The organism is Octadecabacter sp. R77987, from assembly GCF_042466115.1.
Taxonomy (GTDB): domain Bacteria; phylum Pseudomonadota; class Alphaproteobacteria; order Rhodobacterales; family Rhodobacteraceae; genus SW4.
The window spans coordinates 57,332-170,472 of record NZ_JAXHBQ010000001.1; the positions used below are offsets into that span (position 1 = coordinate 57,332).

At 59.5% G+C, this 113,141-nt stretch carries 112 protein-coding genes and 2 pseudogenes (2 of these 114 running past the window's edge); 62 read left to right on the forward strand and 52 right to left on the reverse strand.

What is annotated here, in order from left to right:
• Positions 1–282, forward strand: the 3' portion of a protein-coding gene (locus SJY21_RS00275; RefSeq protein WP_377504527.1) for a hypothetical protein. It extends 147 nt beyond the left edge of the window; 282 of the gene's 429 nt are visible here — the last part of the coding sequence; its start codon lies beyond the left edge, outside the window; it ends in the stop codon at positions 280–282.
• A gap of 23 nt (positions 283–305) precedes the next feature.
• Here the strand turns inward: SJY21_RS00275 and SJY21_RS00280 are convergent, their stop codons facing one another.
• Together SJY21_RS00280 and SJY21_RS00285 are read right to left on the reverse strand one after the other, a co-directional pair.
• Positions 306–1,544: a calcium-binding protein gene (locus tag SJY21_RS00280; protein ID WP_377504529.1), complete on the reverse strand. Its 1,239-nt coding sequence runs from the start codon at positions 1,542–1,544 to the stop codon at positions 306–308.
• Entirely contained in the window at positions 1,525–2,943 is a 1,419-nt protein-coding gene (locus SJY21_RS00285) for a hypothetical protein (protein ID WP_377504532.1), read from the reverse strand. Before SJY21_RS00285 ends, SJY21_RS00280 begins: the two co-directional genes overlap by 20 nt.
• 247 nt (positions 2,944–3,190) lie before the next feature.
• Between SJY21_RS00285 and SJY21_RS00290 the strand changes: the two genes are divergently transcribed.
• On the forward strand, positions 3,191–4,168 hold the full coding sequence (locus SJY21_RS00290) for a hypothetical protein (RefSeq protein ID WP_377504535.1): 978 nt from the start codon (positions 3,191–3,193) through the stop codon (positions 4,166–4,168).
• A 171-nt stretch (positions 4,169–4,339) separates the two neighbouring features.
• Here SJY21_RS00290 and SJY21_RS00295 read toward each other — a convergent pair whose 3' ends face one another.
• Both SJY21_RS00295 and SJY21_RS00300 read right to left on the reverse strand, forming a co-directional pair.
• Positions 4,340–5,179 (reverse strand): sulfotransferase family 2 domain-containing protein, encoded by an 840-nt coding sequence (locus SJY21_RS00295; RefSeq protein WP_377504538.1) that lies wholly within the window; start codon positions 5,177–5,179, stop codon positions 4,340–4,342.
• 54 nt (positions 5,180–5,233) lie between these two features.
• On the reverse strand, positions 5,234–5,845 hold the full coding sequence (locus SJY21_RS00300) for a sulfotransferase family protein (protein ID WP_377504541.1): 612 nt from the start codon (positions 5,843–5,845) through the stop codon (positions 5,234–5,236).
• A 370-nt stretch (positions 5,846–6,215) separates the two neighbouring features.
• Between SJY21_RS00300 and SJY21_RS00305 the strand changes: the two genes are divergently transcribed.
• Positions 6,216–6,395 carry a hypothetical protein gene (locus tag SJY21_RS00305; protein WP_377504544.1) on the forward strand — a complete coding sequence of 60 codons (180 nt, stop codon included), beginning with the start codon at positions 6,216–6,218 and terminating at the stop codon, positions 6,393–6,395.
• Positions 6,396–7,229: 834 nt separating this feature from the next.
• Here SJY21_RS00305 and SJY21_RS00310 read toward each other — a convergent pair.
• From SJY21_RS00310 to SJY21_RS00370, 13 genes are all read right to left on the reverse strand, one after another.
• On the reverse strand, positions 7,230–7,634 hold the full coding sequence (locus tag SJY21_RS00310; protein WP_377504547.1) for a helix-turn-helix domain-containing protein: 405 nt from the start codon (positions 7,632–7,634) through the stop codon (positions 7,230–7,232).
• A gap of 76 nt (positions 7,635–7,710) precedes the next feature.
• On the reverse strand, positions 7,711–9,321 hold the full coding sequence (locus SJY21_RS00315; RefSeq protein ID WP_377504550.1) for a phage/plasmid primase, P4 family: 1,611 nt from the start codon (positions 9,319–9,321) through the stop codon (positions 7,711–7,713).
• The gene (locus SJY21_RS00320; protein ID WP_377504553.1) at positions 9,322–9,825 is read right to left on the reverse strand and encodes a bifunctional DNA primase/polymerase; all 504 of its coding nucleotides are present in this window, start codon (positions 9,823–9,825) and stop codon (positions 9,322–9,324) included.
• Entirely contained in the window at positions 9,812–10,033 is a 222-nt protein-coding gene (locus tag SJY21_RS00325) for a helix-turn-helix domain-containing protein (RefSeq protein ID WP_377504556.1), read from the reverse strand. The genes SJY21_RS00320 and SJY21_RS00325 overlap by 14 nt, the downstream gene beginning before the upstream one ends.
• A 193-nt stretch (positions 10,034–10,226) precedes the next feature.
• Positions 10,227–10,484 carry a hypothetical protein gene (locus tag SJY21_RS00330; RefSeq protein ID WP_377504559.1) on the reverse strand — a complete coding sequence of 86 codons (258 nt, stop codon included), beginning with the start codon at positions 10,482–10,484 and terminating at the stop codon, positions 10,227–10,229.
• Positions 10,485–10,545: 61 nt separating this feature from the next.
• Positions 10,546–11,748: a tyrosine-type recombinase/integrase gene (locus tag SJY21_RS00335; protein WP_377504561.1), complete on the reverse strand. Its 1,203-nt coding sequence runs from the start codon at positions 11,746–11,748 to the stop codon at positions 10,546–10,548.
• A gap of 330 nt (positions 11,749–12,078) precedes the next feature.
• Entirely contained in the window at positions 12,079–15,144 is a 3,066-nt protein-coding gene (locus tag SJY21_RS00340; RefSeq protein WP_377504564.1) for an alpha-mannosidase, read from the reverse strand.
• On the reverse strand, positions 15,144–16,883 hold the full coding sequence (locus tag SJY21_RS00345; RefSeq protein ID WP_377504566.1) for an ABC transporter ATP-binding protein: 1,740 nt from the start codon (positions 16,881–16,883) through the stop codon (positions 15,144–15,146). The genes SJY21_RS00340 and SJY21_RS00345 overlap by 1 nt, the downstream gene beginning before the upstream one ends.
• Entirely contained in the window at positions 16,880–17,812 is a 933-nt protein-coding gene (locus SJY21_RS00350) for an ABC transporter permease (RefSeq protein WP_377504569.1), read from the reverse strand. The genes SJY21_RS00345 and SJY21_RS00350 overlap by 4 nt, the downstream gene beginning before the upstream one ends.
• 1 nt (position 17,813) lies before the next feature.
• Positions 17,814–18,824 carry an ABC transporter permease gene (locus tag SJY21_RS00355; RefSeq protein ID WP_377504572.1) on the reverse strand — a complete coding sequence of 337 codons (1,011 nt, stop codon included), beginning with the start codon at positions 18,822–18,824 and terminating at the stop codon, positions 17,814–17,816.
• A gap of 81 nt (positions 18,825–18,905) precedes the next feature.
• Positions 18,906–20,633, reverse strand: a complete 1,728-nt coding sequence (locus SJY21_RS00360) for an ABC transporter substrate-binding protein (RefSeq protein WP_377504575.1) — start codon at positions 20,631–20,633, stop codon at positions 18,906–18,908.
• Between the two features lie 48 nt (positions 20,634–20,681).
• A complete protein-coding gene (locus SJY21_RS00365) occupies positions 20,682–21,362 on the reverse strand; it encodes an MBL fold metallo-hydrolase (RefSeq protein WP_377504578.1) in 681 nt (226 codons plus the stop codon).
• Positions 21,362–22,189, reverse strand: a complete 828-nt coding sequence (locus tag SJY21_RS00370; protein ID WP_377504581.1) for a phytanoyl-CoA dioxygenase family protein — start codon at positions 22,187–22,189, stop codon at positions 21,362–21,364. Before SJY21_RS00370 ends, SJY21_RS00365 begins: the two co-directional genes overlap by 1 nt.
• Positions 22,190–22,318: 129 nt before the next feature.
• Between SJY21_RS00370 and SJY21_RS00375 the strand changes: the two genes are divergently transcribed.
• Entirely contained in the window at positions 22,319–23,182 is an 864-nt protein-coding gene (locus SJY21_RS00375; protein ID WP_377504584.1) for a helix-turn-helix domain-containing protein, read from the forward strand.
• Positions 23,183–23,349: 167 nt separating this feature from the next.
• Here the strand turns inward: SJY21_RS00375 and SJY21_RS00380 are convergent, their stop codons facing one another.
• Positions 23,350–24,366 (reverse strand): LacI family DNA-binding transcriptional regulator, encoded by a 1,017-nt coding sequence (locus tag SJY21_RS00380; RefSeq protein WP_377504587.1) that lies wholly within the window; start codon positions 24,364–24,366, stop codon positions 23,350–23,352.
• Between the two features lie 143 nt (positions 24,367–24,509).
• Between SJY21_RS00380 and SJY21_RS00385 the strand changes: the two genes are divergently transcribed.
• The 11 genes and pseudogenes from SJY21_RS00385 to SJY21_RS00435 all read left to right on the forward strand — a co-directional run bounded on the left by SJY21_RS00385 (position 24,510) and on the right by SJY21_RS00435 (position 33,537).
• Positions 24,510–24,695 carry a hypothetical protein gene (locus SJY21_RS00385; protein WP_377504589.1) on the forward strand — a complete coding sequence of 62 codons (186 nt, stop codon included), beginning with the start codon at positions 24,510–24,512 and terminating at the stop codon, positions 24,693–24,695.
• Positions 24,696–24,720: 25 nt separating this feature from the next.
• Complete coding sequence (locus SJY21_RS00390; RefSeq protein ID WP_377504592.1) at positions 24,721–25,869, forward strand: TRAP transporter substrate-binding protein; 1,149 nt, start codon at positions 24,721–24,723, stop codon at positions 25,867–25,869.
• Between the two features lie 111 nt (positions 25,870–25,980).
• Entirely contained in the window at positions 25,981–26,493 is a 513-nt protein-coding gene (locus SJY21_RS00395) for a TRAP transporter small permease (RefSeq protein WP_377513080.1), read from the forward strand.
• Positions 26,494–26,504: 11 nt separating this feature from the next.
• Positions 26,505–27,833: a TRAP transporter large permease gene (locus SJY21_RS00400; RefSeq protein ID WP_377504595.1), complete on the forward strand. Its 1,329-nt coding sequence runs from the start codon at positions 26,505–26,507 to the stop codon at positions 27,831–27,833.
• Between the two features lie 12 nt (positions 27,834–27,845).
• On the forward strand, positions 27,846–29,153 hold the full coding sequence (hisD, locus tag SJY21_RS00405) for a histidinol dehydrogenase (protein ID WP_377504598.1): 1,308 nt from the start codon (positions 27,846–27,848) through the stop codon (positions 29,151–29,153).
• Complete coding sequence (locus tag SJY21_RS00410) at positions 29,146–29,907, forward strand: SDR family NAD(P)-dependent oxidoreductase (protein ID WP_377504601.1); 762 nt, start codon at positions 29,146–29,148, stop codon at positions 29,905–29,907. The genes hisD and SJY21_RS00410 overlap by 8 nt, the downstream gene beginning before the upstream one ends.
• A complete protein-coding gene (locus tag SJY21_RS00415) occupies positions 29,904–30,884 on the forward strand; it encodes an alcohol dehydrogenase catalytic domain-containing protein (RefSeq protein ID WP_377504604.1) in 981 nt (326 codons plus the stop codon). Before SJY21_RS00410 ends, SJY21_RS00415 begins: the two co-directional genes overlap by 4 nt.
• 30 nt (positions 30,885–30,914) lie before the next feature.
• Positions 30,915–31,325 carry a universal stress protein gene (locus SJY21_RS00420; RefSeq protein ID WP_377513082.1) on the forward strand — a complete coding sequence of 137 codons (411 nt, stop codon included), beginning with the start codon at positions 30,915–30,917 and terminating at the stop codon, positions 31,323–31,325.
• A gap of 46 nt (positions 31,326–31,371) precedes the next feature.
• Complete coding sequence (comD, locus tag SJY21_RS00425) at positions 31,372–31,878, forward strand: sulfopyruvate decarboxylase subunit alpha (RefSeq protein WP_377504607.1); 507 nt, start codon at positions 31,372–31,374, stop codon at positions 31,876–31,878.
• The gene (comE, locus tag SJY21_RS00430) at positions 31,875–32,429 is read left to right on the forward strand and encodes a sulfopyruvate decarboxylase subunit beta (protein ID WP_377504610.1); all 555 of its coding nucleotides are present in this window, start codon (positions 31,875–31,877) and stop codon (positions 32,427–32,429) included. The genes comD and comE overlap by 4 nt, the downstream gene beginning before the upstream one ends.
• 71 nt (positions 32,430–32,500) lie before the next feature.
• A pseudogene (locus SJY21_RS00435) lies at positions 32,501–33,537 on the forward strand (alpha-hydroxy acid oxidase).
• Positions 33,538–33,695: 158 nt separating this feature from the next.
• Here SJY21_RS00435 and lpdA read toward each other — a convergent pair.
• The 9 genes from lpdA to SJY21_RS00480 form a co-directional block, all read right to left on the reverse strand.
• On the reverse strand, positions 33,696–35,075 hold the full coding sequence (gene lpdA, locus SJY21_RS00440; RefSeq protein WP_377504613.1) for a dihydrolipoyl dehydrogenase: 1,380 nt from the start codon (positions 35,073–35,075) through the stop codon (positions 33,696–33,698).
• 9 nt (positions 35,076–35,084) lie between these two features.
• The gene (locus SJY21_RS00445) at positions 35,085–35,963 is read right to left on the reverse strand and encodes a 2-oxo acid dehydrogenase subunit E2 (protein ID WP_377504616.1); all 879 of its coding nucleotides are present in this window, start codon (positions 35,961–35,963) and stop codon (positions 35,085–35,087) included.
• A gap of 10 nt (positions 35,964–35,973) precedes the next feature.
• Positions 35,974–37,404 (reverse strand): NAD-dependent succinate-semialdehyde dehydrogenase, encoded by a 1,431-nt coding sequence (locus SJY21_RS00450; RefSeq protein WP_377504618.1) that lies wholly within the window; start codon positions 37,402–37,404, stop codon positions 35,974–35,976.
• Positions 37,405–37,419: 15 nt separating this feature from the next.
• The gene (locus tag SJY21_RS00455) at positions 37,420–38,703 is read right to left on the reverse strand and encodes a biotin/lipoyl-containing protein (RefSeq protein ID WP_377504621.1); all 1,284 of its coding nucleotides are present in this window, start codon (positions 38,701–38,703) and stop codon (positions 37,420–37,422) included.
• Complete coding sequence (locus tag SJY21_RS00460) at positions 38,693–39,688, reverse strand: alpha-ketoacid dehydrogenase subunit beta (RefSeq protein WP_377504624.1); 996 nt, start codon at positions 39,686–39,688, stop codon at positions 38,693–38,695. Before SJY21_RS00460 ends, SJY21_RS00455 begins: the two co-directional genes overlap by 11 nt.
• Positions 39,689–39,698: 10 nt before the next feature.
• A complete protein-coding gene (locus tag SJY21_RS00465; RefSeq protein ID WP_377504627.1) occupies positions 39,699–40,694 on the reverse strand; it encodes a thiamine pyrophosphate-dependent dehydrogenase E1 component subunit alpha in 996 nt (331 codons plus the stop codon).
• Between the two features lie 75 nt (positions 40,695–40,769).
• Entirely contained in the window at positions 40,770–42,080 is a 1,311-nt protein-coding gene (locus SJY21_RS00470) for a M24 family metallopeptidase (RefSeq protein ID WP_377504630.1), read from the reverse strand.
• Between the two features lie 63 nt (positions 42,081–42,143).
• Complete coding sequence (locus SJY21_RS00475; protein WP_377504633.1) at positions 42,144–42,953, reverse strand: SDR family NAD(P)-dependent oxidoreductase; 810 nt, start codon at positions 42,951–42,953, stop codon at positions 42,144–42,146.
• Between the two features lie 18 nt (positions 42,954–42,971).
• Positions 42,972–44,660 (reverse strand): extracellular solute-binding protein, encoded by a 1,689-nt coding sequence (locus tag SJY21_RS00480; RefSeq protein ID WP_377504636.1) that lies wholly within the window; start codon positions 44,658–44,660, stop codon positions 42,972–42,974.
• A gap of 366 nt (positions 44,661–45,026) precedes the next feature.
• Here SJY21_RS00480 and SJY21_RS00485 point away from each other — a divergent pair, with 366 nt between their 5' ends.
• From SJY21_RS00485 to SJY21_RS00515, 7 genes and pseudogenes are all read left to right on the forward strand, one after another.
• Positions 45,027–45,983 carry a sugar ABC transporter substrate-binding protein gene (locus SJY21_RS00485; protein ID WP_377504639.1) on the forward strand — a complete coding sequence of 319 codons (957 nt, stop codon included), beginning with the start codon at positions 45,027–45,029 and terminating at the stop codon, positions 45,981–45,983.
• Positions 45,984–46,066: 83 nt separating this feature from the next.
• Positions 46,067–46,858, forward strand: coding sequence for an SDR family NAD(P)-dependent oxidoreductase (locus SJY21_RS00490; RefSeq protein ID WP_377504642.1), 792 nt, complete (start codon positions 46,067–46,069; stop codon positions 46,856–46,858).
• Between the two features lie 83 nt (positions 46,859–46,941).
• Positions 46,942–47,917: pseudogene (locus SJY21_RS00495) on the forward strand (ABC transporter permease).
• 11 nt (positions 47,918–47,928) lie between these two features.
• Positions 47,929–48,930, forward strand: coding sequence for an ABC transporter permease (locus SJY21_RS00500; RefSeq protein WP_377504645.1), 1,002 nt, complete (start codon positions 47,929–47,931; stop codon positions 48,928–48,930).
• Complete coding sequence (locus tag SJY21_RS00505) at positions 48,927–50,456, forward strand: sugar ABC transporter ATP-binding protein (RefSeq protein WP_377504648.1); 1,530 nt, start codon at positions 48,927–48,929, stop codon at positions 50,454–50,456. The genes SJY21_RS00500 and SJY21_RS00505 overlap by 4 nt, the downstream gene beginning before the upstream one ends.
• Positions 50,456–51,322 (forward strand): NAD(P)-dependent oxidoreductase, encoded by an 867-nt coding sequence (locus SJY21_RS00510; protein WP_377504651.1) that lies wholly within the window; start codon positions 50,456–50,458, stop codon positions 51,320–51,322. Before SJY21_RS00505 ends, SJY21_RS00510 begins: the two co-directional genes overlap by 1 nt.
• Positions 51,319–52,023, forward strand: coding sequence for a ThuA domain-containing protein (locus tag SJY21_RS00515; RefSeq protein WP_377504654.1), 705 nt, complete (start codon positions 51,319–51,321; stop codon positions 52,021–52,023). The genes SJY21_RS00510 and SJY21_RS00515 overlap by 4 nt, the downstream gene beginning before the upstream one ends.
• A gap of 155 nt (positions 52,024–52,178) precedes the next feature.
• Here SJY21_RS00515 and SJY21_RS00520 read toward each other — a convergent pair whose 3' ends face one another.
• Positions 52,179–52,400, reverse strand: coding sequence for a hypothetical protein (locus tag SJY21_RS00520; protein WP_377504656.1), 222 nt, complete (start codon positions 52,398–52,400; stop codon positions 52,179–52,181).
• A gap of 47 nt (positions 52,401–52,447) precedes the next feature.
• Positions 52,448–53,521 (reverse strand): hypothetical protein, encoded by a 1,074-nt coding sequence (locus SJY21_RS00525; RefSeq protein WP_377504659.1) that lies wholly within the window; start codon positions 53,519–53,521, stop codon positions 52,448–52,450.
• Positions 53,522–53,686: 165 nt separating this feature from the next.
• Between SJY21_RS00525 and SJY21_RS00530 the strand changes: the two genes are divergently transcribed.
• The 17 genes from SJY21_RS00530 to SJY21_RS00610 all read left to right on the forward strand — a co-directional run bounded on the left by SJY21_RS00530 (position 53,687) and on the right by SJY21_RS00610 (position 71,334).
• Positions 53,687–54,058 carry a PqqD family protein gene (locus tag SJY21_RS00530; RefSeq protein WP_377504662.1) on the forward strand — a complete coding sequence of 124 codons (372 nt, stop codon included), beginning with the start codon at positions 53,687–53,689 and terminating at the stop codon, positions 54,056–54,058.
• On the forward strand, positions 54,012–55,124 hold the full coding sequence (locus tag SJY21_RS00535) for a hypothetical protein (RefSeq protein ID WP_377504664.1): 1,113 nt from the start codon (positions 54,012–54,014) through the stop codon (positions 55,122–55,124). The genes SJY21_RS00530 and SJY21_RS00535 overlap by 47 nt, the downstream gene beginning before the upstream one ends.
• Positions 55,121–55,873 (forward strand): glycosyltransferase family 2 protein, encoded by a 753-nt coding sequence (locus SJY21_RS00540; RefSeq protein ID WP_377504667.1) that lies wholly within the window; start codon positions 55,121–55,123, stop codon positions 55,871–55,873. Before SJY21_RS00535 ends, SJY21_RS00540 begins: the two co-directional genes overlap by 4 nt.
• The gene (locus tag SJY21_RS00545; protein ID WP_377504670.1) at positions 55,870–56,529 is read left to right on the forward strand and encodes a glycosyltransferase family 2 protein; all 660 of its coding nucleotides are present in this window, start codon (positions 55,870–55,872) and stop codon (positions 56,527–56,529) included. Before SJY21_RS00540 ends, SJY21_RS00545 begins: the two co-directional genes overlap by 4 nt.
• 2 nt (positions 56,530–56,531) lie before the next feature.
• Positions 56,532–58,004: a nucleotidyltransferase family protein gene (locus SJY21_RS00550; protein WP_377504673.1), complete on the forward strand. Its 1,473-nt coding sequence runs from the start codon at positions 56,532–56,534 to the stop codon at positions 58,002–58,004.
• Positions 58,001–58,981 carry an NAD-dependent epimerase/dehydratase family protein gene (locus SJY21_RS00555; protein ID WP_377504676.1) on the forward strand — a complete coding sequence of 327 codons (981 nt, stop codon included), beginning with the start codon at positions 58,001–58,003 and terminating at the stop codon, positions 58,979–58,981. Before SJY21_RS00550 ends, SJY21_RS00555 begins: the two co-directional genes overlap by 4 nt.
• Positions 58,971–60,032: a hypothetical protein gene (locus SJY21_RS00560; protein WP_377504678.1), complete on the forward strand. Its 1,062-nt coding sequence runs from the start codon at positions 58,971–58,973 to the stop codon at positions 60,030–60,032. Before SJY21_RS00555 ends, SJY21_RS00560 begins: the two co-directional genes overlap by 11 nt.
• 57 nt (positions 60,033–60,089) lie before the next feature.
• Positions 60,090–60,983, forward strand: a complete 894-nt coding sequence (locus SJY21_RS00565; RefSeq protein ID WP_377504681.1) for a LysR family transcriptional regulator — start codon at positions 60,090–60,092, stop codon at positions 60,981–60,983.
• 90 nt (positions 60,984–61,073) lie between these two features.
• Positions 61,074–61,544, forward strand: coding sequence for a formate dehydrogenase subunit gamma (locus SJY21_RS00570; protein WP_377504684.1), 471 nt, complete (start codon positions 61,074–61,076; stop codon positions 61,542–61,544).
• Positions 61,541–63,052: a formate dehydrogenase beta subunit gene (locus SJY21_RS00575; RefSeq protein ID WP_377504687.1), complete on the forward strand. Its 1,512-nt coding sequence runs from the start codon at positions 61,541–61,543 to the stop codon at positions 63,050–63,052. Before SJY21_RS00570 ends, SJY21_RS00575 begins: the two co-directional genes overlap by 4 nt.
• On the forward strand, positions 63,049–65,931 hold the full coding sequence (fdhF, locus tag SJY21_RS00580; RefSeq protein ID WP_377504689.1) for a formate dehydrogenase subunit alpha: 2,883 nt from the start codon (positions 63,049–63,051) through the stop codon (positions 65,929–65,931). The genes SJY21_RS00575 and fdhF overlap by 4 nt, the downstream gene beginning before the upstream one ends.
• Positions 65,928–66,746 carry a formate dehydrogenase accessory sulfurtransferase FdhD gene (fdhD, locus tag SJY21_RS00585; protein ID WP_377504692.1) on the forward strand — a complete coding sequence of 273 codons (819 nt, stop codon included), beginning with the start codon at positions 65,928–65,930 and terminating at the stop codon, positions 66,744–66,746. Before fdhF ends, fdhD begins: the two co-directional genes overlap by 4 nt.
• A gap of 10 nt (positions 66,747–66,756) precedes the next feature.
• Entirely contained in the window at positions 66,757–66,951 is a 195-nt protein-coding gene (locus SJY21_RS00590; protein ID WP_377504695.1) for a formate dehydrogenase subunit delta, read from the forward strand.
• 91 nt (positions 66,952–67,042) lie between these two features.
• On the forward strand, positions 67,043–67,978 hold the full coding sequence (locus SJY21_RS00595; RefSeq protein WP_377504698.1) for a hypothetical protein: 936 nt from the start codon (positions 67,043–67,045) through the stop codon (positions 67,976–67,978).
• The gene (locus tag SJY21_RS00600; RefSeq protein ID WP_377504701.1) at positions 67,975–69,168 is read left to right on the forward strand and encodes a hypothetical protein; all 1,194 of its coding nucleotides are present in this window, start codon (positions 67,975–67,977) and stop codon (positions 69,166–69,168) included. The genes SJY21_RS00595 and SJY21_RS00600 overlap by 4 nt, the downstream gene beginning before the upstream one ends.
• Positions 69,161–70,135: a hypothetical protein gene (locus tag SJY21_RS00605; RefSeq protein WP_377504704.1), complete on the forward strand. Its 975-nt coding sequence runs from the start codon at positions 69,161–69,163 to the stop codon at positions 70,133–70,135. Before SJY21_RS00600 ends, SJY21_RS00605 begins: the two co-directional genes overlap by 8 nt.
• Positions 70,132–71,334, forward strand: coding sequence for a glycerate kinase (locus SJY21_RS00610; RefSeq protein WP_377504707.1), 1,203 nt, complete (start codon positions 70,132–70,134; stop codon positions 71,332–71,334). The genes SJY21_RS00605 and SJY21_RS00610 overlap by 4 nt, the downstream gene beginning before the upstream one ends.
• Here SJY21_RS00610 and SJY21_RS00615 read toward each other — a convergent pair.
• Positions 71,279–72,034, reverse strand: coding sequence for an endonuclease/exonuclease/phosphatase family protein (locus SJY21_RS00615; RefSeq protein ID WP_377504710.1), 756 nt, complete (start codon positions 72,032–72,034; stop codon positions 71,279–71,281). The genes SJY21_RS00610 and SJY21_RS00615 overlap by 56 nt on opposite strands.
• A 45-nt stretch (positions 72,035–72,079) precedes the next feature.
• On the opposite strand from SJY21_RS00615, the gene SJY21_RS00620 reads away from it, so the two are divergent.
• Both SJY21_RS00620 and SJY21_RS00625 read left to right on the forward strand, forming a co-directional pair.
• Positions 72,080–72,724 carry a hypothetical protein gene (locus tag SJY21_RS00620; protein ID WP_377504713.1) on the forward strand — a complete coding sequence of 215 codons (645 nt, stop codon included), beginning with the start codon at positions 72,080–72,082 and terminating at the stop codon, positions 72,722–72,724.
• A 72-nt stretch (positions 72,725–72,796) separates the two neighbouring features.
• Positions 72,797–73,099, forward strand: a complete 303-nt coding sequence (locus tag SJY21_RS00625) for a hypothetical protein (RefSeq protein WP_377504714.1) — start codon at positions 72,797–72,799, stop codon at positions 73,097–73,099.
• A 27-nt stretch (positions 73,100–73,126) separates the two neighbouring features.
• Here the strand turns inward: SJY21_RS00625 and SJY21_RS00630 are convergent, their stop codons facing one another.
• A complete protein-coding gene (locus SJY21_RS00630) occupies positions 73,127–74,431 on the reverse strand; it encodes a cytochrome-c peroxidase (RefSeq protein ID WP_377504716.1) in 1,305 nt (434 codons plus the stop codon).
• On the opposite strand from SJY21_RS00630, the gene SJY21_RS00635 reads away from it, so the two are divergent.
• Positions 74,423–74,893, forward strand: coding sequence for a tetratricopeptide repeat protein (locus SJY21_RS00635; protein ID WP_377504718.1), 471 nt, complete (start codon positions 74,423–74,425; stop codon positions 74,891–74,893). The two genes, SJY21_RS00630 and SJY21_RS00635, sit on opposite strands and share 9 nt — an antisense overlap.
• 57 nt (positions 74,894–74,950) lie before the next feature.
• On the opposite strand, the gene dctP is transcribed toward SJY21_RS00635, so the two are convergent.
• From dctP to SJY21_RS00665, 6 genes are all read right to left on the reverse strand, one after another.
• On the reverse strand, positions 74,951–76,015 hold the full coding sequence (dctP, locus tag SJY21_RS00640) for a TRAP transporter substrate-binding protein DctP (protein WP_377504721.1): 1,065 nt from the start codon (positions 76,013–76,015) through the stop codon (positions 74,951–74,953).
• 29 nt (positions 76,016–76,044) lie between these two features.
• Entirely contained in the window at positions 76,045–77,616 is a 1,572-nt protein-coding gene (locus SJY21_RS00645) for a TRAP transporter large permease (protein ID WP_377504724.1), read from the reverse strand.
• Positions 77,616–78,359, reverse strand: a complete 744-nt coding sequence (locus tag SJY21_RS00650) for a TRAP transporter small permease (RefSeq protein ID WP_377504727.1) — start codon at positions 78,357–78,359, stop codon at positions 77,616–77,618. The genes SJY21_RS00645 and SJY21_RS00650 overlap by 1 nt, the downstream gene beginning before the upstream one ends.
• 72 nt (positions 78,360–78,431) lie before the next feature.
• Entirely contained in the window at positions 78,432–78,917 is a 486-nt protein-coding gene (locus SJY21_RS00655) for a flavin reductase family protein (protein ID WP_377513084.1), read from the reverse strand.
• 24 nt (positions 78,918–78,941) lie between these two features.
• Entirely contained in the window at positions 78,942–79,832 is an 891-nt protein-coding gene (locus SJY21_RS00660; protein WP_377504730.1) for an aldo/keto reductase family oxidoreductase, read from the reverse strand.
• On the reverse strand, positions 79,832–80,983 hold the full coding sequence (locus SJY21_RS00665; RefSeq protein WP_377504733.1) for an LLM class flavin-dependent oxidoreductase: 1,152 nt from the start codon (positions 80,981–80,983) through the stop codon (positions 79,832–79,834). Before SJY21_RS00665 ends, SJY21_RS00660 begins: the two co-directional genes overlap by 1 nt.
• A 101-nt stretch (positions 80,984–81,084) precedes the next feature.
• Here SJY21_RS00665 and SJY21_RS00670 point away from each other — a divergent pair, with 101 nt between their 5' ends.
• From SJY21_RS00670 to SJY21_RS00690, 5 genes are all read left to right on the forward strand, one after another.
• Positions 81,085–81,801 carry a GntR family transcriptional regulator gene (locus tag SJY21_RS00670; RefSeq protein ID WP_377504736.1) on the forward strand — a complete coding sequence of 239 codons (717 nt, stop codon included), beginning with the start codon at positions 81,085–81,087 and terminating at the stop codon, positions 81,799–81,801.
• Positions 81,802–81,806: 5 nt separating this feature from the next.
• Positions 81,807–82,895: a Gfo/Idh/MocA family protein gene (locus tag SJY21_RS00675; RefSeq protein WP_377504739.1), complete on the forward strand. Its 1,089-nt coding sequence runs from the start codon at positions 81,807–81,809 to the stop codon at positions 82,893–82,895.
• Positions 82,896–82,969: 74 nt separating this feature from the next.
• A complete protein-coding gene (gene dusA, locus SJY21_RS00680) occupies positions 82,970–83,977 on the forward strand; it encodes a tRNA dihydrouridine(20/20a) synthase DusA (protein ID WP_377513086.1) in 1,008 nt (335 codons plus the stop codon).
• Positions 83,970–84,788: a sulfite exporter TauE/SafE family protein gene (locus tag SJY21_RS00685; protein ID WP_377504742.1), complete on the forward strand. Its 819-nt coding sequence runs from the start codon at positions 83,970–83,972 to the stop codon at positions 84,786–84,788. Before dusA ends, SJY21_RS00685 begins: the two co-directional genes overlap by 8 nt.
• A 1-nt stretch (position 84,789) precedes the next feature.
• The gene (locus tag SJY21_RS00690) at positions 84,790–85,530 is read left to right on the forward strand and encodes a hypothetical protein (RefSeq protein WP_377504745.1); all 741 of its coding nucleotides are present in this window, start codon (positions 84,790–84,792) and stop codon (positions 85,528–85,530) included.
• Between the two features lie 43 nt (positions 85,531–85,573).
• Here the strand turns inward: SJY21_RS00690 and SJY21_RS00695 are convergent, their stop codons facing one another.
• From SJY21_RS00695 to ccmI, 3 genes are read right to left on the reverse strand one after another with little or no spacing between them, the layout of a single operon-like run.
• Positions 85,574–85,810, reverse strand: a complete 237-nt coding sequence (locus SJY21_RS00695; protein WP_377504748.1) for a DUF1289 domain-containing protein — start codon at positions 85,808–85,810, stop codon at positions 85,574–85,576.
• Positions 85,807–86,283: a Holliday junction resolvase RuvX gene (ruvX, locus tag SJY21_RS00700; RefSeq protein ID WP_377504751.1), complete on the reverse strand. Its 477-nt coding sequence runs from the start codon at positions 86,281–86,283 to the stop codon at positions 85,807–85,809. The genes SJY21_RS00695 and ruvX overlap by 4 nt, the downstream gene beginning before the upstream one ends.
• Complete coding sequence (ccmI, locus tag SJY21_RS00705) at positions 86,280–87,530, reverse strand: c-type cytochrome biogenesis protein CcmI (protein ID WP_377504754.1); 1,251 nt, start codon at positions 87,528–87,530, stop codon at positions 86,280–86,282. The genes ruvX and ccmI overlap by 4 nt, the downstream gene beginning before the upstream one ends.
• A 209-nt stretch (positions 87,531–87,739) precedes the next feature.
• On the opposite strand from ccmI, the gene SJY21_RS00710 reads away from it, so the two are divergent.
• From SJY21_RS00710 to SJY21_RS00730, 5 genes are all read left to right on the forward strand, one after another.
• A complete protein-coding gene (locus tag SJY21_RS00710) occupies positions 87,740–88,984 on the forward strand; it encodes a sarcosine oxidase subunit beta family protein (protein WP_377504757.1) in 1,245 nt (414 codons plus the stop codon).
• Positions 88,985–89,198: 214 nt separating this feature from the next.
• On the forward strand, positions 89,199–89,399 hold the full coding sequence (locus SJY21_RS00715) for a hypothetical protein (RefSeq protein ID WP_377504760.1): 201 nt from the start codon (positions 89,199–89,201) through the stop codon (positions 89,397–89,399).
• A gap of 84 nt (positions 89,400–89,483) precedes the next feature.
• Positions 89,484–89,813, forward strand: coding sequence for a sarcosine oxidase subunit delta (locus tag SJY21_RS00720; protein ID WP_377504763.1), 330 nt, complete (start codon positions 89,484–89,486; stop codon positions 89,811–89,813).
• Positions 89,810–92,821, forward strand: coding sequence for a sarcosine oxidase subunit alpha family protein (locus SJY21_RS00725; RefSeq protein ID WP_377504766.1), 3,012 nt, complete (start codon positions 89,810–89,812; stop codon positions 92,819–92,821). Before SJY21_RS00720 ends, SJY21_RS00725 begins: the two co-directional genes overlap by 4 nt.
• Entirely contained in the window at positions 92,814–93,377 is a 564-nt protein-coding gene (locus SJY21_RS00730; RefSeq protein WP_377504769.1) for a sarcosine oxidase subunit gamma, read from the forward strand. The genes SJY21_RS00725 and SJY21_RS00730 overlap by 8 nt, the downstream gene beginning before the upstream one ends.
• Here the strand turns inward: SJY21_RS00730 and SJY21_RS00735 are convergent.
• The 3 genes from SJY21_RS00735 to SJY21_RS00745 are packed head-to-tail and all read right to left on the reverse strand — an operon-like array spanning position 93,374 to position 96,904.
• On the reverse strand, positions 93,374–94,171 hold the full coding sequence (locus SJY21_RS00735; protein ID WP_377504771.1) for a sulfotransferase domain-containing protein: 798 nt from the start codon (positions 94,169–94,171) through the stop codon (positions 93,374–93,376). The genes SJY21_RS00730 and SJY21_RS00735 overlap by 4 nt on opposite strands.
• Complete coding sequence (locus tag SJY21_RS00740; protein ID WP_377504774.1) at positions 94,168–95,178, reverse strand: glycosyltransferase family 2 protein; 1,011 nt, start codon at positions 95,176–95,178, stop codon at positions 94,168–94,170. Before SJY21_RS00740 ends, SJY21_RS00735 begins: the two co-directional genes overlap by 4 nt.
• A gap of 1 nt (position 95,179) precedes the next feature.
• Positions 95,180–96,904 (reverse strand): glycosyltransferase family 2 protein, encoded by a 1,725-nt coding sequence (locus SJY21_RS00745; RefSeq protein ID WP_377504777.1) that lies wholly within the window; start codon positions 96,902–96,904, stop codon positions 95,180–95,182.
• Between the two features lie 244 nt (positions 96,905–97,148).
• Between SJY21_RS00745 and SJY21_RS00750 the strand changes: the two genes are divergently transcribed.
• Together SJY21_RS00750 and SJY21_RS00755 are read left to right on the forward strand one after the other, a co-directional pair.
• Entirely contained in the window at positions 97,149–97,748 is a 600-nt protein-coding gene (locus SJY21_RS00750; RefSeq protein WP_377504780.1) for a superoxide dismutase, read from the forward strand.
• A gap of 107 nt (positions 97,749–97,855) precedes the next feature.
• Positions 97,856–98,803 (forward strand): hypothetical protein, encoded by a 948-nt coding sequence (locus SJY21_RS00755; protein ID WP_377504783.1) that lies wholly within the window; start codon positions 97,856–97,858, stop codon positions 98,801–98,803.
• Positions 98,804–98,939: 136 nt separating this feature from the next.
• Here the strand turns inward: SJY21_RS00755 and SJY21_RS00760 are convergent, their stop codons facing one another.
• Positions 98,940–99,497: a TIGR00730 family Rossman fold protein gene (locus SJY21_RS00760; RefSeq protein ID WP_377504787.1), complete on the reverse strand. Its 558-nt coding sequence runs from the start codon at positions 99,495–99,497 to the stop codon at positions 98,940–98,942.
• A 118-nt stretch (positions 99,498–99,615) separates the two neighbouring features.
• On the opposite strand from SJY21_RS00760, the gene SJY21_RS00765 reads away from it, so the two are divergent.
• From SJY21_RS00765 to SJY21_RS00785, 5 genes are all read left to right on the forward strand, one after another.
• A complete protein-coding gene (locus SJY21_RS00765) occupies positions 99,616–100,971 on the forward strand; it encodes a LysM peptidoglycan-binding domain-containing protein (protein WP_377504790.1) in 1,356 nt (451 codons plus the stop codon).
• Positions 100,968–101,930, forward strand: coding sequence for an XdhC family protein (locus tag SJY21_RS00770; protein ID WP_377504793.1), 963 nt, complete (start codon positions 100,968–100,970; stop codon positions 101,928–101,930). The genes SJY21_RS00765 and SJY21_RS00770 overlap by 4 nt, the downstream gene beginning before the upstream one ends.
• 107 nt (positions 101,931–102,037) lie before the next feature.
• Complete coding sequence (locus SJY21_RS00775) at positions 102,038–102,508, forward strand: (2Fe-2S)-binding protein (RefSeq protein ID WP_377513088.1); 471 nt, start codon at positions 102,038–102,040, stop codon at positions 102,506–102,508.
• Between the two features lie 25 nt (positions 102,509–102,533).
• Positions 102,534–102,893, forward strand: coding sequence for a hypothetical protein (locus tag SJY21_RS00780; RefSeq protein WP_377504796.1), 360 nt, complete (start codon positions 102,534–102,536; stop codon positions 102,891–102,893).
• 305 nt (positions 102,894–103,198) lie between these two features.
• The gene (locus SJY21_RS00785; RefSeq protein WP_377504799.1) at positions 103,199–103,981 is read left to right on the forward strand and encodes an FAD binding domain-containing protein; all 783 of its coding nucleotides are present in this window, start codon (positions 103,199–103,201) and stop codon (positions 103,979–103,981) included.
• Here SJY21_RS00785 and SJY21_RS00790 read toward each other — a convergent pair whose 3' ends face one another.
• Together SJY21_RS00790 and infC are read right to left on the reverse strand one after the other, a co-directional pair.
• Complete coding sequence (locus SJY21_RS00790) at positions 103,982–104,158, reverse strand: hypothetical protein (protein ID WP_377504802.1); 177 nt, start codon at positions 104,156–104,158, stop codon at positions 103,982–103,984.
• A 518-nt stretch (positions 104,159–104,676) separates the two neighbouring features.
• Positions 104,677–105,222 carry a translation initiation factor IF-3 gene (infC, locus tag SJY21_RS00795; protein WP_377513090.1) on the reverse strand — a complete coding sequence of 182 codons (546 nt, stop codon included), beginning with the start codon at positions 105,220–105,222 and terminating at the stop codon, positions 104,677–104,679.
• A 193-nt stretch (positions 105,223–105,415) separates the two neighbouring features.
• Here infC and SJY21_RS00800 point away from each other — a divergent pair, with 193 nt between their 5' ends.
• Together SJY21_RS00800 and SJY21_RS00805 are read left to right on the forward strand one after the other, a co-directional pair.
• Positions 105,416–106,276 carry a hypothetical protein gene (locus tag SJY21_RS00800; RefSeq protein ID WP_377504805.1) on the forward strand — a complete coding sequence of 287 codons (861 nt, stop codon included), beginning with the start codon at positions 105,416–105,418 and terminating at the stop codon, positions 106,274–106,276.
• Positions 106,277–106,441: 165 nt separating this feature from the next.
• Complete coding sequence (locus tag SJY21_RS00805) at positions 106,442–107,242, forward strand: methyltransferase domain-containing protein (protein ID WP_377504808.1); 801 nt, start codon at positions 106,442–106,444, stop codon at positions 107,240–107,242.
• A 178-nt stretch (positions 107,243–107,420) separates the two neighbouring features.
• On the opposite strand, the gene SJY21_RS00810 is transcribed toward SJY21_RS00805, so the two are convergent.
• The 6 genes from SJY21_RS00810 to cysG form a co-directional block, all read right to left on the reverse strand.
• Positions 107,421–108,272, reverse strand: coding sequence for a ferredoxin--NADP reductase (locus SJY21_RS00810; protein WP_377504811.1), 852 nt, complete (start codon positions 108,270–108,272; stop codon positions 107,421–107,423).
• Positions 108,273–108,341: 69 nt separating this feature from the next.
• Positions 108,342–108,755, reverse strand: a complete 414-nt coding sequence (locus SJY21_RS00815) for a DUF934 domain-containing protein (RefSeq protein ID WP_377513092.1) — start codon at positions 108,753–108,755, stop codon at positions 108,342–108,344.
• A gap of 48 nt (positions 108,756–108,803) precedes the next feature.
• Complete coding sequence (locus SJY21_RS00820; RefSeq protein WP_377504814.1) at positions 108,804–109,553, reverse strand: phosphoadenylyl-sulfate reductase; 750 nt, start codon at positions 109,551–109,553, stop codon at positions 108,804–108,806.
• Positions 109,543–111,207 (reverse strand): nitrite/sulfite reductase, encoded by a 1,665-nt coding sequence (locus tag SJY21_RS00825; protein ID WP_377504817.1) that lies wholly within the window; start codon positions 111,205–111,207, stop codon positions 109,543–109,545. The genes SJY21_RS00820 and SJY21_RS00825 overlap by 11 nt, the downstream gene beginning before the upstream one ends.
• Before the next feature lie 64 nt (positions 111,208–111,271).
• Positions 111,272–111,568 (reverse strand): DUF2849 domain-containing protein, encoded by a 297-nt coding sequence (locus SJY21_RS00830; RefSeq protein WP_377504820.1) that lies wholly within the window; start codon positions 111,566–111,568, stop codon positions 111,272–111,274.
• Positions 111,565–112,965 (reverse strand): siroheme synthase CysG, encoded by a 1,401-nt coding sequence (gene cysG, locus SJY21_RS00835; protein ID WP_377504823.1) that lies wholly within the window; start codon positions 112,963–112,965, stop codon positions 111,565–111,567. Before cysG ends, SJY21_RS00830 begins: the two co-directional genes overlap by 4 nt.
• A gap of 132 nt (positions 112,966–113,097) precedes the next feature.
• On the opposite strand from cysG, the gene SJY21_RS00840 reads away from it, so the two are divergent.
• Positions 113,098–113,141: the beginning of an Lrp/AsnC family transcriptional regulator gene (locus SJY21_RS00840; protein WP_377513094.1), read on the forward strand. Its footprint extends 418 nt past the window's final position; 44 of the gene's 462 nt are visible here — the first part of the coding sequence; its start codon is at positions 113,098–113,100; the stop codon falls past the right edge of the window.

A 113,141-nucleotide genomic window follows, 5' to 3' on the forward strand; every position in this document is an offset into this window, starting at 1 on the left:
CAGGTCGGTCGACTTGATGACGCAGTGAGACTAGTTATTGAACGCAGTTTGGCTGCTGCTTTGTCGAGGGTGGCAGTAGAACTGACCCAAAGTAAAACTGAATTGCCGGTTTCACAGGCCGCTGTAATCTCTGCCTTGGCACTTGAGGCCGACGCCTATCTCAATCAGATGCTTGATAGTATCAAACTGCTTCGAGGAGTCGCAGAAGGGCAGATAAACCCTTATGAAACACGGTATGCAGATCTCGCGCATGACGTAGATGCTGGGTCTGATTTCAGCTGATACTCTGAGGTATTTTCTGGTCTTCAAACAATCTCGAACCAACTTTCCGTCGCTAAGAAATCAAATCCAGCGACACCGAGGATTTGGATTGCATCGCCGTCGCCAAAATCGAGATTCAGTGACTGACCGTAGTCCTCGAGTGTTCCAAAAGTCTCGATCAATTCTGCGCTTGTGAGGTTTGAGCCGTTGGTGAGGTTTTGATCAAGCTGAATGCGGTCGGCACCATGGCCGAAATCTGAAACAATATCGTGATCATCACCCTTCATGAAGACAAACGTGTCGGCTCCGGCACCTCCGGAAAGAGTATCGTTGCCGCCACGCCCATGAAGGGTGTCAGCACCGGCACGACCGGAAATGTCGTTATCCAGAGAATTACCGTACAATTGGTCGGCAAAATTTGATCCGATCAGGTTCTCGATGCTAACGAACGTGTCACCAGCCGCGTTGCCGGTATTGTGCGCCGCGTTTTTGAGATCCGCAATGACACCGCTCCACGCAGTCCAGTAGGCAGCGGTATCTGTGCCCGATCCACCGCTCAGCAAATCAGATCCGTCGCCGCCAATCAAAATGTCATCGCCGCTGCCACCGAACAATCTATCATCGCCTTGGCGGCCATTTAGTTTGTCATCGCCTTGACTGCCGCTAAGCTTGTTTGAGTCGGTGTCGCCGCGCAGCACATCATTGTATTTTGACCCCAAGATGTTCTCAATACCAACAAGAATATCGCCCTTTGCGTCGCCAATGTTAGTGCTTTGATTAACAAGGTCGACGATTACCCGCCAGTATGCAGTTTGATAGGCAGCAGTATCGACACCGTTGCCGCCAATAACATGGTCCGCTCCCTTGCCGCCAACCAGAAAATCCCAACCGTCACCACCATCGAGAACGTCATTGCCATTGCGCCCATTCATCTTATCACTGCCAGCGCCGCCGACCAAGTAGTTGCTCGCATGATTTCCGAAGAGCTGATCAGAAAACTCCGATCCTTCAAGGTTTTCTATCGAGTGGTAGACGTCCATTGCTGCCCCGCCAGCGTTATTATTCAAGCCCATTATGTCCGCGACGATGCCTTGTGATACCGCTTGATACGAAACCATGTCCTTGCCACCACCTCCAAAGAACTCATCGCCACCGCCGTGGCCTACCAGCCTGTTGTCAAGATCATTGCCAAGAATCCAATCCCAACCGGCGGTTCCAAACAAATCTACTTGATCTGCTTCGCCGACAACTTCGTTTGCAATTTCAAATTTTACATGCAGCACGTTCGTAGGGTGAGAGCGTGACCCCAAGAACACTTCCATCAAGGATTTGCTCAAAACTGATGTCGGTCCACGTTGGTGTCAAATCCGCCTCATTCCAGTACTGAAGACCAGTTTGACCGCCGTACTGCCCATCAGCGTTGCTTCTATCCACTGACAAGATTTGCGCCGAAAGGAGTTGCAGCGGTGTTCCCAGCACTGACAGGTCCAGCTCACCATTCCAACCGCTTTGGTCTATCGAAGAAACGTAAATATCTATGTCTGTTTCACCCGAATAGCCTTGGGCTCGGATGGCATCGGGCAGGCCAGACAATGTAAGGACCGCATCACCAAGTGTATGTTCAGTCAAACTGGCAAAAACCTCTCCTGCAACCATAATGTCTCCGGCCGCATTGGCGATGCTCGTCGGGTGGTATTGAGCAGACCAAAAGGAAAGCATATCGACCCCATTGACGAGGAAGGAGTTGAACATTTCGAGCATTAGGCCCGCCTGCTCAAGTCCATGGCTAGCGAAAGACTTATGTAGCACATTCCACTCGGAGACCATTAGCTCAAGATCGCTGCCACTTGCCTCCCCCCAGAATTCCATGATCCCGACTGAGTCCTCTATGGCATTCATCAAATTTGCGAACGTGTCAAACCCATTTTGGTCGGCAAGCAAGTCATCTCGGAAGTAGAAGTGGCCCACAATTCCGTCGATCACTGAAAACTCGTCTGCAGTGTATTCATCGAATTGATTTTGTGTGCGTTCAAGAAGTTCTTCAAGGCTGGTATGGCCTGTAACGCTCTGGACCCAAGATTGAATGAAGATGTCAGGTTGCTCGATTCCTGAATAGGCCTCGTGGTCGTTGTAAAACTGCTCGATCACGTCATCGACAATCGTCGCGATGTCCCCCGACAATCTGCCGTACTCAGCAGCGGTCATGTAGCCCTCGTATTCGTTCCCCAACTCAAATGCACTGATTGGGTTGGGAAAACTGGTTTCAAGCACATCCAGAATGAAGCTACGGATAGCTTCTTCGTGCTGGGAATCAAAGGCGCGTTGGCCATAAGGCACATCATCAGTCAAGAACTGCGCGACCGGGATCACAATTACGGCTTGAGCATCGACATCGCTGCAAAACGAGAGGAAGTCGTTTAGTGGCGTGAGCGATTTTGTTTGCCCGTTGTCATCAGTGTATGTCGAAGCGTTGGGATTCGTAATGTCAAAGATAGTTTCAACGCTTGCGCCTCCTGGGTAACGAATGGTCTTGAGGCCAGTATACTCGATAAGGTCATCAAACTTTTCCCATGGCTTGTCCCCAATCGCTTCAAACTCAAAGACGTGGTTAAGGCCGAAATGGTCTTCTGTAACAAAGACTCCACTATTCTCTTCAATGGTGATTTGCGCGACCGTAGACATCGTTTGAAACCCTCCTGCTGAATGGTAAGTTCAGTTAAAGCGGTTCATGTGTCTTCGGCGGTGCAAGAATCTGGCAGCAAGGCGACTATTAGAGAAAATACTATTAGATTGTGGACCTATAGGCTCGGCATAAATTTCCTAGCCGCTTGAAACACTTGCGTCAGGTTGACCTGAAATAAAATGTCTTTTTGTTTGCCATTACCATCCTTCTAAAAGTGTGCTAACTTTAGGGGCACTCAGTATTCATGTGAGCGAAATGCTACCTTTTGAACTTTTCTTGCTTTTCGGATTCGCCGGATTGATACTTTCAATGCCTGGAACCAACGATAATGACCAGCCGACAGAAGCGTATCCGCAAGTTGATGATTGCGTTGACACCCCTGATGCCGAAGCTGTTGATCTGAGCAACGTCGTCGATGCAGTCGAGTTTTGGAAAGCTGGGAGCGCGACCGACGAAGACTGGGATCGGCAAGTTCAAGCAGTGATCTACAGTGACATTGAAGGAAACGAAGTGCTAGTATCGCTGGACGAATTTGAGCCAACGCAGACGGAAGACAGGTTTGAGTACGACACAACCGATGGGACAACAATTGTCCTGGATGTTTTGGGGAATGGAAATGCCCCGCCAAACTACGGAGTTGCAAACTTTAAGTACTTGCAAGTCGGCCTTCTAGGTGGCGATGAAGGAGGCAGCGCTAGCGGCTCCGTTTCGCTAGTTAACGGTGCCGGGGAAATCATCGAACCTGGTGTCAACAGCCCTGCTACTCAAGTAATCAGCAGCTACTTCTATGGTGGTGACGGTGATGACATCATCAACTTAGCTTGCTTGGAAGACAAATGGCCTGGTGGGTCACGAGATGTAGGCGGTGGCGAAGGCAATGATCTTATCTCGCTTGACGCAAGCGGCTCTAGTGTCAACTTTGTTAGTGTTAACGGCGACGCAGGATTTGAGGACGTCGTCTTAGTTGATGTTCTGGCTGACGAAGGGGAATACCCTCCAAGTTGGTGGTTAGCGACTATGGACCCATCAGACACACTAGTTTTAAACTTGCCAGAAGGTGCTCCAGAGGCTTTCGATGTCGAACCAGGATACGAAAGTTTAACTAACAATGGAACATACAGCTCCTACCATTACATCACTATCAATGGGTATAGCTTTGGGATCAATTTGTCCGGAGCTGCTGAAGCAGGAGCTTCGCCTAACATCGTGATTCAGCGTGTATAGTGTGTTGCCTGAAGACTGACATTGATGCGTTTTTTTCCACCAGCATCGCAAACGTGTTCAGCTTAACAGCCAAAGTTGCATTCGCATGACGAACCACTTGACCATAGGCAACTTTAGCGTACAGCGGTCCCGGAAGACGCTAAAGCGATCCGATTTCCGGTCAGCAACAAACTAGGTAATAATTGACCGGTATCGTGGAACCGCCGCCGCATCTGCGTTGGCGAGGTCAATAGCTTTCCATGCATTCCGCGTGCGTTGATATAGCTTCTTGTCACCCGCATAAACTTCATTGATGCGATTGCGCAGCTTCGGGGTAAGAATACTGTTCTTTTGAGCCTTCTTTGGTGACTCGTTTCTTTCCGATGTTCCTAACAAGTCTTCTATCCCTGGAACGATCCCGGACAAAAGAACCCTGAGATGAACCGTTAAGTCTTCGACCAAAAGCAGCTTTAGGTTGCATTTTTCCAAGATGTTCTTTCGATACATCTGCGGTGTCCAATGCGCTTCTTTAGGGAGATCAACCTCGTCGGACAGGTTGTCGCCGAGCCAGTCAATGAGAATGGCAATGTTCTTGCGATGCTCCTCCGCGCCTTGTGGAGTGCTAATCAGTCCTCTCTTTGCCTCCAAAGTTGTTGCAAGGGGAACGTAATTCTTACGTCCGGGCCCAACTACTTTGTCGAAATATAGCGACAGAAACCGATCGATCGGCTTGCGCACGACCGTAAACGCATGTTCTTCATGGGCGATGTCGACGGGAGTGAGGTTCAGATCACTGGCTCGCGCGAAACGCTCATCATCATCATGAACCCTGATAGGAGCATCGTGCGATTGGCCATGTTGAAGTCGCCAAAGCACGTTCTTAACGTAGGTGCAACCGCACTTCGGGATCACTAAGTAGCGAATAGGAAAACCGTCAACTACAAAAAGCCGTTGAGATATTTTGTTCGGCTCGGGAATGGCGATCTCCGAAGTAGCTTTAGTTGAAGTGGCTTGAACTGACTTGTTTGCCATCAAAGGAGCCTCCGCTCGTTACTCGTTTAACACAAACTGCACTTTGCGAAATCGCTAGTCAACGCGTCGCATCATACTGGCGTTCCCACGCTTCAAGAGACTGCCCCGTCGCAGAGTGGCACTCTTGTTTTGGTGAGGGAAGCTCACGTTAGGGATTGATACATCTAAGAAATCGCAAAGTTCATGCCATCCATCGCCTTTGTCCCATGAAACGTCAAGCAAATGGTCAGTCAATCCCTGTTTCACAAAGTAATCTCGGACGTTCCTGTTATGTTGCTCGTAAAGCTCAAGGTAGTGTTCCTCCACACCAACGGGGCTCGCAAACCCAAAAATTCGCGTTCTGATCGAACGGGCAGCTTCGTCGTCATGCCGATTGGCATGGTTTTTGATGCTGTTTAGCCATGCTACGGAATCTCGCCTCGTCGTCAGGATGTACTTTGCTTTGTCGCCGTAATGGTCAAGTAATTGATCCATCATCAAGGGCCATGGCCAGTCAGACAAGCAATCAAATCCTTCGGCAATCGAAAGCAGTTCGTCAAACCGTCCTCGTGCAAAAAGATCAAAGTTTGCTGGGAGCCAGTGTTGCGAATTGTAGCCAAGCTGAAGCAAAGCATAGTGTAGGGACTGCGTGCCTGTCTTGTTCAGCCCGATACCAAAAATCTTCAATGTCTCGTCTCCAGGATATACTTCGACAACACTATCGGTTGATCCTAAACAAGCCATTTACCTAGCTGGAAACTGCACAAATTTCCATGGCCCTCAAGTGTGGCATTGCATTTCCCCCTCAGGTTGTGGTGGTTTGCAACTCGTATGCAGCCCAAACTCAACTTAAAAGTCCGCCCGCATTCGTAGTGGCGGGCGCTCGATCTCCTTCAGCTCGAGGTGGTTTTTGACAACGCTCGAACTCCAAATGCACCATGTTACGAACCAATGGTTGCCATATGGTGAGCGGAGGTCCGCTCAGCGGTCAGTTCGTTAGGCATTCGTTAAGGGTTCTTAACGAAACTTGACGCAACGTAATAGTTTGGGGACTAACATGGAAAACAAAGAATTAGTTGAGCGTACATTGAAAGCGATTTCTGAAGCCGACCGGCTAGGTTTTACCAACACCCGTGATGCCCTAATTGAAATTGCACACAAATTGTTCGCAACGGATCAATCGATAGATGCTGGATCTGTATTGGCCTGGAAGGCGCTAGACTTCTGCGCGCATTGACAATTCAGTTCGAATTCCGGCTCATCTTTATCAAACTGTGGTGCCTCGTTTATAAACTGGTAACCTTTTCAACCCTAGATAGAAAGACGCAACAGGGATGGGGAAATTATGTCGGAACACGAGTGGATTCTTTCGGTACTAGAAGATCTAGGAACCTACGCGCAACGCAACAATTTGCCTGCGCTCGGGATGACTATCAAACAGGCGCGACGGATAGCCAAACATGAGATTTGTGAAGCTAAAGAACACTGCCCGTCCCGCCGTTGTGTCAAATCAGAATCTTTCGCGCCCTTACAAGGCCAACTAAGAAAGACATAAGGAAACACGAGCATGAGGTGAAGCAGCGATTTTCGAGATGCCTACCGCTGCTTAAAAGCTACAATGAACCATAAACCGTCCGCTGTTCAAACACTCAAGTCTAACCCAAAGGTTCTGACGTCAGTGAACATCCCCCGGATTTGTAAACGCTTTGCCCCCTAACTGAATATTTCTTGGTCATTCCGAATTCCGTCAACAAGCGTTCCTTGTCTCCGATTGCGGCCTATAACCTTTCTCGGATCGACAGGGTGAAGGAGTACACCTTTTTTTCAGCAAAATCTGCGGCTTAACTCCTCAATGGGCTCAAACATGAGGGGGATTATTTGCTTTTTTGGAGGAGTTTCATCATTCTGAAAGCATTGAATGCCTCCTGTCATAATCCATTAGAACTAGAGGGTTTTGGGTATGCACTGATTATCTAAAGCGTAGTGAACCTCGCATCATGCTTTTTCAAAATTTTCGGTTGCATACAGCCGAAAGCGGGCTTTGTATGCGGGACCTGCATGGGAGACCTACTTAAATGGCCGAGTTACTTCTCGTTTGTGGTTTATGCATGATGCCAGTGGCCCAATTGACGTATTCCTCGTCAAAGATTGAATCTGCGAGCCCGCGGTGGACAAGCCATTGATGGCAAAACTTGAGATTAGGCTGACCGGTCAACCACTCGAACACCTCATCTAGGCGATATAGGCATTTGGTTCCTTTACGCACCGTACGAAACCTTGGGCCTTGGTTTCGAACCCGCCAGTTGCCCAAGGTTTGCATCGAGATCGAGAGGCGCTCGGATAGTTCTTTGGTTGTCAGATACTCCCAGACTGGACGAGGGTGTTCGATGGCCCCCTTGGTCAAGGCATCTATTTTACTGAGTAGTATGTCACGGTATCTGACGGTTGTAGTGTAGGCAGTGTCGGCTTTTTTCATTCTCTTCTCAGTTTTTATCAGAATATCTGAGCAGGAAGTAAGTATGTCGACATTACCTACACAACTACCAAAAGATTCAGTTTGATGACTTACGCCGAATGCTTTTCCAGATCCGTCCCTTAGCAACGCGGCCGTCTTGAACTTTTTTGGTGGCGAGCAATTGTGAATTGAAAGCAGGTTGTGCGTGAGCGGTCACACCGTTCTGCATGCACCAAAGCTTATACTCGTTATACAAGTCCATCGAACGCACTTGATGGCCGGGCACAAAGTCGTAGCAATCGTCCAAAAACTGACCAATCATATCGCTCTGCTCCATATATTGCCGACTCTGCAGCCTCACGCTTTCGGGAACAATCAAGCGGCCATCGCGCAGGTATTGTTCAAGTCCTTCAATTACCCAATTCAGGATCCCTGGGCGTTCCGCTGCTAGCTTTTCCGGGAGTTCCCCATCCCGATACTCGGGTGGGATAACGTTGGGGAACTCAAGCGCCAAAACCCGGCGGGCGATCGCGGCATCTCCCCCATTCAGGACGGGAAGTGCGTTTGTGACGAATACAGGCGTGGCCCGCATTTTGAACTCAAAGTACTCCTGATGCAGGTACCTTGCCGTCATGGTGTCCCCGCCAGTCATCTTTTTCAGCAGTGAGGCATCAATCTGAGTGCCGTGATTGAACTCCGTCGCGAGAGCGAGACGTGCGCCTACCATTCTGGCGATATCATTTCTGATGCCCGGATTTCGTTGCATGAGAAAGGTCGTAACTTCGACATTGCAGGAATAGTCGCCGAGCAAGTCTGCCAGAGCATTTACGATTGTGGATTTCCCGTTCGCACCAGCCCCAAAAAGAAATGCCACGATTTGTTCGTCAGCACGTCCTGTCGCGACGTAACCAAACATGCGTTGCAAAAAGCTAGCCTCCTCTGAGCCAAGTGCGAGGCCCAGAGCTTTGAGGAACTCAGGGCATGTTGCGGTGGAGTCAAACTCAACATTAGCACACTTTGTATGGAGTTCAGTGGGGTCATGAGGGCGAAATTCTACCTTCCCACCATTCCACGCAAGCGTACCATTTCGCAGATTAATCGTGTTGGGCGTCTGATCCAAATCTGCGGCGGTGACCCTGAGTGCAGGATCGCTACTCGTAAGATTTTGGATGGACTTCACTTTGCTTTGTGACAGAAAGCTCTTTAGCGCCTTCTTGGTGTCCGCCTCGTCCGGCCGGTTTCTTGCTGCCACCGTTTCGTACAGCTCCTCTACGAAGGCCTTCGTCGCTTCCTGAACTCGCAAGCCTTTCACGTCGCGGACCCAACGACCATCTTCAAAGACATGCCAACCCGCCTCAGTGACGAACTTTGTTGTTCTTGAGACTTTCTCTGCGAAGGCTCTTGAAACATCAATCTCGCTAACCCGCGCGATGATAGGTGTTTCATAGCCCGAAATACTCCGCGCGATCGAGCGCACCTCTTCGTCGGACAAAGGGTTGTCAGAAGTAGAATTGAGAGCACCGAGAAGAGCCGACAGCTCATTCTCTTCTGTGCCATGGTTTCGACGAATGAGGCCCGCAATTGATGTCAGGTTCGAGTTTCGCGCACCCGACTGGCTGAACGGCCTTTTCTGGCCTTCGGTCACAGTTGCATTAGGTTGGCCAAGCATTGTTTCGAGCCAATGAGGGATGTTTGGAAGTTCTGTCATTTATTTATTCCACGAGTAGATGTTGCCAGAGTGATGGATTGAGGGCGGGGCGACGACATAGCCGCCGTCGGAGCGCACATCGATTCCGGTTCCTATTTTTCCGGCCGAGTTGCGGATTTTCTGATCGGGCATTGCAAAGTAGATATGCTGCCCCCCTCCGCCGGTCGTCACAGACAAGGATTTGTCGAGAGGGCTAAATCGCTCCTCCAGGCAGGCCAGCGATTGAATCCCGTTCTTGTCAGCCGAAACATCAAGGTCAATGACGAGCAGTTTTGATGCTCGGCCTGTGGCAACGCCGATGTTCCAATCGGTCTGCTGCCACCAAGCTCGAATTTGCCCTTGATTAGTCGTCGCTTCTTTGACCCCTCGTTTGACCGCTGGGTGCTTGGCTGCCGATGTGCATGAGCGATCGCCGCAAGAGCAATGTCCATTGAGGATCGTATGTACCGGGAATACAGCCCAGCCTTTCGCCGCATAAAGCAGCGCCGTTTCAAGCATTCTCATAGTTTGCTCCGGCGAAGGTTTTGATGGGGTGAGTTTCGTTTTTCTCGAGCCATGTCTGGATCGACGTGAAGCGATAGAGCGGCTTACGCCCGGCATTAACCCGTGGCGGGCCCTGCCGTTTGGCGTGCCATCGCATGAGTGTGCGTGGAGATACCGCAAGCAACCGAGCGGCTTCTTCGAGAGTTAGTAGATCATTGTTTTGCGGCATTTCTGCCTCCTATCAATTGTTGATGGAGGATCAGTTGCGAATGCCTGATGTTAGTTTCTAGGGGCAGGGCGCGTTGCTCAGACCGCAGTCTGATAGACTCTGCTACAAAAGCCGTCTGGTGGTAAGACAAAGACCGAAATGTAAGCCCTTAGCTGATGTGGGGCAGTGCAAGCCCGCCCCACTCCAAAGCGTTTCAGTGAGTCTTTTTTGTTAGCTGGGAACGTCTCTGAAACCGTTGCACGACGTGTTCGACAACATCATGAGGTTGACCGCCCACCGCAGTTACGGTTGAGATCGCTTCTTTCAAAGCGAGCACTGCATCAAACACGACTTCTGCATCTTGCAGATCGTAGTGAAGATCAATCTCAGTAGCCAATTCGTGGCTGAGTGCGTGGACAACGGTCAAGAGCCGTTCGAAGTTCTCGATAGAGTAAGGTTTAGTCTCAATCATTTAAATTCTCCTGATGGCCTCTTAAGGGCGCAAGGTTGAAGTTGTTGGTGAGGGATCATGATCAAGAAAGCTGATTTTTGGGCGCTGCTTGAGCCAGCTTGTCATCTACACCCGAAATGGCCCTTCTTAGGGGGTCTTCCATCAAGTGGGCATACCTGGCCGTCGTTTGAGGTTGGCTATGCCCCAATAGGCGGCCGATGACTTCAAGGGGCTGCCCTTGACTGATCAGAATTGAAGCATGGGTGTGGCGAAGATCATGAATTCGAAAGTCCGCCAGTCCTGTCTGTTCCATCAACCATTTCCAAGGCTTGTTAATGTCGTTGATTGCCCCTCCGGCCTTTGAAGGGAAGAGAAAGTCTGACTTCGAAACCTTCTTCATTTGTTGAAGCAACTCAACCGCACTTGCAGACAATGGGACTGTCGTTTGCATGCGGGTCTTCATCCTATCTGCTGGCTTAATCCATCGCATTGCTTGGAGATCAAATTCGCTCCACTTGGCCCCGAAGACCTCACTCCGGCGAGCACCCGTCAATAGAAGTAGGGTCAGTGCATTGGCTGCAATCCGATTTTTCATTGCTGCCACCGCGGTCACGAAGCGAACAAGTTCGTCATCCGATAGATACCGCTCACGCCCATGCTCGGAGTTTGACCGAGCGCCTTGTGCGACATTGATCGTGACCCAGTCGTTACGCTTGCCAACATTCAGTGCCTTCCGGAGGGACGCAATGACTCGGTTCGCCATCACCCGTGCACTCTTGCTAATGTGCGCATGCAAAGTATCGATATCACGGCTCTTTAGGTCGCAGAGGCGCTTCTTTCCTAACACCGGAATTACGAACCGTTCCCAGTACTTGATCTGCTCTTTGCGATATGCCTCTGACACTGACGGCAGATGATCAGACTCATACATCTCCCAAAGGTCGCGAACTGTTGGTGCCTGCCTTGCGTCATTGAGCTCGTCTAAGGGGTCAATGCCCTTGTCAACTTTCACTCGAAGGTCTCGAGCTTCGGTCCGAGCCGCATCAGTCGACCAATCGGGAAACGTCCCGATGCGCATCCTGCGTTCCCGACCAAGCAAGGAGTACCCGAAAACGAATGTTTTTGCCCCGGCCTTAGTGACACGAAGCGCAAGGCCTAAGGTCGCAGTGTCCCGATACAGGACCTGTGCCGAATTTGGGGCAGGGAGGGATTTTATGAACGCGTTTGTTAGTTTCTGTTTGGGCATTGGCTTGACTCGTGTACGGATCATGTACGGTTTCAACATGTTATAAGTGGCGATTGGTGTCGCTCTACGTCAAGGTATGCCATATTAAAAACATTTGAATCCATATATATACGGCGAAAGTCTATTAGACTTGAGTGATAGGCACTGAGTTTTGTAATCAGTAGGTCCGCGGTTCGAGTCCGTGTGGGGGCACCATTTATATCAGGCACCTAGTGACGTAATTCGGGTAAACTGACACACCCCTTAACGGTCGGTCGGCGCGTCTTGGTGTTTGGTGATTGAACGCGAACCTGCGCGCGGTCATGAAAGCATATGAAATCGGGCCATATCCTCATTTTGCACGCTGGAAACGCCTTGGGATAACCCATGTCAGTGTTGCACGCGAATGGACTTGATTTCAAAGGGTTCGAAATCAAGGCCGACATCGCGCCCCGTATGGGGGATGCGCTTTTGATCGACTTCGAGGAAATCGGTCACATGCACCGTTCCGATATCAAACCCGAAACGCAAAGTCGCTGACGTCTTTTGTCCGTTCGATTCAAATATCCTGACGATGGAACCAGCACGATCGTCTGCGGGTTTGAGCGTTTCGACGATGACGTTCGGCGCGCTGGACACCACAAACGGGGCATCTAATGCCGCGTGGCCGGGCCCTTTCGGGATCACGCGCAACGGCGCGTTCAGGTCATAGGCCGCGCAGTTCAAAACAGCCGGATCGGCCCTAGGGATCGGCAACAGGCTGTAGGTAAATGCGTGGTGCCCCTGATCAGCCTGCGGATCAGGTGACGTGGAGGATTTGATCAGCGTGATCCGCATCGTCGTGTCGCGCACGTCATAGCCGTATTTGCAGTCATTGAGCAGGGCCACGGCATAGTCCCTGTCGGCCAACTGCGCCCACTTTTGTGCCGGAACTTCAAAGCGGGCCGCGTCAAAGGGCGTGTCGCGGGTGGTCGCGCGTTCCACAACGCCCCACTGCGTGTCAAACTGTGCCATTGGGGCGGTTATGGCGACCGGGAAGGCGGCCTTGAGCAGGACATGCTGTTCGTGCCACTCCACCGTGGTGTCGAAATCAATGCGGTTGGAATGTGCGGCCAGCCGGATGTCCTGCATAATCGTGCTGGAACGCCATTTGATCGTGACACGCAGGCTGGCCCGCAGCGGTCCGGCCTCGATAATCTCAAGCGAAGTTTCACCCATCACATCGTCCTGACGGTCCTCGAATGACGGGTCGATATCCCAAGCGTCCCAACAGATCGGGCGGTCCTCGAAGGCCACCAGCTGGTTGCCCAAGGCACCTTTTTGCAGCACCTCCTTGCCGGTTGCTTTGTCGTGGATGCGTGTCAGCCGGCCTGTGCCATCAACCGTGACCTGCAACGTGGCGTTTTCCAACACAAAGCCTGCATCTGTTGCGCGACAAGTGGCGGGTATCTGGGTTGGTATCGCATTTGCCAATGGCGTGACCGAGTAGGCGGGCAGGGCGTCAAACAACGCCAGCGTTCCGCCCTCGGTCGGTTGTCCGTTTGCGATGTCCGCGCCCGTGATCAACGCCAGACGCGCACCGCTTACGGGCGATGTGTTCGCCAGCGCCGGTTCCTGCATCGCCAGAACATCCGCGGCGGCTGCAGACGCGGCCCCGGCCAGTTCCATAGTGCGGGTATAGTCCGCGCGGGCATCGTCAAAAACCTGCGCGACCGATGTGCCTGTCACGATATCGTGGAACTGGTTAAGGCACAGCAACTGCCAGGCTTCGGTCAGATCGGGGGAAAGGCCAGCCATCGCAGAGAGTGCTTCGGCCTCGTGCAGGGCCCATTCCGCCTTGCGGTTGGCGCGCTTGATCCAGCCTTGGGATGTGTAAACGCCCCTGTGGCCCTCCATATAATGTTCGCCCACATGCACGGGAAGGTCAGTGGCTGCCGCTTCGATCGCCTCAAACGCCGCGCGCACAGTGCTCATCCTGAAACGCGGCATTCCGGGCATATCGGCATAGGCGTGGCCCTTGGCCAGCAACGCCTCGGTCGGGCCGCCGCCGCCGTCACCATAGCCATAGCAGATCGGCAGATCGCGCACCTGATCCTGTGTCGTTGAGCGATCCCAGGTCCCGTAAACCTCGTAGGCGCTAAGATCGCTTTTGTAGTTGGTCGGGAAGGGCAGATATTGCACGTCACGCGGGGTGGTCAGCACATGGGCCAGCACGCGGCTGCCATCCAGCCCTTCCCAGTTGTGGCTGGAGGAGGCCACCGGATTGATCTGATTCCAGTTCAGCTTGTTCGTTGCGAACCATTTCAGGCCCGCATGGCGCATAAGCTGGGGAATTTGCGCGGGAAACCCGAATGTGTCGGGCAACCACAGGACCGGCGTTTCAACATCGCCGAATGTGTCACGAAAATAGCGGCGGCCAAGGGTCAGCTGGCGCACGAGCGCTTCGGGGCCGGGGATGTTCAGGTCCGGCTCGACCCACATGCCGCCCATGACCTCCCAGCGCCCTTCGGCCACACGGGCTTTGATCTGGTCAAAGATCGCTGGATAATCCGCCTGCATCATGGCGTAAAGCTGGGGTTGGGAATGCGAGAAGTGATAATCGGGATCAACTTCCATCAGGCGCAATACGTTCGAGCAGGTGCGTGCGTTCTTGAGGCGCGTTTGCGCAATCGGCCAGAGATAGGCGATGTCGATATGGGCGTGGCCAATGCCATGCAGGGTCACATCCAGCGGATCGCCTGCCGCGGCCTTGCCCTGTTCCAGGGTGGCCAATGCGGCGGCGGCCGTTTCATAAAGCGCATCCCCCAAAGGCGCGCGGGTATCAAGCACCTTGAACGCGTCATCAAGTGCGGCCAGCAGTTTCTGATGCACGGGATCATCCGGCGCGAGCACCGACACCGTATCCAGCATTGTTTGCGCAAGGGTGTGGAACGCCAGCAAGGTCGGATCACGTTCCACGATCGCGGGGGTGCCCATGAACAGCTTGGCCTTGCTTGTCGGATCCGGCGGCCAGTCGGTGTGGCCCGTCCAGCCCTGAAGCGACAGCACATGCTGCTTGCCGTCCGCAAGTGCGCCGTCCAGTTGGATGGTGTGGTGATAGCGATCTGCCGATGCGACGGGGCGTTCGTCAATGTGCACCAGTGCTTCGGGGTGGTTAAAGATATCGCCCAGGACCCCAAGCGGAAGGTGCAGCACGATTTTGTCAGCGTCCCAGCCATCTGGCGCCGCAAAGCTGCTTTTGAGGATGAAGTTCAGGTCGGTCTGGCCCCAGTAGCTTTGGTGCGGGATTTCCGCCCAGCCGGTCGGATCGGCGCAGATCGGGGCGTCAACCGTGGCCGCCGCAAGGGGGAGCAGCCGGAACGGCGGCAAGGGTTGGCGTTTGCGGTGCACATAGGGCGCAATCAGCGTCAGGCGCTGTGCGATCTTTTCGACTGTGAAGGGCCAGCGTCCACTCATCAGCGCGCGGTTTCCTGGACCAGATCAAAGCCCGGCACGCCACCGCGATAGACGGATGCGGTTTGCGCGGCCTCGGCCTCGAGTTTCGTCGGGTCCCAATCGCTGCGCCCATCGCCCCAACTGCGGTCCAGATCGGGCCAGGGGATGCTGTCGATCAGCAGCTTGGTATAGGGGTGTTGCGGTGCGCCGATCACGTCCTTGGGTGGGCCTGCCTCGACCACATGCCCCTTGAACAGCACCATCACATAGTCGCTGACGTGATAGGCGGTGGCCAGATCATGGGTGATGTAAAGGATTGAAATCCCGTATTTATCCTTGAGATCATAGATATTCGACAGGATCGAGGCGCGCAGCGAAGCATCCACCATGCTGACGGGTTCATCAGCGATCAGCAACTTGGGCGACAGCATCAATGCCCGCGCCACCACAAGACGCTGGCGCTGACCGCCCGACAATTGGTGCGGATAGCGGTTCAGCACCAGATCGGGATCAAGGCCGACCGCATCGCAAGCCTCTTCCATCGCCCGCTGGGTGTGGGCAGCCCCTTGGGACAGACCAAACTGTTTGAACGGGAATTTCAAGGCATGGTTCACGCGGTAAAACGGGTTGAAGCAGGCATAGGGGTCCTGGAACACGGCCTGCACGTTCTTGCGAAAATCAAGGCTTTGTGCGGCGCTCATTGCGGCCACGTCCTGCCCTTCAAACAATACGCGCCCCTGACTGGGCGGGTTAAAGCCCAGCATGATCGACCCCATCGTCGATTTTCCCGAACCAGACTGCCCGACGATGGAAATGATCTGCGGCGTGTCCCCTTGCAGTGTAAACGACATCGGATGCAGCGCTGTGACGGCGCCATAATCCTTGCGCACATTTTCGAACCGCAAAAGCGGTTCTTGCGTGCCACGTGCGGGCGCATCGGCGCGGGCATCGGGGTTGAGGAAACTTTCACCGCCAACCAGCGGCACCGACGAGATCAGATCGCGTGTGTAGGGGTGTTCGGGCGCTTGCAGGATTTGCTGCACCGTGCCGTGTTCGACCAGTTCACCGTCTTTCAAAACGGCCAGTTCATCGACGGTTTGCGCCATCAGCCCCATGTCATGCCCGATCAGCATCAGGCCCGATCCGATCTGCCCCTGAATATCCTTGAGGGTCTGCATGACCTGGCGCTGCGTCACCACATCCAGTGCCGAGGTCGGTTCGTCCGCGATGATCAATTCGGGGTTCAAGATGATGCCCATGGCGATGCAGACGCGTTGTTTCATGCCGCCCGACAGTTCGTGCGGGTAAAGCTGGCCGGTATGCACCGGCAGACCAACGCTTTGCAGCGCCCCGTCAGAGCGGCGTTTCAATTCGGCGCGGTCCTTGTGCCCTTCATGGGCAATGATCCCGTCCCACATCTGCGGTTCGACCCGCATCACGGGGTTCAGTGAATTCATCGCGCCCTGCGGGATATAGGCAACGCGCGACAGGCGGGTCTTGCGCATTTCTTCTTCGGAGAGTGCAAGAATGTTGGTGCCGCCCAGATCAATTGTGCCACCCGACACGCGGCCCGGTTCGGCCAGCATTTGCATCACCGCCAGCGCGGTCGTGGTCTTGCCCGAACCACTTTCGCCGATGAACCCGACGCGACGACCCTTGTGGATATCAAGCGACAGCGCTTTGACCGCCTGCACGATCCCTTGCGGTGTGGGAAATTCAATCGACAGATCACGCAGGGTCAGGACAGGTTTATCGGTCATGATAGCTTCCTCAGCCGCGGGTTCGAGACCTCATCAAGGCCAAGATTGATCAGTAACAGACCAATGAAAATCACCCCGAGCAGCAGCGTTGGCAAGCCCCACCACCACCACAGGTTCTGGATCAGCGCGCCGGCGTTGATCGCCTCGTAGATGGTGCGCCCCAGTGTCGGGATGCGCTGTGGTCCAAGACCAAGCACTTCGAGGCCGACAGCCGTCACAATCGAGGTGGTGACCGAAGCGATGAAAGACCCGAACAGATAGGGCACAAGGTTGGGCATCATCTCGCGGAACATGATGTGGGTCGTGGACGCGCCGGACAATTGCGCCATCTGCACATAGCCAGATTGCTTCATCGACAGCACCTGCGCGCGGATCAGGCGGGTGGGCGATTGCCACACAAAACCTGCGATCAGCAAGGCCATCATCGTCAGCGTCACATCGCCAAAGGCCGATTGAAACACCACAAGGATCAAGAGCGGCGGGATCGTGATCATCACGTCCGCACCGACGCGGATCACATCATCCGTGCGCCCGCCAAGGAAACCGGCGGAAAAGCCAAGAAAAATGCCGATGGACATGCCGATAAGGCTGGCCAGCAACCCGACAAACAAGGTGTTGGGCGCGCCGACGATGATCATCGCCAGCATGTCGCGCCCGCCACCATCGGTGCCGATGGGATGATCCCAGATACCCGGTTGGCGGCGCAGGTTTTCAAAGCCCACGGGCGGCAGTTTCAACGGGCTGGAGCCGGTAAAAACCAGATCGAGGTTCCACAGGATGCGCCCGACGATACCAATCGCGATGATGGCGAGCAGCAGCCCCAAACCCCAGATCAGTTTCGGGTTCATCCAGGGGTTATCAAACCGTCGGATACGGCGGGCCTGCCGCTTTTGCGCGCGGGTCGGGGAGATGTTGTCGGTGCTGGTCATGTCATGCGACCTCGTGCCGGATGCGGGGATCTATGAACGGATAAAGCAGATCGACAAGGAACACCGACAGGGCCGTGATCAGGATAATGACAAAGCTGACCCCCTGAATGACAGGGAAATCCTGGTTGAGGATCGCGTCATAAAGCAGCTTGCCCATGCCGTTATAGGCAAAGATGCGTTCGACCAGAACCTGCCCCGCGATCAGCAGCCCGATCTTGAGGGCAAAGGCGGTGATCTGCGGCAGGATCGCGTTGCGGATCATGTAGCGATAAAGGATATAGCGCGGACGCAGCCCCTTGGCCTCGGCCAGTTTGACATAGTCTTCGCCCTGCACGCCGATCATCAGCCCGCGCATCCCCAAGGCCCAGAAACCGAAGGTGACGACCACAATGGACAGCGCGGGCAGGAAACCGTGGTGCAAAACGGATTGCACGAAAGCCCACGTCCAGCCCGGTTCGACAAAGATGGAGTAGGCGCCCGTCAGCGGGAACCATTGCAGCTTGGCGGCGAAAATCCACATGAGTAGCAGGCCGGACAGGATTGGCGGGATCGAGGTAAATACCATTGCTGCGGGTATCGCGACCTTGACCAGTTTGGGCGACCTTTCCCAGACCATCAACGCGCCCAGCAGGTTGCCGATGAAAAAGGTGATCAGCAGCGACAGGATCATCAGCCCCATCGTCCAGGGCAGGGCGTTCAGGATCAGTGTGGAAACAGGTGTCGGGAAGGCGGCCGTCGATAGGCCGAAATCAAATACCAGTGCACCGCTTATGTATTTGAAATACTGCACCAAAAGCGGCTGGTCGATCCCCATGTTGGCGCGCAGTTGTGCCAGGATTTCCTCGGAGTTCGCGACCGAACCGGCGCCCGATGCCATCCGCCCCAGCGCAATTTCGGCAGGGTCCACGGGCGACAGGCGCGGGATGATCCAGATGATCGTTGCGGCGATCAGGATCGTCAGCACGAACGTTACAAGCCGGTTGATCAGATATGATCTGGGTATGCGTCCCATTGCCTTGCCTCCCTATCGGGGCATTTCGAAAATCGGAAAGAAGAGCGGCGGGTCGTGCCCCGCCGCCCCGTGGGAGGCGTTTTAGTTACCAGCCGGTTCCAGATTGTGGATAATTTGGTGGGTGTGATTCCACCAGAAGAACGGGTGGTTGTAGTAGTTGTCAGCCGTGGGCCACCCCGTCCAATATGTCTCGTTCATGGGCAGCAGCTTGGCGGCCTGCACCAGCGGGATGAACGGCATTTCCGCGTCCAGATGCGCGTAGGCTTCTGCAACCAGACCGGGGATTTCTGCGTCACCCAACGAACGGGCAGCGATGTCGGCCATGAAGGCGGAATAAGCCTCGGCTGCGGGTCCGTCCCAACGCGCGGTGTTGTTGAAGCCGGGGCTGCGTTCGCCAACCGGCACCACATCAGCGACCGTATAACGCCCCATCGACGCCCAGGGTTCGTTCACCGATCCGCAAGACAGCCAGCTATAGGACATCTCGTAAGCGCCAAATGGCAGGACTTCACCCCAGAACACGCCATTTTCCACAGGCACGGCGCGGGCATCAATTCCGGCGCGCTGCAACTGTTCAACAATCACATCAATCGTGCGGGTATATTCAGTCGAAGCCGAATTGACATGGATATTCACCGAAAGGGTTTCGCCGTCCTTGGTATAGTAGTCACCGTCACGGGTGTAGCCTGCAGCTTCGATCAGCGCCTGACCACCGGCCACATCAGCAGCTGCGGGCAGGCCATACCCGGCCTCGACCACGGCGTCGATGAACGGCGCCATTGATCCGTATTGCGCGAACATCGTGGAGCTCGCCTCGGTTGTGCCCTCGTAGGCGACGTTCACGATCTGACTGCGATCAATGATATGGGCGACGGCCTTGCGCATATTCGCATCGTCCCAAGGTGCTACGGTCGTATTGATTTCCAACTGACGCGCACAGGGGTCGGCAGCCGCATAGGGATAATCGTCATACCATGCGATCACATTGGCGTTTTGCGCCTGAATGGCCTCGAAGGTGCCGATGGTGACGTTTTGCGCCGCATCAAGCTGATCGGATGCGATCAACTGCGCACGGCTTTCCTCGCCGCCCGATTCAAGGAAGATCACACGCTGAGGCGCGGGCAAGTCCATGAAACCGGTCCTGGCCCCCCACCAATCATCGTTACGATCCCAGATTGCGCGGTTCGAGGTGGCCGAAGTGAAGGTGTATGGCCCCGTGCCGATGGGCGGGTAGAATGTGAAAGTCGCGGCGTCTTCGCCGGCCCAGATGTGTTCGGGCATGATCAGGAATGACCCGAAGATACGCACGCCAAAGTTTTCGACAATGAAACGCGGATTGGGGGCTTGCAGGGTAAAACGCACGGTCAGGTCATCGACTTTTTCGACGGATGCAACCTGTGCCTTGATGGTGGCGGCCTCGCGCGATGAAATCTCTTCGTTGGTCATTGCCAGATTGACGGTAAAGATCACATCGTCGGCATTGAACGCCTCGCCATCGGACCATTCCACGCCGTCGCGCAGGGTGATGGTGAATTCGGTGCTGTCCGCGTTTTGCTCGAATCCGGTGGCAAGCCACGGGTCAATGTCGCCGCTACCGTAATTGAGGACAAAAAGCGGCTCCCACATGGTTTGGTGCGCGCCGTGCATCCGCTTGGTGCCCGGAGTCATCCAGTTGAAATTTTCAGGGTCCTGGATCGTGCGATCAAGGTCAAAGATCACCGTGTTTTCGCGCGCGACATCCTGTGCGGATGCACCGGTCGCGACCAGCGCAAGCGCCGAAGTTGCAAGCAGGGTTTTCATCAGGTTCATTTGGTCTTTCCTCCCAGAGATGGGCATTTAGCCCGTTGTTGTGCCCGCCTAGCGGGCGTAGTCCATGACCAGAACGCGGGTGCGATCGGGCAAGTCGTTCTTGGTGAGCGTGACAGTGTCGCCAAAGGCGAAATCAACCTCGCTGGCCTCGTCAAAATGCGACAGGAATGTTTCGATCCAATGCAGGTTGCGCGGCTTGTAGGTCAGCGTGCGAAAATGCATCGGGATCACCAGCTTGGGTGCGGTTGCATCAATCAGGCGTTTGACCTCGTCCAGCCGCGTGGTGAAAACACCGCCCGCAAGGGTCAGCAGCACGTCAACACCTTGGAAAAACGCAACCTGTTTGTCGTTCAGGTCATTGCCCACATCGCCCATATGGCCGATCTGCATGCCGTCGACTTCGAACCGGTACATGGCGTTTGCACCGGGTTCATGCAGGGGGTGATCCGCGATCTCCATTGCCTCGACCGCGCGCACATCCAGTCCCGCAATCGTTTTGCGCCCGCCTTCGCGCACTGCATCAAGTGTGTTGAGCCAGACATGATCGCCCGGCACCAGATCATGGCGGCAGTGGGCACTGTCATCGTCCGAGGACGTCAGCACGATATCGGCTGGATCGTTCATCGGGGCGTAGCCAATCTCGTCGGGTGTATAAGGGTCGAGCGCAATACGCAGCCCGGCCGCCGAGGTGATCATAAACGCCGCCTGACCATACCACTTGATCTGCATCAGTTGTTTCCTACGACATGTGGACTGCTGGTTTTGGTGATGTCGTTGTTGGTAGGGCGTGGGTGGGTTTTCCAAGAGCCCGCATCGCCGCGACACAAGATCGCTTCGACGCCGGTCGCCCATTTGGGATTCGTGATCGCGACACTGGGCGGGCAATAGCGCAGTGTCAGACCGCAGCGGCGGCGGTCACTTGTATTGGCCTGTGAGCCATGCACCAGCATATCGGCGTGCAGTGACATCTGTCCGGCCTTCAAGGTGTTGGTAAACGGCGCGCCCATTGCATCGGCGTTGGCGGTGCCTTTGTGAAACACGCTGCCTTCGCCTTTGGTTTCGGCCACGGGCAGGGCGCCCTTGTCATGGGTGCCGGGAATGAACTGCATCGCCGAATTGGCGGCGTCGGCATCGTCAATCGCCAGCCATACCGTGACCGTGCGCGCGGGCGAAAGCGCCCAGAACGACGCATCCTGATGCCATGGTACAGCCTTGGGATCGTGTGGGCGTTTGGACAGGATCGCGCTGGCCCAGCACAGGATATCAGGACCCATAAGGTCCTGGACGAGATCAAGGATGCGCGCGTCCGCCGCAATATCGTAAAGCCCGGACAAACGCGCCTGATAGCAATTGATGCCATAGGCGCCAGCCTCTCCCATGTCGTTCATCAAGCCATTGATATAGGCACGGATATCGGCAATTTCGGCCGCGTCGAAAACGTTAAACGGCTGCACGAAGCCATTTGCGTTGTAGCTGGTGATCTGCGCGGCTGTGAGCCGTTCAGGCGTGGCATTGACGACCGGCGAAAAGCGCAGGTCTTGCTTTTGATCCAACATGATAGTCCTCCCAGACGCGGATCAGTCTAAGCACAGTTGGGCAGGTGTCATCGACGCGGATTGACAAAATATTGCACTATTTTGATAATTACCTATCAAAACAACCATATTCTTGGATAATCTTGCTGCATGGAAAAGACCCGCTTTCTGATCGACACCTACATCCGTCCTGACGAGGCGTTTCATTTTGCGCGCAAATCGCTGGCGACGCGCTATCCTGAACGCGCACATGATCACGATTGCTTTGAAGTGTTCCTGATCGAAAGCGGGCGCACCGAACACTGGATAAACGGGGTAACACAGGCGTTGGAGCCGGGGCAGCTGGTGTTCATTCGCCCCCATGATGTCCATGCATTCAAGGCCAATCGAAAAACCGGATGCCAGATCATCAATGTGATGTTTCGCACGGATACGGCCAGCCATCTGGCAACGCGATACGAAAGCGCCATTGGCAAGCGGTTCTTTGATGCCTCATCCGATCTGCCAGAGATGCACACGCTTGGGCCGGCACGTTTCGCGCGCGCTGTGGATGTGTCAATGCAATTGCAAACGGCGCAGCGCGACCTGGCACGGATCGAGGAATTCCTTCTGGTGCTGACCAACAGGGTCGCCCATGCCACCAGTGGCGTCACCAAAGCTGCCCCGAAATGGTTTTCGGAAGCCTGTAGCGCCGCACAGTCCCCGGACGTTTTCCGCCTTGGCGCGAAGGGGTTTATTGCGGCAGCCGGTCGAAGCCAGGAACATGTTTGTCGCACCTGCAAGACAGTTCTGGGCGTCACGCCGACGGAATTCATCAACCAGATCAGGATCGAACACGCCGCCCAGCTTCTGCGCAGCGACGAGGCGTCGATTGATGAAATCATCCAAAGCTGTGGCTTCGAGAATACCGGCTATTTCTATCGCCTGTTCCGGCGTCAATACGACACAACTCCCCGCGTATTCCGAACCCGTCACCAGCGCGATCCGTTTCAATCCACCGCCAGTCAGCAATGACTGTCCTGCCAGTTGCCCACCTGCGCGTTCATCGTTTAACGCGCTGGTCACTTTCCGCGGCTGCGCGGCCTCATTGTCCTTTGCGCAGTCTTCCTTCCAAGGCAATCTAGCCGCTGCAAAACGCGACAACCCCGGCTGCGTCACTGGTTTGCGATCAACTGGTGCGCTCAGACCCCTTCCAGCGAGTCCCGCATGACGATCGACACTTCAAGCTTTCGCCGCGCGCCCGGATTTCGCTTTTCGATCATGTTGATCAGCTCTTCTGCCGCGATACGGCCCATCTCACGGTGAGGCACATGCACAGTCGTAAGCGCCGGAAGGACAATGCTGGCCAACTCGATATCATCGAACCCTGTGATAGAGACGTCATCGGGCACATGAAGCCCCAGCTGTCGCGCCCGGTTGATCGCCCCAGCCGCCAGTACGTCATTGCCGCACATGACAACTGTGGGTCTCGGCTCGGCCTGCATCAATGCCTCGAAAGCAATGGCGCCGTTTTCAATCTCGTAGGCCGTTTCAATAACAGGCATCGTATCGGGGTTGCGATCATGTGCCATCAGGCTTTGCTGTATCCCACGCAGCCGGCCTTCGGCACGGTCGTTCCCTTTGATGATCCCGGAGATTACGGCGATCCTTGAATGGCCCATCGCAAGAACGCGATCGGTCAGCATCCGCATCGCCGCGCAATTGTCGAACCCGACTGACGCGTTGACGGCATCGGGCGTGGATGTCCAGGCAAGCACAGCGGGAACACCGCGCCGTGCCAAGAAGTCATAGCTTGCCTGTGCGCGTTCGGACCCGATAAGCAGCAGACCATCCGCACCACGCGCAACCAGTGCGCGGATTTGTTCTGCCTCCATTTCGGGTTGGTAGGCGCTGCTTGAGACCAGCAAATTGTAGCCCGCCGCGTGCAGCGTTTCCTGAAACGCCTGCAAGCCCCGCGCAAAGATCGCGTTTTCCATCGTCGGGATGATCGCGCCGATGGTTTGGGTCCGCTTTGCGGCCATGGCGCGGGCATTGAAATTGGGCGTGTAGCCCAGCTCCTCGACCGTTTTCATGACCCTCTCGCGGGTCTTGGCAGAAACCTTTTGCTGTTCGTTCAAACACCGCGACACCGTGGCCGTGGACACACCCGCAACCCGCGCAACGTCATCGAGGGTTGGAATGGTTGGCGCTGTCGTCATCGGTGTCATCCCTCGTTTCTATTGGGTATTTCAACATCATACCGGCCTTATCGTAGCCGTGCACGTCTAAAAATGTAAGGGCTTGCACGAATCAAGTGTAAGCGCTTACAATTCCCGAAGAACCAGACAGCGTGGAGGCTTCGGTGTTTCTCATCAGCTCTTTCATTGTGTTTGCGGTGTTCTTTGTGAACGTCGCACTCGGGGCTCTTGCAGACAGTGCGTTCCTTGGGGACGTCGGAGAGATGTTGGTTTTGTTTGCGGCGTCGGTGCTGTTCGTCGTCGCCATACTCAAGAAAGAGGCTGATCGTTCAAACAAGGACGACAATTAAGATTTCCAATAGGGAGGAGAACCAAATGGATAAGAAAGATCGCAAAGAAATTGAATCGGTGGAACGCCGCAATTTCCTGAAAGTTGCGTCGACGGCCGGCTTTACGGCGGCGCTTGTGGCCGGCGCAGGGGGGATGCTGTTTTCGACCGAGGCTGCGGCCCAGTCAGCCAATGAGGAACGCGAGCGCGAGGCCGCCGCCGAACACATCATGACCATCGCCACGGCCTATGTGCTGGGCGCATCGCGCAGCTATCCGATCATGCAGCTGGACCTGAAAGAGAATATCCAGAACGCCACCAATGGCAAAGTCTATGTCAAACTGGCCCCCGGTGGTCAGTTGGGTGCAGGCGGTGCGCTGGTGACTGCGGTTCAGGGTGGCACCATTCAGGCGGCACAGCATTCGCTGGCCAACTTTGCGCCCTTCGCATCTGCAGTTGACCTGATCAACATGCCGTATCTGTGCGGGTCCAACCAGCGTTTCACCAACCTTGTGAACTCTGAATTCTGGGGCAGCAACGTGACGCCCAAGATCGAAGAGAACGGCTTCAAGCCACTGTTCTATGTCAACATCGACCCACGGGTCGTGGCCGTGCGCAAAGGCGGCGACGCCGTCATAACGCCGGGCGACATGGATGGCGTAAAGTTCCGGGTTCCCGGCTCGGCGATGTTGCAGCAGTATTACCGCATGGTTGGCGCGAACCCGACGCCGGTCGCCTGGGGTGAAACACCTTCCGCGATCCAGCAGGGTGTGGCCGACGCGCTTGACCCTTCGGTTGGCGCGCTGTTTGTGTTCGGCTTCAAGGACATCCTGTCACACGTGACCTTCACGCAGGCGGTGCCGGATTCTCAGGTCTATTCGTGCAACCTTGAATGGTTCAATTCCATGCCTGCCGATGTGCAGGAAGGGATCATGTGGGGCTCCGAGATGACCGCGCACCAGAACCTCGCCAAAGTGCCTTCGGCCCGCGCCCATGCCATGGCCGAGCTGACCAAGGCAGGCGTTGAATTCCATTCGCTAAGTGACGATCAACTGGCCGAGTGGAAAGACGCAGGTGGCTTCCAGCGCTCGGAATGGGACGAGTTCAAGGTCGAGCTTGCCGGTTCCATGGATGCCTTCGCGCAGATGGAAGAGGCCGCAGGCACACAGGGCAAATACTACGTTCACGACGCCTAAGTATCTAGTCGAGCGCCCCGAAAGGCGCTCGACTGTTCCCATTCTTTTCCGTGACAAAGTGCGGACGCCGCTGGCGTTGCCTTTTCTTGCGTGACCCGATCGGACCCGCCCATGCATTTCCTGCGCAAAATTGATCGAAACGCCGAACGCTGGCTGCTTTTGACCTTCTACGTGATGCTTGTCATCACCATGGCCATCGAAGTGCTGCGCCGCGAGATTTTCGCCTATTCGTCCATTTGGGGCGAAGAAATCGTGCGCTATTCTTTCATCTATCTGGCATGGATCGGGGCCGCGGCGGCGGTCAAGGAACGCGCCCATATCCGCATCGACGTGATCATGCACTACCTCGGGCCACGGCCCAAGGCGCTGCTTTATATGTTTGGCGATCTGGTGATGATGGTGGTGGCCGTCATCGCGCTTTATTGGTCGATGGAGGCGGTCCACGTTTCTTACAAATTCGGGTCCGTCACCCACGGTCTGCGCATCTCGCAGGTCTGGTTCCTGATGGCGGTGCCAACCGGATTTGCTCTGATGATCTGGCGTCTGCTGCAGTCGCTATACCGTGATTTCATCTCCCTCAAGACAGGTCGGCCTGTCTATGAGGGCGACACATTGTTTGATTAGGAGCGCGCGAAATGCTTTGGAATACTGGCGCGCAAGCCGTTGAACTTGGGTGGGATTTCTATCTTCCCGTCATAATTTTCGTCGCCCTCATTGCCACGGCCGTGCCTGTTTGGGCCGCCATCGGGTCCTCTGCGATCCTGATGTTGCTGATGTCGGGCGATCTGCCTCTGTCGCTGGTGGGCGAACGCCTGTTCAGCGGCATTGACGCCTTCGCGCTGACGGCCATCCCCTTGTTTATCCTGACGGGTGACGTGCTGGTGCGCACCGGCCTTAGTCGAAAATTCCTTGATGTGGCCGAGGCGCTGACCTGTTTCACCAAGGGCGGCTTTGGCTCGGCCACGGTGTTGGTCTGCGGCATGTTCGCGGCAATCTCCGGCTCGGATGCAGCAGGGGCGGCGGCCGTGGGCCGCATGACGATCGCGCGGCTGGTCGAGGCAGGCTATCCGCGCCCCTACGCCTGCGCGCTTGTGGCAGCCGGTGCCTGCACGGGCATCCTGATCCCGCCCTCGATCGCCTATATCATCATCGGCCTTGTGCTTGGCATATCCGCCTCGACGCTGTTTCTTGCCGCGCTGATCCCTGGCCTGTGCATCCTGTTGGCGATCTTGATCACCAACCTCGTTGTGAACCGCATCTATGCCTACGAGGGCGGCGGCAATCTGACGTTCACGGAATGGCTGGGCAATCTGGGCCGCTCGCTGATATCGGGCTGGTATGCCTTCATCGTGCCCGGCATCATCTTTTACGGCATCTTTTCGGGTCGCCTTACCCCGACAGAAGCAGGTGCCACGGCGGTGGTTGTGACCATTGGGATGGGGTTCATTCTGGGCACGCTGAAGTGGGCGGATTTCCCTGCGATGCTGGTCAGTTCAGCCAAGGTGAACGGTGTCATCCTGCCGATCATCGCCTTTTCCGCGCCTTTGGCCGAAGCACTGGCGATCATGGGCGTGCCGCAGGGCTTCGTGGCGTCGGCCACCAGCCTCACCAATGAACCGTGGCTGTTGATCCTGTTGATGATCGGCATCCTGATCGCGGCGGGCTGCGTGATGGAGACGACCCCCAACATCGTCATTCTGGCGCCCATTTTGCAGCCATTGGCCGAAAACATCGGCATGAACGAAATCCAGTTCTGCATCATGATGATCACGGCCCTGGGCGTGGGTTTCATTACCCCGCCCCTTGGGCTCAACCTCTTTGTTGTGTCGGGGATTACCGGTGAATCAATTCTCAAGATTGCAGCGCGCGCGGTGCCGTTCGTTCTGAGCATGTTCGTGATCGTTCTGTTCATCGCCTACGTTCCGGCAGTCTCGACCACACTTCTTCCCGATATTTACAAATAGGACCGACCAAAGATGACACGAGACTATCTCAAGAAAGCGACGTTGACGGCGGCATCGGGTGCGTCGGATGTGCATGACACGGTGGTTTCAATCCTGCGTGACATCGAGGCGGGCCGGGATGCCAAGGCGCTGGAATATGCCGCCAAGTTCGATCGTTATGACGGCAACGTGCTGTTGACCCCCCAAGAGATCGAGGCCGCGATTGCGCTGGTGCCCGAAAAGCTCAAGGCCGACATCCGCTTCGCCCATGACAACGTCAAACGCTTTGCCCAACTGCAGAAAAGCACCGTTGCCGACGTCGAGATGGAGATCCAGCCCGGCTATGTTGCTGGCCAAAAGGCGATCCCTGTGGATGCGGCAGGCTGTTATGTGCCCGGCGGTCGCTACAGCCACATCGCCAGCGCCATCATGACCGTCACGACGGCCAAGGTGGCGGGGTGCAAGCACATCACAGCCGCCTCTCCACCGCGCCCCGACGTGGGCGTGGCCCCCGCAATCATCTATGCTGCCCACATTTGTGGTGCGGACAAAATCCTTGCCATGGGTGGCGTGCAGGGCGTCGCGGCGATGACCTACGGGTTATTTGGTCTGCCATCGGCCAATATCCTCGTCGGCCCCGGCAACCAGTTCGTCGCCGAAGCCAAACGCATCCTCTTTGGCCAGGTCGGGATCGACATGATCGCAGGGCCGACCGACAGCCTGATTTTGGCGGACGCCTCGGCCGATGCCCATGTGGTGGCGACTGATTTGGTGTCTCAGGCCGAACATGGCTACAACTCGCCCGTTTGGTTGGTGACGGATGACCGCGCCCTGGCGATGGATGTCCTGGCCCGCGTGCCCGCCTTGATCGACGACCTGCCCGAGCTGAACCGCGACAATGCCTTTGCGGCGTGGCGCGACTATGCCGAAGTGATCGTCTGCGCGGACCGCGCGGACATGGCAAAATGCAGCGATGAATACGCCCCCGAGCACCTGACAGTGATGGCCGAGGATTTGGACTGGTGGCTTGAAACCCTGACCTGCTATGGCTCGTTGTTCCTGGGCGAAGAAACGACCGTGTCGTATGGCGACAAGGCGTCCGGCACCAACCACGTGCTGCCGACCTCTGGCGCGGCGGACTACACGGGCGGGCTCAGCGTGCACAAATACATGAAGATCGTCACATGGCAGCGCTCCACCCGCGAGGCCTCCAAGGACGTGGCCATTGCCACGGCGCGGATTTCGCGGCTGGAAGGGATGGAGGCGCATGCCCGCGCAGCGGACGTGCGGCTGGCCAAGTACTTCCCCGACGAGACGTTCGACCTGACAGCCGATGGCTGATCCTGCCCACCTTTTCGACCTGAGCGGCAAGGTGGCTTGTATCACCGGTGCCAGTTCGGGTCTGGGTCGCCGTGCGGCGATTGTTCTGGCTGGGGCCGGGGCGAAGGTTGTGGGCGTGGCGCGTCGGCGCCCGGCGTTGGATGGGCTGTGCGATGAGATTGGCAGCGGTGCAGCCGGTGTCGTGGCCGATGTCGCGGATCGGGCAGGGCAGGATGACCTTGCCGCCCGCGTGTCGGCCTCCTTCGGTGCGCCCGATATCGTCATCCACGCCGCGGGTGTGAACCTGCGCGAGGCGGCAGATGACGTGACAAATGCAGGTTGGGATCAGACACTGGCGCTCAACCTCTCGGCGCCATTCTTTCTTAGCCAGGCGCTGGTGCCTGCGATGAAGGCAAAGGGCTGGGGCCGGATCGTCAATTTCGCCTCGCTGCAAACCACGCGGGCCTTTCCCGGTGGCATTGCCTATGGGGCCAGCAAGGGCGGGATCGGCCAGCTGACCCGCGCCATGGCCGAGGCGTGGTCGCGCGACGGGATCACTGCCAATGCCATCGGACCGGGGTTCTTTCCCACGGAGCTGACGGCGGCGGTATTCGAGGATGGCGACCGCGCCGCAGCCAACGCCGCGCAAACCTGCATCGGCCGCAATGGCCGCCTTGCGGATATTGACGGGCCGGTGTTGTTCCTGTGCTCGGAGGCCTCGGCCTATGTGACGGGGCAGGTGTTGATGGTTGACGGGGGGTTCACGGCGAAATGAAGGCTTTGGTCTATGAGGGTGTGAAAACGCTTGCCCTGCGCGAGGTGCCAGATCCGGTGCCGCGGGCGGGCGAACATCTGATCCGCGTTGAGGCCGTTGGCATCTGCGGGTCTGACATGCACGCCTATTTCGGCCATGATGCGCGCCGTCCCGCACCGCTGATCCTTGGCCACGAGGGGGCTGGCGTCATCGAAGGCGGCCCCAAGGATGGCATGCGCGTCACGGTGAACCCGCTGGTCACTTGCATGGCGTGTCCTGCCTGCCTTTCGGGGCGCGAGAACCTGTGTGGCAAACGCCAGATCATCTCTATGCAGCCGCGCGAAGGGGCCTTCGCGCAATATGTCGCCATGCCCGCGCGCAATCTGGTCGAGGTGCCCGATGGCGTGCCGCTGGCCAAGGCCGCGCTGGCCGAACCGCTGGCGGTCAGTTGGCATGCGGTGCGGCTGGCGCTTGCGGCGCTGCACCCGACGATGGAGCAACGTGCGCTGGTGATCGGCGGCGGCGCGATCGGGCTTGCGGCGGCCCTGGCGCTGAAGGCCATGGGGGTTGAAGATGTCACCCTGGCCGAACCCAATGACGCCCGCCGCGCGATGCTGATCGACCGCTGCGGGCAAACCGCAGTGGCGCAGGCCAAGGGGTCATTCCCGTTGGTGATTGACGCTGTTGGATACGGGGCCACACGTGCCACCGCCAGTGCGCTTTGTGAACCGGGCGGGGTGATCGCCCATGTCGGGCTGGGCGACGACAGCGCAGGCTTTGATCTGCGCCGCGCCACCTTGCAGGAAATCACATTTATCGGAACATACACCTATACGGCCCAGGATTTTCGCGACACTGCCGCCGCGAGTTTCCAGGGCCGCCTTGGCCCGCTGGACTGGACGCAAAGCCGCGCGCTTGCAGATGGCGCGCAGGCCTTTCAGGATCTGGCGAACGGCGCTGTGGCCGTGCCCAAGATCATCCTGACCCCCTGGACGTAAAGACGCAGCGCAAGATCGGAGCACCCTATGTTGTATCGCAAAATCCTTGTCCCCATGGCGCTGGATCACGGTGTGTCCGCGCACACGCTTGAGGTCGCGCGCGCGCTGTGTGCAAAGGGCGGAGAAATCATTGGCATTCACGTCTATGAAGCCCCGCAAGGGTCCGTCGCGGCCTATCTGGACGAGAACATCGTCAAGGAGGCGCTGGCCGCGGCCAAGCTGCAGCTGGCCAAAAAGACCGAAGGGCTCGAGGGGGTTTCGACCGATCTGGTGGTCGGCCACACCTATCGCACGATTGTTGATTATGCCGCTTCCCACGAGGTGGATTGCATCGTCATGGGCTCTCACAAACCGGGGTTGAGCGACTTTTTCCTTGGTTCCACCGCCGCCCGCGTTGTGCGCCATGCGCGCTGCGCAGTGCACGTTTACCGCAGTTCCTGAATTCCAACGCCGCGCGCATTGCGCCCAACCGAAAGGCCCACTTTCCATGAACATCGACAAGAAGATCTGTGACGATCTTGTTGCCAACGACATTTCCTTCGTGACCACCGTGCCCTGCAAGCAGCTGGCCGGTGTGATCGACGAAATCGACAAGCGCGACGAGATTTTCCACATTCCCTCCAACAAGGAAGACGAGGGTATGGGCCTGTGTGCGGGCGCGCATATGGGCGGCAAACGCCCTGCGATCATCATGCAAAACACTGCCATTGGCGTGACAATCAACACGCTGGCGACCTTGATCCAGTATTACCGCATGCCCCTGCCGATGTTGATTTCCTACCGAGGGGAACTGCGCGAACCTGTCGCCTGTCAGGTGGAAATGGCCGTTCACACCAAGGCGCTTCTGGCGCAGTTGAACATCCCAACCTATCATTTCCATCATCAGGCGGACGTTGAGGAATTCGACGCGATCCTCAAATACACCTTCATGTGCAACAAACCCGTGGCGATCCTGACGGATGCCAACTTCTGGGGAGGCTATGGCGACCAATGATCCGTTCTGAAATCCTGAAAGACATCGCCCCGATCCTGCGTGACCAATTGGTCGTCTGCAATATCGGTATCCCTTCACAAGAATTGCACGCCATCGACGACCAGCCGACGAATTTCTACATGCTTGGCACCATGGGCCTGGCGTCATCCATCGGTTTCGGCCTTGCGCTGGCGCAGGACAAGCTGGTCATCTCGATTGATGGGGACGGGTCGGTTTTGACGAACCTTGGCACGCTGCCCACGATCGGGAACAACATGCCGCCCAACTACATCCTGATGATCATCGACAACGGGTCCTATGGCTCTACCGGTGATCAGCCGACATATGCGGGCATGCGCACTGATCTGGCCGCAATGGCCCGGGCGGCGGGCTGCGAAAACGTGGTCGAGGTGCAAGACATAGACACTGGCCGCGTGCTGCAAGAGGTCATCGACAGCGGCAAGGGCACGGTCATGGTCGTCAAATGCGACAGCGGCAACGCCAAGATGCCGGTCATTTCGATGGACCCTGTGGTCATCAAGGACCGCTTCATGAAGGCCGTCGCCGCCTGATGCTGTCCGCCGCTGCGCATATCTTTGAAGCCGAAGACGCGCGGCGGCTGGCGAAACGGCGCCTGCCGTGGATGATTTACGACTACATCGACGGCGCGGCGGGCAAGGGGCGCGGGGCCTTGCGGGAACGCGCGGCTTTGGATGCGCTGACGTTACAGCCACGAATTTTGCGCGATGTGTCCCAGCGCAGCCTCATCAGTTCCGTCTTTGGCGCTGAAACGGGCCGCCCTTTTGGTATTGCGCCGATGGGAATGTGCAACCTGTCCGCCCCGGCGCGGACCTGATGCTGGCCCGACTGGCCGCGCGGCACAAGGTGCCCCACGGGGTATCCACAGTGGCTTCGACCCCGATGGAGGCGATCATCGAAGAAGCAGAGGGCCACGCGTGGTTCCAACTCTATTTTTCCGGCGACGGCACGGGGGCGTTCAAACTGGTCGAACGCGCCATGGCTGCCGGCTACAAGACGCTGGTGTTAACTGTCGATGTTCCCGAAGTGGGCCGCCGTCCGCCCGAATTGCGCCAAGGCTTCAAGATGCCCTTCACCATCGGCCCGCGCCAGTTCATCGACTTTGCCCTGCACCCGCGCTGGTCCCTGTCACACCTGGCGGCGGGCAAACCGCGGATGGCGAATTTTCAGATGCCGGGCTATGTGTTTGACCGCACGCAAACCCGCGCCCGCGCCGACTGGGACACGCTTGATCGCCTGCGCGCCGCCTGGCCGGGTAAGTTGGTAGTCAAAGGCGTGCTGGATATCGACGATGCGGTGCGCCTGCAAGCATCGGGGGTGGATGCCATTCAGGTCTCAAGCCACGGCGCGCGCCAGCTGGAAAGCGCACCGGCGCCGATCACCGTGCTGCCGCAGATGCGCGCGGCTTTGGGCGCGGATTTTCCGCTGTTTTTTGACAGCGGGCTGCGCTCGGGCGAAGATGCGTTGAAGGCGCTGACGCAGGGCGCCGATTTCACATTCTTCGGGCGCATCCTGCAGTTTGCCATCGCGGCGGGGGGCGAAGCGGGGCTTGAACGGTTGTGGCAGGTCTTGAGCGACGAGATGCTCTCGGCCATGGCGATGATCGGGGCCACATCGCCGGCCCAAGTTCCGCAGGCGTGACGACGCCTGGGCAATCCCACGACTGGGTCTTCCCCTGCCAAGACCGATCATATCGCCCTGAACGCGGCCGGATCACGGACGGGAACATGATCTTTGCTGCGCCTTGTTTCGTCAACAAACGTCAGCGCCACAGAGGGCGTTTCGGGGGGCAAGCGAAATCACAAATCGGTCAGCGTTCCAAGGGCGCGTTCTGCCGCAAACCCGACCGTTTCCGAAAGTGTCGGGTGCGCATGAACCGAGAGTGACACGTCTTCGAGTGTTGCACCCATTTCCATGGCCAAGACGCATTCGCTCAAAAACTCACCGGCATTTCGGCCCACAATTGTTGCCCCGAGCAGGCGGTGCGTTTGTGGACAATAGACCAGCTTGGTCAGCCCATCGCCACCACCGGACGCCAGATTCCGTCCGCTTGCGGCCCAGGGAAAGCGCGCAACCTTATGCACGATGTCGCGATCCTCGGCCTGTGCCTGTGTCAGGCCAACCCAAGCCAATTCAGGGTTGGTATAAGCGACCGAGGGAATAAGACTGGTGTCCAGAGCGGCGGCGTGGCCCGAGGCGACTTCGGCCGCAACGTGGCCTTGATGGGTTGCGCGGTGCGCCAGCATCGGGTTGCCGGTAACGTCACCGATGGCGAAAATGCCGGCAACGTTTGTGCCACAAGAGGCATCCACGTTGATGATGCCGCGGTCGTCAATCTCGACCCCTGCAGCCTTTGGATCGACAAGGTTGCCGTTCGCGCGGCGGCCCACGGCCTGGATCGCGGCATCCGCCTTGATCTTGCCTTCGAACCCTCCTTCGCAAGACAGCGTCAGCGCGGCTTTGGTAGCCTTGACCTCGCTCACTTTTGTGCCCGTATGGATGGTCACACCTTCCGCCACCAGCGCGGCATGCAGGATCGCCACAGCTTCTGTATCAGCGCCGGGGGCGATCTGGTCCATGAACTCGATGACAGTCACCTTGCTGCCAAGTGCGGCATAGACAGTGGCCATTTCCAGCCCGATGATCCCGCCGCCCACAATGGCGAGCTTCCCCGGAATATCACGCAGTTCAAGCGCATCGGAGGAGTCCCAGATCCGGTCGTCTTCGGGCCAACCGGGCAGGCGCACAGGGGCGGAGCCCACAGCGATCACGGCCTGATCAAAGGTCCACGCGGTGCCGTCGATATCAATGGTCTTGTCGCCGGTGAACTTTGCCGTGCCACGGATGGTTTTCACTTTGCGCCGCTTGGCAAGGCCCACAAGGCCGGTGGTCAATTGGTCGACGATGCTGTCTTTCTTGGCACGCAGCTTGTCCAGATCGACAGAAACCTTGCCGGTCGCGATGCCCCAATCGTCGCCGTGGCGGGCCTCGCGGATCACTTCGGCGGCGTGCAAAAGGGCTTTGGACGGGATGCAACCGACATTCAGGCAGACCCCGCCAAGCGTGGCACGTGGATCGACCATGACAACGTTGCGCCCCAGATCGGCGGCACGAAAGGCACAGGCATAACCACCGGGGCCTGCGCCCAGAACGATAAGGTCGGCGTGGGTGTCAGACATCGGCGCCCCCTAGACCATGATCCGGCGCGGATCGGCAATCAGCCCCGCAAGGTAACTGACAAAGCGGGCCGCATCGGCACCGTTGATGACACGGTGGTCGTAGCTTAGATCAAGCGGGACCATTGGCACGGGGCGCGGGGTGTCGCCATCCCAGACCGTGACAGTCTCGGTGCGGGTGATGCCCAGAATGGCGACTTCGGGCGGGTTGACGATGGGTGTGAACCCAATGCCGCCGATGCCACCCAGATTGGTGATGGTCATCGACGCGCCGCCCATTTCATCCGGCCCGACTTTGCGGTTCTGCGCACGTGTAGCGAGGTCGGAAATCTCGGCCGCGATCTGCCAAAGCCCTTTGCGGTCCACGTCGCGGACAACCGGAACCATCAGGCCATGGGCCGTGTCCACGGCGATGCCGATGTGAACATAATCCTTAATGGTCAGGGTCTTGCCATCGGGCGAAAGTGACGAGTTGAACCGCGGAAACTCACGCAGTGCACGCGCCAGCGCCTTGGCCTGAAACGCCAGCGCGGTCAGCTTGACGCCGCGCGCTTGTGCTTCGGGCTTCAGCTCGCGGCGCAGCGCTTCGATGGCGGTGACATCGGCGCGATCATGGTGCGTGACCTGCGGGATCAGCGCATTGGCAGCACCAAGGTTGGCGGCAGCCAGCTGCGCAAAACGGCTCATCGGTTCTTCGGTTACGCGGCCGAACTGGCTGTGGTCCACATCCCAATAGGACGTGTCACCGGCAGGTCCGGTGGCGGGTTTCCCGCCTTCCAGGTCCTCGCGCGCGATGGACGTGCGGCCCAGATCCTTGGCCAGTTTCTCAAGGTCGATGCCTTTTTGGCGGGCAAGGGCGCGAACCGAAGGTGGTGCGATGATGTCGCTCATATCCGCCCCCTTACCAGCTGGCCGAAATGTATTGGGTTTCCATGAACTCAAGCATACCTTCATGCCCGCCTTCACGGCCAAGGCCAGATTGTTTGACCCCACCAAAGGGCGCGGCGGGGTCTGACACAAGGCCACGGTTCAGGCCGACCATGCCGTATTCCAGCCTTTCACAAACCTGCAGCGCGCGCTTGAAATCTTCCGAGAAAACATAGGCGACAAGGCCGTATTCGGTGTCATTGGCCCGTGCGATAACATCGTCCTGATCCTTGAAGGTCTGGATTGCAGCGACGGGGCCGAAAATCTCGTCGCGGACGCAGTCTGCATCTTCGGACACGTTGGAAAGGACCGTGGGCGGGTAATAAAAACCCTTGCCTTCGGGCGGGGTGCCGCCGCATTCGATCTTCGCGCCCTTGGCCACGGCATCAGCGACAAATTCGGCCACCTTGTCACGTGTGTCGGCATTCACAAGCGGGCCGACATCGACGGTTGGGTCGGTGCCATCCCCGACCTTGAGGGCGGACATGCGCGCGCTAAGGCGTTTGGTAAATTCCTTTGCGATGTTTTCGTGCACATAGATGCGGTTGGCGGCGGTGCAGGCTTCGCCAAGGTTGCGCATTTTGGCAAGCATCGTGCCTTCGATGGCCCTATCCATATCGGCATCGTCAAAGACGATAACAGGGGCGTTGCCGCCCAGTTCCATCGCGGGTTTAAGCACCTGATCTGCGGCACTTTTCAGCAGTTTCCGCCCGACACCTGTGGACCCAGTAAAGCTAACGACCCGCACGCGCGGATCATGCAGCATGTGATCAACGAGCGAGCCCGTTTTGCGGCTGGGCAAGACGTTGACAAGACCGGCAGGAACGCCCGCCTCCTCCAGAAGCGGCATGAGGGCGAGCATCGTCAGCGGTGTTTCGGACGCGGGCTTGATGATCACGCCGCAGCCCGCAGCCAGCGCAGGGGCGATTTTGCGGGTGCCCATGGCGGCGGGGTAATTCCAAGGCGTGACCAGCACCGCAAGGCCTGCGGGTTTGTGCTGCACCACGATGCGCGCGCCCGAGGAAGGCGCATGGGTGATCAACCCGTCAGCGCGCACGGCTTCCTCGGCGAACCAGCGAAAGAACTCGGCGGCATAGGTGGCTTCGCCTTTGGCATCCACGCCGGCCTTGCCGTTCTCCAGCGTCATGAGGTGTGCGAAGTAATCAAGCCGCGCCGTCATTAGCTCCCACGCCTTGCGCAGCACTTCGGACCGCGCGCGCGGGGTGCGTGCAGCCCAGTCTTTCATTGCGGCTTCGGCCGCGTCCAGTGCCGCGTCCGCATCGGCGATGTCGGCAGACGCGACAGAGGCCAAAACCTCTTCGGTGGCGGGGTTGATGACGTCGAACCGTTCACCCGATGTGCCTTTGGTCCAGGTGCCGTTGATGTAGAGATCGGTATATTCCATGGGTGTCTCCAAGACTTAGAGCAGGTGGCGGAGCGGTTGCTCCATGCGGCCTGCGAATTGCGATAGAAGGCTCACGGCCTCGCCCGCGCTTAGGGCGTCAGCGGCACATTCCAGCGTAATGGACAGCCCGCCGCCTCCTTGCGTCAACGTGAGGACCGGTGCATCTTCCGCGCCGAGGTGGACAGTGCTGACGCGGCTCATCCTCAGATCGCGCAGGATAAGGTCGGGCGCGGTTTCGCCTTCGGCCTCAGCGATGGCGCTGAACGGGCCAGCGGGGACCGTATAGGCGCGGCTTTGCCCGAAGCTTTCGACAGTGATGGTGGCCGCGTCGCGCCCAAGGCTTGCGGCGGCGAGACCTGCGAGGAGGGCGTTCGCATCTGTCAGCCCCGCGTTTTCAGCCGCCCATTCCATGAACGCGCCAGAACCATCCATGGGCAAATCCGCCGTCAGTCGACGCGAAGATGCGGCCGTTTCGACGTTCTGATTGGGCATGGCCCTGAGTGCTTCGAGGTCCGCAACATGGAAGGGCTGGGGGTGTCCGGCCTGCGCCAGACGGTTCAGGTCGAGCCCCTGTTCCAGCGCCAGCCGCCGTGCCTTGGGGGAGGCGAGAATGCGGCCATCGGGCGATGTGACGGCATGCGCCTTCGTCGCTTTCTGAGGCGTTGGCTTTGGGTCGTCCTTTGCCTTCGGGGCCGGATCGGGTGTTGGGGCAGGCTTTAACACGCCGCCATCCGCAATGCTGCGCTGCACGGGATTGGCAGGCTTTTCAGCCGAGATGATGGCGATCGTATCGCCAACGGGGGCCGCTTCGGTTGCTTGCGCCAGCAATGCCGCCACAAAGCCATCGGCGCCTGCCTCGACTTCCATGGTGGCCTTGTCGGTTTCCACCTCGAACAGGATGTCGCCAGCGGCCACGGGATCGCCAAGCCCCTTGTGCCAAGCGACAATGACACCCGTATCTTGTGCCATGCCAAGGGCGGGCATGATGACGGCTTTGCCGTCGGGCAGGGGGGCGTCATTGGTGGTGGCCGGTTCCGCAGGAACGGTGGCGCTGCTTTCGGCGGTGTCCGACACAAGGGCAATCACTTGGCCCACAGGCACATCGGCCCCTGCCTCGGCCTGCACGTCTGTCAGGTAGCCGTCAGCGGGGGATTCCACCTCCATGGTGGCTTTGTCGGTTTCCACCTCGAACAGCGCATCACCCGCTTTCACGGCATCGCCGGCAGACTTGAGCCAACTGACGATCTTGCCTGTGTCCTGCGCCATGCCCAAGGCGGGCATGATGACCTCATGCGGCATGGATCATCTCCCCGCTCATCAGTTTGCGCGCGTTCTCTGCCACGCTTTCGGGCGTCGGCACGGTGATGTCTTCCAGCGCGGGCGAGAACGGCACAGGGACATCCATCGCGCCCATGCGCAGCACAGGTGCATCAAGATGGTAAAAGGCTTTTTCATTGATCCGGCCCGCGATCTCGCCGGTGATGCCATAGCTTTGGTGGCCCTCGTCCACCACGATCACGCGCGAGGTCTTCTTGGCCGAGGCGATCAGCGTGTCTTCGTCCAGCGGCACGATGGTGCGCGGGTCGATGACCTCGGCCTCGATCCCTTCTTTCGCCAGAATTTCGGCAGCCGCTTCGCAGACCTGCACCATCGACGAGGTCGCGATCAGGGTGATGTCGCGGCCCTCGCGTTTGATGTTGGCCTCACCGAAGGGGATCAGAAATTCCTCCTCCGGCACAGGGGCCTTGTCGTTATACATCAGCTTGTCTTCGAAAATGACGACAGGATTGTTGTCGCGGATTGCGGTTTTCATCAGACCTTTGGCCTCATAGGCCGAGGATGGCATCGCGACCTTCAGGCCCGGGATATGCGCGACCAAAGCGTGCAATGATTGCGAGTGCTGCGCGGCAGAGCGGCGGGTCGCGCCCATGTTGGTGCGCAGAACCAATGGCGCGCTCATCTTGCCGCCGGACATGTAGTGCGTCTTGGCGGCCTGATTGCAGAGCTGATCCATGATCAGATAGATGAAATCGCCGAACATCAGGTCCACGACAGGGCGTGAGCCCGTCATCGCGGCCCCGACAGCAAGGCCCATGAAACCCGGCTCGGAAATGGGCGTGTCGACAACGCGGCTTGTGCCGAACTCCTCGACAAGGCCGCTCAGGACTTTGAAGGGCGTTCCTGCCTCGGCCACATCCTCGCCGATGATAAAGACGGTTTCATCGCGGCGCATTTCCTCGGCCAGAGCTTCGTTGACCGCTTGGGACAGTGTAATTTCTCGCATCTCTCTCTCCTCAGGCCAGCGCGTGTTTGATGTCGGTAAAGACATGCATGTCGACCTCGGATTGGTCGGGGTAAGGGGCGGCTTCGGCGTAGGCGACGGCCTCCTCGGCGTCGTTCTTCACTTCGGCGTTCATCGCTTCGATTTCGTCTTCAGACGCGATGCCCTGTTCCACAAGCCAGCCGCGGAATTTGATGATCGGGTCGCGGTTTTCCTTCCAATCCTTCTCTTCGTCCTTGGAGCGGTAGTATTCGCGGTTGATGTCGCCCACGTGGTGGCCGTGATAGCGGTAGGTCATCAATTCCATGAAGAAGGGGCCTTCGCCTTTGCGGGCCCGCGCGACAAGGTCTTGGGTCAGTTTGTTAACGGCCAGAACGTCTTGCCCGTCGACCTGATGCGCCTCGATGCCGAAAGCCTCGGCACGGGCGGTGATTGAACCGGCAGCGATTTCTTCGGTCTTGGTGTATTCGGAGTAGCCGTTGTTTTCGCAGGCATAAATGACAGGCAGGTTCCAAAGGGCGGCCATGTTCATGACCTCATACATCAGACCCTGCGCCGTGGCCCCGTCGCCAAAGAAGCAGACGGTCACATCGTCTTTGCCCAGCATCTTTGCCGTAAACGCAGACCCTGTGGCGATCCCCATGGACCCGCCGACGATGGCGTTTGCCCCCAGATTGCCGTTGGATTGATCGGCGATGTGCATCGACCCGCCCTTGCCGCGGCAATAGCCTTCTTCCTTGCCCAGCAGTTCGCAGAACATTTCCTTGAAGTTGGCACCCTTGGCGACACAGTGACCATGGCCACGGTGGGTCGAGGTGATCTTGTCCGTGACCTTCAGTGCCTCGCAGATGCCCACGGCAACGGCTTCCTCGCCGGAATACATATGGGTCAGGCCGGGCATCTTGGCCGAGAGGTAAAGCTGGTTGGCATTGTCCTCGAAGGTGCGGATGCGCACCATCTGGGCGTACATGCGCAGGTAGTCTTCGGTGTTTGTCTTTGTTTTGGCCATGATGTCCTCTTGGGCAAACGGGCAAGGCCCGCGCCCGGCGTCGGGAGTGAACGCCGGGCGCGGAAGGATCGCCGGTCAGTAACGGTTGGCGATGGGCAATTCTTCGGCTGGGAACAGGCTGATGACCTCGCAACCGGTCTCGGTCACGACGACTTCTTCCTCGATCCGTGCGGCTGAATATCCGTCCGTCGCGGGGCAGTAGGTTTCCAGCGCAAAGACCATGCCGGTCTTGATCTCCATCGGGTGATCCATGCTGACCGCGCGGCTGATGATCGGGCGTTCGTGCAGCGCCAAACCAAGGCCGTGACCGAACTGCAAGCCAAAGGCCTGATCCTCGTTGGCAAAGCCAAGGCTTTCCGCCGTTGGCCAGACCGCGGCAACCTTGTCAGTGCTCACACCCGGTTTGATCATCGCAATGGACGCGTCGATCCACTCGCGCGCTTTCACATAGGCGTCGTTTTGCGACGGTGTCGCGCGGCCAACGTTGAAGGTGCGGTAATAGCAGGTCCGATAGCCCTGATAGGATTGCAGAATGTCAAAGAATGCCTGATCGCCGGGGCGGATCAAACGATCTGTAAAGTTGTGCGGATGCGGGTTGCAGCGCTCGCCGGAAATGGCGTTGATCGCCTCCACATCGTCTGATCCCATTTCATAGAGCATCTTGTTGGACAGGGCGACAATGTCATTCTCGCGCACGCCGGGTTTCAGCTCTTCGTAGATCATGTGATAGACGCCATCGACCATGGCGGCGGCTTGGGTCAAAAGCTGGATTTCATCTGTATTCTTGATTTCGCGGGCCGCCAGCATGATCTGCTGACCATCGACCACGTTAAGGCCTTCCGCCTGCAATGCGTGGAACATCGCCGTTTCTGCATAATCCACACCAACGGGCATATCGGCCATGCCGGCATCGCGGATCAACCCGGCGATCTGTTTGGCATACTTTTGCATCAACCCGAATTCGGGCGGGATGGTGCCGCGCATACCAACAACACCGGCAAGGCAGTGGCTGGGCTCAAGCCAGTCGGAATGCCGCTTGTGGTGTTCTGCAGCTGATCCAAAATCCCAAACGTACGGGCTGTCATCACCAGTCAAAAGGCAGAAGCGGCACATCTTGTCCCGTTCCCATTCCCCGATCTTGGTGGCCGAAACGTAGCGGATGTTGTTCACATCAAACAAAAGCAGCGTGCCCGCCTCCGAGTTTTTCAGGGACTGACGCGTGCGCGCAAGACGGTAACGCCGCAGGCGGTCGTGGTCGATGCGGCGCTCGAAATCCACGGACATGTGGCCATGGGCCGGCAGCTTTTCGCGCCATTCCCAATTGGGCTCAAGGTCCATTGGGGTGAGCAGGTTCGGCATGAGGGCATTGCCTGGACGTTCTGACATCGGAAACTCCTTTCGGGTGCGACCACGCGCACCCGGTTTGTTGGTGAAAATTCGGGTGTGGGCCTAGGTCGTGGCCCAGCCGCCATCGATAGAGATCATCTGGCCGGTCATGTAATCGCTGTCGTCACTTGCCAGGAACGACGCGGTGCCGACGATATCCTTGGGATAGGACACGCGCTTGATCACAAGGGCGCCGTCGACGATATCTTCATAGGCCTGGCCTTCGCGTTCCTTGAACCCGATCTCGACCAGATCCTTGTCCAGCTGTTCCCACAGCGGGGTGACAACTACGCCCGGTGCGTATCCGTTCACGGTGATGTTGTGTTCCGCCAGCCCAAGCGCGCCGCATTCGGTCAGCGCCAGGCAGCCGTATTTCGACGTGCAATAGACGGTCACATCCACCAGCGGCTTTTTCGACGCGATCGAGCCGACGTTGATCAGCTTGTAGGGGTGATCCTCCATCGGTCCTTGCGCGATCATCTGGCGGGCGGTTTCCTGCATACCCAGCCACATCGCCTTGGTATTGACGTTCATGATCATGTCCCAGTTGGCTTCATCAATATCCATGAAGAAGCGTGGCTTGTTCAGGCCCGCATTGAACAGGCCGACATTGATGGAACCAAAGGCCGCGACCGTGGCGGCCACCGCGGCGGCATTGTCTTCGCGTTTGGTGACATCCATGGTTACGGCAATCGCCTTGCCATTGCCCGCCGCGTTGATCGCATCTGCAACCTTCTGTGCCTCGTCGCCGTCCAGATCGCCAAGACAGACATTTGCGCCTTGCGCGGCAAAATTTTCGGCGTTGGCCTGACCCATGCCGCGGGCGGCACCGGTGATCAGAATATTCTTACCTTTGAGGCGATTGGGGTCCATGATTGTCTCCTCCTGTTGTCACGTAGACCTGTGTTTTCGTATGACGGCGTCGGCTCTTTCCTGCGCGCGTCTCAGTGTTTCGGGCGGGGTCGTCAGACCGCGCAGCATGTCGTGGAACTCTTCCCCGCAAATCTGGATGATTTCGCTGATTTCGGGCACAGGCGGTCGGGGCCAGAACTGCAGCTCGTCGCGCCATGACATGGCGTCCACCGCTTCAAAGATCGGGGACAGGCGCCGGACATCAGGGTCAGCGCCGACCGAATAGCGCGGGTTGGTCCGGCTGCCGTTTTGCACATAGAGTTTTTGCGCCTCGGGCGATGTGAAGACGCGCAGTGCCTCGACCGCGGCGGGCACGCGATCAGGCGACAAATTGGCAGGAATGCCCATGATATAGCCGCCAACAGGTGCGATCTGGCTGCCACCGGGGCCAGCGGGGTGGGGCAGGTATCCGGTCTGACCGTTGGCGGGTGAATCCTCGTCCAACTCGAAATAGGGGGCAAGCAGGGTGTAACCATAGGCCATGGCAATCCGGCCCGCCGCGTAGGGCCGCACACGTTCATACCAGGACATCGACAGGATATCGGGGGGCGAATACTCCAGCAGCTCAAGCAGGAATTGCGCGGCGCGCAGGCCGGCTGCAGTGTCAATCGTGACGTTGTAGCGCCGATCCGCAAGATGTCCCGTTGAAAAGCCGCCCGCGACCGGGGGCAGATCAAAAACCGGCTGGCCGAAATCGGCGAGGGTCATCAGGACGGTATGGCCAAGCGCTGTTCCGCGCGCGGCGTTCCAGGCGATGCCGTGCGTGCCGTTTTGTGGATCATGCAACGCCTTTGCGGCCGCAAGCAGCGCATCGGTTGTCGCCGGGGGTTCCAACCCGGCCGCGGCAAACATGTCCTTTCGATAGAACAACAACTCGGGCGTGGTCTGGGCCGGCAACCCATAGGGTTTGTCGCCCCAATGCGCGGCCTTCCAGCCTGCTGTGTGGAAATCGGCCGGATCGACGCTCGCGATGTCCATGGCCTTGTCCAACGGCATCAGGATACCGCGCTCTGCGAATTCCCCGACCCACGGCAGATCAACGGCGATGATGTCATAGCGGCTTGCCTTGCGGTCAGCATTGCGCACGGCTTCTTCATGCAGACGGTCGATTGAAAAGGCGCGTTGATGGATCTGCGCACCGATCGACTGTTCGAACTGCCGTTTGAGGTTTTCCATCACCATGAAGGTCGGGTCGCCGTGAACCAGCACACGCAGGCCGCCAGCAAGCTTCAGCGGCTGGGCCAGAACCTGAAGCGGTGGGATCGATTTGGCGTCCATATAGGATCCACCAAAGTAGTAATCTTCGGTTTCACCCAACGTCTGTTCACCGCCGAAACGGTTAGCGGCCAGTCGGCCAACGCGGCTCGACAGTTGCGCCCATTGGTCCATCAGCGTTTCGCTGGGGTGCATCGAAAAGCTCTTGCCGGTCTTGGTGCGCGGGCGTTGTTCAATCAGGCCTGCGTCCAGCATTTCCTTGAGGCGACGGTTGGCTGTGGCATAGGGCACGCGGCTGGCGCCAATCAGAGAGGTTGCGGTGATGACGCGCCCTTCAAGATGCCCGCGCAAGAGTAACAGTGTCATCCGCAGATTCGGATTCGGCGCGGAGAGGTCCACTGCATCTTCCAACTCATCGCCCAAATCCTCGAGAAAGGCGATGATCTGAAGCATCTCGGTTTTGGCCCTTGGGGGGACAAAACGGGCTATGTTTCTTGCGCTCATCGCGTTCATAGGACTAGGTTTTTTCTTTCCGACAGGTTGTGACGTCTGTGCTTTGCGTTTGTCAGTCGAAATATTCATTTTGGACGAATCGGATTTGTCCATCGGTGCTGGCCTCCGTAAATTGCGAAAGTAGGTGACCAAAACGTATCGCAAAAATATCCAAATCGAACTATGGAATATTCATAATGGATATTTTTAGTGACGCGCCGCTTTGGGCAAGCTCTCAAGCTAGGGCAGTCCAATGGACCATGATTCCCCGAGTGGAGGGGGGGATTGTTTGAACTGAATTCTGAATAAGTTCCCAGGGAGGAAAAAATGAAAATCCGCACACTTCTCGCAGCGACGACTGCGACCGCAGCAATGACCATCGCAGGTATGGCTGCCGCTGAAACCATGACGATCGGCATCACGCAGAACAACGTTGGCGTCGACAGCTACCAGACTACTTACGAGCAGGCCTTTATCGCCGCTGCCGAAGCCAACCCCGATGTTGAGGTCGTTGTTCTGGATGCAGGCGGCGACGTCGCGCGCCAGATCGCCCAGATGGAAGACCTCATCCAGCAGGAAGTCGATGCCATCATCATCTGGCCGACCAACGGCGAGGCTGTGATCCCGGCTGTGCGCAAGGCGCATCAGGCTGGCATTCCGGTTGTTGTCACCAACTCCAACATCGCTGAGGCCGGCTTTGATTTCGTCGCGTCCTTCTCTGGTCCTGATAACGTCACACAGGGCATTCGCTCGGCCGAGATCATGTGCGACCGCTTCAAGGAACTGGGCATCGAAGATGAAGCCAAGGTTGTCCACATCACCGGACAGCCCGGCTACACGACCGCGATCGAGCGCGCTGCAGGCTTCAACGACCGTCTGCCCGAAGTCTGCCCGAACGTTGAACAGATCGACGAGCAGCCAGGTGACTGGAACCGCGAAAAGTCGCAGCAGGTCATGGAAGCGTTCCTTGTCCAGTATGACGACATCGACGGCGTCTATTCCGGCGATGACAACATGGGCGTTGGCGCAATGAACGCCGCGATCGCCGCTGGCCGCGAGGGCATCACCTTTGTTGGCGCGACCAACTTCGCAGTCGGCTATGAAGCGATGGCCGCAGGCACATACTGGGGGTCAATCTACCAGTCCCCGGTCGATGACGCCGAAGCCGCGCTCAAGACAGCGATTGATCTGCTCAACGGCGAAGAGCTGCCGTTCCTGAACTACTTCGACACACCGAAGATCACGCAGGACAACATGGGCGAGTTTACCAAGCCGGTATTCTAGGATCCTGAATTGGGAAGGGGGGCTGCGGCTCCCCTTCCAGCCATTGCGTTTTAGCAAAAAAATACAGGTATGGGGGTAGGCCAATGGGTCGGGTCTCTGGTCGGGCGTGCATTGTGACGGGTGCCGCACAAGGAATTGGGCGTGCCATCGCCGAGGCGCTGCTGGAAGAAGGGGCAAGCGTATGTTTTGCCGACATTAATGGTGATCGTGTTGCCGAAGTCGCGAACCTGAACCAAAAGACATACGGCGACAGCAAAGTGACACATGCGCAGGTCGATGTGACCAACCGATCCGCCGTACGTGCTATGATTGATCATACGGTCGCGACGTTCGGCAAGCTGGATGTTAAGTTCAACAATGCAGGTGTGAACCGGCCAATGAACTTTATGGATGTGACCGAAGACAATTGGAATTTCATTATGGGCGTCAACGGGTTGGGGTGTATGATCGGTATGCAGGAAGCGGCCCGCCAGATGATCGCCCAAGGCACAGGCGGCAAGATCATCAACACCGCCTCGATCGCCGGCCGACAGGGGTTTGACAATGTGGCCCCGTATTGCGCCAGCAAGTTTGCCGTCGTGTCGCTGACTCAATCGGGCGCGCGCGATCTGGCAAAGCACGACATTACCGTCACGGGCTTTGCCCCCGGTGTGGTGGCAACCGAGATGTGGGAGCAGGTTGATCAGGACTTGATGGCCATCGGTGCCGCCGAACGTCCCGGTCAGGCGATGGAGGAGTTTTCGGCTGAAATCCTGCGGGGCCGCGTGGCCAAGCCGCAAGATATCACTGGAACGACAACCTTTCTGGCGGCGCCGGAAAGCGATTACATGACCGGCCAGATCGTGATGATCGACGGAGGCATGACACTGGTTTGATCTGACATGCCGAGGGAGGGATTTCGGCGCGTTGGACAGAAAAACAACTTTGGGCCGCAAAACGCGGTCCGCGGGAGGAACGCATGGCTGAGTTTACTAAGCAGGACATCGGAAAAGTGCTGGCAAAGCAGGGCATCCTGATCGCCTTTGCTCTTTTCATAATCGGGTTCACAATTGCCAACCCGAAATTCCTGACCCTCGACAATTTCGAGAACGTGGTCAGGTCTTCGGCCATTCTGGGCGTGATGGCGCTGGGCGTAACCTTTGTCGTGATCAGCGGCAATCTCGATCTCTCGGTGGGCTCGATGATGTCGTTCTCGACCATCGTTGTGCTTGATTTGCACGACAAGCTGGGACCAACCCTTGCGATCCCTGCGATGTTTGCGATGACGCTTTGCATCGGGGCATTCATCGGGTTTCTTGTTGGTTATCTCAAGCTCAATTCACTGATTGTGACCTTGGGGATGCTCTCGGCCATCCACGGGCTGACCTTGACCTATTCAGGCGGCAAGAACATGGATATCGCCGACAAAGAAGGCACCTGGTTCGCCATTTTCGGGCAGGGTAATATCTTGGGGATTCAGAACTCCGATCCTGATATTCATCTTGCTGGCCGCTTTGCTGGGGATCGTCCTGGCCAGGACACCGTTTGGCCGCAAGGTCTACGCGGTAGGCGGCAATGGCACGGCGGCAACCTTCTCGGGCATCCGGCGGGCACGCGTGGTCTTTGTTTGCTACCTGATGAGCGCGTTCTGCGTTGCGACTGCCGGTCTCATTCAGGCCAGCCGTTCAATGGGGTCGCAAAACACTGTGGGGCAGGGGTTGGAGCTTGAAGTTCTCGCCGCCGTCATTCTTGGCGGCGCATCCCTGCTTGGTGGGTCAGGGACAATCTTCAAGACGGTGATTGGCGTGCTCATCCTTGGATTTATCCAGAATGGTCTCTTGCTGGTCGGGCTTGATTTCTCGGTCCAGTACGTCGTGACCTGGATTATCATCATCCTTGCAGTCTGGCTGGATATTGCGGCCAAACGCGGCAAGCTCATGTCGCCGATCGCTTGAGGGGAAAGAACATGCAAGCTGGTAAATTTTCGAAATACCTGAAGGGCGGCGCCATCTGGGGCTTCATCGTCCTCGAGTTGATCTTCTTCTCGATCGCGGGCGAGTTCCTCTCTGTCAGCAACAAGGCCTTCATGGACGGCGATAACATGCTGTTGCTACTCAAACAGTCGGCGCCAATCGGGATCATCGCCATGGGCATGACCATCGTCATGGTCAACGGCAATATCGACCTGTCAGTCGGCGCAATTTACGCGATTTGCGCCATTGTCCTGCTGGATTCGATGACATGGACGCTGTTCGCGGGGTTTGGAAACTGGGTCATCCCTGCGGCGTGGTGCATTGCCCTTTTGACGGGGGTCGTCTTGGGCGCGATCAACGGATTGATCGTCTGGAAGACGGGGGTCGATGCCTTTATCGTGACGCTGGGGTCCATGCTTGGCTATCGCGGGCTGGTCTTCATGTATAACGGCGAACAGCCGACCAGCCACCTCAACTGGACGCTCGTGGACTTTGCCGAGGCACAGTTCCTTGGCCTTCACACCGCGACATGGTTCCTGCTGGTCGTCACCGCGGCGATCTGGTTCCTGATGAACCGCACGGTTCACGGGCGCAACGCCTACGCCATCGGCAACAACCGCGAGGCGGCGGTCAACGCGGGTATCCGCGTCGGCCCGCATATGTTGATCAACTTCATGATCATCGGGTTTCTGGCGGCGCTGTCAGCCGTGGTCTTCTATTCGGAATCCGGATCCGTGAACCCCAATGACGGCCAGCTTTACGAGTTGTGGGTGATCACTGCCGTCGTGCTGGGCGGGACCAAGCTGACCGGCGGGGCGGGGTCCATCATCTCGACCTTCGGGGGCGTGATCGCGATCCAGCTTTTGCGCAAGGGCCTGGCCCATATCGGCGCAGACACGTCCACCGTGAACCTTGTGATCGGTCTGATCCTGATCGCCGTGCTGTTCCTTGATCGTCAGTTGAACGTGAAAGGCAAAGAGGAGTTGAAGGTATGACCGAGACTGTTGATCGGGCGACCCCCGCCCCAGTTCTACGCCTTGAGGGGATCGTGAAAACCTTTCCGGGTGTGCGGGCCCTTGATGGCGTCTCTCTCGCGATCCTGCCGGGCGAGGTGCATGCCCTGATGGGCGAAAACGGCGCTGGCAAATCGACGCTGATGAAAGTGCTTGGCGGCATTCACCAACCCGACGAGGGCCAGATCATCGTGGATGAAAAACCGGTCGTCATGTCCGGCCCGTTGGATGCAAAGGCCAAGGGCATTGTCTTTATCCATCAGGAACTTAGCCTTGCAGATGAACTGAGTGTGGCCGAAAATATCTACCTGGGCGAATTGCCGCGCAAGCGTTTTGGCTTGGTCGACTGGGCCGAACTGGAAGCCAAGACCAACGCGATCCTTGAAAAGCTGAAAGTAGGCTTCAATGCAAAGACCCGCGTGGGCGACCTTTCGATCGCCAATCAGCAGATGGTCGAAATCGCGCGCGCGCTGACGGTGGATGCCAAGGCGGTGATTTTCGACGAACCGACAGCCTCGCTGACTGATGCGGAAAAGGTTGTTCTGTTCGAAGTAATCGCGGACTTGCAGGCGCAGGGCGTGGGTATCGCCTATATTTCGCACCGGATGGAGGAGATTTTCAAAATCACCGACCGGATCAGCGTTCTGCGTGACGGCCAATACCAAGGCACGGTCAACACCGCCGAAACCAACGAAGAAAGCGTGACCCAGATGATGATCGGGCGCAAGCTCGACCTTAGTCGCAATGAATCCCATCACGAACTTGGCGAAGTCGCACTTGAAGTGCGCGGGCTAAGTTGCGGCGATCTTTATCAGGATGTCAGCTTTGAAGTGCGGCGCGGCGAGGTTGTCGGGTTTTACGGCCTTGTCGGGGCGGGGCGCACGGAAATTGCGGAAACGCTGTTTGGCCTGCGCAACCCGTCGTCAGGTGCGATCCTGCTGGATGGCGACGAGGTCCGGATCAATTCCCCCCATGACGCGATTGAGCGGGGCATTTCGCTGGTGCCCGAAGACCGCAAGGGCCAGGGGTTGGTGCTGGGGATGAACTGCCGTGATAACATGACCTTGCCGCAGGTGGACGACCTGAAATCCGGTCCCTTCGTCGCCGACGGCGCCGAAATCGCGATCTTCGATCAATATCGTGACAAGCTTGATATCCGAACGCCCGGCTGGAAACAGCTTGTGGGCAATCTTTCGGGCGGAAACCAGCAAAAGATCGTCATTGGAAAATGGCTGTCGATGCGCCCCAACGTGCTGATCGTTGACGAACCCACGCGCGGCATTGACGTGGGATCAAAGGCCGAGATTCACAACCTGCTGCGCGAATTGGCGGCGCAGGGCTATGCGGTGATCGTCATCAGTTCGGAAATGCCCGAAGTGTTGCACGTGGCCGACCGGATCGTGGCGATGTATTCGGGCAAGATCATGCGCACGTTCTCCTCGGAGGAGGTGACAGAAGAAAACCTGATCGCCGCCATCTCCGGTCTGGAGACCGAAAAGGTGGCGTAATGCGGGTCGGGTTTTGCGGTCTGGGGCGGATGGGCGCGCATATGGCGCGCAACCTGTCGCATGCTGGGTTTGACCTGACGCTGTGGAACCGGTCTGCCCATAAGGCCGACGCGCTGGCGGCAGAACTGGGCTGCGCAACCGCGCCGACCCCTCGCGCGCTGTCGGACGCAGCGGATGTGGTCATCACCATGCTGGCCGATGACCCGTCATCCGAGGCCGTGCACTTCGGCCCCGATGGGCTGTTTGTAGGCACGGCGCAAAGCTATGTCGAAATGGGCACGATGAGCCCTGATCACATCCACCACCTTGCGCAAGACGCCCCCGAAGGCACCCGCGTGATCGACGCGCCTGTCTCCGGTGCAACACAGGCCGCCGCCGATGCACAGCTGGTGATCATGGCGGGCTGCACGCCGGAAGCGGCCGCGCCCCTCGCCCCGCTGTTTGACGCCATAGGCAAGGAAACGCTGTGTCTTGGCCAAACGGGCAGCGGTGCGGTGATGAAACTGGCCGTCAATGCGCTGATCCACGGCATCAACCAAACCCTTGCCGAAGCCATGACATTGGCCGAGGCCGCGGGGATCGCGCCGGAGGCCGCCTTTGACGTCATCGAAGCCTCGGCCGCCTGCGCGCCAATGCTCAAATACCGCCGCCCGCTGTACCTGAACGAAGGGGCGCATGACGTGACCTTCACCGTGGCACTGGCCCGCAAGGACATGGAGGTTACTGCCGATCTGGCCCGCCAACTTGGCACCGCGATGCCGCAGGGGTTGAGCACATTAGACATCCTGAAACAGGCCGAAGCGGAGGGCTTTGCCACCCGCGATATGGCCTCGATCCTGACCTACATGAGAGGGAAAACATCATGAAAGCTGTGCTTTTTGTGGGTGGCTGGGAAGGCCACGCGCCAATGGATTTTGCGGATTGGTATCGTGATCTGCTTGAAGCGAACGGTTTTGAGGTCGTGATCCACGACACGCTTGAGCCGCTGGAACATCCCGAGGTCATGGCCGATGTCGATCTGATCACGCCGATCTGGTCCTCCGCCCGTTCAGGGCATCGTGAAGAATTCGGCAATATGACCAAGCCGCAGGAGGACGGCCTCCTCAAACTTATCGGCGATGGCTGCGGTCTGGCAGGCTGGCACGGCCATATGGGCGATGCGTTTCGCGACCGCCCGACCTATCATTTCCTGATCGGCGGCCAGTTCGTCGCCCATCCCCCCGGTTGGCCCGACAACCTCCAGCCCAGGGAAGACTACATCAACTACGATGTGACGATCTGCCAGCCGGATCATCCTCTGGTCGAGGGGATCCGCAGTTTCCGTATCACATCCGAGCAGTATTATATGCTGACGGACCCATCGAATAACGTGCTGGCCACGACGACCTTTTCAGGCGACCACCTCTGGTGGATCGAGGGCACGGTGATCCCCGTCACCTGGACACGCCGCTGGGACAAAGGGCGTGTGTTCTACTGCTCCATCGGGCATGAGTTGGACGACCTCAAAGTGCCAGAAGTCACCGAGATGATCCGCCGCGGAGCGATTTGGGCTGCGAGCAGGGCGTAGGGGCCAATTCACAGCGAACTTACAGTTTGGCCCGCGGCGAACATGCCATAGGCGATGGTTTTCGGCATACATATCGGCGAAATCCTCGGCGGTGACGTGATCGTTTGCGGGCGCTGCGCGAAAAAGCCGGCCAGCAGGTGTTCAAGGGTGGCGTATTAGGCGGGCCGTGGCTGAATGCCCATCAGCATGTCGGCAATCGTGATGGATGCGATCAATTCACCGTCAAGGTAGAAATCCCAATCCAGACAGTTGGTATGGATCAGGTTGGGCAGACCCGCCTTGTAGCGTGCTTGCTGATCTTTGTTGGCGTCTGTCGTCGCCCGAATGCCGATGTGCAAGTCCTTGGCCTCGGCATGGCTACCCCTGTTTTGCCACACCCTGGTGCCACCTTTAACAGGGGGAAAGCCGCTTTGTTGCCGCGCGCCTAGATCTGATAGCCGTGGTATTTGTAAAGCAAACGGCGCAGGGGGCGGGGCAACCTTGCGCGCGCCTTGGCACGGTGCAGCAATGCGGCCTTGCGATCAGGGTTGAGGGTGCAAATGTCCTCGATCCGGTCGACGCGCAGCACCGCATCATCGACATCATTTTCGTCAATCGCGCCATAGTCGATCCCTGGAAAGGTGATCCCCTGATCGTCGCGCAGCCAGAACAGATCGGGCGCGCGCCAGTTGATCAGCGCCTGTGCCATGCCCGCGTTCAGCTGTGGTGTGGTCGGGTGGTCCAACCGCCGGTCGGCCTTGAAGATTTCCACGGCAAGCGCGTTCCGGTCCCCCCGCCAAACCGTGCGATCTGTCGCGATGTCATGCAACAGCGCCATTGCCTCGGCTGACAGGCTGGGGTTTCGCGCGGTTTGCAGCCGCGCAATGCTGGAGGGCGCGACATCGGGCAGATGTTTGGTCAGGAAATCCGTCACGATATCCCCATCCGTCATCACCGCCCGGTCAAAGACGTTCAGCGATACAGGTCCGCGCCAGCCCGTGATCAGGGGGGCGATCGTATCCTTGACATGGGTGCGCGACAGGCGGTGGTTCAATCCCAATTGCCGCAGGATTTGCTGCAGGAACGACAGGAAATGCGCATCGGGCGCGCGCAGGTAAGCAACAATGCGCGACGTTCGGGCAACCCGATCGATCTGACGGTTTGCGGCTGTGATCGTGGCCCTGTTCATCGGCCTGAAAAAGATTTCGCTGCTCAGCACCAGTGTCCTGGGCCTGTGATGGGTCACTGCGTCCTCAATTCCGCGCCATGCCCGCGCAGACACGGCCGCATGCTGCGCAGGATCGATCCCAAGCCAGCGCCGCCGCTCGGCGTTGTCTTCGGTGTGGCCAAACAAGTGATAGGCCAGGATCACAGCATTTGCGTGACCCGGATCAAAGCGCGGATAATGCACGCCCTGTTGGCGCAGCGACGCCTGCGCCCCCAGTAACGTGTGCTGAAGCGTCGTCGTTGCGGTCTTGGCCTGCCCGATATGAAGCAGCAGTTCGTCGGCTCTTGCCATCAGGTGTCCTTGCGGGATTGGCCGCGTAACCCCACGCTAGCACGGATGCACCTGCGGTGCGACCGTGACCAACTGCGAGCATCGAACGCGCGCAAGTTTTGCGTGTTTACAGCTCAGATCATGTCCCGTAACCTTGGCTTTTTACGGTATTGATTTGGGGGACATATGGCCAGATTTGAACTCGCGGGACCAGATATTGTCGACGAAGAATTTGACGGGGAAATCGTTGTCCTTAGCCTGCGCACAGGACAGTATTTCGGCCTGAACGACAGTGGCGCGGCCCTGTGGGTTGCGATCAAGGCGGGGGCTGACCCGCACGAAATCGCAGGCCAGCAGGGCGCCGATTTCGCCACCCGTCTTGTCGGGCTGGACTTGCTGATGCCCAGTGACCAAAGCCCTGAACCCGCGCCAAAACTTGATCTCAAAGACCGGCCTTCTGTCGAGGTCTATGACGATCTGTCCGACCTGATCCTTGCCGATCCAATCCATGATGTGGACGACAAAAAGGGCTGGCCCAACCTTCCTGACGCTGTCTGACATCACGATGGACGACTTGCATCAGGACGCAACAGTCGTTTTTACGGCGGCGAACGTCATACAATCCGTCAAGGCTGTTCTGGCGGCATTTGATGGTGCGTTTCACGGCGCGCGCGATCATCGCCGGTTCACGGTTGCAGGCGCAACATTCAACGTTGCGTCCAATGATCCCACCTACCTTGATCAGGCCGCGCGCGCCCTTGCGACACGGGCGCAAACGGATGGACGCAAGTGCCGGATCGTTGTGGTGAACGCCGGTGATCACGCCTGCCCGATGCCGCTGTGGCCCGCCAAACACTACCCCGAACGCGAGGTCGAGGCGCTGTTGGCGGGCACGCCCTATCGCCTGCACTATTTCCCCGAACTGAAGTTCTGGCAGCTGTTTGATACCGATCGCGCGGTCGGCATTCAGTGGATGACGGACAAGGACGGCGCGCCACCGTGGGATTCCGGCTCGACGTTGCGCAATTTCGTGCAGTGGCATCTGGGGTGTGACACCACATCGTTGCTGCATGGCGGCACCTTGGCTGTGTCGGGCGCGGGTATCTTGCTAGCAGGTGAAGGCGGGGCCGGTAAATCGTCCACGGTGCTGGCGGGCATTTTTGACGGCTTGCAAAGCGTTGGTGACGATTATGTCCTTGTTGATGCACAGGCGCTCACGGCACGTCCGGTGTTTGACACCCTGAAACAGGATGAAACGGGGCTGCGCCGCTTGGGCCAGTGGGGCCATGCGGGCATATCGCGGGTGGCGAACTGGCAAGGCAAGTATCAGTTTTACATGCCCGATGTGGTGCGGAGTGATCTAGTCGCAAGCATCGCCTTGCGCGCGATTGTCATGCCCACGCTGACCCATGGAACGCGCACGTCTTTTGCACAGGTTAGCGCCAAGGATGCCTTTCTTGCGCTGGCCCCTTCAGGTGTTTCGCAAATTCATTGTGACCGCAGCCGCCTGTTTGCCGTTGCGGCGCGGGTGGCGCGCACCCTGCCTGCCTACCGGTTGAACCTTGGCACGCAACCAGCTGAAATTGTGCAAGAAATCCGCCGATTTATTCAGGATTTCACATGACAGTCACGGTAATAATCCCGGTGTTCAATCGCCCGGTTGAAATACGTGGCGCGGTCGCTTCGGTTTTGCGCCAGAGGTCGGCGGTGCCGCTTGATGTGCTGGTGATCGACGACGGATCGGATGATGAAACGCCACAGGTGCTGGCAGACCTTGCCGCCGCCGACAGTCGCGTCAGGACAATCCGCCGTGACAACGGCGGCATTTCGGCTGCGCGCAATACGGGGCTTGATAACCTGCTGCCCGAAACCGAATTCGTGACATTTCTGGATTCCGATGACCTGATGGCGCCGGACCGTTTTGTCACTGACCTTGCCGTGCTGATCGCTCGCCCCGAGGTCGCGATCACCTATGGCAATATGGTGATCACCTTTGCGCTGGACCGTGACAATCTGACCGTCCCCAAGGATGCCAAACAGCTGGAACTGACCAGTGTGCATCTTGCCTGCTGTCTTTACCGGCGCAGCCTGATTGAAACGGTTGGACGGTTCGATGACACGCTGAAAATGGCCGAGGACACCGACTATATCTTTCGCACCTTCGAGATCGGCGTGACCTTCGTTCAGACGGAAACCGTCTGCCACTACTACCTGCGCCACCCCGGCAATATCTCATCCGATTCCAAGGACAATCAGACATGGTTCGCCCGTGCCGTGGTGCGCAGCGTGCACCGCCGCAAGAAGGATCCCTGCCGCAAACTGGTCAAGCCGGATTTCAACATCGAACTGCAAGAGGACTTTTTCAAGTCATGAGCTACTGCGTTGCCATTCCCGCATTCAATGCCGCGCGAACAATCAAGGAAACGCTCGATTCTGTTTTGAATCAAAGCGTTGCGCCATCCGAGATCGTGGTCGTTGATGACGGGTCAAGCGATGATACACCAGATATCGTGGCGCAATACGGCGCTGATGTGCGGTTGATCCGCCAGCAAAACGCTGGCTGCGGGGCGGCCACCACGGCTGCGATCATGGCGACCAGCGCGCCGGTTGTGGCGATGGTTGATGCCGATGATGTCTGGCTGCCCGAAAAGATGGAACGCCAGCTTGCCCGCCTTGATCAACTGGGCGCGCGCTCCCTTGTGTTTGCCCGGATTCAGCAGTTCCCGCACGGCGATTCTGACCGCACAGCGGGCAAGGTGCGTGACGGGCTGATGCGGTCAACCATGGTCATGGCGCGCAGCGCGTTTGACGCGGTTGGCCCGATCATTGATCCCCCCGGAGGTTGCGGCGACATGGTCGACTGGATCGGGCGGGCGCGCGGCCTTGGGTTTGCGGTGGATGTGCTGCCCGAAGTCCTGGCACAGCGCCGGATTATCGCCGGCAGCATGACCTATGCCATGACAGCCGAACAGAACCGCGGTTATCTGGCGGTTGCGCGTGCGGCAATCCTGCGGCGCAGGCAGGGGTAGCAATGATCCAGTCACCCCCGGTGCGCTTTCCGGAATTTGCATGGGCCTGGCCCACGGGCGGGCGGTTGTTGTTGTTGCATGCCGCGTTGAACCCCGACGAAGCCTTTGCGCGTCAGGCCTTGCAGGATTGGCTGTCGGCGAACGAACTGGACGATGCGCGCTTTCCCGAACATCGCTTGTTTGCGGCGATCACAACGCGGTTTGGCCGCTCGCTTGACGGGCTGGCGGAATACCCGCGCCTGATCGGGTTGCAACGGCTGCACTGGACACAGTCGCGGCTGGCCGTCGCCGAAAACCTGCCGCCATTGCAGGCCATGGTGGATGCCGGCCTCAAGGTTGTCCTGCTGAAGGGTGCGGCGCGGATCGCCGTCGACCCGACCGAACAAAAGTCACGCACGGCGTTCGACCTTGACCTGGTGTTGCCTGACGCCGACTTTGAACAAGCCATTACAATGTTGCTGTCACGCGGCTGGAAATCCACGCGCGGCGAAAGCGCACTTGGCCTGATCGCGCGGGTGTCCAGCGTGCGGGCGCGCAACTTCAAACATGGCCGCTTTGGCGATATCGACCTGCATCGCCGCGCCTATCAGCCCGCTTATGCAAGCGCGCAACACGACGCGGCGCTGGTGAATGACGCGCAACCGGCCACCTATTACGGCGTGCCGGTGTTCATCCCATCCGTCGAGGAACGCATCGTCATGGCCATGGGCCACGGCGGGTTTGACGGCCATCATCACAGTGACTGGCTGGTGGATGTTGCGGGGATGCTGGCCAGCGAAACGGTTGATTGGGACCGGCTTTATGCGATTGCGCAGGGGCGCCGTCTGGTCGGGGCGGTGGCCATTGGTCTGTCCTTGCTGTCGCAAGCCCTGAACCTGCCAATCTCGCAGGATGCCCTGACAAGGTTTGGTGCCGATCGCCCGCGCGCGGGCCTGCGTGCCTGGCCGATGCTGATCCTTGCGCGTGACACGCAAACCCTGACCAAACCGCAAACCATGCTGCGTGGCGTTATCGAAGGGGCGTTGAAAATCCGCCTGACGGGGCGCAATAAGGCCAGTGACACAAGGCAGACCCGCACCATCACCCGCAGCGCCCGCGGTACAGCGCAAGGGACCGCCCTGACATCCTATGTCGTAACAGCCGATACGGCCCCAAGGGCGGGAACATGGACATTGAACGCCGAACTAGCGTTTGACATGCCGCCCCTGCGCCGCCGGATCGAACTGGACATCAACAGCCCCGGCCGCAACCTGCATCATGTGCAGGCGTTGCACCTGCGCAAGCGCGCAGGGCAGTGTGCGGTCAGGTTCACGGTGCAGCTGGATGTCACCGCCGATGATTTCCCCATCTCGATCGTGTCACTGCCCAGCAAGTTCCTCGAGGACGGGCCGCAATCACCAAACTATGCGAAATACAAGATGCTCGCGTTCACGCCAACGCGTGTCACGCTTGCACCAAGGAAGGGGACGTCATGACACGCACAGCACTGGTCTGCGGGGCGGGCGGTTTTATCGGGAGCCACCTTGTGACGGCCCTCAAGGCCCAAGGGTTCCGGGTGCGCGGCGCGGACCTCAAACACCCCGAGTTTGGCGAAACGGACGCTGATGATTTCATCCTTGGTGATTTGCGCGATCAAAGCGTTGTGGCGCAGGTGATTGACCAGCCGTTTGACGAAATCTACCAACTTGCAGCGGATATGGGCGGCGCGGGGTTTGTCTTTGTCGGGCAGAACGATGCCGACATCATGCACAACTCGGCGGCGATCAATATCAACGTGCTGTCGGCCTGCCTGAACACAGGCAACCGCCGCATTTTCTATTCGTCATCGGCTTGCATTTATCCGCAAGAAAACCAGCAAGACCCGGACAACCCCAACTGTGTGGAACACAGCGCCTATCCCGCCAACCCTGATAGCGATTACGGCTGGGAAAAGCTGTTTTCAGAACGGCTCTATCAGGCGTTTCAGCGCAACCACGGGTTTGAATGCCGGATCGCGCGCTATCACAATATCTTTGGCCCTCTGGGAACATGGCAGGGCGGGCGCGAAAAAGCACCCGCCGCCCTGTGCCGCAAAATTGCAATGGCCGATCAGGATGGCACAATCGACATCTGGGGCGACGGGCGGCAAACGCGGTCGTTCCTTTACGTCGATGAATGCGTCGAAGGAACCATCCGCCTGATGCGCTCGGAGGTGGTTGAACCCGTCAATATCGGCTCGGACGAGCTGATTTCGATCAGCGATCTGGCGGTGATGATTGCAAAGCTGGCAGGCAAGCGGATCACCCACCGCTATATTGACGGTCCCGAAGGCGTGCGCGGGCGGGTATCTGACAACCGGATGATTGCGCAACGTCTTGGCTGGGCACCGGCCGCGCGCCTGCAAGACGGATTGCGCCCCACATACGACTGGATCGCCGCGCAGGTGGCAGACGGGGGCGGCGATGCAGCTTGACCCCGCCAAAAGCTATCTGCTGTCACGCCCGCGCGGCGGATTTAATGACGCGATGGTGCAGTTGGAAAAATCCTGCCGTTACGCCGAAAAATTCGGGCGGGTTCTGTTGCTGGATATGTCGCGGTCGGGCCTGCGGATGCAGATTGACGAACTGTTTGACCTGCAGGGCGGGCCGGGACGTAATGTCGTGCTGTGGCACGACGATATGGCGCCTGAACTGGATCGCGCCGCCTCTGTCTTTCCCGATGCCCTGTGCCATCGCATTTCGACCTATGAAACCGTCTGGCAGCAAGACGCCATCGGCTTTGCCGACAGCGAAAGCGGGCAGTTGATCAGCTTTGATCACACCTGCGATCACGATGCACAGGTGCTGGTGTATGAACAGGCTGGGGGTGGATATACGTCGCTCAATGCCCTGCGCCGCCTTGGCCCGCTGCGCGCGGATGTTGCGGCGGAAATTGTTGCGCGCCTGGTGCCGCTTGGGCGCGGGTATGACGCGGTGCATCTGCGCCATTCCGATTACGAGACGGATTTTGTAAGTTACCTGCGCGAACTGCGGCCCGTTTTGCGCGGCCGCCGTGTTTTGATCTGTTCGGACAGTCGTGCCGCCAAGGATGCGGCCGCGGACATCCTGCACAACAGCACAACTGTTCTAAGCGTGTCCGATATTCCCGATCTGGGTGGTCAGCCGCTGCATCGAACGGCCTATGGCGATGACCGCGCGGCCAATATCGATGTGCTGTGCGACCTGTTGGCGATGGCGCTGGCGGACACCCTCTTTTTTACGCGGCTGTCGGGGGGAAATGACAATGGCGTGAAATATTCCGGCTTTTCGCTGCTGGCCGATCTGTTGGGTCGAAATCGTGACGTTGTGGGCCAGCTATTGGCCAATGCCGATCCCAAGGCGCGTGAAACGATCCTTGCCAGGTCACCGGCGCGCGGGTTGATCCACAGGCTGCGCTGCGGCCTGCATGTCTGGCGTCACCCAAGGGCCTATGCCAAGCGGGTCCGCCGGAACCGGCGCGCAAACCGCGCGACGGCGCAGCCCTGATTGCACGCGCCATCGCCGCCCTGCTAGGGTCGCGCAGGATCAGACAGGGGCGTAGAAATGATCGACAAACTGGACATGTTCATCGCCCTCGCGCGCGAGGAACACTTTGGCCGCGCCGCCGCATCCATGGGTGTGACCCAGCCGACCCTATCAGCGGCGATCAAACAGCTTGAGGACAGTCTGGGCGTGATGCTGGTCTGGCGCGGGTCGCGGTTTCAGGGTCTGACACCCGAAGGACAGCGCGTGCTGGAATGGGCGCGCCAGATCGTCGGCGATGCCCGCACCTTGCGCGAAGAAATGCGCGCCGCCCGTAAGGGCCTGTCGGGCAACCTGCGCCTTGCGGTGATCCCCACGGCGCTGACGGTTGTGTCGGACCTGACGGCGGGTTTTACGGTGAAACATCCCGGTGTGCGGTTCACGGTGCTCTCACGCACCTCGGCTGAAATTCTGACGATGCTGGAAAACCTGCAAATCGACGCAGGTGTGACCTATCTGGAAAACGAACCACTGGGCCGTGTGACGACCGTGCCGATCTATGCGGAACGCTATGTTCTGGTGGTGCGCGCCGATCACCCGCTGGCAGGGCAGGCGGGAATTGACTGGGCCGCGCTGGGCGATCTGCCCTTGGGCCTGCTGACGCCGGATATGCAAAACCGCCGGATCATCAACGCGCACCTTGCGGATGCGGGCGTGGAAATTGCCCCCACGGTCGAGGCGTCATCGACCATCGTGCTGATCAGCCACGTCTTGCAGGCCAACTGGGCCACCGTGCTGCCCCTGCGCGCCGCTGAAATGTTCCTCAAGGCGGGTGATCTGGCCGCCGTGCCCCTGACGGGGGCAGATGCCAGCCACGCCGTCGGCCTGATCGCGCCCTACCGCGAGCCGCATACACCCGTGCTGGCGGCGCTTTTGGCACAAGCCCAGTCGATTTCGGACCCCGAGCTGTCTTGATAGGGTATTCCTATCAAACAACGAAATTGCGATATTGATTACTGGTGTGACTCGCGCGATACCACGCGGGCGCACGCAAGGGAGTCACATATGTCCGCCAGCCAAGCCACCAAAGACACAATGGCCCGCATTCTGGCCGCCCATGACGGGCTGGAAGGGCCGCTGCTGCCGATCCTGCACGCGGTGCAGGCCGAACTGGGCTTTATCCCCGAAGACGTGCAGCCGATCATCGCCGCGCATCTCAATATCTCGAAGGCCGAGGTGCATGGCGTTGTGACGTTCTATCACGATTTCCGCGATGCCCCTGCGGGCCGCCATATCGTCAAGATCTGCCGCGCCGAGGCTTGTCAGGCGATGGGGGCAAACGGGCTGGCTGATGCGACACTGGCGAAACTGGGCGTGCAATGGCACGGGACCACCGCCAATGGCGCAGTGACCGTGGAGCCGGTCTATTGCCTTGGCCTGTGCGCCTGTGGGCCGGCGGCGATGGTCGATGACCGCGTGGTGGGCCGTGTGGACGGCGCGAAAATGGATGAACTACTTGCGGAGGCAGGCGCATGAAGATTTACGTCCCCCTTGATAGCGCGGCCAAGGCGTTGGGCGCTGACGCGGTTGCCGATGCGATTGTGGAACAGGCAGCGAAGCGCGGTCTGGATGTGGAGATGGTGCGCACCGGCACGCGCGGCATGATCTGGCTGGAACCGCTGGTTGAAGTGGGCGAGGACCGTCAGGCCTTTGGCCCCGTCACGGTTGCTGATGTGCCCGCGCTGCTGGATGGCAAACTGAAGGGGCATGGCAAAGTCACCGACATCCCGTTCTTTGCAAAGCAAACCCGTCTGACGTTCGCGCGTTGCGGTGTGATCGACCCGCTTGATCTGGACGACTACCGCGCGCACGGCGGGCTGGTGGGCCTGCAACGTGCCATTGGCATGACGGGTGCGGATATCGTTGCCGAAGTGACCGACAGCGGCCTGCGCGGCCGTGGCGGCGCGGGCTTCCCGACGGGTATAAAATGGAACACCGTGGCCGGTGCACAGGCCGATCAGAAATACATCGTCTGCAACGCTGACGAAGGCGACAGCGGCACCTTTGCCGACCGCATGATCATGGAAGGCGACCCCTTTACCTTGATCGAAGGCATGGCAATTGCAGGGATCGCTGTGGGCGCGACCAAGGGCTATGTATATCTGCGCAGCGAATACCCAGATGCCATTAATATCATGCAACAAGCTGTTGTTATTGCGCGTGAAAGCGGGGTTCTGGGCGCGGCTGTTCTGGGTAGCGATTACGCCTTTGACATGGAAATCCGCGTGGGCGCAGGTGCCTATGTCTGTGGCGAGGAAACCTCGCTGCTGAACTCGCTTGAAGGGAAACGCGGTGTGGTGCGCGCCAAACCGCCGCTGCCCGCCCTGGAAGGGTTTCTGGGCAAGCCGACCGTGGTCAACAACGTGATTTCGCTGGCCACAGTGCCGGTGATCATGGAAAAAGGCGCGCAGCATTATCAGGATTTCGGCCTTGGCCGCTCGCGCGGGACGATCCCGATCCAGATCGCCGGAAACGTGGCGCAGGGCGGGCTGTTCGAGGCCGCCTTTGGCATGCCGCTGGGCGAACTGGTTGACGATATCGCCGGTGGCACCGCCACGGGCCGCCCCGTCAAGGCGGTGCAGGTCGGCGGGCCACTGGGCGCTTATTTCCCGCGCGAAAAGTTCGACACGCCTTTCGGTTACGAGGAATTTGACGGGCAGGGCGGCTTGATTGGCCACGCGGGTGTGGTCGTTTTTGACGACAGCGCCGATATGCTGGGCATGGCGCGCTTTGCGATGGAATTCTGCGCCGTTGAATCCTGCGGCAAATGCACCCCCTGCCGGATCGGTGCAGTGCGCGGTGTCGAAACGATTGACCGGATCGGGCGCGGTGACACGGCAGCTGTCGAGATTTTGACCGATCTTTGTGATACAATGCGTGACGGGAGCCTTTGCGCGCTGGGCGGGTTCACCCCGTTTCCCGTGATGTCCGCGCTGCGGCATTTCCCCGACGATTTCGCCACCAAGAAGGAGGCTGCGGAATGAAAGATTTCATCATCCCGACCGACATGGACATGGGCACGCCCGCGTCTCGCTCCACAAAAACGGTCACGCTGACGATTGATGGCTATGATGTCACGGTTCCCGAGGGTACGAGTGTGATGCGCGCATCGGCCGAGGCCGGAATTGCCGTGCCCAAGCTTTGCGCGACCGAAAGCGTCGAAGCCTTCGGGTCGTGCCGCCTTTGCGTGGTGGAAATCGAGGGACGGCGCGGCACGCCCGCGTCCTGCACGACCCCTGTGGCCGAGGGCATGATTGTCAAAACCCAATCTTCCAAGGTCAAAAAGATCCGCAAAGGCGTGATGGAATTGTATATTTCCGATCACCCGCTGGATTGCCTGACCTGTGCGGCCAATGGTGACTGCGAATTGCAGGATATGGCCGGCATGGTGGGCCTGCGCGATGTTCGCTACGAGGCCGTGGCCAACCATTTCGAGGCGCGCAACACCGGCGGCGATGCCAATCCGCAATTCATCCCCAAGGATGATAGCAACCCCTATTTCACCTATGATCCGTCCAAGTGTATCGTCTGTAGCCGTTGCGTGCGCGCCTGCGAGGAGGTGCAAGGCACCTTTGCGCTGACGATCGAAGGCATGGGTTTCAATTCCCGCGTGGCTGCCGGCACCGCATCGGACGATTTTCTGGCGTCCGATTGCGTATCCTGTGGCGCTTGCGTGCAGGCCTGCCCAACAGCGACCTTGCAGGAAAAATCCGTCATTGAACTCGGCACGCCCGAACGGTCCGTCATCACGACCTGCGCCTATTGCGGCGTGGGCTGTTCGTTCAAGGCGGAACTCAACGGCGACGAACTGGTGCGCATGGTGCCCTATAAGAACGGCAAGGCGAACCGCGGCCATTCCTGCGTCAAGGGCCGCTTTGCCTATGGCTATGCCAATCACGCCGACCGCATCACCGCGCCGATGATCCGTGACAAGATCACCGATCCCTGGCGCGAAGTGTCCTGGGAGGAAGCGATTGGTTTCACCGCCAAGAAGCTGCGCGATCTTCAGGCCAAACATGGCCAGCAGGCGATTGGCGGGATCACTTCCAGCCGCTGCACCAACGAAGAAACCTATCTTGTGCAAAAGATGATCCGCGCGACCTTTGGCAACAACAACACCGACACCTGCGCGCGGGTCTGCCATTCGCCAACGGGTTACGGGTTGAAGACCACGTTCGGCACATCGGCGGGCACCCAAGACTTTGATTCCGTTGAACATACTGATGTCGTGATTGTCATTGGCGCGAACCCCACCGATGGCCACCCCGTCTTTGCCAGCCGCTTGAAAAAGCGTCTGCGGGCGGGTGCGAAACTGATCGTCATTGATCCGCGCCGGATTGATCTGGTGAAAACGCCGCATGTGGCGGCAAGCCATCATTTGCCCCTGCGTCCGGGCACCAATGTGGCCGTGCTGACCAGCATCGCCCATGTGATTGTCACCGAAGGCTTGATGGATGAAGGGTTCATCCGTGACCGCTGTGATTGGAACGAATTTGCCGAATACGCCGAATTTGTCAGCGACCCGCGCCATTCCCCCGAAGCGACCGCGATGCTGACAGGCGTTGACGCGGACGAATTGCGCAATGCGGCCCGTCTGTTCGCCAAGGGCGGCAACGGCGCGATCTACTATGGACTTGGCGTGACTGAACACTCGCAAGGGTCCACCACCGTCATGGCCATCGCCAACCTTGCGATGATGACCGGCAATCTGGGCCGTCCCGGCGTGGGCGTGAACCCCTTGCGCGGGCAAAACAACGTGCAGGGTGCTTGCGATATGGGGTCTTTCCCGCACGAATTGCCCGGTTATCGGCATGTCAGCGATGATGCCACCCGCGCGGTGTTTGAAAAACTGTGGGGCGTCGAACTGGACGCCAAACCCGGCTTGCGCATCCCCAATATGCTCGATGCCGCCGTCGATGGCACCTTCAAAGGCCTTTATGTGCAGGGCGAGGATATCTTGCAATCCGACCCCGATACCAAGCACGTCAAGGCGGGCCTTGAAGCGATGGAATGCGTGATCGTCCACGACCTGTTCCTAAACGAAACCGCCAACTATGCGCATGTGTTTTTGCCCGGCTCGACCTTCCTTGAAAAGGACGGCACGTTCACCAACGCCGAACGCCGCATCAACCGTGTGCGCCGTGTGATGGCCCCGAAAAACGGCTATGCGGATTGGGAAGTGACGATGCTGCTGGCCAATGCCATGGGCGCGGGCTGGACCTATACGCACCCCAGCCAGGTGATGGATGAAATCGCCGCAACGACCCCAAGTTTTGCCAATGTTTCCTATGAGTTACTGGAAGAGCGCGGATCGGTGCAGTGGCCTTGCAACGACGCCAATCCCGACGGTGCGCCGATCATGCACATCGACGGATTTGCACGTGGCAAGGGGCAGTTCATCATCACTGAATATATCGCCACCGAAGAACGCACCGGCGCGCGTTTCCCGCTGTTGCTGACCACCGGGCGGATCCTGTCGCAGTATAATGTGGGCGCGCAAACGCGCCGCACCGATAACGTGGTCTGGCACGCCGAGGATGTGCTGGAAATCCACCCGCACGACGCCGAAGTGCGTGGCGTGAATGATGGCGATTGGGTGAAACTGGCATCGCGTTCCGGCGATACCAGCCTGCGGGCGACGATCACCGACCGCGTGTCACCCGGCGTGGTTTACACGACCTTCCACCACCCCGACACGCAGGCCAATGTGATCACTACCGATTACAGTGACTGGGCGACAAACTGCCCTGAATACAAGGTCACGGCGGTGCAGGTTGGCAAATCCAACGGCCCAACCGACTGGCAGGAAGATTACAGCGCGCAGGCCGAAAAATCGCGCCGCATCCTGCCCGCTGCCGAATGACAAAGGGCGCGCATAGCGTTGCCGGTGTCGCGATCCGCAAGGGCCGCGAACAGGCGGTGACGCGCGCGCTGCCCGAAGAAGTGCCGGTGGCGCTGGTTTACAATGGCAGCACGCAGGCCGTGATGATGGCCACGCCCGACGATCTGCATGATTTCGCCGTGGGCTTTAGCCTGTCCGAGGGGATCATCACCGATCTGGCCCAGATCGAACGGTTTGAAATTGTCCAGCACGGTCAGGGGCTTGAGGCGCAGATGTGGCTGTCAGATGATCGCGCCGATGCTTTGGCCGCGCGTCGCCGGTTCATGGCGGGGCCGGTGGGCTGCGGGTTGTGCGGCATCGATTCACTGGATCAGGCGTTGCGCGATGTGCCTGTGGTGTCCAGTAATCTGACCTTGGCGGCCGATGATATTCCCGCCGCCATGGCCGCCCTGCGTGCCGCCCAGCCCCTGCACGATCAGACACGCGCTGTCCACGCGGCCGGGTTCTATATCGCGGGGCAGGGGATTGTTGTGGCACGCGAGGACGTGGGCCGCCACAATGCGCTGGACAAGGTGATTGGCGCGCTGGCCCGTGCAGGTATCAGCGGCGCGGATGGCGCGATTGCGCTGACCAGTCGCGTGTCCGTGGAAATGGTGCAGAAATGCGCCGTGGCTGGCGCGCCCGTGGTGATTGCGGTGTCTGCACCCACCGCGTTGGCCGTGCGCACCGCGCAAACCGCAGGGATCACCATCGCCGCCCTTGCCCGTGATGAAGCCTTTGAAATCTTTACCCATTCTGCCCGAATCAAGACCGGAGCCACACCCCATGTCGCCTGAAAAAATGACCATGATGGCCAATCAAATCGCCAGCTTTTTCGCCACTCAGCCTGATGCGGACAAGGCGGGCCGCGTGGCCGATCACCTGCGCGAATTCTGGGAGCCGCGGATGCTGGACCAGCTTTATGCCCATCTGGACGCGGGGGGCGTGGGGCTTTCCCCGCTGGCGCTGGACGCTGCGCAAAAACTGCGGGCCACGGCCTAGACCGGGTTGAAACCCGCGTTGCGACCCCGTCACGCCTTGTAAGCAGCCCGCGCGCGCCCTACCGTTCGCCGAACGCTGACACGAGGCCAGATTGCTCCGACCCCTGCTCAAAACCGCCGCGCGGCGCTATATGGACGTGACCCTGCGGGTAGGCGCGCGCAACGTGCGTATTCTTGAACGCCCCGGCGCGTGGATGGAGGCGCAGGCGCTGGCCACGCTTAGCGCCGATCTACGGCGAGTGGCGGGGCGAACACTGAAGGGGGCGCTGACCTACGGTGTGTTTTCCGGCGATGCCGACGTCATGAAAGATGTCATTATTACAGTCGTTTACGGTCCGGACGGCACGCCGATTGCCTTTAACGCCCTTGCCATCATGCAGGTCCAGACCCGTCCGCGCGCCCGCGAAGTGCTGCACCTTGGCCTTGTGATGATCGACCCGGACGCGCGCCAGGAAGGGCTGGGCTGGGTGCTTTATGGCCTCACCTGTTTTCTGATCTTTCTGCGCAACCAGATGCGCCCGCTCTGGGTTTCCAACGTCACGCAGGTGCCTGCGGTGGTAGGCATGGTCAGCACCGTCTTTTCCGATGTCTGGCCGCGCCCTGATGGCGGGCGTTGCCCCTTGCAACATCTGCTGCTGGCCCGCGCGATCATGGCCGCGCATCGCCCCGTCTTTGGCGTGGGCGAGGAGGCGGCATTTGATGAATCCCGCTTTGTGATCGAACGCGCCTACACGGGCGGTTCCGATGACCTGCAAAAGACATGGGACACAGCCCCCAAACACCGCGATGACAGGTTCAATACCTTTTGCGCCGACCAGCTGGACTACACGCGCGGCGATGATGTGCTGCAATTGGGCCGGATGGACACAAGCGCCATGCGCCGCTTTCTGGCGCGCGAAGTGCCCCGCGCTGCGCGGTTCCGCCTGCTGGGTGCGGGTGCGCTTGTCGCCTTGCAACGCCTTGTTTTGCCATTGATTTATTGGTCCGACAGTCGGCAGGATTACGGTATCTTGCGGGGCCGGTCATGACCCCGGCCGCCCCCATGATCGGGCAGGTCTATCTGTCGCTTGCAGCCCTTGGCGGGATCGCCTTGCTTTATAATGTGCTGCGCGCCCGCGCGCCCTTTGATCCGTTGAACCGCCGGTTCCTGTTCGTGCTGCGGGTCTTGATGCTGATCTTTGCGGGCCGCGCCCTGATCATCCTGACGGGCATCGACGCATTCCGCTTTTTCGTGCTTTTGGGGGCCGCATTGGTGCCCCTTGCGGTGCTGCTGTTGACCGAAGGATTGCTGCGCCGCCATGCCCCGCCATGGGCCAAACTGATCATCGGCGTGGGCACGGCGCTGTTTGCCGTGCTGGCCTTTTGGGTGGGCGACAACATTGATCCGGCCCGCCTTGCGGGCCTGCTGGTGTTTCAACTGATCGGGTTTGCCATCGGCGGCTGGCTGGTGTTGACCCGTGATCGCACAACCCTGAACGCGCCGGAAAACCGCGCCGTTGACCGGCTGGCGCTGTCGCTTTTGTTGCTGGTGCCATTGGGGGCCACGGATTTTCTGATAGATTATCTGGGGCAACCGGCACAGGTCTCGCCCCTTGCGGTGCTGTTTCTGTGCTGGCTGGCGATCAGCCTTGCGCGCGCGCAAACCGGCCACGGCGCGCCATTGCTGGGCTTTGGTGCGGCATTGCTGGGCGCGGGCTGCGCGGCGGTCGCCATCGCCTTTGCCGCCGGAATGGGCTGGCAGGGTGCGCTTCTGACGCTGGCGATTATCGGCGCGACCATGTTGCTGGCGATGATTTTTGTCGATACCCGCAGCCTGCACAGCGACCTGCAAAGCCAGACCTTGCTACGCCATATGGCGCAGGGCGAGGGGGCGACATCGGCTGATTTCCTGCGTGGGTTGGCGGCACACCCGCTGGTGCAGGGGGCTGCCTTTATTGACATCGGTGCACATGACGATCTGGATGCCCGCGTGCTGGCGCGCATTTTTACCCGCACCCCTGTCTTGCGCCGCATGGACGGCGATCATGCAGGCGCTGAGGCCGAACATATCGCCCATCTTTTTGCGCGGTTCGGTGCGAGCCATTTTCTGCTGGTCGGGGATGCGCCTCTGCGCCTGCTTGCGCTGTCCTTGCCCAGCATTACCGCCGCCCCGCGCACCGAACTGGAACTGGCGGCCCTGCAACGCATGGCGTGGTTGATGGGGCAAGCGGATGCTTAGCGCGGCAGTCATTGATCAGGTCGTGACCCGCGCGAGCCTTGCGCCCTCGGTCCATAACACCCAGCCGACCCGCTGGATGATCACGGACACGGGCGTCGATGTTTATTGTGACACGCGCCTGATCCTGCCCCACGCTGATCCGGACGGGCGAGGTGCCGCGCTGTCCTGCGGTGCTGCAATCGAGGCGGCGGTGCTGGCCCTGTCGGCCAACGGGATCGGCGCTGATGTGAAAGACCTCTGGCATCTGGGCCATGACGGGGCCGATCACTTGCGCCTGATCGCGCGGATTGATTTGACGGGCAAGGGGGCCGAGGACGGCTTGCATTCCCAGCTTGAACGCCGCTTTACCTGGCGCGGCTTGTTTGATGACACCCCTGTGGCGCTCTTTGGCTGGACCCGCCCCGATGCGGTCTTGGTCACGGACGAGCAGGGCCGCGCGTTTCTGGCCGATATCAACGACCGCGCCAGCCTGAAAATCATGCAGTCACGCCCGTTTCGCCGCGAGCTGCGCAGCTGGATGCGCCTGCGCCCCGATCACCCGCGCGCGCCACACGACGGGATGAGCTTGGCCGCCCTGCGCATGACACCGGCCGAAGGGCGCGGGGCCGGTCTGGCCCTTGGCCCGCTTTGGCCGTTGCTGCACCTGCTGGGGCGCACCAAAACCCTGACAGCCGAGGCCGAAGCGACCAAAAGCGCCGCCCTGATTGCGCTGTTTCACCGCCCCGCTGGCGAAAGCCCGATTGAAAGCGGGCGCGCCTATCTGCGCATGTGTCTTGAGGCGGCAAGCCTTGGCATGGCAGGCTGGCCGATGGCCGCGATCAGCGACGATCCGACGACACGGGCCGATACCTGCGCACGCTTCGGGATCGGCGCGGACCGGCGGCTGGTTCAGGCGATCCGTTTCGGACGGGCAGGCGGCGCGGCCCCGCCACGTGCACGGCGACCATTATCCGAGGTGATCTTGTGACAATTGCAACGCGCCGCGCGCAGGCACGCGCCCTGTTTGACGCAGGTGTGGCGGCTGCCGATCCGGTCGCCGCAACAACCCGTGCGCTGGTGCAATCGCCCGTTCCCGCGACCCTGATCATCGCGGTCGGCAAGGCCGCGCGCGGGATGGCGCAGGCGGCGATGGCGGCTTGCCCCAACGTGCCCTGCCTGATCGTGACAAACGACGAAAACGCCGCGCCGCTGGCAGGCGCGCAGGTCATGGCGGCAGGCCACCCTGTGCCTGACGAACGCGGCGCGCGGGCGGCTGACATGGTGATTGCGGCACTTGAAGGGGTCGGCGCCGGTGATCACGTGTTGGTGCTTGTGTCAGGCGGCGGGTCCGCGCTATTGCCTGCGCCGGTGCAGGGCGTGTCACTGGCGGATAAGGCGGCGATGAACAACCTGTTGCTGGCGTCCGGCGCGGACATCATGCAGATGAACCTCGTGCGCCAGCAGCTTTCACGCCTCAAGGGTGGGGGGCTCTTGCGTATCGCGGCCCCCGCATCGGTAACGGCGCTGATCCTGTCGGACGTTATGGGCGACGATTTGCGCGCTGTGGCTTCGGGGCCGACTGCCGCACCACTGGGGACCAAGGCGCAAGCGTGCAACATCTTGCAAAGCTTTGATATCTGGGAGAAATGCCCTAGGTCGGTGCGCGACCACCTAAGCGGCGTGGACACCGCCACGGATATCCCCAGAGCCGACAACCATCTGATTGGCGCGAACCCGATCAGCCTGCGTGCGATGGCCGCCCTTGTCCCTGACGCCCATGTCATCGCCGACCCCATCGAGGGGGATGTCGCTGCCGCCGCCCGCGTGATCTGTGACGCCGCAGCCCCCGGCATCACCCTTTGGGGTGGTGAAACCACAGTGCACCTGCGCGGCACGGGGCGTGGCGGGCGCAATCAGGAACTGGCGCTGCGTATCGCGCTTGAAGCCCGCGCGCGCGGCTGGACCGCGGGATGGGTCTGCCTTCAGGGGGGCACCGACGGGCGCGACGGGCCAACGGATGCGGCAGGCGGGCTGGTTGATAGCGGGACGCTGGGGCGGATTGATAATGTGGCAGCGTTGCTTGCCAACAACGACAGCTACGCCGCGCTGGAACAGGCGGGTGATTTGCTGATCACCGGGGCAACGGGGACGAATGTGGCGGATCTGGGCGTCTTGATCCGGCCATAGGGCGCGCCGTAACCGCTGCCACAATCGGGCGATGATCTGACGGATGGGGCGCGGGCATCTTTGGCACCGGCTCCATGCGGACCTGTAACTGGTCGCAATGCGCGATCCGGTCCAGCGGCAAGAGCGGCAGCGTTGATGGAAAAGTGCGCGCCGCGGGCAGGATTGTAAAATCCTGCGCAATCCGGCCCAAGCCCACGCGGGTGGACCTTTCGTTGAAATCACCGGCAATGACCGTTGGCATCGGTGCAAGCCCGCCAATGAAATCGCGGACATAATCAAGCTGGCGGCGGCGCGAGCGGCGCAGCAACCCCAGATGCACCCCGACAACACGGATCGGCCCCAGCGCGCTAAGCAGATCAACAACAACCGCGCCGCGCGGTTCTGCGCTTGGCAGGTCAAGCCGGTGCACATCTTGCGCGACAATGTCGGGTCGCACCAGCAGCGCGATCCCGTGCCAGCCCAGCGAGCGGTCATCGCCCGCTACAGGCACAAGCCCGGTCATGTCACGCAAAAGATCACGGGGCAGGGCAGAGGGGCGCGCGCCCATGCGAAAATCGGCCTCTTGCAGGGTGACAATATCGGCCTTCAGGGCGGCGATTGCGCGCAGGGTGCGCGCGGGATCGCGGCGCAAATCCGTACCCAGTCCGGCGCGGATATTATAGCTGGCAATACGCAAGGCGGTTTGAAACTCGGGCTCCATGCCCCCTATATAGTGGTAAGCGCCACACAATTGTAGAGGACACCCATGCCGCAAACGCGTGACCCGCGCATCGTTCGCCTGCTTCAGGGCGTTCTGATCCTCGCCATGGCGGGCGGCGTTTACGAGGGGCGTTGGTCGATGGTTTTCATCGCGCTTGCCACGCTTGTCCTGACCTATGTGCCGCGTCGTTTCGCGCATTGGATCGGTGTTGAACTGCCTGCCAGTTTCATCGTCGCCATCGTGTTCTTCATCTTTGCCACGCTTTTTTTGGGCGAGGTGTTCGATTTCTACGAGCGTTATTTCTGGTGGGACATCGCCTTGCACTTCGGCAGTGCGATGGGGTTTGGCCTCTTGGGCTTCCTGTTTATCTTTACCCTTTTCGCAGGTGACAGATACGCGGCCCCACCGGTCGCGATTGCGTTCCTGTCGTTTTGTGTGGCGATTGCGATTGGCGCCCTGTGGGAGATTTTCGAGTTTTCAATGGATCAGGTTTTCGGGCTGAATATGCAGAAGTCGGGCCTGCTGGATACGATGTATGACCTGATGATCGACACATTGGGCGCGGCCCTTGGGGCTTTGGCAGGGTTCTTTTACCTCAAGGGGCGGCAGTTTGGCGGGCTTGGCGCGCTGATTGACCAGTTTGTCGGGTTGAACGGACGGCTGTATCGCAAACTGCGCAAGCGTAAATAGGCGCGGCTGTTGGGATTTTGGTAAGGTTTTGCCGTCAGATTGGTGGCGCAACAAACCATAAGGACAAGCAGAATGCTGACGATTCCTCCGGGCGTGGGCCATCAGGCCAGCGCGCCCACACGCCCCGTGCAGCCCCCCCAAGATACCAGTGCGGGCACGCAGATGGCCGTGCATGACGGCGAAACCAGCGCGCCACCACCACCCGCAAACCGGATCAGCGGGGCCGATGCGCAGGCGCTTGTGCAGGGACTGATTGGCGGCAACAGCGGCACCGGTGCCACAAACGTCAACGCCGTGTCACAACGCATGGTCGCGGATGCGCAGGCCGGTTATGGCGGTGCGGCGCTGAATGCATCCCTGTCGCAGGTGAAATAGGGCCACCGTTCGGCAGCGCGGCCCGCGCTAGTCGACGGGCAGGCCGCTGGGCACGGCGTCGGGGCGACCCATGGGGCGGGTCAGGGCGGTTTTCCCGGTCAAGGCACCCAGAAATGCCACAAGATCGGCAACCTCGCTGTCACGCAGGATCACAGGCGTCACATCCAGCGCCGCCGCCTGACGCGCCATTTCGCGGATATCGCTGCGGATCGCAAGATCCCCGCCCGCCAGCCAAGGCACATCGGGCAGGGCGGCCATTTGCGGCGTCCAGATCGCGGACATCGCGACCGGATCGGCCATATGCCGGACCATCAGATCAAGGGTCGGGTAGGCGCCGTTGTGGCCATAAGGCGCGGTCAGGGCGACATTGCGCAAGGACGGTGTGCGAAAGCGATAGGCATCCTCAAGCAGGTCCGTCTCGCCCATCCGCCCAACATCGCGCGGCATCGGATCAAACCGCCGTGTGCGCCCGGGGCCAAACGCGGGCAAACCGACCGCGTGAAAATCCTGATCGGTGAACAGCGGCCCACTGTGACAGGCGCTGCATCCCGCATCGCCAAAGAACAACACGCGCCCGCGTTCCGCATCGTCAGGCAGGGGCGTTCCATCAAGCAACAGGGCGTCATAGGGGCTGTCGAAACTTTGCCATTCCAGCGCGATGAACGCGCCGATGGCATTGCCGATGTCCACAATCGTCACCTGCGAGGGGTCATCAATGTGGTCAAAGGCATCCACGAACATCTCGCCATATGCGGGTATCGTGCGCACCCGCTGCGCAAGGATCGGCCAGGCCGCATCTATGCGGTCGTGCACAGCACCCGCGATCTCGTTTTCTGACGGATTTCCGGCCATTTCAAACTGCGCGACAAGCGGAAACAACGCCTGGGCGGCCAGCACCGTATCAAGCCCCTGTGGCAACCATTCCTCGGCCGGGGAATCGTAGCCGTTGCCATAGATGTCGGATACCGAAAGCCGTCCATCATGAAACAGGGTTGTCACAGACACATGGCCCAGGTTCCACAGCGCGGGGGCATTGCGCGGGATACGCTTGCGGATGGCATCGCCGCCCGTGCCCGCGGTGCGTTCAGCCCCGATGCCTTGCCCGCCTTCGCCAATCCCAAGCGAAAGCCCGTCAGCGCCGCCCAGATCGTGATGATGGCAGGTGCCGCAGGCGATATTGCGATTGCCGCTCAGGATCTTGTCATAAAACAGCAATTGCCCAATGCGGGCTTGCGCCACGTCCGCCTGCACGTAGTCTGACAGGGAAACGGGATCGGCGGCACTGGCCGTAGCCCAGACACACAACAGTCCGGCGAGGGTGCGATGAAACAATTTCTGGCGATATTTCTGTTGGCCGCGACGCCTGCGCTGGCTGATATGGAACATGCGCGCGACCTGATGGAAGAAGGGCGTTTCCAAGAAGCCCGCGTGGCCTTTTTGCCCTATGCCCGTTCCGGGAATGCCGACGCCGAAGAACTGATCGGGGTGATGTATGCCCTTGGCCTTGGGGTTGAACGCGACGATACTCGCGCGTTCGAGTGGTATCTCAGGGCATCGTTGAAAGGGCATGCGGGCGCTCAATCCGGGATCGGGTGGTATTATGAAACGGGGCGCGGATTGCCCGCGCCTGACTTGGTCCGAGCCTATATGTGGTATGCACTTTCGGCAATCGGCGGTGACGTGGATGCGCCCGACAGTCTGGAAAGCATCACGCCGAAACTGACAGCATCCGAGCGTGCACTGGCAGAAACACTGGTCGATGATTACCGCGTCTGGATGTATCCGTTCCGTTAGGTGTCATGAAAAGGGCCGCCCGCATGGGGCGGCCCAGTTTCGGCGGTCTTGGATCGCCTAGTTCAGATCGCTTTCATAGCCCGCGGAAAGGTCGGCTTCGACCTCGCTTACGGCGGCCAACAGCGCGTCAAGGATCTCGTTGCCACCGTCGACGTTGTCGCGGAACCAGTCCTGCACGGGTGCTGCGGCTTCGGCGAAAAGCGCCTTTTCCTCGGGTGTTGGCACGTAAAGATCACCACCACCGGCAACGAAATCGGCGTAAGCCTGGATCGAGTTGCGCTTGGGCGCGGCAAATGTCGCCTGTTGCAACTGGGCAAAACCGTCAACCACGACACGGCGCAGGTCTTCTGGCATCGCCATGAAATTTTCGTTGCTCATCCACCAGAGCGCACCCATGTAGGCGTGCCCGTCCAGCGTGACATATTGCAGACCCGCATCAGGGAATTTCATGCCCATGATGTCGGTGATGCCGTTCTTGGACCCTTCAACAACGCCCGTCTGGAACGATGTGAACAGTTCGGGCCACGGGATCGGCGTCGGCGATGCACCCAGTGCGCGCACCAGTTCCTGCGGCAGGTCGGCCACAACCGTGCGGATTTTCAGGCCTTCCATGTCTGTCGGCGTCTGCACGCGGCGCTGGGTGTTGGCAAAGTTGCGCCACCCGCCCGTGTTGCCGATGGTCATCAGACGGATCGCGCCGTCCGATGTTTCCAGCGCCATGTCGCGCATCGTGCGCACGAAATCGCCCTGCAACACGGCCTCGGCCACGCGGTCGTCCGCCATCAGATAGGGCAGATCAAGCACCTGCACATAAGGGAAGATGCCAGCGGCCCCGCCGGATGTGGAAATGTAGACGTCGATGGACCCTTCGGCGACACCTTCAAGGCATTCCGCACCGGTTGAACACAGCTGCGTGCCGATGAACAGTTCCACGGCGATCCGCCCGTTCGATGCGGCCTCGACGTAGTCCTTGAACACGATCAGACCGTCATAGTCTTCGTCGTTTTCGTTGCTGTTGGCGGTGGCACGGATGGTAAATTCCGTATGCGCCTCGGCCCAAGCGGCGGTGCCGCCAAAGGCAAAGGCGGCCAGCGCGGCAGCTTTGGTCAGGTGTTTCAGCATTTTTGGTTCCTCCCTTTATGCTATGGTTCTTAGTTGGTTGGGGGCGCGGGATTGATACAGGCCTGAAAGCCGATATCCTCTCCGCAGCCCAGAAAGCCCGTGAGGTAAGGCACGGTCATGGAAATTTCGGGGACATAGGTGATCAGGAAGATCACCAGCACTTCGACCGCAAGAAACGGCAGGATCGCGCGGGCGATGGTTTCCACCTTTTCGCCCGACACGGTGCTGGCCACGAATAACACCAGCCCCATCGGCGGTGTCGCCAACCCCACAGTCAGGTTGACCGACATGATGATCGCGAAATGCACCGGATGCACGCCCAGATCGACAAAGATCGGCCCCAGGATTGGTCCAAGGATGATGATCGCTGGGCCGGCATCCAGAAACATGCCGACGATGAACAGCAAAATATTGATCAAAAACAACAGGATCAGCGGGTTTTCCGACAGGCCCAGAATGGCGTCCGACAGGATTTGCGGCGCATAGGACAGGCTGACCACGGTCTTGAAGGCTACCGCCGCCCCCACCAGCAACAGCACCGCCGACGTGGCCAGCGCGCTGCGCGTCAGGATGCCCGACAGATCACGCAATTTCATCGAACGCAGCACGAAAAAGCTGACGATCAGCGCATAGGCGACAGCCACGGCGCTTGCCTCGGTCGGGGTGAAAACCCCCACCAGAATGCCGCCCAGAATGATGATCGGCGTTTGCAGCGGCGCCACGGCCTTTTTGCAGACCATGCGGAAATCATCCGACACCTGCCCGCGATAATACATCATCAGCGCATGGGCGATCAGGGTTGTAACGACGAACACGATCCACAGGTTGACGCTGTGCACGCGGTCGCCGTTTTCATCCAGAACCGCCAGCCCGATGCGTGTGGACAGCCCCGCATAGATCGCCATGAGCAGACCGGCGATATTGAGGCGGATCAGCGCGAAACTGACCCAGTATTCCACTGCACTGATGCTTTGGTCGCGCTGCACGATACGTTCGGCCTTGGGCAGGTCGTATTTGTCGGCCAGCACCCGCACCATGACCATCAAGCCCAGTCCGACCATGATACCCGGCACGATTCCGGCCAGAAACAGCGCCGCCACGCTTTCGCCCATCACATAGGCATAGATGATCATGATGCCGCTGGGCGGAATGATCGGGCCAATGACCGAACTGGCGGCGGTGATTGCCGCGGCGAATTTGCGGGTATAGCCGTTCTTTTCCATTGCCGGAATAAGCGTGGACCCCAGCGCCGAGGTATCGGCAACCGCCGACCCCGACAGCCCCGCAAACAGGATCGACGACAGGATGTTCACATGCGCCAGCCCGCCGCGCAGATGCCCCATGAAGGCTTGGGAAAATTCCACCAGCCGGGTGGTGATCCCGCCCCGGTTCATGATTTCGCCCGCCAGCATGAAGAACGGCAGGGCCATTAGCGGAAAGCTGTCCATCCCGTTGTAAAGATTGCGATAAAGACCGGCGACAACATTGCGCTGATCGCCCTCCAGCATCACCAGAGCAAAGGGCGAGGCCAGCAGCGCAAAGACCACCGGCAGGCCGATCATGATCAGGATCAGGAACAGGGGCAGGAACCACAACAACATCAGTCGGCCCCCGCGAATTCTGCAGGCGCAATGGGCGGAATACTGTCACCCTTGCCCAGCACAACCATGATCTGGCGCAGGATCAGTTCAACGCTGACAACGATCATCAGAACAACGCCCACCAGCAGGCTGGCATATTGCCAGTTGTTGCGGAACTTGATCCGCTCGCCGCCGATCCAGTCCAGCGGGATCCGCAATGACGCCGAGGCGCCGCGCCCCGACAGGCTGTCCACATGGTTGTTCCAGCCGCGATCAAAACAGATCAGCAGCACCCACAGCGAAATGGCCATCAGAACCAGTGTCAGCAAGGCCGAAAGCCGTGGCGAAACCGCTCGTTCCAGCATGTCGATGGCCACGAAACCGCCGCGCCGGAAGGCAAGGGGGGCCATCAACCCCACCATCCAAAGCATGCCGAAACGGGCGGCTTCCTCGGTCCAGTTGGGGGCATCGTCCAGCACATAGCGAAAGAACACCTGCACGAGGATCAGCGCGACCATCACCGCAAGGGCTGCCACAGCGATGCCCTGACCCGCGCGATGAATGGCGGTGTTGAGCGTGGCATGTGCGGCGATGCTGGCCTTGGGGCGGATCAGCAGAAGGGCGGCGAAAACCGCCATAGCCAGATGGATCAGCAACAGCCCATCGACGCCGAACAGCGGGTCGCGCAGGTCTTCGTTGCCGCCAATGACGAACAGGACGGCATAAATCGCCGCCAATCCGATAGAGGCCAGAATGACTGGCATATCGTCTCCTCCCTTTGTTGGCCAATCGGCCTTTTTATTTTGAAAGCAAGGTCTTGTGCCTTGTCTTTCATGTCAGCCCTTGATGCTGACAAACCGTCCCGCCTGAAACAAGAGCGGCAAGCCGCCGCGAAAAGCGGCCCTGTGCACGCGCCCGATCAGGATCACATGATCACCTGCATCATGGGATGCCTCAAGCGTGCATTCAAAGCGCGCGAGGCAGCCGTCAATCAGCGGGGTGTTGTTGTTGTCCGTGGACCAGTCCAGCCCGTCAAAGGCGGATTTGTCACGGGTGAATCCATCGCAAATCGCGCGCTGGTGGCCATCAAGGACATGGATCGCGAAATGCGGCGCAGTTGCGAAATAATCAAACCTTTTGCTGGACTTGGCCGGTGACCACAGCACCAAAGGCGGGTCGAGCGACACCGAGGCAAAGCTGTTGGCGGTGATCCCGACGGGGCCATCCGCGCTCTGCGTCGTCACCACGGTGACACCGGTGGCGAACGCCCCCAGCGCGTCACGATACCCGCGTGGGTCATCCTGTGGCGCGAAACCGTTCATGGCAGCCATGCTCCCTCCATCCATCTAGGGAACCTCGTGGCCAAGGGCGGCCGTGTAAAGGGAAAACCACGTGGCGCGATCCATTTTTACCTTAAGAGCGTCCGACAATGCACTGATCCGGCTGATATTATTCGTTCCCATCACGGGTGCGATATTTGCCGGATGCGCCAGCAGCCAGGCCACGGCGACCGCCGCCGCATCAACGCCATTCGCCGCCGCCACATCGGCCAGCGCCGCCTTGAGATCACCGGTGGCATTCATCAGCGCACCACCCCCCAGCGGCGACCACGCCATGATGGGCACGCCGCGTTCTTGCAGATAGGTCACATCGCCATTGGTGAAACCCTGATGGGCCGCAAGGCTCAACTCGATCTGGTTGGTCACGAGGCGCGCCTTCATCGCCGATTGCAGCAGCGTCCAGTCGTGCAGCTTGAAGTTTGACACGCCCACGGCGCGCACCTTGCCGCTGGCGACAACTTCGTCCAGCGCGGCACCTGTTTCGTGGTGATCCATCATCGGATCGGGGCGGTAAATCAACAGCACGTCGATCTTGTCCACATCCATCAGCCGCAGTGAATGATCGACCGACGCCAGAATATGCGCGCGGCTGGTGTCATAATACTTGCACGGCGCATCCGCGTAACGCCCCGCAGGTGCCACGATATCGCATTTGGTCACGACCTCGATCTGGTCCTTCAGGGCAGGGGCCGCTTTCAGCGCCGCACCCATGATTTCCTCGGCCATGTAACCGCCGTAAATATCGGCCTGATCCATCGTCGTGATGCCTTGGGCAAGGCAGGCTTCGATCTTGGTCTGAACGTGTTTTGGCGCGGTGTCGGAATCATCCCCCAGACGCCACATGCCATAGACGATCCGCGACATTGACAGGCCGGGTTGCAGGGTCACACGTTGCATCACAGGGCTCCGGACAGGGGGGTGTTTGGTGTTTGGGCGGGCAGGCGGCCATAGGCCTCTGGCAGGGAAATATTGGTCAGTTCGGGCAGAACAAGCCGGCCGAAATGCTGCGCCTCGTCGATATGGGGATAGCCCGACAGGATAAAGGCGCGAATGCCCATCTTGCGGTATTCTTCCAGCTCGCTCAGCACCTGATCGGCCGAGCCGACGATCGCGGCACCACAGCCCGAACGCGCGCGCCCGATCCCTGTCCACAAATGCCGCTCCACATAGCCGAACTGGTCGGCCAGTTCCCGCGCGCGGGCCTGATGGGACACGCCAAGGGAATGGGCATCATGCGCGCGTTCGCGCACAAGCCGCCCGTATTCATCGTCAAGTTTGGACACAAGGCTTTCGGCGTATTCGCGGGCCTCGGCCTCGGTGTCGCGCACGACCACATGCACGCGCAGACCGTAATCCAGCGTGCGGCCGTGCGCGGCGGCGCGCGCGTGCACGGCCTTCATCCGTTCGGCCAGTTGGTCCTTGGTTTCGGGCCACATCAGATAGACGTCGCACTGTGCCCCACACAACTCCAGCGCCTGCGGGGAATAACCACCAAAATAAAGCAGCGGCCCGCCGTTTTGCTGGTAGGGTTTCGCGGGGCCGGTGGGGACGCCGGAAAAGCTGTAGTGTTCGCCCTCGAAATCAATCGTCTCGCGGGTCCAGGCCTGCCGCAGGATTTCCACGACCTCGTGACTGCGCTGGTAGCGGAACGCGCTTTCTGCCTTTTCGCCCGGAAAATCCGACGAGATCACGTTCAGCGTCAGCCGCCCCTTGAGCATATGATCAAGGGCCGCGACCGTGCGCGCCAGCATGATCGGGTGCAATTCACCGCAACGGATCGCCGCCAGCATCTGGATCCGTTCGGTCAGCGGCGCCATGCCCGCCACGAATGTCAGCACATCCTGTCCAACCTGATAGGACGAGGGGCACAAAATGTTGGTGAACCCCTGCTTTTCGGATTCAAGAACGATGTCGCGGCAGTGCTCCCATGTGGGGGCCAGCGCCCCTTCGGGCACGCCCATGTAGCGATAGTCATCGCCGCAAAGCGCTGAAAACCATGACACTTCCGCGCCGTCCAGATCGGGTGATGTGATAGGAACGACGGTCATGATTCTCCCCCTTGGGCGCTGTGGTTTCGCCCTTGCTAGCACCTGCGACATATTGCATCAATGGTGTATCAATTTGTCGCATGGGCGCAGGAGGGCCGTGCATGAGTAACGCCGCCGCGCGCACGTCCTTGCCGCGATATGTCCAGATTTCCGAGATGCTGATCCGCGAAATTGCCGCTGGTGCACTGGTTGATGGTGCGCGCCTTCCGCCCGAACGGGATATGGCCGCCAGCCTTGGCACATCCGTCGGCACATTGCGCAAATCACTGGCGGATCTTGAACGCAAAGGCCTGCTGGAACGTGTGCAGGGGTCGGGCAACTATGTGCGCAACAAACGCACGCCCGAAGGGATTTACGCATTCTTCCGGCTGGAAAAGGTCAAGGGCGGCGGGTTGCCAACCGCGCGTGTGCTGGGCGTCGAGCGGCGCGCGAAACCTGCTGATGCGCCGGACTTTGGCCCTGATCGGCAGGGCCACAGAATCAGACGGCAGCGTTTTCTGGACGCCGACCAGATTGCGGTCGAGGAAATATGGCTTGACGGGTCGTGGGCCCAAACCCTTGATGCCGCAGCCTTGTCTGAATCGTTGTATCATTACTATCGCCGCGATCTGGGGTTGATCGTGGGCCGTGTCGAGGACCGCGTGGGCGTTGCACCCGTGCCTGATTGGGCAAAAGATGCGTTCCAACATGCGCCTGAAACCCCTGTTGGTTTTATCGAACGGGTCAGTTGGGATCAGAATGGCCAACGTGCCGAGTATTCGCGCACTTGGTATGATTATGAAAAGGCGAGGTACGTATCGCGCCTAGGTAAGGGCTAAAAAAGTTGAAAAATGTAAACTATGGCGTCATCGGTTGCGGCATGATGGCGCGCGAACACATCCAGAATATCGCGCTTTTGCCAGATGCGCGCGTGTCCGTGGTCTATGATCCGGTTGCAGATTTGGCGCAGGCCGCCGCGACCCTGGCAGGTGACGCGCATGTGGCCGACAGTCTTGATGCATTGCTGGCGCACAAGGACCTTGATGCGCTTGTCATCGTCAGCCCCAACAACCTGCATGTGGGGCAATTACGCCAAATCGCGGCGCAGCGCCCGCTGCCGATCCTGTGTGAAAAGCCGCTTTATACCGATCCGGCGGATGTGGCCGTGATTGACGATCTGCGCGCGCAGTATCCCCATCCCATATGGGTGGCGATGGAATACCGCTATATGCCGCCGGTCGCCGCGCTGATAGACCAAGCGGAATCCGCGACCGGCGGGATCAGCATGCTGTCGATCCGCGAACACCGTTTTCCGTTCCTGCCCAAGATTGGCGACTGGAACCGGTTTAACGAAAACACCGGCGGCACTTTGGTCGAAAAATGCTGTCACTTCTTTGATTTGATGCGGTTTGTTCTGAAATCCGACCCGGTGCGCGTGATGGCCAGTGCAGGGCAGGTGTTGAACCACAAGGACGAAAGCTATGGCGGGCGCGTGCCCGATATCTGGGACAGTGGCTATGTGATTGTCGATTTTGCCAGCGGCGCGCGCGCGATGCTGGAGCTGTGCATGTATGCCGAAGGCAGCCGCTATCAGGAAGAAATCAGCGCCGTTGGCCCCACCGGCAAGATCGAGGCATTCGTGCCCGGCCCCGGGCGGTTCTGGCCGCCCAAGCTGGGCGCGCCGCCTGTGGCGCAACTGATCGTCAGCCCGCGCAGCCCCAAGGGGCCGTTCGTGGCGGAAATTCCGGTCGATCCGGCCTTGTTGCAAGCGGGCGATCACAATGGCTCGACGTTCTATCAGCACCAGCGCTTCAATGCGGTTGTGCGCGGGCAGGGAACGGTCGAGGTGACATTGGATGATGGCGCCTGGGCGGTCGCGATGGGGCTGGCGGCACAGCAAAGCGCAACGTCTGGGCAGGCGGTGACGCTTTAGGAGCGCGTTTGTGGTGGTCAAGCCCGCCCGCGCATCCTATGACGGGGCCGCATTTGCCAACCGATGACCAGACCATGAACCTTGCCAACCACGCCCGGCTGTCCATCGCCCCTATGATGGATTGGACCGATCGCCATTGCCGGTATTTTCACCGGCTGATGTCGCGCGAGGCGTTGTTATACACTGAAATGGTCACGGCCCCGGCGCTGGTGCGCGGGGGGGCTGTGCATCTGCTGACACATGACCCTTCAGAACATCCCGTGGCCTTGCAGCTTGGCGGGTCAGACGCGCAGGAACTGGCGCAGGCGGCACGGATCGGCGCGGATCACGGCTATGACGAAATCAATCTCAATGTCGGATGCCCTAGCGACCGCGTGCAATCGGGCTGTTTTGGCGCGGTGTTGATGGAGCGCCCTTCACTGGTCGCCGAGTGCTGTGCGGCGATGATCGCCGCGCAACCCCGCGATGTCACCGTGAAGTGCCGGATCGGTGTGGATGATCAAGACCCCGCCGATATCCTGCCGCAGTTTATCGAAACCGTGGCCGCGGCAGGCGTTACACGCTTTGCGATCCATGCGCGCAAGGCCTGGCTGCAGGGGCTGTCCCCCAAGGAAAACCGCGATATTCCACCGCTTGATTATGATCTGGTGCATGCGATGAAACGGCAGTTTCCTGCGCTGCATATTTCGGTCAATGGCGGGGTTGAAACGCTGGAACAGGCGCGCGCCTTTCTGGACGCGGGCCTTGATGGCGTGATGATCGGGCGCGCGGCCTATCACAATCCGGCGTCTGTTCTACTGGCCGCTGATCCGGTGATTTTCGGCACGGGCAGCACCCGCAGCGCCACCGAAATCGTGCACGACATGCTGCCCTATATCGACGCGCATCTGGGCGCGGGCGGGCGCCTGCACCAGATCACGCGGCACATGTTGGGCCTGTTCACGGGCCGCCCCGGCGCACGCCAATGGCGGCGCATCCTGTCCGAGGGCGCCCATCACGACGGCGCGGGCACCGAGGTGGTGTTGCGCGCGCTTGATGCCATCGCGCCACAGGCCCACCTTGCAGGAGACCGCAATGTCTGACCCGAACCTGATGTTGGCCATGGCCGCGATGTTGCTGGCGATCGGCGCTTTTGCCGGGCTGCTTGCGGGCCTGTTGGGCGTGGGCGGCGGTATCGTTCTTGTGCCTGCGTTCTATTACGTGTTCGCGGCGATGGGCTATGATAGCCCACAGCTGATGCAGATGTGTCTGGCCACCTCCTTGGCGACAATCATCGTGACCTCGACCCGTTCGGTCCTGTCGCATCACAAAAAGGGCGCGGTTGACTGGACAATCCTGCGCGGCTGGGCACCGGGCATCATCATCGGAGCTGTGATCGGCGTGGCGGTGGCAAGTGCATTGCGATCCGGTGTCTTGCAGGCGATCTTTGGCGGCTTGGCGACTGTTGTCGGGCTTTACATGGTGTTCGGGCGCAACGACTGGCGTTTGGGTGATCAGATGCCGCAGGGGCCCGTGCGCTATGTCGTTTCCCCTGTGATCGGGTTTTTGTCAGTGTTGATGGGCATTGGCGGCGGATCATTCGGGGTGCCTGTAATGACGCTTTATGGTGTGCCGATCCACCGCGCCGTCGCCACGGCGGCGGGCATTGGCGTGATTATCGCGCTGCCTTCGGTGATCGGGTTCATGTTTGTCGATATGGCCGTAGCACCGCCCTTTAGCATTGGTGCCGTGAACTTGATCGCCTTTGGACTGGTGATCGCGATGACACTGATCACGGCCCCCATGGGTGCGGCGCTCGCCCACCGGATGGACCCGAAACCGCTGAAACGCGTGTTTGGTGTGTTTCTTTGCCTTGTGGCGCTGAACATGCTGCGCAAGGCGTCCGGTTTCTGACGTGGGGCTGGACGCAAAAGGATTTGCAACATTCGCGCCCGAAGCACGCACCCTTGCCTGGGCGCAAGCGGCCCATCGGCTGGGCATGGCGGTCGCGCGCGATCCCGCGATGCGCGCCCAGTGGCTGCGCCATGGCGATACCTGGTTTGTCGGAGTTGATGCGCTGCCCAATGCGCCTGATGGCAGCATTGACGGTGTGCCGTTGCAGGGGCCGTGGCAGGGCGCGATTGATCCGCCCGATCACTGGCACCACGCCCAGCTTTCGGTGATCTATCCCGGATATCCGCAACAGGACAGAGAGGCCGCGGCGGGATTTCGCTATCGCACGCAGCGCTGCGCAGCCCATGTGGACGGGCTATTGCTTGAAAACGGGCGCCGTTTCCCGCGCGAACCCCATGCGTTCATCCTTGGAATTGCCCTGAATGACAGCGCGGCCTGCCCGCTAACCGTCTGGCCCGGCAGCCATCGGGTGATGCGCGCGGCCTTTGTTGACGTCATTGGCGCACGCGATCCCCGCGATGTGGATGTGACCGAGGTCTATATCGCTGCGCGAAAAGCTGTGTTTGCCGATTGCGCGCCCTTGGCGCTGCCGTTGCGGGCCGGTCAATCCGTGCTGCTGGATCGTCATCTACTGCATGGCATTGCGCCGTGGCAAGCGGGCGATGTAGCCCCAGCCGAGGGCCGGATGATGGCCTATTTTCGCCCGCTTTGTACCGATCCAGCCGATTGGCTGCGTGGCTAGGGGCGGAGCCTCCGGCGGGGATATTTTAAGCAAGATGAGAGTGTTACGGTGTGTTCTTAAGACGTGCGGCACGTCCACCGCGACGTTGGCGCAGCAGTGGCGCGCGTGATGGCAGATCGTTCATCACCGCCTTGCGCGCTTCGGGTGTCAGGCGTGACCAAGCACCGATTTCGTCGATGCTGCGCAAACAGCCGGTGCACAGCCGTGTGGCCGGATGGATCACGCAGACCTTGATGCAGGGGCTGTCGATTTCGGCGCGTTTCCAGATATCGTCGCTCATGATGCGGACCTGATATGGGCCAGCCGGTCCAGCATCCCTTGCAGGATATAGGCGGCGGCGATGTTGTCGATCACTTCGGCGCGGCGCTTGCGTGATGTGTCGGCCTCGAGCAGGGCGCGTTCTGCGGCGACCGTGGACAGGCGTTCGTCCCAGAATGTGATCGGCAGGGGGGTAAGCCGTTCTAGATTGCGGGCAAAGGCGCGGGTCGCTTGCGCGCGTGGGCCTTCGGAACCATCCATATTGCGCGGCAGGCCCAGCACGATCCCGCGGATGTCGCGCGCGGTAGTAATTTCAAGCAAACGGTTGGCATCAAGCGTGAATTTCTTGCGTTTGATGGTTTCAAGCGGGCTGGCCACCGACCGCATCACATCCGACACCGCCACACCGATCGTCACGGTCCCCAGATCAAGGCCGGTAACAGCGCCATGCGCCCCCAGTTGGGTGGCAAAATCCTTGGCATCCTCAAGGATCATTCGCCAAGCCCCGCTTGCGCGGCGGCGTCTTCGATCAGGGCCAGATCGGCCTCTTGCCCTGCAAAGGCCGTGCGCGCCTCGTCCAGGATCATCTGCGCGCGTTCGGTTTCATTCAGCACCCCAAGGGCGGTGATCAGGCGCGCCCAGTCGCTTGCCGGTCCGCCCTCGCTGGCCAGACGCTCGGACAATTGCGATACCATGCCCGCGATCATTTGCGCGCGGTCTTCACTGCTCATGTCGGCGGCGGCGGCGATGTCTTCATCCGACGGGCCGCGCGCGGCGGGCACGGGGCCACGCGGGGTGATGCTGGCCGGGTCGAATTCTTCGCCCGCAGCAAAGGCCACATCGGCGATTTGCGCGTTGGCCAGCGCCACATACAACCCTTGCGGATCGCCCGATTCCAGCACCCCGCGCCACAGCCGCAAGGCCAGATCGGGGCGGTCGGTTTGCGCATAAAGCAGACCTGCGTAATAGCGTGCGGGCACGTTGCGCGGGTCAATTTCCAGCACCTGCAGCATGACCTGTTCGGCTTCGGGCGTGACATAGCCATTGGTCGCCGTGACCAACCTGTCAAGCAGGCCGATCCGGTCCGCAACGGTGACGGCATCCCCCTTGAGGCGCAGCACCTGCTCTTGCGCGCGGCTGGCGGCGGCATAGTTGCCGATACGGGCCTCGTGCAGGGCCAGCAGTTCCCAGCCCTGCAATTCGTCCGGGTTCTGGGGCACCACGGCGCGCAACTGTTCGATCATCGCCAGATATTCGGGCGGGATTTCCGCCAGAACGGCCCCTTCGGTGCCATAGGCTGCCTCGGCCTCGGGTTGGGACAGGCGATTGGCGCGCAGCGCATTGCCTGCCGCGATCCGGTCGGCGCGTGACAGATCGGGGTAGGGGCCGGTGCTGTCGAACGCGCCAAGCGCGATGTAGATGCCGACCGCAAGGGCGATGGTCGTGGCCAGCACAGCGACACCCGCGCCCCGACTGAGGCCCAATGACGCGTTGCCCATGACAGCCCCCGCCGCCTGATCTGCGGCCAACAAACGGCGCGCGATTTCGGTGCGGGTGCGGGCGGCCTCGTCCTCGGCCAGAACACCGCGCGCCAGATCGCGCTCAACCTCGGCCAGTTGTGCACGATAAAGCGCAACATCCTCGTGGCCCGATTCCCCGGTTTGGGCCGCCCGCCACAGGGGCGCGACCAGCGCCAGGCCCGACAGCAACGCGATGACGCATATGATAACCCAGAACAGCATTATTTCCTCGTTCGTTTGATGACATCTAGCCTGTGCGCGGGCCGGAAAAAAGGCCCGATATCGGATTGTGATGCGCCCAATCAGCGCGTCCCCTTGGCCATGTCGCAAAATTGTGCATTTGTGCCGCAACGAGTATCCTCTTTTTCGCGGTCTGCCCCAGAACCAAGGGGACATCTACCACGATATCGAATCCAACACGGGGACTGCCGATGAAACGCTATTCTGCATTTGCGATTGCGCGCGAGGCGATGCGCCAGCACAGCGGTTGGACACGGGCCTGGGGGTCGCCGGCACCCAAGGCGAAATACGATGTGATCATCATCGGGGCAGGCGGGCACGGCCTTGCGACCGCTTATTATCTTGGGAAAAACTTTGGCATCACCAATGTGGCGGTGCTGGAAAAGGGCTGGCTGGGCGGCGGCAACACGGGCCGCAACACGACGATCATCCGCAGCAATTATCTGCAAGACCCGTCCGCCGCGATCTATGAAAAATCGCGCAGCCTTTATGAAACCATGTCGCAAGACCTGAACTATAACGTCATGTTCAGCCCGCGCGGCGTGATCATGCTGGCGCAAACCCATCACGAGGTGCGCGGCTATCAGCGCACCGCCCATGCCAACGCCCTGCAAGGGGTCAAGACCGAATTCATCAGCCCCCAAAGGGTCAAGGAACTGGTGCCGATCATGAATATCGACGGGCCGCGCTACCCGGTGCTGGGCGGTTTGTGGCAGGCACGTGGCGGCACGGCGCGCCACGATGCGGTGGCCTGGGGTTATGCCCGCGCATGCAGCGACATGGGCATGGACATCATCCAGCAATGCGAAGTGACGAACATTCTGACCGAGGACGGCAAGGTCACAGGTGTCGAAACCAGCAAGGGCAAGATCCTGTGTGACAAGCTGGGCGGTGTTGTCGCGGGCCATTCGGGTGCTTTGGCCGAAATGGCCGGGTTCCGGTTGCCGATCGAATCCGTCGCCCTGCAGGCGCTGGTATCCGAGCCGATCAAACCCTGCATGGATGTGGTCGTGATGGCCAACACGGTGCACGGATACATGTCCCAGTCCGACAAGGGCGAGATGGTGATTGGCGGCGGCACGGACGGCTATAACAACTACACCCAGCGCGGCAGCTTTCACCATATCGAGGAAACCGTGCGCGCGCTGATCGAAACCTTCCCGATGATTTCACGCCTGAAAATGCTGCGCCAGTGGGGCGGAATCGTCGATGTGACGGGGGATCGCTCGCCGATCCTGTCAAAAACACCCGTCGAGGGCATGTTCATGAATTGTGGCTGGGGCACTGGCGGGTTCAAAGCAATCCCCGGGTCCGGCTGGGCCATGGCAGAGCTGATGGCCAAGGGGCAGTCACCGCTAACCGAGGAATTTTCGATGAACCGCTTCCGCGCGGGCAAGTTCATTGACGAAAGCGTCGCGGCGGGGGTGGCGCATTGATGAACGCCGCACGCCAACCCATTTTCTGCACAGAAAATGACCGAGAAAATGTGCATTTTCTCGCCCCGTTCGGCGTGCAAGGCGCAACTTTTGGCCGATCCGCCCCCCGCATTTCAGCCACCTCCCGCCCAAACCCGGCGGGGATTTCCGCCGATCTTTCTTTGGCGGCGAAGGCACGCATGATGTCCCTGTCTGCAACACAGGAGGACACATCATGGCTGACTATGACTACTCCACCAACGCAAAACCCGGCAGCGGCGGCGGCATCGGCCTGCTTGTCATCGCGGGCGTTGTCGTTCTTGTCCTGCTCTGGGCGATCCTCGCCGGAGGCGGCGCAAACGTCGACAACACCACGCCTGAAGCCGCAGCGCCTGCAGCGATCGAAGACACAACGCCGGTCGCTCCCGCGCAATAACATAACTGACCACTCACCAACCCTTGGCGGGCGCAGCGATGCGTCCGCCTTTGGCGTGTCCACCCTTCGCCCAAAGGTATCCCCATGCTGACCCTTGAATGCCCCTGCTGCGGTATCATTGCCGACGAAACCGAACTCCACGCGGGCGGTGAAGCGCATCTCAAGCGTGAAACTGTCGGATCATCGGATGATGATTTCGAGGATTACCTGTTCATGCGCGAAAACCCAAAGGGCGTGCATTTTGAACGCTGGCGGCATGTTGCGGGCTGCGGCAAGTGGTTCCACGCCGCGCGCTGCACCACCACGCTCGAGGTGTTCGGCACCTATCCGGCCCAGACCCTCGCACCACCTAAAAACATCACAGACAAGATCAGCGCCAAACGACCGGGCTGGACATGGAGGGCTTTCTCATGAGCACACGTCTGGCAACAGGTGGCCGCCTGCTGGATCGCGGCGCGACGATGGAATTTACCTTTAACGGCAAGCGGATGCAGGGGCACGCGGGTGATTCCTTGGCCTCGGCATTGCTGGCCAACGACCAGATGCTGGTGGGCCGGTCGTTTAAATACCACCGTCCGCGCGGCCTTGTGGCCAGCGGCGCCGAAGAACCCAACGGGCTGGTAAACATGGGCGAGGGCGCGTTTTTCGAACCCAACCAGCGTGTCACAACGACTGAATTGTTTGCCGGATTGAAAGCCGAAAGCCAGAACCACTGGCCCAGCCTTGAATTCGACGTGGGGGCAGTCAACGCGAAACTCTCGCGTTTCATGCCCGCCGGTTTCTATTACAAGATGTTCATCCACCCGCGCCCCCTTTGGAAGCATGTTTACGAACCCTTTATCCGCAAGGCCGCGGGTCTGGGCCGTGCGCCCACTGAAATGGATGGGTCGACTTACGAGCATTTCTACGCCCACGTTGATGTGTTGATCACCGGCGGCGGGATTGCCGGATTGGCCGCTGCACTGGCCGCTGGCCGCGCCGGTGCCGATGTTTTGCTGATCGAACAGACTGCCCATTGGGGTGGCCGCGCCCCTGTGGATCACGCGCAAATCGACGGGCTTGACGCGGATGCTTGGGTGAAGGACGCCGTGCAAGCCCTTGAAAATATGGATAACGTCACAATCCGCAGGCGCACCATGGGTGCAGGTGTCTATGATCACGGCTATGCGCTCGCCTATGAACGCCTTTCCGATCATAGGCCTGAAAGTGACGGCCCGCGCCATCGCTTGTGGCGTATCCGTGCCAAACAAATCGTGACGGCGACCGGCTCAATCGAACGGCCGCTGTCATTTGCTGGCAACGACATTCCCGGCGTGATGCTGGCGGGCGCTGTGCGCGATTATGCCGTCAATTACGGCGTGTCGGTCGGTGATCGCACCGTTGTCGTGACCAATAACGACGATGCTTACCGCACGGCGATTGCGCTGAAACAGGCAGGACTGGACGTGCCGGTGATTTTGGATGCGCGCGCTGTCGTCGATGGCCCGCTGCCCCAGCAGGCCCGCGATCTGGGGATCCGCGTCGAGGCCGGCAAGGGCATCGCCCATGTGAACGGCACCAAGCGCGTGACCGGCGTGGCGATTTGCGCGCAGGCGGGCGAGGGTGCAGAATTGGAAGAAATCGCCTGTGACGCGGTCGCCATGTCGGGCGGCTGGTCGCCTGTGGTGCACCTGTGGTCGCACTGCGGTGGCAAGCTGGTCTGGGACGACGCCCAATCGCACTTCCGTCCCGACATGTCGCGCCCGCCTTTGGGTGCTGACGGGCAGGGGTTTGTGTTACCCGCAGGGGCTGCGAACGGGGCGATGTCCACTGCCGATGTGCTGGCGGATGCCTTTCAATCCGGTGCCGCCGCCGCCAAATCCGCAGGCGCTACGGGCAAGCCCGGCAAGGCCCCCGCAGGTGACGCGCCCGAAGAGTCGCCGATGGCCCCTGTCTGGCTGATGCCACAGGGCGCAAGTTACAAACTGCGCTCAAAAATGTGGCTTGATTATCAGAACGACGTCAAAGTCAGCGATGTGCAACTGGCCGCGCGCGAAGGCTATGAAAGCGTTGAACACACGAAACGCTATACTACGCTGGGGATGGCCACGGATCAGGGAAAGCTTAGCAATATCAACGGGCTTGCCACGTTGGCGGGTGCGTTGAATGCGTCGATACCTGCCGTGGGCACAACCACATTCCGCCCGCCCTATACCCCCATTTCCATGGGGTCGATCGGCGGCGAGGCGCGGGGTGATCTGTTCCAGCCTTTGCACAAGACCCCGATGCACGATTGGCACGATGCCAACGGTGCCGATTGGGAACCTGTCGGCCACTGGCGCCGCCCATATGCATTCGTGCGTGATGGTGAAACCGTCGAACAGGCGGTCCAGCGCGAGGTGGTCAATACCCGCGAAAACCTTGGGCTGCTTGATGCCTCGACCCTTGGCAAGCTGATCGTGCGCGGGCCGGATGCGGGCAAGTTCCTTGATATGCTCTACACCAACATGATGAGCACCCTGAAACCGGGCCGTTGCCGTTATGGCCTCATGTGCACCGAAAACGGCTTTCTGACCGACGATGGCGTGGTTGCGCGGATCGACGAGGATACCTTCCTGTGCCACACGACGACCGGCGGCGCGGATCGCATTTACGCGCATATGGAAGAATGGCTGCAAACCGAATGGTGGGACTGGCAGGTCTATGTGACCAACGCCACCGAACAGTTCGCGCAGGTCGCCGTTGTGGGGCCAAACGCCCGTAAGGTCTTGGAAAAGCTGGGCGGTATGGACGTGAGCGCCGAGGCACTGTCGTTCATGGGCTGGGCGGATGGCACCATTGGCGGCTTTGATTGCCGCGTCTATCGCATCTCGTTTTCGGGCGAATTGTCGTTCGAGATTGCCGTGCCGGCATCACAGGGCCGGGCGTTCTGGGATGCACTGCTGACGGCGGGCGCGGAATATGGCGTCATGCCCTACGGCACCGAATGTCTGCACATCATGCGCGCCGAAAAAGGGTTTATCATGATCGGTGACGAAACCGACGGCACCGTGATCCCGCAGGACTTGGGCCTGCACTGGGCAATCTCCAAAAAGAAAGAGGATTTCCTAGGCAAGCGCGCGCAGGAACGCGAGCATATGGCAGACCCGAACCGCTGGCAACTGGTCGGCCTTGAAACCACCGATGGATCGGTCATTCCCGACGGCGCCTATGCGGTGGCCGAGGGCGTGAACGAAAACGGCCAGCGCAACACCCAAGGGCGCGTGACATCGACCTATCATTCGCCCACTTTGGGGCGCGGCATTGCGATGGGGCTGGTGCTGGATGGGCCGGACCGGATGGGTGAAGTGATTGATTTCCCCAAGGTGGACGGCACCAGTGTCAGCGCGAAAATCGTCAATCCGGTATTCTTTGACCCTGAAGGGGAGAAGCAGAATGTCTAATATTATCAGCGCGTTGAACGGGCAAGAGGCGGTTGGCGTGACCACGGTTGTTGAACGCGGGTTGCGCGGAATGATCACCCTGCGTGGTGATCTGGCGGGCGCCAAGCTGAAAAAAGTCTGCAAGTCTGTGACGGGTGCGGACATGCCCGGCAAACGTGGCGTGACCTCGAAGGGCGAAAACGCAATCGCATGGATGTCGCCTGACGAACTGTTGTTGCTTGTGCCGCATGGCGAGGCTGACGATGTCGTTGCCAAGATCGACGCCGCCCTGAAAGGCACGCATTATCTGGCCGTGAATGTGTCGGACGCGCGGGCGATGATTTCCGTGCAGGGCAAGGGCGCACGCGAGGTTCTGGCACGGGTCTGCCCCGCTGATTTGCGGCCCAAGTCGCTGGGGTCGGGCGAAATGCGCCGCACGCGGCTGGCGCAGGTGCCCGCAGCGATCTGGACGGAAAACGGCACAGATTTCAACGTGATCTGCTTCCGCTCGGTCGCGGGCTATGTGTTCGATCTGCTGGCCAATGCGGCGGCCACAGACGGGCCGGGGATGCTTTAGGCGGCGATGTCCTTGGCGGGCAGGCATTGTTCCACCCAGTCGCTGTTGTCCGCATAGCCCAGTGATTTCAGGGAATCGGCATACCGTTCGGCGTAAGGTTCGGCAATTTCGCGCGGCAGTTTCGTGACCCATTGTGCCTTGGCCCCGGAATTGACGTGCAGCGCGACGCGATCTTCGCGGTCGTCTTTTTTGGCAAGGCCGCCGAACAGTGACAAGTCCCAATAGGTCTGCACGGCGCGGTCGATATCCAGACCCTCAATCGCAAAGTCGGTCAGGGTCTTGCGGAACAGGGCGCAATCCGTGTCCTCGATCAGGTCTTCGTATTTGATATCCGCGGCGCGCGGGTGGCCGTAGGGCCATTTCAGCATTTCCTGCACGGTCTTGTCGTGCTTGTGTTCCATCTCGAACATCATGCGGGCGTGATCGTCGGGCAGGGCGTTCAGGTGGTCCTGATAATTCACACCGCCCCATTCATCGCGCACCTCGCGCAGGAATTTTTCATTCCCCAGCGGCGCAATCCGGTGATAGCGCATGCCCGACAGCAGCACATCGCGCGGATCGCGGATGATGTGGATAAACCGCGCGTGATCCATGTCCATCAGCGCCTGTGGAAAGGTCGAGGACCAGTTGACGATAATCTGCGGCCCCGTTTCGGCGGCATCGGCCAACCGTTTGGCGCGGTAGCATTGCATGAACGGGATATCCTGATCGCGCTGGATCGCGCGGAACACTTTGCGCATCCAGATCGTGCCGGTCTTGTGGTGTGTGCCAATGCAAAGGTAACGGGCGGTCATTCGGCGGCGTCCTTCATTTTTTCGAAAATGCCGGTGTCGATGAAGGTGCGGAATTCCGGCACGGTCAGTTGGTAATCCAGCACACGGCGCGAACATTCCGCGCAGGCCCGCACCAGTGCCGCAAGATCGCCGTCTTGCAGCCAGTCATCCATCTGCGCGCGCACGCCATCGGTAGGGATCGTGCTATCCTCGTTGGTATTGATGTCGTATTTGTCCCAATACTCCATATCAATCCGGTCTTTGTTTTTTGAATTGGCGGTGCCGCGCAGGCGCTTGAGCAGGAAATCCTCGCGCGATTTCACGGCGTAGTGGTTCACCTGCGCGAACTCGTTGCTGACGTTGTCCTTGTTGCCGCGCCAGCCCCGTTTCAGATATTGTTCGCCCATCGGTTTGCCTGCGCCATTCACCATCACAGCCATGTCGGGCAGGATTTCCTTAGTCTTGTGGAACTTCGGGCGATGCACGCCGAAAAAGTCGAAACTTGACGGGCGGAACAGGGTCTTGAACCCCCAGACCAACCCGTTTTCAGGATCATCAAAGGATGATCCGCGGGTAAAGCGTTCGATCACCAGATCGTCGGACATTTTTGATTGCCCGCAGCCGCCCATCAGCCGCCAGTTGATCGAAACGGAGTCCGCATCCGCAGGGCAGGCGTCAATCAAGGCCTGAACCGTGCGATCCCCCACATGGACGTTCAGAAATTCGTCGGCGTCCACGATTAGCACCCAGTCGCTTGCGCGCACCCAGTCCATTTTGCCCGCACGGCTGTATGCGGCGCGCTGCGGGTCCATGCGCGGCCCCAGCGGGTTGTCAAAGTGTTTGACCACGCCCATCTGGTCAAGCCGGTTCAGGATCAGGTTGGTCCCGTCTGTGCAGTCGTTTGAAAAGATGCAGAAATCCGTGACTCCGATGCTCTTGTGATAGGCAAGCCATTCCAGCAGATACGGCCCTTCGTTTTTCATCGTCGAGACGAGAGTCACGTTTGGGGTCACAGTGGGGCTGGCCATATCAGGCGTCCTTTTTCGCGGGGGTCTTAGCCGCCGCTTTGGTGGTTTTGCGCGTGGTCGTCGCCGTTTTGGCTGCCGTCTTGCGCGTTGTTTTCCTGGCTGCCGTCTTGCGAGCGGTCGTCTTTTTGGCGGCCGGTTTCTTGGCCGCCGGTTTTTTCGACGCGGCCTTGCGGGTGCGTTTCGCAGGTGCCTTGGGTGGTGGCGCCACCGTATCGGGATCGCTGGCCACTTTGGCGGCCGCTTCGGGGGTCACTTCGGCGATGATCTCAGCCAATGGCGGGGCCGGTTCGTTCAGATCAACGCGCGCGGTCTGCGCATCGCGCACCTTTTTTACCTTTTCGGCCTTTTCACGCAGTTTCGCATCGCGCGGCCCATCGCCTGCGGCCTGTGCCGCCAGCGCGATTTTCTGCGTGCGTTCGTTCATCAGTGGCACGCCCAGCCCCGCAGCCTCGGGCGTGTTCAGGAAGGGATTGTCGTCCAGACTCATCGCTTTTTCGGTGTTTTTCTCGCGTTCGCGCAGCTGGTGGGCATCCAGACGGTCTTCGGGCTTTTCGCCCGCCGCTTCCAGCAGCGCCTGACGGGTTTCACCCTTTTTCGCGGTCTGGGTCTGGGCGATCATCTTGGCGATCACCTTGTCAGGCACGCCCTGGGCCTGCATTTCCTTGACCTTTTCCTGCCATTGCTTGGGCAGGTGCTGGATGAACAAAACCTCGTCGATCTTGTCCAGCGGCACTTCGCCCGCCTCTTTCAGCTCGGCCAGCCAATGATCGTATTCGCCGGTGCTGCGCAGCTTTTCGACGCGGGCGGCGTGAAATTCCAGCGCCTTGTCCTGCAAGTCGCGCATGACCGGATCAGACAGGATTTGCGCCATCTTTTTCTTGGTGCCCTTGGCGTGGCGGGTGGCGTTGATCGCTTCTTCTTCGTTGCGGTCAAACAGCGCGAAATAGGCGGCGTTATACTTGTCTTCCTTGTTGTTCACGTTGCCCCGCACACGGCGCAGCAAATAGGCCTCATACGACTTTACGGCGTAGTGGTTCAGCTCAACCAGCTTGTAGCCCAAGGTCGGTTTGGTGGACCGCCAGCCTGACAGCGAAAATTCATCCGGCATCGGTTTGCCGGAGCCGTTCAGCCATAGCTGATCGAACAAAAGCTTAGCGTTTGCAGGCTCTTGCTTGGCTTTCTTGATGTGGGGGCGGTGGATGCCCATCTTCATATCGCGGTAGGGCTTGAAGATGGTTTTGACGCCCCAGCCTTTCTTGAACATGTCCGGTGCGCCATGGGTGTAGTTTTCAATCACCAGCCCCGGATTCCAGTCGGTGATCCCGTTGGACCCAAAGAACCGCCATGTGATCGCCATGGCACTGGCGGCCGGATCCATCCGTTCGATCAGATCGCCGATATGGCCGCGCCCGCATTTGATCGACAGGAATTCATCCGCATCCATCGTCAAAATCCAGTCGCTGTTCACAACTTCGGGGTTTTGCGTGGCCAGCGTCAACGCGTTGGGTTGGGGCTTCTTGCCTTCTGGGACGTCATTGCGGAAATGCTGTACCCAGCCCATTTCTTCAAGCCGGATCAGCATGTCGTCGGTGCCGTCGCTGCAATTGTTGGTATAGACGCAGATGTTATCGAAACCGATATGCTTGTGATAGGCGACCCATTCGACAAGCGAATGACCCTCGTCCTTCATCATGGAAAGGATCGTGTAGGTGTGTTTGGGGGCCATCTGGCCTGCTCCTGCTCTGATACGCGCCTGTGTCGCACAGCACGGGTTAAGGTGCGGTTAGGTGCGGCCGGTTTTGTCCGGATTGTTTCCCATACCATAACAATACACAGGGCAAAGTCCACCAGCGAAGGGGGGCGTGGCACAATTTTGCAACTGATTTCTTGGGTCATTAGACCTTGACGCCGCCCGTATGAAGGCTTTGTTAAAGGGGAGCGAATTTGAAACACCAAAAGGGGGACCACCCATGTCTTTTAGCCTTCCCGACCTTCCCTATGCCCACGACGCGCTTGCCGCCAAGGGCATGTCAGCCGAAACGCTGGAATTCCACCACGACCTGCACCACAACGCCTATGTGACCAATGGCAACAAGGCGATTGAGGGCACCGAATGGGCCGGCAAGTCGCTTGAGGAAATCATCACCGGCACCTATGACGCGACCGCCGTGGCGCAGAACGGGATTTTCAACAACATCTCGCAGCTTTGGAACCACAACCAGTTCTGGGAAATGATGACACCAAATGCATCGTCCATGCCATCCGAGCTGGAAAGCGCAATCAAGGACTCGTTTGGCAGTGTCGACGAGTTCAAGTCTCAGTTTTCCGCCGCAGGCGCGGGCCAGTTCGGGTCCGGCTGGTGCTGGCTGGTGAAAAAGGCTGACGGCGGCTTGGCCGTCACCAAAACCGAAAACGGCGTGAACCCGCTGTGCTTTGGTCAGACGGCACTGTTGGGTTGTGATGTGTGGGAGCACTCCTACTACATCGACTTCCGCAACAAGCGCCCGGTCTACCTGACCAACTTCCTTGATAATCTGGTCAATTGGGAAAACGTCGCCAGCCGCATGTAAACCGACGACGAAAGTTTCTGACGGCGCTCCTCGCGGGGCGCCGTTTTGCATTTGTGCGAGGCCGCGATGAAGGGCGGGTTTGAGCCCAAAGTACGGAATGCTGCGCTGTGGATGAATGGCAGCTATTCGCAGGATGTCCTGTAACACGCATTCGATTGAAGGGAGATATCGAGCGGCATAAGATTTCAGTATTGAAAGCCTACGCGGAGACGGCCTTGATCAACTTAGAACCAACAATTTCACAGATTGAGAAACTACTCGAAGAGAATACTGAAGCGAGTGTGACCTATGCCGCCCTTGAGTGCCGTCTGGCTATCGAGCGAATTTGCTATGAACGTCTCCGGTTGGCGCATGACTACATTTCTCACGATGATCTGAGGAAATGGCAGCCGAGGGATATTGTGAAGACGCTCATTCAAGAGGTTGATGAACACGCAGCAACAACGCTGACTATTTCGATCGCCCCTGAAGTGCCGTCGGAAAACACAACAGAAGGGTTCAAGGCGTTGGACTGGAAGCCTCTCGGAACGCAAATTGGGTTCAACCCAAACCAATTTGGGACGCTATGGAACGGACTTGCGAACCTTGCCCTGCATATCGAAATCCCGACTTCGAAAGATACGACCGTCAAACAATACGGCGACATGCAAGCGATAGCATCTAAGGTCAAACAGGCTCTTGCTGAAATTAAGCAAATATCCGAAAGCACGTTGATGTCTACCGGCATGGGCGAGGAAGTTTCTTTTGAATGTGTCTGCGGTTCAAAGAACAAGCGGCGGCTTGAACTGCTAAAGGACGGGCAGACTATTAACTGCATAAATCCCGATTGTGATGAAAGCTATGTATACGTCCAGTCTGACATGTCCTTCGGGCGCAGAACCTTTGAGATTGTCTGTCGCGCTTGTGAAGCATCCCGCGACATTCCTAAGCGGATGGTTGAGAAACTCAGGACCGATCAACGCATTCACTTCGACTGTGAAGGGTGCAACGACACCATTTATGTGTCGTGGCGTCCCATGCAAGCGCAGCGAACGGAACCGCCCCAGAAGGATTGAAGCAACCTTCCGATTGGCCCGACCATTGCAAAAGTCACCATTTGTTGACCTAATCAAAGCGGACATCGGCGCAATTGCAGCGAATTCACACTAAGTCCGCAGAGCGGTCGCTGATGATTGTTGATTTCCGCTTGTGTCAGCCCGTAAATACAGTCTGCAACGCGGCTTCAGCCTCGCCAACGTCCGCCGCCAAAGTAACAAAGTCGCGCAGCGTCGCATCGGCAAAGCCCTGTGCGATCACATGGTCCAGAAGGCCGACCAGCGGATCCCAGAACCCGCCCGCGTTGACCAGAATGATCGGTTTGGCGTGCAGGCCCAGCTGGCGCCACGTCAGAACCTCGAAAAATTCGTCCAAGCTACCCGCACCGCCCGGCAGCACGACCACCGCATTGGCGTTCATATACATGACCTTTTTACGCTCGTGCATGTTCTCGGTGATGATGAACTGGTCCAGATCGCGTTTGCCGACCTCCCATTTCAGCAGGTGCACGGGGATCACGCCAAAGGTTTTGCCGCCCGCGGCTTGCGTTGCATTGGCGACCAGCCCCATCAGCCCGACATCGCCTGCGCCATAAACCAGCCGCCAGCCGTTGCGCGCCAGCATCGCGCCGGTGTCGGTGGCAACCTCGCCGTAAACGGGCAGTGCGCCATTGCGCGACCCACAATAAACGCAGACAGATTTCGTGGTGGACATGGGCGTTCCTTTGGGCAGGGTGCGAATGGGCTTTTGACCGCTCATATCGCGCTTGCTAAGGTCGCTCAACCGAATGGGGCGGCGGGCGTGCACTTGCGCCTGCGCGGAAGGACAAGACGTGACGAAAGAGACATCATTTTTCAGCGGCACGGCCGGACTGGTGACAGGCGGCGTTTGCGCGGCAATCGTGATCGGCGTGGCGGTGCTGCTTTACTCAGGGGGCGACGCTGTCGTCGATGATCCGGCAATCGTTGCCACGCCCGATGTGGTGGCTGATGACACCGTGAGTGCCACGCCCGATGTGGTGGCGGATGACACTGTGGATGACGCTGCGGATGCCACGCCTGATGTCGTCGCTGATGGCACCGCGGTTGTTGCGCCCGAAACCCTGGCCGCACCCGATACCACCGATGATGATCAGGCGGCAGTCGCCGACATCGCCGCCGACCCGGAAACCCCGGCGCTGCCTGCCCCCCGTTTTGACGTGATCTATGTCAATCCCGATGGCACCGGCACCCTTGCGGGGCGCGCGCAGGCAGGCGAGGTTGTGGCGGTGCTGCTGAACGGTCTGGAAATCGCACGCACAGTTGCGGACGGGCAGGGCGCGTTTGTCGTGTTGCTTTTTCTTGCGCCTTCGGATCAGCCGCGCACCGTTGACTTGTTGGCTGATCCGGACGGCACCCCACGCGCGGCGGCCGAGACGCGCATCATCGGGCCAACGCAAGCGCCCGAGGTCATTGCACAGATCGCCCCGGACGTGGTCGACCCTGACACACCGGCCAGCGCACCGGACGTAGCGCAGACCGCGCCAGCGCCGGTTGAAACAGCCGATCCCGCCGCCGAAGCGTCCGCGCCTGCCACCGCAGGCCCGATCACCGAAACGCCCGACACCGATACGCCCGACACTGTCGCCCCCGCGATCCTGTCGGCTGACGCGGACGGCGTGCGTGTGGTTCAGCCCGCTGCACTGCCCGACACCCCGCCCGATGTCATGGCGACAGTCGCGCTGGACACGATCACCTATGATCCGGCGGGTGATGTGCTGTTGGGTGGTCGGGCGCAGGCCGGCGGGTTCGTGCGGGTTTACATTGACAACCAACCGGTCACGACATCCCCGATCAGCGAAAGCGGCGACTGGCGCACGGACCTGCCGCAGGTCGACACGGGCGTCTATACCCTGCGTGTTGACGAAGTGGATGCGCAAGGCACCGTCACCTCGCGTATCGAAACCCCGTTCCAGCGCGAGGAACCCGCCACCGTGGCCGCTGCCATGGCCGAGGAAACCGGCGCGGACGGATTTCGCGTGGCCGTGAAAACTGTCCAACCCGGTGCGACCCTCTGGGCGATTGCGCAGGAACGCTACGGGCAAGGTGTGATGTATGTGCAGGTCTTCGAGGCCAACCGTGACCGCATCCGCAACCCCGATCTGATCTACCCCGGCCAGGTGTTCGTGCTTCCCGAAGACACGCAATGACCCCCGCCGATGATATTCCCGCCCTTGCGCTGACGTGGCACCGCGCGGGGCGCGGGGCGGTGCTGGCAACGGTCGTTGAAACATGGGGGTCCGCGCCGCGCCCTGTTGGCAGCCAGTTGGTGATCGACAGCACAGGCGCGATGGCAGGGTCCGTGTCGGGCGGCTGCGTTGAAGGGGCGGTGGTCAGCGAAGCCTGCGATGCCCTTGCCGACGGGCAGGCGCGCCTGCTGGACTACGGCGTATCGGACGATGATGCCTTTGCCGTTGGTCTTGCCTGTGGTGGGCGCATCCGTGTGCTGGTCGAGCCGGTGGGCACGGTCCTGCCCGAAACCCTGTTGGCGGACCTTGTGGGTTTGCGCGCGGCGCGCCAGCCCGCGGCCTATGTCGCCGATCTGGACGGCCCCTCGCGCCGGATTGATCGCACCGGCCACGCAGAACGCTTTCGCGCGGACAGGTCCGGCGTTGAAAGCGACGGGCGCACATTTGTCGCCATTCACAATCCGCCGCTACGCATGGCGATCATTGGTGGCGTGCATATTGCGCAAACGCTGGTGGGGATGGCACAGGCCTGCGGCTATGATGTGACAGTGATTGATCCGCGCACGGCCTTTGCCAATGCGGCACGCTTTCCTGATGTGGACCTGCTGGATGACTGGCCCGATGCGGCAATGGCTGCGCACGGGCTGGACAGGCGCACCGCCGTGATCACGCTGACCCATGACCCGAAACTGGACGATCCGGCGCTGATTACCGCCTTGGGTTCGGATGCGTTCTACATCGGTGCACTGGGATCAACGCGCACCCATGCCAAGCGGGTAGAGCGGCTGACGGCAGCGGGGTTTGATGCGGCGCAGATCGCGCGCATCCATGCCCCTGTCGGGCTTGATATCGGATCGCGCAGCCCGGCTGAAATCGCGCTCAGCATCATGGCGCAGGTCACGCAAACCCTGCGCGCCTAGGGGGCGCCTTGCATCTGTCAAGAAAACTTTCCTATTCTCACAGCGGGTTTCGCGTGATTAACTGTTCAAAACGGCACATATAGGGGGGTGACGTGACGCAGATTGCAATGATCGTAAACGGCACGCCTGTGTCGGGTGATGTCGAAGGGCGCACCCTGCTGGTGGATTTTCTGCGCGATGACTTGCATCTGACGGGCACCCATGTGGGCTGCGATACCAGCCAGTGCGGCGCCTGCACGGTGCATGTGAACGGGCTGTCCGTCAAAGCCTGCACAATCTTCGCCATCGAAGCGGACGGCGCCGCGGTCTTGACCATCGAAGGCATGGCCAAGGATGACGGCACGTTGTCTGCGCTTCAACAGGCATTTCAGGATCACCACGGATTGCAATGCGGGTTCTGCACTCCGGGTATGGTGATGTCGGCAGCGATGCTGCTCAAAGAGAACCCCAAGCCAACCCAAGCAGATGTGCGCACCTATCTAGAGGGCAATCTCTGCCGCTGCACCGGCTATCACAACATTGTAAAGGCGGTCATGGCTGCGAGTGGGCAGGACGTGGGCGCAGTTGCAGCGGCGTAAAGTAACTTAAAACGAGGACGTATTAATGAAAAAGATGACACTGACCGCAGGCCTTTTCGTGGCACTTGGCGCAACATCGGCATTGGCCGAAGGGTTTACCGTGCAAGACCTTGGCGTGACAGCCTCGCGCGAGGCCTGCATGGCCGCGGGCGAAAGCGCGATGCGCCGCTATGTGGATGTGAACGGCGGCGGCAGCGTCGATCCAACCACCTGGGTTGTCTATGGCTGGGATCTGCAGCCGGGCGATCAGGACGTCACCATCATGTGCCCCGTGGTCAATGGCGGTGTGATCAACGGCTTTATGGTTGTGCACGGCGAAACCACCGACACGGACCGCATCTATACCGCCGACACGCTGGCGCGGTTGTTTGAAAACCCCAAATAGGCGGCACCCAAGGCAGAATTGACGCCCTCGCAGTGTTTTGCGGGGGCGTTTTTGTTTTGGGTGGTGTTGAAGGGCGCGATTGACCGTTGATATCCACGCCACCCGGCGCGCCTGCGCCAAGCCCGACCTCCCCCATGGGAGGGCTTTCAACAACGAATGCTGCGCGTAAGACGTAAGTTGGGCTGCAAAACAACTGCCGCACGTGATCGCCGGACCTCCCGAGGTCTGGCTTGGCGCAGGCCCACCTATCGCTTGCACTGATCGCCCCACCATCCTACCATTTTTCACCCCTGTCGGAGCCACTCATGTACCCATTCGAGATCGAACGCCCCACGACCATCGCCGAGGCCGTTGCAGCATTGACAGATGAAGACGCGCAAGCGCTCGCTGGCGGGCAGACGCTTATTCCAACGCTAAAACAACGGCTTGCCATGCCCGAACGGCTGATCAGCCTGACCGCGATTCCCGAAATGCAGGGGATTTGCACCGGTGCGGACGGGGCTTTTTGCATTGGCGGCGCCACAACCCACCACGATGTGGCGCGCGGCGCTGTTGCCTTTCCCGCGCTGGCCGCCCTTGCGGATCAGATCGGCGATCCGGCTGTGCGCCACCGCGGCACGATTGGCGGTTCGCTGGCTAACAATGACCCCTCGGCCTGCTATCCGGCGGCGGTGCTGGCGACCGGTGCGACCATCGTCACCAACGCGCGCGAAATCGCGGCTGATGACTATTTTCAAGGCATGTTCACCACGGCACTGGACGAGGGCGAAATCATCACCGAGGTCCGTTTTCCCGTGCCACTTGCGGCGGGTTATGTGAAATTCCGCCAGCCCGCTTCGCGGTTCGCGCTGGTTGGCGTTTTCGTGGCGCGGTTTGCAGATACGGTGCGGGTCGCCGTCACGGGCGCCTCCGAAGATGGCGTTTTCCGCTGGCGCGATGCCGAAACAGCGCTGACGGCCAGTTTTACTGTCGATGCGGTCAAAGCGCTGACACCCCAAGGCGACATGATCAGCGATATCCACGGGTCAGCCGACTACCGCGCCCATCTGGTCAAGGTGATGACGGGCAGGGCCGTGGCCGCCGCCTGATCACTTCTTGTCGCGCGCCGCCTTTTCCTCGCGGGTCAGCTTGTTGTTCCAGACATTGTTGCTAAGGCCCAGTTCGGCAGGCGCAGGCTTGGTCTTGCCTTTGCTGACCTTGCCACCCTTGTTCAGAAACTCCTGAATAAGCGCGTCATCGGTGTTTTCTTTGGGGACATGTTTCATGAAGAAAGGCTAGCCCAAGCCGGACGCTATGGCAACGCGTCGCAAGTATAGAAAAAATCCTTCGGGTCGATGAGACGAACGATAAACTGCCCGCAGTCAAGGCGTCGCCGCCGTGCATTTCCAGACGGCCCGATTAGCGGGCGCCATGCCTGACCTCGGGAGGGCCTTTGGGACAAGCGACTCACGGGAAGTCGTGAAAGACTTGCATTCAGCGCACTGCAATTGCCAAAAGAATGCCCTCCCATGGGGGAGGTCGGGCATGGCGCGTGCGCGCCGGTTGTGGGTGTGATCGTCGGATCATAGCCAAATGAAAATGGCGGCCTGTGCCACAGACCGCCCTCCCAATTTATCGCTCGTATAAGCCCTACTTGGGCAGCGGCCCGATCAGCATGACCATCTGGCGGCCTTCCCGTGGGTTTGCCTGCAAACACACTCCCAAGCGGCAGACGTTTGGCACAAACGACGAGAGCGGCCTGTGCCACACAGACCGCCCTCGCATTTTATCGCTCGTATAAGCCCTACTTCGGCAGCGGCCCGATCAGCATGACCATCTGGCGGCCTTCCATCTTGGGAAAGTTCTCCACCTTGCCGTGCTCCTTGGTATCCTCGGCCACACGTTCCAGCAGTTCGCGGCCCAGATTCTGGTGCGCCATTTCACGACCACGAAAGCGCAGGGTGATTTTCACCTTGTCGCCGTTTTCCAGAAACTTGAACACGTTGCGCATCTTGACGTCATAGTCGTTGGTATCCGTGTTCGGGCGGAACTTGACCTCTTTGATCTCGATGATCTTTTGCTTTTTGCGGGCCTCGGCCTCGCGCTTTTGGGTTTCGTATTTGAACTTGCCGAAATCCATGATCTTGCACACAGGCGGGTTCGCGTTTGGCGAGATTTCAACCAGATCGAGGCCCGCTTCCTCGGCCATCACCATGGCCCGCGCAGGCGTAACAACGCCGACGTTTTCACCTTCGGCGCCGATCAGGCGGATTTCACTGGAAGTAATGCGTTCGTTGACGCGGGGGCCGGTATCACGCGCGGGTGGCGCGTTATGTGGTCTGCGGGCTATGATCTTTATCCTTTGATTGCGTGGTGCAACCGCAAGGTAAACGTGCCGCCGCGCCGGTTCAACCCGCAAAACACGCAAGTTTTCGCACAGGGGGAACGGTTTGCGCCGGTTCCCGCTTTCCTAAGCTGTAACAATCTGACATATGCAGCGCGAGGTCCACTTGGGGGCCACGCATTTGTGAAGGACGAAGATCATGAGAGCATTTCTCATCATTGTTGCAGTCGCTGTTCTGGGCTTTTTTGGCTACCAGTGGGGCGTGAACGGGAAAAACCCGGTCGAAGTATTTTCGGGCGCATCCGATGCGGCGATGGACGCTGCGGGCGATGCGGCTGATGCCGCGACCGAAGCTGCCGAAGGTGCCGTTGAAGCTGCGACCGAAGCTGCCGAAGGCGCTGTTGAGGCCGCGACCGAAGCTGCTGGCGAAGCCGCCGATGCCGTGACCGACACCGCCGAAGGTGCCGTTGAAGCCGCTGGCGAAGCGGCTGACGCCGTTGCCGACACGGCCGAAGGTGCCGTTGAAGCCGTTACTGACGCCACGGAAGAAGCAACTGACGAAGCTGCCGCCGCCGCTGCCGCTGCTGAAGAAGAAGCCGCTGCCGCCGCTGCCGCTGCTGAAGAAGAAGCCGCTGCCGCCGCTGCCGCCGCTGAAGAAGAAGCCGCCGCTGCCGCTGCCGCCGCTGAAGAAGCCGCCGCTGCCGCCGCCGCTGAAGAAGCCGCAGCGGCCGAAGCCGCCGCTGAAGAAGCCGCCGCCGCCGAAGCCGCCGCCGCTGAAGAAGCTGCCGCTGCCGAAGCCGCCGCCGCCGAAGAAGCCGCCGCCGCAGCGGCCGAGGAAGCCACAGCCGCAACCGAGGAAGCCGCAACTGAAATGGGCGATATGGCCGCGCTGCTGACACCCGAAGGGTTCGACGCCGCCAAAGTGATGGAAATGGTTCAGAACTCTGACCTTGGCGCGATCGCCAAAACGCAGCTTCTGGGTCAGATCGGCGAAGTCGCCTCCGATCCGTCCAAGCTGCCCGACGTTCTGGCAGCCATCAAAGAAGCGCTGGGCATGTAATCCCTGCTTTTACGACAAACGAAAAGGGCCGCGCGATTGCGTGGCCCTTTTTTGTTGCGACGGGCAGATGCGTCAATGGCTGCTTTGCGCCCGCTATGGCCGATGCTGCACGAAGCGCGATAGTCTGCTATGAAAACCTGAATGGACAGATGGAAACAATTTGCAATGACCGATCCTTTTCAGAACGTAGATGCTGCCGGTGAAGAGTTTATAGCGGCGTTTGCCGACTCGATGGACGCTCGACAATCAGATCCGAAAATGGAGACGATTGTTTCAAACTATCTCGCCAAGTTGCAGTTCCCAGAGGGCAGTCTGACAGTTGAAGTCGGGGCTGGTGCGGGTGCCGTCACGCGGCGGATTGCGGCCAGAGCCAAACCGGAAAGGGTATTGGGTTTTGAGCCGTCGTCGGGCTTTGTGAAGGAAGCCAAGACACGGGCGCTTACGCATGAAAACGCGTCTTTCAAAGTCGCGGACGGGACCGCATTACCACTTGATGACAATTCGGTTCAGAACTTAATACTTCATACCGTGCTAACCCATGCAGAAAAGCCCGATCTGCTTCTCAAAGAGGCGCGGCGCGTTTTGAAACCTGACGGTTGCCTCGTCGTTTGCGATGCAGACTTCTCTAAAGCGAGTCTCGGCAGTAGCGCGAGTGATCCGCTCGATGTTTGTGCAAGGGCGTTCGTCAATGAGTTTGTTACTGATCCACATATCGTTGCCAAACTGCGGTCTCTGATGACGGAAACTGGATTTGTTGTAGTCGAATTTGATGTTCAGAGCCGGACGATCGCAGATAATGATCAAATGCTGCCGTGGGTGGAGGAAACAGCGAAAAGAATGCTTGCCCGAGGGGACATCGGGCAGGAACTGTTTGATGGTCTCGTGTCGGAATACAAGCGTCGCGCAACCGCCGGAACGCTATATGGATATCAGGTCTTTGCGACAGCAATCGCTACCCCAGCCTAGCTATATTCCGGGGCCGTGTTTGTGGGGTAGAAGGCTAGGCAATCGCGATTTCAGGCCTTGGTCTGGCAGTAGCGAAGGTCCGTTTCACCCCGCCAAATAGCCGTCTATACGCCAGCGACCCCAAGTAAATTGGACCGTGCGAATACGCGACCCATTTTCTATCTTATGATGGGGCGCATCAGTCCAGAAACGCTTTTTCAACCACATATTGCGCGGGTTTGGAGTTGGCACCTTCCGCCAGCCCGTAGTCTTCCAGCATCTCTTTCAGTTCAAGATTGAACGCCAGATTGCCGCAAATCATCGCGCGGTCGTTTTGGGAACACAGCGGTTCCACGCCCAGATCCGTGAACGCCTCACCACTGCGCATCAGGTCGGTGATGCGGCCCATCTTGGCGCTCGGCTCGCGGGTAGTGGTGGGGTAGTATTTGATCTTTTTCCAGAACCCCTCGCCGATCACCTCGTTGAGCAGTTCATCATCCTTCAGGCTCTCGATAATCTCGCGGCCATAGGTCAGCTCGCCCGCCTCGCGGCAGGTGTGGGTAATGATCACCTCGTCATAATCCGCATAGGTCTGCGGTTCGCGCAGCAGCGATGCGAAGGGCGCAAAACCGGTGCCCGTGGCAAAGAACCAGATGCGCTTGCCGGGAATCAGCGCATCATGCACCAGCGTGCCCACCGGCTTGGGGCGCAGGATGATCTCGTCACCGACACTGATATGCTGCAAGCGGCTGGTCAGCGGGCCGTCTGGCACCTTGATGGAATAGAACTCCAGCTCTTCGTCCCAGGATGGCGAGGCAATGGAATAGGCGCGCAACAGCGGCTTGACCTTGCCGGTCTTGGGGTCCGGATCGCCCATCAGCCCGATCATCACAAATTCGCCTGACCGGAACCGCAGGGACGCCGGCCGCGTGCAACGAAACGAAAACAGACGGTCCGTGTAATGCGTCACACCCGTCACGGTCTGGGCATCGGGCAGGGTGGGCACGGCAGGTGTGGCGGCGGTTTGGGTCACTGGTTTTTGCTCGGTCATAATTTCATCAGCGGCATCTTAGGGCCGCCCTCCGTCATAGGCGTTGATATGGGTCAAGAAAAGGGGGGCTTATCCGCGCAGGCGGGCGCCATAGTCATGTGCGGCGTGATTGGCACGGGCCAGCCACTGATCCTCGGGCTGGCGGGCGGCAAGGGTTTCGCTGATTTCAACCTCGTCAAAGCCACTGCGGCGCGCCATGGCATATTGATCGGCGATCACATGGCCGCGCGCGCGAAGGCGGCCCGCATATCCCATCCGGCGCAGCATCGCGGCGATGGTAAACCCGCGCCCGTCCGCAAAACTGGGGAAATCGACGCGGATCATCTGCACGTCGACCAAACGGCAGGCCAGCGCAGCCGGATCACCGTCCGACGGGATATCCACGGCCGTGACAGGGTTGTTTGCCGCGACGTCCGAAAGGGGCGTCACATCTCCCTGCCAGTCATCAACACCAAATCCGGTATCTGTTATGATCACGTTCATCATCTTGTCCTTCGGGCGCACGGCCCATCTTCTTTTGTTCAAAAATACTCAGGAAATCCGGTCGCCCAAGGCGTTAACGCGCGGGGTGCGCACCAGTTTGCCATCCTCGAAATGGATGCCGCATTCTTCCTTGTCGGTATCGCGCCAGCGCCCCGCGCGCGGGTCTTCGCCCTGTGCAACCCGCGATGTGCAGGGCGCACAGCCGATCGACGCAAACCCTTGCGCCACCAGCGGATGGCGGGGCAGGCGGTTCTGGGCGATGTATTCCTGCAAGTCAGCCGTGTCCCAATGGGCCAGCGGGTTGACCTTGATGCGCGGCATGGCGTCTGCGGGGCGTTCGACCTCAAAGAATTCAAGGGCCGCGCGCTGTCCGCCCTGATAGCGCTTGCGCCCCGTGACCCAGCCGTCAAACCCTTGCAGGGCATCCTGCAAGGGCTGGGTTTTGCGCAGGGCACAGCAGGCATCGGGATCATGCAGATGCAGCAGGTTTTCGTTATCTTTCTCAAAGACTTGCGTGCGCGGCGCACGGATCACCCGCACGTTTTCCAGATGCAGCCGCTCGGCCACCTCCTGCTGATAGACCAGCGTTTCGGCAAACAGCATTTCCGTGTCGATGAACAACACCGGAACCTTGCGGTCAATCACCGCCGCCATGTGCAGCAATACCACGGATTCGGCACCGAACGAACTGACCAGCCCGACCGTGCCAAGATTCTTCAACGCATGCTCCATGACGGATGTGGCCGAATGGTTGGCAAAGCGGCGGTTCAGGGTCTGGGTTTTTCCATCAAGCGGCATCGGCTTTGTCCTCGCGATAAAGCACGGCCTTGAATGGCGCCATGCCAAGGCGGCGATAGGTTTGCAAAAAGGTTTCATCGGCGTCGGTGCGCAGGTCCAGATAACCCAGAACCAGCCGTTCAATCGCCGGAATGATCTGATCGGCGCTGAACCCCGGTCCGGCACGTTCACCAATCGCCGCATCCTCGGTTCCGTCACCACCAAGGGTGATCTGATAGTTTTCCACCCCCGCACGATCCAGCCCCAGAATGCCGATATGTCCCACGTGGTGATGGCCGCAAGCGTTGATGCAGCCGGAAATCTTGATCTTCAGCGGGCCAACCTCGTGCTCCAGCTTCAATTCATCAAACCGCGTGGCGATCTCTTGGGCAATCGGAATGCTGCGGGCCGTTGCCAGCGCGCAGTAATCCATGCCCGGGCAGGCGATGATATCGCTGATCAGCCCGATGTTGGCCGTGGCCAGATCGGCGGCGCGCAGGGCGGCATAAACTGCGGGCAGGTCGGATTTGTGCACATGCGGCAGGATGACGTTCTGTTCGTGGCTGATCCGCAATTCATCATGACCATAGCGGCGCGCCAGACCGGCCAGCACGCGCATCTGGTCGCTTGTCGCATCGCCCGGTGTCGCACCGTGTTTCTTGATCGAGACACTGACGATGGCGTAACCTTCCGCCTTGTGGGCATGCAGGTTCGTATCGCTCCAGCTGCGGAATGCAGGATTGGCAAGGCGCGCGGCCTCGAACCCGTCCGTATCGGCAGATTTGAACGCGGGCGGCGCGAACTGCGCTTCGATACCCGCAAGCAATTCCTGATCCACACCGCTGAACGCGGGGCGGATTTCGGCAAAGCGCGCCTCGACAAGCTCTTGCATCTTGTCCAATCCGTTTTCATGAACGGTGATCTTGATACGGGCCTTGTATTTGTTGTCACGCCGGCCCAAGCGGTTGTAAACACTGACGATTGCCTCGCAGTAGGGCAGCAGATCAGCCTTGGGCAGGAACGCGCGGATGACCTTGCCAACCATCGGCGTGCGCCCCAATCCGCCCCCGACGATGACCTCGAAACCCGCCGCGCCATCGCGCGTTACCATGCGCAAACCGATGTCATGGGCGCGGGTGACGGCGCGGTCGCTTTCGGACCCCGTGATCGCGATCTTGAACTTGCGCGGCAGGAACTGGAATTCGGGGTGATCTGTCGACCACTGACGCAGCAATTCGGCAACCGGGCGTGGGTCTTCGATTTCATCCGCCGCAGCACCGGCGAAATGGTCCGCCGTCACGTTGCGGATCGTGTTGCCGCTGGTCTGGATCGCGTGCATCCCCACATCGGCCAGCGCATCCAGCATGTCAGGCACATCGCGCAGGGCAGGCCAGTTGTATTGGATGTTCTGGCGGGTGGTGAAATGGCCATAGCCCTTGTCCCACTTGTCAGCGATCATCGCCAACTGGTCCATCTGGGCGCTGTTGAGCGTGCCATAAGGGATCGCCACGCGCAGCATATAGGCGTGCAATTGCAGATAAAGACCGTTCATCAGGCGCAGGGGCTTGAATTCATCCTCGGTCAGCGATCCGTCAATGCGGCGTTCCACCTGCGCGCGGAATTGCGCCGTGCGGGCACGGACGAAATTGCGATCAAAGTCATTGTATTGATACATCTTTTTTCCTTTCGCGACCAAATCCTTGCAAAGGATTTGTGATCAGAGTTTCGACGAAACTCTGTCAGGCGGATTGCTTGCCGTGGGCATAGTTGGACGGGCCGCGCGTGCGAAACGCCTCGCGGAAATGGGTCGGGGCGGGGCCATTGGCGCTCTCTTGTGCATCCACCAGATACACACCGATAACCACGTTTGACTGCGCCTCGGCGTCCAGCAGGCGGATCGTGGCATGGGCCTCGTCCGTGATCAGTTCGGCCTGCGCCATGTCGGTGCTCCACCGGTCATCCTCGGTCAGCCAGACCGCGTCGCCTTCCAGCAGGCGGTTGGCGGTGATCACTTTGGGCGTGAAAGCGCGGCTCATTGTGCGATCTCCTGCAAGGGGATGGTTTGGGCGGCGGCCACAGCGGCGCGCGGGGCCAACCCGAAAAGGGTCAGGGCAGGGCCGGACAGATCGGCCTGCGTCAGGGTTGGTTCAAGTTCGCCCAAGGTCGTGGCCAGCGTGAACTGGTCGGGGCGGCTGACGTTTTCGATCACGGTGACGGGCGTGGCCGGATCGGCCCCGTGCATCAACAGGCGGCCTTGGATAAAGCGGGCCGATTTCTTGCCCATGTAGATCGCCGCAACCTCGCCCTGCCGCGCCAGCGCGCGCCAGTCATGATCGGCAAAGCCGCGGGTGTCGTGGCCTGTCAGGAACCGCACCGAGGAATTACGCTGACGCTTGGTCAGGCTTTGGCCGATGCCCGCGACTGCCGCGCTGGCCGCCGTGATGCCGGGGACAATGCAATAGGGCAGCCCCGCATTCGTGATTGCGTCCAATTCCTCGTCCAGACGGCCAAAAACTGTCGGATCACCCGCTTTCAGGCGCACCACATGCAACCCCCGTTGCGCGTGACTGACGATCAGATCATTGATGTCGTCCTGCGCCATCGCTGTCCCAAACCCTTCCTTGCCCGCATCAATGATCACCGCTTCGCGGCGGGCGAGTTCAAGGATTTCGGGGGTCACAAGCCGGTCGTGGATCACCACATCGGCCTTGTCCAAAGCATTGCGGGCCTTGAGCGTGAGCAATTCAGGATCGCCCGGACCTGCGCCGACAAGGTCAACATGGCCCGCTTTCGTGCGGGTCTGGATGTGATCATCCAGCAAGGTTTCCAGGGCAGGGATCACGCCGTTTTCGCCATGTTGCGCAATCGCTTGTGGACCGGACTTAAAGTAGAATGCCGACCAGAAATCGCGCCGCTTCGCGCCCATGGGCAGCACATCCACCGCCTTGCGGAATGTCTTGCCGATGCGGGCAAGCGGGCCAAGGGTCGCGGGCAGGCGCGCCTCAAGATCGGCCTTTATCGCGCGGGCCAGCACGGGGGCTGCCCCTTCGGTGCCGATGGCCACGGTGACCGGATCGCGATCAACGATCGCGGGGGTGATGAACTGGCTGTCGGCAAGATTATCGACGATATTGACCAGCGCTCCGTCACGATGGGCAAGGGCAGCCACGCGGGCATCCTCGGCGTCATCTTCGTTGGCGGCATAGAACAGCGCGGCGCAAAGCGCATCACCGGGTTCCTGTGGGCGCAGGATCAGCGTCAGCTTGTCCTCGGACGCCCAGCGATGGATTTCCGGCGCTGCATCTGCGGTTACAACGGTCAGGTGCGCCGTGGTTTTCAGCAGCAGGCGCAGCTTGGCCAAGGCGGCGTCCCCGCCACCCGACAGGACCACGCGGCGCCCCTCCAGGGCCATGAAGATTGGAAAGTGGTTCATCAGACAATCCTTTGTTGCCCCATATATAGAACGTTTTCCCGATAATTTGCTATTGCGCCGCGCGAAAAGGGACGTATGTTTCCGATGGCGGCGGGAATGGACCCGCTGTTCCAAACAAGGTGGAAAATCGGAATGGCCGTGCGGATCGACGAAACAGACCGGAAAATCCTTGCAGC

What these genes read in the sequence shown, in the direction of transcription:
- dctP (WP_377504721.1), bottom strand. Translation starts at nt 76,015, where the DNA reads ATGCTGAAACACCTGACCAAAGCTGCCGCGCTGGCCGCCTTTGCCTTT.
- SJY21_RS00415 (WP_377504604.1), top strand. Translation starts at nt 29,904, where the DNA reads ATGAAGGCTTTGGTCTATGAGGGTGTGAAAACGCTTGCCCTGCGCGAG.
- SJY21_RS00710 (WP_377504757.1), top strand. Translation starts at nt 87,740, where the DNA reads ATGAAACGCTATTCTGCATTTGCGATTGCGCGCGAGGCGATGCGCCAG.
- SJY21_RS00465 (WP_377504627.1), bottom strand. Translation starts at nt 40,694, where the DNA reads ATGGCCAAAACAAAGACAAACACCGAAGACTACCTGCGCATGTACGCC.
- SJY21_RS00500 (WP_377504645.1), top strand. Translation starts at nt 47,929, where the DNA reads ATGCAAGCTGGTAAATTTTCGAAATACCTGAAGGGCGGCGCCATCTGG.
- SJY21_RS00590 (WP_377504695.1), top strand. Translation starts at nt 66,757, where the DNA reads ATGATGGCCAATCAAATCGCCAGCTTTTTCGCCACTCAGCCTGATGCG.
- SJY21_RS00375 (WP_377504584.1), top strand. Translation starts at nt 22,319, where the DNA reads ATGGAAAAGACCCGCTTTCTGATCGACACCTACATCCGTCCTGACGAG.
- SJY21_RS00490 (WP_377504642.1), top strand. Translation starts at nt 46,067, where the DNA reads ATGGGTCGGGTCTCTGGTCGGGCGTGCATTGTGACGGGTGCCGCACAA.
- SJY21_RS00815 (WP_377513092.1), bottom strand. Translation starts at nt 108,755, where the DNA reads ATGAACGTGATCATAACAGATACCGGATTTGGTGTTGATGACTGGCAG.
- SJY21_RS00695 (WP_377504748.1), bottom strand. Translation starts at nt 85,810, where the DNA reads ATGAGCGACGATATCTGGAAACGCGCCGAAATCGACAGCCCCTGCATC.
- SJY21_RS00525 (WP_377504659.1), bottom strand. Translation starts at nt 53,521, where the DNA reads ATGGCAAGAGCCGACGAACTGCTGCTTCATATCGGGCAGGCCAAGACC.
- SJY21_RS00620 (WP_377504713.1), top strand. Translation starts at nt 72,080, where the DNA reads ATGCCGCAAACGCGTGACCCGCGCATCGTTCGCCTGCTTCAGGGCGTT.
- SJY21_RS00715 (WP_377504760.1), top strand. Translation starts at nt 89,199, where the DNA reads ATGGCTGACTATGACTACTCCACCAACGCAAAACCCGGCAGCGGCGGC.
- SJY21_RS00805 (WP_377504808.1), top strand. Translation starts at nt 106,442, where the DNA reads ATGACCGATCCTTTTCAGAACGTAGATGCTGCCGGTGAAGAGTTTATA.
- comE (WP_377504610.1), top strand. Translation starts at nt 31,875, where the DNA reads ATGATCCGTTCTGAAATCCTGAAAGACATCGCCCCGATCCTGCGTGAC.
- cysG (WP_377504823.1), bottom strand. Translation starts at nt 112,965, where the DNA reads ATGAACCACTTTCCAATCTTCATGGCCCTGGAGGGGCGCCGCGTGGTC.
- SJY21_RS00655 (WP_377513084.1), bottom strand. Translation starts at nt 78,917, where the DNA reads ATGAACGGTTTCGCGCCACAGGATGACCCACGCGGGTATCGTGACGCG.
- SJY21_RS00455 (WP_377504621.1), bottom strand. Translation starts at nt 38,703, where the DNA reads ATGCCGCATGAGGTCATCATGCCCGCCTTGGGCATGGCGCAGGACACA.
- SJY21_RS00370 (WP_377504581.1), bottom strand. Translation starts at nt 22,189, where the DNA reads ATGTTGGATCAAAAGCAAGACCTGCGCTTTTCGCCGGTCGTCAATGCC.
- SJY21_RS00775 (WP_377513088.1), top strand. Translation starts at nt 102,038, where the DNA reads ATGATCGTAAACGGCACGCCTGTGTCGGGTGATGTCGAAGGGCGCACC.
- SJY21_RS00825 (WP_377504817.1), bottom strand. Translation starts at nt 111,207, where the DNA reads ATGTATCAATACAATGACTTTGATCGCAATTTCGTCCGTGCCCGCACG.
- SJY21_RS00285 (WP_377504532.1), bottom strand. Translation starts at nt 2,943, where the DNA reads ATGTCTACGGTCGCGCAAATCACCATTGAAGAGAATAGTGGAGTCTTT.
- comD (WP_377504607.1), top strand. Translation starts at nt 31,372, where the DNA reads ATGAACATCGACAAGAAGATCTGTGACGATCTTGTTGCCAACGACATT.
- SJY21_RS00510 (WP_377504651.1), top strand. Translation starts at nt 50,456, where the DNA reads ATGCGGGTCGGGTTTTGCGGTCTGGGGCGGATGGGCGCGCATATGGCG.
- SJY21_RS00645 (WP_377504724.1), bottom strand. Translation starts at nt 77,616, where the DNA reads ATGTTGTTGTGGTTCCTGCCCCTGTTCCTGATCCTGATCATGATCGGC.
- SJY21_RS00570 (WP_377504684.1), top strand. Translation starts at nt 61,074, where the DNA reads ATGTCCGCCAGCCAAGCCACCAAAGACACAATGGCCCGCATTCTGGCC.
- SJY21_RS00530 (WP_377504662.1), top strand. Translation starts at nt 53,687, where the DNA reads ATGGCCAGATTTGAACTCGCGGGACCAGATATTGTCGACGAAGAATTT.
- dusA (WP_377513086.1), top strand. Translation starts at nt 82,970, where the DNA reads ATGAACCTTGCCAACCACGCCCGGCTGTCCATCGCCCCTATGATGGAT.
- SJY21_RS00635 (WP_377504718.1), top strand. Translation starts at nt 74,423, where the DNA reads ATGAAACAATTTCTGGCGATATTTCTGTTGGCCGCGACGCCTGCGCTG.
- SJY21_RS00660 (WP_377504730.1), bottom strand. Translation starts at nt 79,832, where the DNA reads ATGCAACGTGTGACCCTGCAACCCGGCCTGTCAATGTCGCGGATCGTC.
- SJY21_RS00400 (WP_377504595.1), top strand. Translation starts at nt 26,505, where the DNA reads ATGCTTTGGAATACTGGCGCGCAAGCCGTTGAACTTGGGTGGGATTTC.
- SJY21_RS00360 (WP_377504575.1), bottom strand. Translation starts at nt 20,633, where the DNA reads ATGAACCTGATGAAAACCCTGCTTGCAACTTCGGCGCTTGCGCTGGTC.
- SJY21_RS00335 (WP_377504561.1), bottom strand. Translation starts at nt 11,748, where the DNA reads ATGTTGAAACCGTACATGATCCGTACACGAGTCAAGCCAATGCCCAAA.
- SJY21_RS00735 (WP_377504771.1), bottom strand. Translation starts at nt 94,171, where the DNA reads ATGACCGCCCGTTACCTTTGCATTGGCACACACCACAAGACCGGCACG.
- SJY21_RS00325 (WP_377504556.1), bottom strand. Translation starts at nt 10,033, where the DNA reads ATGCCGCAAAACAATGATCTACTAACTCTCGAAGAAGCCGCTCGGTTG.
- SJY21_RS00565 (WP_377504681.1), top strand. Translation starts at nt 60,090, where the DNA reads ATGATCGACAAACTGGACATGTTCATCGCCCTCGCGCGCGAGGAACAC.
- hisD (WP_377504598.1), top strand. Translation starts at nt 27,846, where the DNA reads ATGACACGAGACTATCTCAAGAAAGCGACGTTGACGGCGGCATCGGGT.
- SJY21_RS00615 (WP_377504710.1), bottom strand. Translation starts at nt 72,034, where the DNA reads ATGGAGCCCGAGTTTCAAACCGCCTTGCGTATTGCCAGCTATAATATC.
- SJY21_RS00550 (WP_377504673.1), top strand. Translation starts at nt 56,532, where the DNA reads ATGATCCAGTCACCCCCGGTGCGCTTTCCGGAATTTGCATGGGCCTGG.
- SJY21_RS00800 (WP_377504805.1), top strand. Translation starts at nt 105,416, where the DNA reads ATGAGAGCATTTCTCATCATTGTTGCAGTCGCTGTTCTGGGCTTTTTT.
- SJY21_RS00365 (WP_377504578.1), bottom strand. Translation starts at nt 21,362, where the DNA reads ATGCAGATCAAGTGGTATGGTCAGGCGGCGTTTATGATCACCTCGGCG.
- SJY21_RS00720 (WP_377504763.1), top strand. Translation starts at nt 89,484, where the DNA reads ATGCTGACCCTTGAATGCCCCTGCTGCGGTATCATTGCCGACGAAACC.
- SJY21_RS00340 (WP_377504564.1), bottom strand. Translation starts at nt 15,144, where the DNA reads ATGAGTGGACGCTGGCCCTTCACAGTCGAAAAGATCGCACAGCGCCTG.
- SJY21_RS00410 (WP_377504601.1), top strand. Translation starts at nt 29,146, where the DNA reads ATGGCTGATCCTGCCCACCTTTTCGACCTGAGCGGCAAGGTGGCTTGT.
- SJY21_RS00485 (WP_377504639.1), top strand. Translation starts at nt 45,027, where the DNA reads ATGAAAATCCGCACACTTCTCGCAGCGACGACTGCGACCGCAGCAATG.
- SJY21_RS00380 (WP_377504587.1), bottom strand. Translation starts at nt 24,366, where the DNA reads ATGACGACAGCGCCAACCATTCCAACCCTCGATGACGTTGCGCGGGTT.
- SJY21_RS00330 (WP_377504559.1), bottom strand. Translation starts at nt 10,484, where the DNA reads ATGATTGAGACTAAACCTTACTCTATCGAGAACTTCGAACGGCTCTTG.
- SJY21_RS00480 (WP_377504636.1), bottom strand. Translation starts at nt 44,660, where the DNA reads ATGCTTCAGATCATCGCCTTTCTCGAGGATTTGGGCGATGAGTTGGAA.
- SJY21_RS00310 (WP_377504547.1), bottom strand. Translation starts at nt 7,634, where the DNA reads ATGAAAAAAGCCGACACTGCCTACACTACAACCGTCAGATACCGTGAC.
- SJY21_RS00745 (WP_377504777.1), bottom strand. Translation starts at nt 96,904, where the DNA reads ATGGCCCCCAAACACACCTACACGATCCTTTCCATGATGAAGGACGAG.
- SJY21_RS00810 (WP_377504811.1), bottom strand. Translation starts at nt 108,272, where the DNA reads ATGACCGAGCAAAAACCAGTGACCCAAACCGCCGCCACACCTGCCGTG.
- SJY21_RS00450 (WP_377504618.1), bottom strand. Translation starts at nt 37,404, where the DNA reads ATGGAATATACCGATCTCTACATCAACGGCACCTGGACCAAAGGCACA.
- SJY21_RS00725 (WP_377504766.1), top strand. Translation starts at nt 89,810, where the DNA reads ATGAGCACACGTCTGGCAACAGGTGGCCGCCTGCTGGATCGCGGCGCG.
- ccmI (WP_377504754.1), bottom strand. Translation starts at nt 87,530, where the DNA reads ATGCTGTTCTGGGTTATCATATGCGTCATCGCGTTGCTGTCGGGCCTG.
- SJY21_RS00475 (WP_377504633.1), bottom strand. Translation starts at nt 42,953, where the DNA reads ATGGACCCCAATCGCCTCAAAGGTAAGAATATTCTGATCACCGGTGCC.
- SJY21_RS00505 (WP_377504648.1), top strand. Translation starts at nt 48,927, where the DNA reads ATGACCGAGACTGTTGATCGGGCGACCCCCGCCCCAGTTCTACGCCTT.
- SJY21_RS00665 (WP_377504733.1), bottom strand. Translation starts at nt 80,983, where the DNA reads ATGACCGTCGTTCCTATCACATCACCCGATCTGGACGGCGCGGAAGTG.
- SJY21_RS00760 (WP_377504787.1), bottom strand. Translation starts at nt 99,497, where the DNA reads ATGTCCACCACGAAATCTGTCTGCGTTTATTGTGGGTCGCGCAATGGC.
- SJY21_RS00600 (WP_377504701.1), top strand. Translation starts at nt 67,975, where the DNA reads ATGACCCCGGCCGCCCCCATGATCGGGCAGGTCTATCTGTCGCTTGCA.
- SJY21_RS00540 (WP_377504667.1), top strand. Translation starts at nt 55,121, where the DNA reads ATGACAGTCACGGTAATAATCCCGGTGTTCAATCGCCCGGTTGAAATA.
- SJY21_RS00670 (WP_377504736.1), top strand. Translation starts at nt 81,085, where the DNA reads ATGAGTAACGCCGCCGCGCGCACGTCCTTGCCGCGATATGTCCAGATT.
- SJY21_RS00650 (WP_377504727.1), bottom strand. Translation starts at nt 78,359, where the DNA reads ATGCCAGTCATTCTGGCCTCTATCGGATTGGCGGCGATTTATGCCGTC.
- SJY21_RS00560 (WP_377504678.1), top strand. Translation starts at nt 58,971, where the DNA reads ATGCAGCTTGACCCCGCCAAAAGCTATCTGCTGTCACGCCCGCGCGGC.
- SJY21_RS00315 (WP_377504550.1), bottom strand. Translation starts at nt 9,321, where the DNA reads ATGACAGAACTTCCAAACATCCCTCATTGGCTCGAAACAATGCTTGGC.
- SJY21_RS00535 (WP_377504664.1), top strand. Translation starts at nt 54,012, where the DNA reads ATGTGGACGACAAAAAGGGCTGGCCCAACCTTCCTGACGCTGTCTGAC.
- SJY21_RS00295 (WP_377504538.1), bottom strand. Translation starts at nt 5,179, where the DNA reads ATGGCAAACAAGTCAGTTCAAGCCACTTCAACTAAAGCTACTTCGGAG.
- SJY21_RS00605 (WP_377504704.1), top strand. Translation starts at nt 69,161, where the DNA reads ATGCTTAGCGCGGCAGTCATTGATCAGGTCGTGACCCGCGCGAGCCTT.
- SJY21_RS00390 (WP_377504592.1), top strand. Translation starts at nt 24,721, where the DNA reads ATGGATAAGAAAGATCGCAAAGAAATTGAATCGGTGGAACGCCGCAAT.
- SJY21_RS00555 (WP_377504676.1), top strand. Translation starts at nt 58,001, where the DNA reads ATGACACGCACAGCACTGGTCTGCGGGGCGGGCGGTTTTATCGGGAGC.
- SJY21_RS00770 (WP_377504793.1), top strand. Translation starts at nt 100,968, where the DNA reads ATGACCCCCGCCGATGATATTCCCGCCCTTGCGCTGACGTGGCACCGC.
- fdhF (WP_377504689.1), top strand. Translation starts at nt 63,049, where the DNA reads ATGAAAGATTTCATCATCCCGACCGACATGGACATGGGCACGCCCGCG.
- SJY21_RS00545 (WP_377504670.1), top strand. Translation starts at nt 55,870, where the DNA reads ATGAGCTACTGCGTTGCCATTCCCGCATTCAATGCCGCGCGAACAATC.
- SJY21_RS00780 (WP_377504796.1), top strand. Translation starts at nt 102,534, where the DNA reads ATGAAAAAGATGACACTGACCGCAGGCCTTTTCGTGGCACTTGGCGCA.
- SJY21_RS00395 (WP_377513080.1), top strand. Translation starts at nt 25,981, where the DNA reads ATGCATTTCCTGCGCAAAATTGATCGAAACGCCGAACGCTGGCTGCTT.
- lpdA (WP_377504613.1), bottom strand. Translation starts at nt 35,075, where the DNA reads ATGTCTGACACCCACGCCGACCTTATCGTTCTGGGCGCAGGCCCCGGT.
- ruvX (WP_377504751.1), bottom strand. Translation starts at nt 86,283, where the DNA reads ATGATCCTTGAGGATGCCAAGGATTTTGCCACCCAACTGGGGGCGCAT.
- SJY21_RS00685 (WP_377504742.1), top strand. Translation starts at nt 83,970, where the DNA reads ATGTCTGACCCGAACCTGATGTTGGCCATGGCCGCGATGTTGCTGGCG.
- SJY21_RS00470 (WP_377504630.1), bottom strand. Translation starts at nt 42,080, where the DNA reads ATGTCAGAACGTCCAGGCAATGCCCTCATGCCGAACCTGCTCACCCCA.
- SJY21_RS00305 (WP_377504544.1), top strand. Translation starts at nt 6,216, where the DNA reads ATGGAAAACAAAGAATTAGTTGAGCGTACATTGAAAGCGATTTCTGAA.
- SJY21_RS00515 (WP_377504654.1), top strand. Translation starts at nt 51,319, where the DNA reads ATGAAAGCTGTGCTTTTTGTGGGTGGCTGGGAAGGCCACGCGCCAATG.
- SJY21_RS00790 (WP_377504802.1), bottom strand. Translation starts at nt 104,158, where the DNA reads ATGAAACATGTCCCCAAAGAAAACACCGATGACGCGCTTATTCAGGAG.
- SJY21_RS00740 (WP_377504774.1), bottom strand. Translation starts at nt 95,178, where the DNA reads ATGGCCAGCCCCACTGTGACCCCAAACGTGACTCTCGTCTCGACGATG.
- SJY21_RS00625 (WP_377504714.1), top strand. Translation starts at nt 72,797, where the DNA reads ATGCTGACGATTCCTCCGGGCGTGGGCCATCAGGCCAGCGCGCCCACA.
- SJY21_RS00750 (WP_377504780.1), top strand. Translation starts at nt 97,149, where the DNA reads ATGTCTTTTAGCCTTCCCGACCTTCCCTATGCCCACGACGCGCTTGCC.
- SJY21_RS00730 (WP_377504769.1), top strand. Translation starts at nt 92,814, where the DNA reads ATGTCTAATATTATCAGCGCGTTGAACGGGCAAGAGGCGGTTGGCGTG.
- fdhD (WP_377504692.1), top strand. Translation starts at nt 65,928, where the DNA reads ATGACAAAGGGCGCGCATAGCGTTGCCGGTGTCGCGATCCGCAAGGGC.
- SJY21_RS00345 (WP_377504566.1), bottom strand. Translation starts at nt 16,883, where the DNA reads ATGACCGATAAACCTGTCCTGACCCTGCGTGATCTGTCGATTGAATTT.
- SJY21_RS00820 (WP_377504814.1), bottom strand. Translation starts at nt 109,553, where the DNA reads ATGCCGCTTGATGGAAAAACCCAGACCCTGAACCGCCGCTTTGCCAAC.
- SJY21_RS00830 (WP_377504820.1), bottom strand. Translation starts at nt 111,568, where the DNA reads ATGAGCCGCGCTTTCACGCCCAAAGTGATCACCGCCAACCGCCTGCTG.
- SJY21_RS00355 (WP_377504572.1), bottom strand. Translation starts at nt 18,824, where the DNA reads ATGGGACGCATACCCAGATCATATCTGATCAACCGGCTTGTAACGTTC.
- SJY21_RS00785 (WP_377504799.1), top strand. Translation starts at nt 103,199, where the DNA reads ATGTACCCATTCGAGATCGAACGCCCCACGACCATCGCCGAGGCCGTT.
- SJY21_RS00460 (WP_377504624.1), bottom strand. Translation starts at nt 39,688, where the DNA reads ATGCGAGAAATTACACTGTCCCAAGCGGTCAACGAAGCTCTGGCCGAG.
- SJY21_RS00445 (WP_377504616.1), bottom strand. Translation starts at nt 35,963, where the DNA reads ATGAGCGACATCATCGCACCACCTTCGGTTCGCGCCCTTGCCCGCCAA.
- SJY21_RS00350 (WP_377504569.1), bottom strand. Translation starts at nt 17,812, where the DNA reads ATGACCAGCACCGACAACATCTCCCCGACCCGCGCGCAAAAGCGGCAG.
- SJY21_RS00575 (WP_377504687.1), top strand. Translation starts at nt 61,541, where the DNA reads ATGAAGATTTACGTCCCCCTTGATAGCGCGGCCAAGGCGTTGGGCGCT.
- SJY21_RS00320 (WP_377504553.1), bottom strand. Translation starts at nt 9,825, where the DNA reads ATGAGAATGCTTGAAACGGCGCTGCTTTATGCGGCGAAAGGCTGGGCT.